The sequence below is a fragment of the Bacteroides sp. M10 genome (genome assembly GCF_014334015.1).
Classification (GTDB): Bacteria; Bacteroidota; Bacteroidia; order Bacteroidales; family Bacteroidaceae; genus Bacteroides; species Bacteroides intestinigallinarum.
Genome location: NZ_CP060488.1, coordinates 3182366 through 3297708 on the forward strand (window position 1 = coordinate 3182366; position 115343 = coordinate 3297708).

A 115343-nucleotide genomic window follows, 5' to 3' on the forward strand; every position below is an offset into this window, starting at 1 on the left:
GCTGACAGCCGGGCGCATTATCAGCGGAACCCGTCTGGCAATGAGTTCTTACCGGGTGCAACCGATATGTGCAACCATTGGCGAAGCAGCCGGTACCGCAGCAGCGATGGCGGCTTTGCAGAAGACGAGTGTGCGCAATCTCGATGTACGCCGCTTGCAGAACCGCTTGGACGAGAAAGGTCTGTTCGACTGGTATCGTCATGTGAATATGAATGTGAATAATAAACCATGGAAAAAATAAGATAAATATGAACCGTATATTTCTTTTGATATTAGTATCAATTTTTACAGTCTCCACAGCCAGTGCTCAAACCACTTTCCTGAAGAAACTCAAGAAAGGCGAAAAGCAGACTGTTGTGTTTTACGGTGCCAGTGCAGCCATCAATACCTCCAACCGGGTTTGGGTGGACCAGCTTCGTACCAGACTCGAACGCAGATTCCCCGAAAAGATAACGTTCTACAACTGCTCGAAGTCGGGAATCGGCTCTTTCTGGGCAACTGAAAACTTCAAAGACTCCGTATTGAGCCGCAAACCCGATTTATTGATATTCGGCTTTTCGGAAAACGATGCTGTGACCCGTTTCAACAACGCTCCCTGGTATTCGGGAAAGTGTGCGGAATACATGGTCGACAATCTGCGGGCACAGAATCCTGATGCCACCATCGTATTATATATTCTTTCCGAACGTCCGTTGGGACAATCGGCGGAGACTCGTCCTGAACTGGCAGCATTCAATGCTTCATGCCGCGAAGCAGCCAAAAAGAAAGGTATCATTCTCGTCGATTACTCGGTAGAGTTTAATAAAATTTACGACGCCGGAGGAGAAGAAGCATTAAAACCATATCAGCGCGACGGTATTCTGCCTACCCGCAAAGCGGCACAGGAAATCCTTGTACCGATGCTGTGGGATGCGATATTGGGACGTGACAATGCAAAGAAGTGATTCATCAGTTGAAAACACATATAGACGAACAAGTTAAAAAATATATCGGCATTAATAAAATACTATGAAAATGAAAAGCTTTATTTATATCATGGGAGTTGCCCTATTGGTAGTTTTCTGCTCTTGCGAAAAACAGGGAGAGCAGGAGCAGGGAACAGAACAGGGAACAGAACAAGGGCAGGGAGAGAAACCGGAACCGGAATCACCCGAAGAACCTCCTTTGGTTGAAAACTGGGATTTGATTGAAATCACGCGTGCCGAAGTGGGAAACAGCAATTATGAAGAATTGCTCTATCTGGCTTCGCTTGCCGGACTTGTGAATCGCAGCAGTCCCGAAATCTTTCTTCACTCCGGTCAGGCATACGCCAAATGGATGACTGAAATGAAAGCCTCCGGTTATACCTTTACGAAGAAAAGCCTGTCGGAGATAACTTCTTTGTTCCTGAACAGAGCGAAAGGGTATGTATTGGTGGATGATAAATTGGAGAAAACATACATTGCTGCAAGTCTTGCAGGAGTGCTTGATGCTGTGATACTGACAGCGGACCTGGCCTCTAAAGCTCCTTATAACAGTCTGCAGAAACTGGCCGACGTGAGGGATAAGGATGAGGCTTGGCTGGCCGACTATATAAAACAACATTCTTCACAATTCAACTTGAATGCGATTGTGAACAATGCTTCTTTCCCGTGGACAATGGTCGATTTTGCCATAGCGAACCGATATCCCTGGTGTAGCAATGCCAAAAGTGACGGTGCTGTGCTGCAAAAGCTTTATTATATGTTGAAACCCAATTCGCCTCATTACGGTTGGGGAGTACCTTATAATCTTGAACGCATGGATGTGCGGTTCGGATGCGAACATAATGGAGTATATACCGTGCCGGGTATCAACACCATGAGCCTTTCCATCCTGTCGTCCAAACAGTTGAAACCGTATGACCGACCGGCTTCGCCTGTGGAAGTTCCGGCACGGACGGGCGTGCATTATGCCACGATCGTATTCAGTGACGGAGACAATACGTCTTATATGCTCGATTTGTTTTCCCGGAATACCTATATCTCGCATCCGCGTGCACATGAGATTCCGCTTACCTGGATGTATCCCCCGACTCTGCGCACCAATATGGTTCCGGTGCACAACTGGTATCAGAAAAACCTGCCGGCAACCAATTGTTATGTCGGAGCATTGTCCGGTGCGGGTTATACATTCCCGTCTCATCATGAGTTTGTAGCCGACTATTTCCGCATGACGAATGGAATGTTGAAAGATTGCGGAATGCAGTATATGGTATTGATGGACGATGCGGAACTATTCACCGGTTCGTCTGCCGGTTCGTATGAAACGTTTATGAAGCGGCACACCGGCAACTTGCCCGATATGAAAGGATTCTTGTATATGAACTATCTGGGATATGCCAAATGGCAGGGCGCTTATTTCTTTGCAGGAGATGCACCGGTCGTTTCGTTCCGCTATTTCATGAAGAATGATGATAAGTTTACGGAACCTCATACTCCCGAAACCATCGCTGCGGCTTTGAACTCGGCTCCGCGTGACATTAACAGTATAGATGCCTATTCGGCAATCGTGGTACACGTCAATGCTCCGTCCAGTTACACGGTGGAAGATATGCTTGCATTTAAAAACTTATTAAACGAAAATGTAATATTGGTGAATACGGAACAGTTCCTCGAACTTATCAGGAAGAATGTGAAAGGCAATAGAGGTTAATCCCTCTTTTAACACAGCGGTTAATGCTTTTTTGAGGGTGTTAATCCACGGATTAACCCTAGTTCTAATCATTTCACCCATATATTTGAGAAAAAAAACAGTATTCTTTTAGTAACCTAAAAAATTAATACCCAATGAAACAATTCTATTCATTATGTATGATTATGCTCCTGGCATCTGTTCTGGCAATAGATGTTATGGGACAAAAAACGACTCTGACTGTTACCGGTAAAGTAACGGATCTGGAGGGAGACCCACTGTCGGGAGTCTCGGTCGTTGTGCAGGGAACAACGCGCGGCACGATTACCAATATCGGCGGAGCATACTCTATAAATGTACCGTCGAAACAGTCGGTGCTTGTTTTCTCGATGATTAGTATGAAAACTGTCGATCATCGTGTAGGCAATAGTACACAGATCAATATTATTATGGAAGAGGACGTGATTGGTTTGGGAGACGTAGAAGTGGTAGCCATCGGTTACGGCTCTATGCGTCGCTCGGACTTGACAGGTTCCATATCATCTATTAGTAAGGATGCATTGAGCGAACGTGCCATTACGTCACTCGAAGATGCCATGAGAGGTAAGGCAGCCGGTATGCAGATTGTGCAGAATGACGGTGCTCCCGGTTCTGATTACACTATCCGTATTCGTGGTGCATCGTCCGTTAATGCTTCAAGTGCCCCGATTTTTGTTATCGACGGTGTGATTTGCGAAGATGCTTCTTCTCTGAATCCGGGCGATGTGGCATCCATTGAAATTCTAAAAGATGCGTCCTCAACCGCTATTTATGGTTCGCGTGGTGCGAACGGTGTCATCATGATTACCACACGCCAGGGAACCAATGATGGAAAAACACGGGTGGAGCTGTATGCTAACTTAGGTATGCAGCAGGCAGTACGCCAATTTGATATGCTTAATTCTTCGGAATATGCGTTGATGCGTTATAAGACCGGATGGAAATACTACCCCTACGGAACTGATCCGTCGACCATGAGCGATGGTATTGTCTATCGTGACAATCCGAACGGTGACGGTAACTATTGGGTACTTCCCGAAAGTTCAACTTATGCAGACTGGGAGTCGTTTGGTGCTCCGGGTAGTACGAATACTCAATGGCAGGACCTGATGTTCCGCGATGCCCTGTATCAGGAATATCGTATCAACGTTTCGGGTGGTAATAAGAACACACGTTATTCGGTATCCGGCGGTTATCTTAATCAAGAAGGGGTAGTGGTAAACTCCGGCTTCGAACGTTTCACAGGACGAATTAACCTCGTTCAGAAATTGAGTACTAATGTGACTATGACCGCCAATATATCAGGCTCAAGAACTAAAAACTCCGGTTTAGCAACCGGCAGTTCCGATGGTTTGATGGTGAAACTGTTACGTCAGTCGCCTTTGAATTCTGCTACCTCATCCGGTATTACCGAAGGTACAGGCAGTGAAGAGGGGCAGGTTGTTTCTAACCCATACATACAAGTGCGCGATATTACCAACAATCGTTATAAAGACAATCTGACAGCACGTATGCAACTGGAATGGAAGATACTTACCGAGCTTTCTCTGAATATAGCAGGTACGTATGAAGACAATCATCAGAAAACAGATGTATTTTATCCCGCCAACACCGAACAGGGATTTAAAGCAAACGGACGTGCCATTGTCACTAATGCCGGAATTAAAAAACTCTCCGGAGAAGCATTCCTGACCTATACTAATTCGTGGAAAGGCGGTCATCGTCTTAAAGTATTGGCCGGTGGTACGCTCGAAACCTACAACAACAATACGGTACGTACTGAAACGCAGAATTTCCCTTCACTCAACCTAGGTGTCAATGGACTGGGAATGGGCGTTACTCCACAAATACCTACTTCCTCAATTGTTGAGTGGAACATGGCCTCATTTCTAGCACGTGCCGAATATAATTATAAAGAACGCTATTTGCTGACAGCCAGTTATCGTGCCGACGGTTCTTCACGTTTCGGTGCCGGTAATAAATGGGCGGGATTCCCGTCAGTTGGTCTGGCATGGCGTATCAACGAAGAGTCGTTTGTGAAAGACTTGGGAGTTTTCTATAACCTAAAGTTGCGTTTCGGTTATGGTCGCAGTGGTAACACAGCCATTCCTTCTTATCGCAGCCTTTCAACGATTGCTTCTTCATTCTATCCGATGTATGGTTCCGATCTTTCTTACGGTGCCAGCATTGACAGACCGGCAAACCCGTCATTACGTTGGGAAACAACGGATATGGTCAATCTCGGACTGGATATGTCGTTCTTTGAAAATCGCTTGGCAATGACAGTGGATGTTTATCGTAAAAAGACCACCGACCTGCTGATTGAAAAGAATGCAGCATTGGCCACAGGATACGAAAAGGGATGGGCCAATATCGGAGCAGTCCGCAATCAGGGTATTGAAATAACCTTGGATGCTACCCCTATTCTGACTAAGAAATGGAACTGGACCTTGAATGCCAACATCGGCTTCAACCGTTCGAAAGTGCTTGATATCGGTCCTGGTGATGAGATGGGATTTGACCCGGGGGTTATTCCCGGTTCCGGAAACTTTGTCATGATCCGCAAAAATAAGAGCCTCGGACAATGGTATGGCTATAAGATTGACGGTGTGTATGCTTCACAGCACGAAATCAATGAGCAGGGGCTTACCGAAGTGCTCGGCCAGAAGATTGCCAGCATACGTCCGGGAGATTATCGCTTCCGCGACCAGAATGGTGACGGTAAAATCACTTCCGCCGACCTCGTATTACTGGGAAGTGGCGAACCGGATTTTACAGGCGGTTTGACGAACACAGTTTCTTATAAGAACCTGTCATTGAGCGTAGCCATGCAGTTCAGTTACGGAGCAACTGTTTTCAACGCCAACCTCCATTCATTGACAAGTGGACGTGACGGTCATAATCAGATTGCTGAAATGAATACCAAGTCCTGGTCGCCGACACTTTATGATGCAGATGGTAACGTATTCTTTGCCGGTAACAACGAAGCCAAATATCGTATGCCGGGTGGGGTGGCACTCAACTACTGTACATCCAAAATGCTTGAAGACGGTTCGTTCCTCCGTATAGGAGACATCACGCTGGCTTACGCACTTGGAAAGAAAGTAGCCAAGAAAGTCGGTATGCAGAACATCAAACTGTTTGCTTCGGTCAAGAACCTTTGCGTATTTACCAAATATACGGGATTTGACCCGGAAGTAAACACTCGTCAGGGACAGACAGGCGACTTGATGCCGAGTCTCGACTACAGTGCTTATCCGCGCAATCGTTCTTATTCTGTCGGTTTTAATTTTATTTTCTGATTTGTTTAACACCCTGAATATTGAATTCCATGAAAAAATATATCATATTATTATTGGCTACTACGTTCCTACTCGGAACTTCCGTTTCGTCTTGTACCAATTTCTTGGAAGAGAAGCCGGAGTCTGAATTCGATGAAGGAACTTTCTATAAGACTGTCGAATCTCTGAAAGTAGGAGCAGTCGGTGCGTTTTCTACGCTGCGCTATATGTATAACGTCGGCACCAATACTCCGTTATTTGTCGGTATGGTGGGTACGGACGAGTGTATGTATCCCAATGAAACGAACCTGCGTGGTTTTATCGACCGCTACACATATACGCCTACCGATGGCTGTATCAAGCAATTCTGGTTTCGCTACTACCGGTTGATTACCGCCTGCAACACTGTTATCTACAAAGCACAGGGAATCGAAGGAGACGCTAAACTTATCAACCGCTATGTGGCTAATGTACGCTTTTTACGTGCATGGGGATATTTCAACCTGGTGCAGACTTTCGGAGCCGTGCCTTTGATGACCGATCATGTGACGGAGCTGACTTACGACATGGGACGTACACCGGTAGCAGAAGTTTATCAACTCATTGAAGATGATTTATTGTTCTGTTTGGGCGAAGATGTTCTGCCTAAAGAGATAGACGGTGGTTGGGCGAATTACTGGGCTGCCAAAACATTGCTGGCAAAAGTATATATTACGATGGCTTCGGCACGTGCCGCCGATCGTGTAGCCGGTTACGAGCAGATAGAACAAACGGATGAAAAACTTTACGGTGATGCATTGGCACTGCTGCAAGATGTAATCACCAACAGCGGACGTGATCTGGAACCGGTCTACGGAGATGTCTTTAAAATTGAAAATAAGAACATCAATAAAGAGACGATTTGGGAAATACAGTTCAGCGCACAGAATCCTTATGGCTCACAATGGCCGAAAGAATACGGTGCCCGTGCAATCAATACCGACGGACAGAAACTTTACGGCGGCTGGCGTACAAATGCCATTGCCGGACAATGCAACCTTAAATATGTTCCCTCATTCTGGAACTATTATGATGCCAATGGTTACGACAAGCGTCGGGAGTGGAATCTGGCCGATTATGTGATTGACTTTGATAAGACCAATAATAGCCCGATAGCACAGAAACCCATGACGGAGCTAAGCGGTAAACCGCAACCCGGAGACAATGCGAAGTCTGTAACGAACAGTGGTGTCACCAAATATCGTTGGGGAGCTACCTGGAAAGATGAACATACCAACTTTGTGTATTCCAACTGTCCGAACAATATCCTCGTACTGCGTTTTGCCGATGTACTGCTAATGTATGCCGAAGCCGATTTGATGTTGAACAACGGTTCACCGTCCGACGAGGGTGTGGAAGCAATGAATCGCATCGTGCAACGTGCCCGCGGATTAAATCAGGGAGTTGCTGTCACTGAAGACGATACCCCCGGATTTGGGAATTACGATACGTATACACTCGAAGATGTTTTGTTGGAGCGCGCCCGTGAGCTTTGCTTCGAACGCTGGCGTTGGTATGACCTCGCACGTACCGGTATGCTTGAGCACTTCCTGGAAAACCGCAATGGTTTTAGTACGACGAAAACCAGCTTCGACAGTGATAAGAATTATTTGTTCCCCATTCCGTTGAGTGAGATACAGATCTCGACGAATAAAGACGGAATGTATCAGAATCCTAATTATTAATGGGATGGCAATTATGCTTCTTTCTGTTTTAATAAGACGGGATATTGCAGAACTTGATAAAACTAACAGTCTGTCCGGATATTCCCTTGGGGAGATTTAATCGGGCTTTAAAAATCTTGAATCAATGAAACAAATAAAATATTTATCCTTTATCCCTTTTCTGGCTCTTCTCTGCTTGATGACGGGATGTGAAAATGACAAAGATGTGTATTACCCTTATGTCAATGTTCCGCTTACTACGCACAATCCGGTGCTCGTTGAGGGAGAAGTCCTGCATATCGGTATTGGTTTGGACGGTGTGAATTATCGTGTAGAGAGTGATAATGAGGATGTGGTGACTGCCGAGGTGGTTGGCAACGAGATACTGTTGACAGGCGGTGACATAGGTAGCACCATCGTTCGCCTTTCGGATGATAGCTACAATCGTGCTCTCATGACGGTTGAAGTACGTAAACTTCAGGAACTGACACTCGAATCGCTCCCGGAGGGAGTGGAAGTATTGCGTCTGGATAATGACGGCGTTATTCTTCGTGAAATGAAAATCCTGACCGGTAATGGCGGTTATACAGTAACCAATTCTGCTCCTGAAGCCATCAGTGCTGAAATTGTGGAAGACCCCGACGTAACAGGAGGATATAAACTGATACTTGGCGGTAAAGCAAATGTCGATCAGGCAACGATTACTGTGACAGATTCCCGAAACAAGTCAGCTACTCTTAAAGTGCGGGTGACGAATCCGATTCGTCCTGTTCTGTTTGATAAAGAGGGGATTCTTGAGGGAGAATATGTGTACGAGGGTACGCCTCAACAGATTTCTTTCAATATCACTTCCGGTAATGGCGGTTATACCGTTAAATCTCTGAATGAAGGGGTAGCTACTGTGGCAATATCCGGCACTACAGTAACTGTTACTGTGGTAGGTGATGGTGGTACAACTATTACTGTGACCGACCAGGAAAAGGAAAGCCGTTCCATTGATTTATGGGTACCGCTCAATCTTGACGACCCGACGCCACGTATTTATTGGGATGGTTATCGTGCCGATATTAACACGGCCGGAGTTTCCACTACCGGATCTTATGCAACGCCAAAAGATATGTACTGGTATCAACAAAACGGTGAAGTGAAAGATACATATTATGTCTACTTTAACGGTGGTTGGGCAAACAATTTAAATTGTGTGAATGCTGCCAACCGTAATCCGAAGTTTGAAACGACTATCAATGGCACTAAGACTTCGTATACAGACAAAGCAGCCTCTGCCGTTAAACTGACCGAGTTTATTTTGGAAAAACGCATTGGTACAGGTCCGACAAGCCATCCGCATATCTATTTCATCTCTTTAAAAACAGAAGATGGTAAGCGTGGATTTATAGTGCATCGTTGGAATGAATAATAAATACAAATAGGTTCTTAGTTTTTTTCAGGGTATGAATATGAGGGTCGGATGCTGTATTGCTCCGGCCCTCTATGTTTTGATAGAGCATACAAAATTAGAGGCTGCCTTTCGGTAATACCACGAAAACAACTATCTTTGCTAACTGTTTATTATACACATAACCTAACAATATTATGCAGTATGAACTATAATTTTGATGAAATAATAAACCGTCATGGTACAGATTCCGTAAAATGGGATGCAGTAGAGAATCGTTGGGGACGCAATGACCTGATTCCAATGTGGGTAGCTGATATGGATTTCCGCACAGCTCCTTTTGTCATAGAGGCTTTGAAAAAACGCCTGGAACATGAAGTACTCGGATATACATTTGCTTGCAAAGAATGGTCGGAGTCTATTATTAACTGGGTGAAGGAGCGCCATGGTTGGGCGATTCGTGAAGAGATGTTGACTTTCACTCCCGGAATTGTTCGCGGCTTGGCTTTTGTGATCCACTGTTTTACGCAAAAAGGAGATAAGATAATGGTAATGCCCCCTGTTTATCATCCTTTCTTTTTAGTCGCTCAAAAGAATGAACGTGAAGTGGTATTCAGCCCGTTAGTCCTGAAAGATGAACAATATTATATTGATTTCGACCGCTTCCGTCAAGATATTCAAGGATGCAAATTGCTTATTCTAAGCAACCCTCATAACCCGGGTGGACGTGTATGGACCAAAGAGGAACTGTCTCAAATAGCCGACATCTGCTATGAAAGCGGCACATTGGTTATCTCTGACGAGATTCATGCTGACTTAACGCTGCCTCCATACAAACATCCTACCTTTGCTTTGATTTCAGAGAAGGCACGGATGAACTCTCTTGTCTTTATGTCTCCCAGCAAAGCATTCAACATGCCGGGATTGGCTAGTTCTTATGCAATTATTGAGAACGACGAACTTCGTCACCGTTTCCAGACATATATGGAAGCAAGCGAGTTTAGCGAAGGACATCTCTTTGCTTATTTAAGTGTAGCAGCTGCTTACAGTCATGGAACAGAATGGCTGGACCAAGTGGTAGCATATATTAAAGGAAATGTGGATTTCACTGAAACGTATTTGAAAGAACATATTCCTGCTATCAAGATGATCCGTCCGCAAGCCTCTTACTTGATCTTCCTGGATTGCCGCGCATTGGGACTTAATCAGGAAGAACTGAATCGTCTTTTTGTAGAAGATGCTCATCTGGCGCTGAATGATGGAACAACATTCGGTAAGGAAGGCGAGGGATTTATGCGGTTGAACGTTGCTTGTCCGCGTGCTACGCTGGAAAAAGCATTGAAACAGTTGGAGCAGGCTGTAATGGATTTAAAATAGTCTTTTAAGTCCATTCCCCGGTTCGGAAATAGAATCAATCCGTTCAGGGGATGAGGCTATATTTCCTGTCTCACTCTTGCTTTTTACTATTTAATTTTGTATCTTTAGTGCTTCTCATCTTCCCAAAGACAGGTAATCATATTACAAAGTGACCAATATCATCTTATAAGGTGATATTGGTCACTTTGCAATGTGCCTATTGTCCCATTGTAACGGGACGACTTACCGACTGCATAAAAAACTACTAATCTCTGCACTGAAAACCCTTAATCTTTGCACTGAAAAGTCTTAAGTACAAGATTGAAAAAATAGTTTGTTGCGGTATGATGATATGACAATGCCTCAACTATGGCATCACATTTACCGGAATCAGCCGTACCTCACTATTCAAGCCGGAGGGCAATGGACTCCAATGTCCATAATTGGCCGGACGATAGTTCAAATCAACAATATTGATTTCTTTGAATTTGCGCCACTGCACTCCCTGCCTGTCTAGTTCTGCAATTCGATTCGCAGGGAGATTCGTGACTTCTATCTCGATGTGGTTTTTTCCGGGTTTTAAGAATTGGCCTACCTTTAGTTGATAAGGCACTGCCCATGCGCATCCCGCTTCCTGTCCGTTGATGCGGACACGGGCACTTTCGCGTACATCTCCCAAATCAAGAATCCAGTCGTCAGCCTGCAAAGCCGGCAATTCGATGTCTAAGGAATAAACACCGGTTCCCATGTTCGTTTGGGCTGTCGGATGATCGATATGGGTCCATGAACAGGGGCGATCTATATCAAATGTCCCTTGAATTTCCGGTTTGCTTTCGGCGAAGTGTAGCTTCCAACCATGATCCAGACGAAGACTGAAAGGTTGCTCTTTGACATACTTCCACGGTTTGGATGCCTGCAAAGGTTGCTGATATGTTTGCAGAATGATCGATTCACCGGATTTTAATTGTAGATAGACTTGTGTTTTTCCGTCTGCCTGTCTTACTTTAGCTTCACCACATTCTCCGGTCATGGGATTGAAGAGAGCGGCTGCGGCTGCATTCGTTCCCAATGTGATCCAACCGTCCACTCCTTTGTTTTGCAAGGAAGAGATGAAATAGTGGTGTCCCGTATCATTCACTCTCCGGATCGCTTGTAGTCCGAATTTGGTTTTCATTTCTTCGGGAGAAATATTGCAGCTGGCCAATGTGCGTGCATAATCCGTTCCTGTGATAATCTTCCCCTTTCCGATTGGAGTTACGGTTGTTTCCGAGAAAGAAACAGCCGGAAGTTGCCCGAGCGTACGCTGGTAACTTTGGCGTTTTTGTTCTAACTGACCGTATCCCGGTACATCTGTCGGATAATTTTCGAGGAATACGATAGTAGCTCCCTGTTTGGCAAGTTCATAAAGATGTGCCAATACATCACTCGGCATTAGGTGCGCAGCAGGCACTACCAACGCTTTGTAGCCCGTTCCGCCCGAAGTAACCAACTGTCCGTCTTTGAAACGTGTACTGCGAATAAAGTTATCGGAAATATAATCCCCGTCATACCCGCTGTTGTTGATGCGATGGATAGCGTCGATAAACTTAGGAGCCAGTTTATCCATGTGGTGTATCGTGAATAATAACAATTGTCCCGGCTGCTCATTCCACATATCATATACCGGAAGATAAATCAGGAAATCATTATCCGGCCGTCCCATTTGCAGAAAACTCTGGCAACGGGTGATATAGTTGAAGAACGAAGGAGCATCACGCCAAATACTGTTTGTCGGACTCATATTGATAGAAGCGTAGAACAACCATCCGGGCCATTCGGCTTCTTTCGGAGAATACGGAGTGCCGTGGAAAAACATGTGATTGACACCGGAAACAAACATCAGATCCATATCCGGTTTGCATTGCGATAAAGAAGTGCGGAAATGCTCGGTCAGCCACGTGAATGTTTCGGAAGAAGTGTACGTCTTTCCTGCAATATGAGCACCTGAAGAAGCATATTTCAGCATAGACAGGTCTGAATCATTCTTTTTAGTTAAAGAGTCCTGACGCAGTCCTTCGATATGGAATTGCGACAGTCCGAAACCCTCACATTCGGGAATATCCACGGCAGCATAAATATCAATCAGATTGCCGGGCGAACCATGTGCCTGGTTGCGGGTGATACTGCCGTTCTTATGTGCCCAGTCCGTCCACTGGCAGGTAAAGTTTTCCAATAACAAATCGGAAATCGTTTCCCGGTAATCGGATACAATACGTCTGCTGACTTCCGGACGACTTTCGTCCAGAAATTCGGGGAAATGTTCTTCCAGTTTGTATCCCCGGCGACGGGCGAATTGTTCCAGGAAATCGTCTGTCCAATCTGCCTGATACACTTCGTAAGAGTCGTTGAAGAATGTATGGGGATAGCTCGTCTTGCTGCTTTTGAAAGCACGGTCAAAACGGGAAAGATAGTTCTTTACAGCTTTCTTTGAGAGATGGTTCATTACATATCCCTCACCTCCGGGAGCGGCACGTTTCACTTTCTGTCGTGTCTTACCGATATAAAGAGCTACGATTTTCCATTTGCCCGCAGGTGCTTTCCATTGTAGCTTGTCTTTTTTTACGTGGGCGGTCAGGTTGATACATTTACCTTTCTCATCGTAAGCCATCACCCGGCTTAGTACGGAATAAGCCTGCTGTTTAGGGTCGGTCACGTTGATATCTTGTTCAATCTCTTTGCCTCCCTCTAGGTTGTATGTCTGGAAGATAGCCTTAGTGGCTGCATCTTCAATACTGACTTCCGGTCCGCCGAAAGGCCATCCGGTTCCGGTATTCATGTCAATCTCGATACCGGTACGCTTTCCTTCCGCCTGTGTATGTTTGAGAACTTCCATCCAGCGGGGAGAGAGAAATTGAATTTCATTCGCATCATTGCCTTGCACACCGTAGATGGGAGTAATTTCTATCGCCCCCATTCCGGTGCGTGCATATTCTTCCAGATTGTATGTCAGGTTCTTTTCGTCTACGGCACTTCCCAGCCACCACCATCTGGCACCGGGACGTGCTTCCACCGGAGCATCCGGCCATTGCTGTGCTTGCATTACTCCACCTGCGGCAAGCAGGCAAAGGACTATCCATTGTCTTTTATTCATCATTCTTTCGGCGTATTATAATATTCTATGTTTTCTGTATCATCGGTAACAAAGAGTGGCCGTCCGTCCGGCTGTTCAAAGTGGAAACGAACACCGTCGAAGGTAATATTCCGTGCATGACGGATATAAAATCCTTTAGCTGGAATCGTGCCGAACATCCACGGTTCGGGATATACTTTTTCCTGTTCGGGCGGAACTCGTTTACCATCTTCTTCGCTGTACCCACCTTTATAATAGAGGTGAATATTACGCAAAGTCACATCCTCGATACAGGCTCCCGGTACGCCGCTGATGATAGAAGCATACCGGCTGTCGGCACTCCATACATTGATATCGCTGATAAGAATACGTTTCATGGTGCCCACAGGAGTGCCTTCAGGACTGCGCATACGTGCGCCCAACCGGAGGAAAATAGGTGCGTTGACTATATTTCTCATTGTAATATTACTGATTACAATATCTTCCAGATGTCCTCCGTCTACCGTTTCCAATGCCAATCCACGGCAATGTTCAAAGATACAGTTCGTAATCGCAATATTGCGGAAGCCTCCACTACTTTCTGTGCCGAGTTTGATGCGTCCTGTACGGAAACCATGATCGGGAGCCTGCGGTTCGTCCAACTGCCAAGTGCCATCCATTACACTGCCTTTGTCAAAGCCGCTGACATAACAATCACTGATCGTCACATTTTCCGTATCTTGGAAGCGTCCTAATCCATAAGAGGCTTTCAATACAATGGCATCATCCCAGGGGGAGTTCACCGTGCATTGGCTGATACGTACGTTCCGGCAGCAATCAATATCGAAGCCATCCCGGTTGGTGTCTACTTTCAGATTCAGAATCGTCAGATGATCCACTCCGGTAGCCAACAGGGCAAAATGCCCGCAATGCAGCATGGATAAATCTTTCAGGATCACATTTCTGCAATCTTTCAGGCTGATAGCCTTATTGCCTACCCCCGGCAGACGGCTCTCTTCACGGGTCAAGCCTTTGCCGTAGATTAAGCCGGGACCACTGATCGTAATATTCTCCAGTCCGATTCCCCAAATTAAAGAGTTTTTCCAATGGCTGTGACCGAAATCCTGATACTTATTATGTTCATTCGGTTCGGCGGTATCATATCCTTCCTCTTTTCCGGGAAAGGCGGCAATGATACGGGTGCCCTGTTCCAAATAGATATGAATGTTGCTTTTTAACCGGATGGAATAACACGCATATTCTCCCGCAGGTAGATATACTGTGCCTCCTCCGGCCTGTGCGGCCGCTTCAATTGCACGATTGATGGCAGGCGAATCAATCGTTTTCCCATCCGCTTTGGCTCCGAAGTCCATTACATTATAAATGGCTGCATGTAGATAGATGCAACCTATTAACAGACTGAATAATAAATAGATCCTTTTCATTTTTTGTCGATTTTGGCAAAAATATCCGGTAACATATAGTAGTTGTAATCCGCTTTTTCATTCTGTTCGTAGAAACAGAAGTAAAGCCGGAAAGGCTTGCTTCCTTCGTTTCGCGAAGAAGCCGGGGAGAGACTGCAACGTCCGGCCAGTACAGGGCGGTCGGTTCGTTTGCCTGATTCGTAAAGCATCAGGGGAGTTGCATCCTTATGTCCGTCACTCAAGCGAATATCATCGGTAGGAGTGACAGCCTGCAGCGTCCGTAATTGCATACTTTCTCCGTAGTAGCAAGTGAAGGCTTGTCCCTCCACGCTGAATACATTGATGTCCGAATCCGGTTGGCAATCGCCGAAACTCCAAAATAGGGCATCGGCTTCCGGAGCAGAGGCGACTTCTACTTCCAGAATAAATCCACGACTATCGGGCAGTGCTTTCCATTGGAAGGATACTCCCTGTATCTTTTCTTTAGGTTTTAGCCAGTGGCTTTCATTTCCTTTTGATATGCCCAACCGGAAAGTGCCGGCAGGTGGCGTCAGTGCTTGTGCTTGCGCATCAATGAGCAAGATTCCCAGCAGTACGATGGTCAGGAGATGTCTTAACATAGTTGAAGTTGATATTACTTTGTTCGTTCTCTTTTAGTTCAATGACATTCTTTTCTTCTGTCTTTAATGTAATTTCAGACAAGTTGAAATTCTTCGTATAGCAGATTTTGCCCGGTTTGTCGGTCTGCGCTTCGATGGCATAAAGATAGAAATTTTCCAGACGTAACGAGTCATTCCATCCCGAAGCGGAGATAAATTCGTCCACATTTTCCGCTTTTACCTTTGATACGTAGACATTGCGGAAACGCGGATAACCTTTTTCGGGAGGCGTTACCGGAGTCAGCATGATTCTCCAGTGTTCCGGGATTTCTTTCCCTTCATACTCTTTGGGTAAAGTGCTGTAACTGTAACTGGGGTTCCAGTTCAAGTCTGCCGCCAGCACGTGACGGACGTTTTCCGCTTTTACTTCGGTCATATAAATGTTTTCGATTGTCCCTCCACGGTTCATGGCGCTTTTCAACCGCAGCACGGCGGAGGTGCCGATTGCTTCCAGATTATATCCCAATACATTCCGTATGCTACCGGAAGTTTCGCTTCCGCAGGTGATAAGTCCGGCACCTTTGCGGGCGATGCAATTGCGTATGACCACATTTTCCGTAGGAAGGTTCACCCGCAGTCCGTCTGCATCCCGTCCCGATTTGATACAGATATTATCATCGTTACAGTCTACATCGCAGTTTTCGACCAAGATATTGCAGGAAGAATCAATGTCGATACCGTCCGTGCTCGGACCGTGTCCACCTATATTGTTGTTGATGGTCAATCCGTCTATCGTGCAATAATCGGAGTAAAGAATCTGACATCCCCAAAAACCGGTACGCATCAGGGTAAATCCTTTCAATGTAATGTCCGAGCTACGTTCTATGAGGATGCCCCGTACCCGTTTGCAGTCATAATCCACAATCCAGCGCAATCCTTTTGCTTCGTATTCTTTCCGCATTTCCCAATATTTATCCCAAAATACTTTTCCCCGGCAGTCCAGCGTTCCTTCTCCGCTGACGGAAGCGTTCTTTTCATTGACAATGTTGATAACTGCCGCGGGCCATGTCATCTCGATTCCTGCAATCCGTGAGCGGAATTCGGGATAATGATGAATGTAAGGGCTGGCCAGTAAAGTCACCCCTTTGTCCAGTTGCAGGTTGACACCGCTTTTTATGAACAGTGCGCCAGTCTGATAATATCCCGGCTGAAAAACTACCGTTCCTCCACCGATGACGGCACAACTGTCAATTGCTTTCTGGATAGCTTCCGTGCTAAGCACCGTGCTGTCTGCTACTGCGCCAAAAGAATTAGCGGATAAAATTACATGGTTTCCGGGCATTTGCCGGCTGCCTACACTATCGGCCCATGACAAATCCGGTTGTTGCGGTACTTGCCCCCATTCGAAGCTGTTGTTTCCTGCCTGTTTAGCCGTTGGGGTGGCGCAAGCTGCTGTCAAAAGTGTGCCTGCCAATAGGAACAGGGGAAAGATGCTTTTGGTTTTCATATTTATCTAATGCCTGATTCTTAATACTTAATACCTACTACTTATCTCTTAATTTCCGTCCGGTTTTTCAATTTCCGTGAATGGTGATTCGTTCCAGTGGAAACCATTTACATCGTCCGGCTGTGCCGGATTATAGGACGGGTCTATTTTCAGGTGTTTAGCCAGTTCCGGTACGGCTTTCTTCATTCCTTCAATCACACATTGGGCTATTTGATAGGCTCCGTATGGATTGAAGTGGGTGTTATCCTCAAAAGCTTTGGTCTGTCCCGGATAAGTGCCTGCCGGATAGTGTACGAAAGCACGTTTCGACGTTTCTGTTCCCAAAGCTTCATAAAGCGTACGGGTCATCTCGTTGAGGTCGATCAACGGAACATTTTCTTTAGCTGCCAGCCAGCGCATGGCTTCCGGATAATCTTCGTGTGTGTCACGGATATGTCCGGTTGCGTCGAAACTCCGGCGTTGGGTGGGAGTGACCAGTACGGGGTATGCTCCCCGTGCACGAGCTTCATCAATAAATGTTTTCAGGCTGGTCATAAAAGAGTAATAAGCTCCTTTGCCCGGTCCTTTTTGCTTTTGGTCGTTATGCCCGAATTCCATGAAAAGATAATCTCCTTTCTTTATCTGGCTCAATGCTTTTTTCAAACGTCCTGCGGCAATAAACGTATTGGCTGATTCGCCCGATTCCGCATAATTGGCGATACAAACGTCCGTACCGAAAAAATGAGGTATCATTTGTCCCCAGCTTGCCCATGGCTCGTTGTCCTGGTCGACTACGGTACTGTTACCGCATAGAAAAACGGTAATCACCGACGGATCGGCAGGCTCGATGCTGATACTCTGGCATACGGGTGCATCGCCGTTAAATTCCAGCGTCAGTTTATCGTCCCAGTTCAGTTTGGCTTTTTCGCGGGGTTTGATACGTACGGATTCTTTTTCGGAAATGCGGGGGTTGCGTTTGTTGATGATAAATGTTTCATCTACGAATTGTCCCTTTTTAGTAGCGAGGTTATCAATGAACAGTCGGCGTGATTCGCCTCTTACTGTTGTCACCCCTGCCTGTTTCTTGCTTCCCAGGCGAACGGTTACTTGATAGTTACCGTCCGGCACGCGGACAGAAAAGAAGAAGGGTGCCTTGCTGCCTTTTTCGGGAGTAGCGACGAGATCATATCCATATCCCGTCTCCTCACTGTAGCGGGGAGCATCTGCCAACTGGTATGTTTGGGCTTTCTCCTGTGCATTGACACTTGCCGTAGCTAAGAGTAGCAAGCCTATGATCGTAGTTTTCATGTAAAATGATATTTAATGTATATTGTTTATGGAATTTAGGCACGGATTACACGGATTTCACGGTTTTTAGAATTACGCTTTTATAAAGCAACAGCGTAATCCGTGTAATTCGTGCCTGATAATTCCCATTTAGTTAATTTTCGGTTTGAGCTCGTCAGGAGAATCTTTGGTATAAGATTTCACATCTCCCGCCACTTTGGTGAATAATGCTTGTATTAGCTCCGGAGCTATCTTGTCTGCCGGACGGAAAGCATCCGAATTCATATAATTCAGGATTGCTTTGTGCATCTGGCGGGCAACGATTCGTTTTTCCGGTTGGGAAGTAATGTCCATACTGGTCATCATCAATTTACCGTTCAAGACCTTTGCTTCGAACAACATGCCGATTTTCCGGCTGATAAACCAAGTATCAATACTTTGAACCGTTGGTTGGAATGTTGCCGGGAAGTCGGTGAATTGCATCACCTGCGCTTTGTTCAGCAGTTCCCACCATTGAAGGTTACTATGATATTCGGTAGGGAATTCGCGGAAAAGAGGGTGATATTCATTCAGGAAAATACCGGTTGTGTGCGGCGGACGCATCTTGAACCAGGAAGTATTCCAGAATACGGGAGTGAAGTATTGTTTGACTTCTTTGCCGTATTGTATCTTTCCGGCAGCCGTAATCAGCACATTTCCTCCGTCTTGTAACACAGCCAATGCCTTGGCGTCCAAGGTGTCGGTGGTATATACTGTTCCTTGTACCAGTTCCACTTGTGCCGGATATACCCAGAAATCCCAGTCGTTTACGGCATCACAGCCTTCGATACGTACTTCCAGATTTAGTTTCTGCGGTGTATCGATTCCTTCCAGAGTCATATCTACACTACCCAGAGAATAAAGATTTCCGATGGGAATGTGATGGGTGCCGACAGTTCCATGAGCATATACTTTTCCGAATTTATCCTTAATGGTATATACTGTTTTTGCACTTTCTAAGGGAGCAGCTCCGAAATGAGATACTTCAATGTCGGCATGGAATGTTTCATTGTTGGCATATACAAATTTAGGAATACGTGCCAAAAGTACGGTCGGACTGCAAAAGCGTCTGAACTGTTCTGCGTTGATATATCCTTTTTCTTCAAAGAACACGTCCAGTACACCGACTAATGCAGTTCCCTGGCCGGAATAATCATTGAGAGCCAGCAACTGGAATCCCGCATAGTCCGGAGTACGCAAGGTCTTTTCAATCTCATGTTTGTAGCAGAGTGCCTGCAATTTGCCCGAAGCCATCATAAAGTCGTGACTCTGGCTTCCCATGTGGTTATCGTTCAGAATATCCCGGAAGATTTCAAAGTTCTTCGCTTTGTTGACTCCGGTATATTTACGGATCTCATTGAAATTCGGGAATACGCACCATTGACCTGTTTCGTGTGATACATACGGTTGTTTCACCGTGTCGATTCTTGCACGATAATCCGATTCACTTTCCGGTTGCGCACCTGCCCAACTAAGTCCGCGTGCGCCGGCTTTCACATGATACTCATTGTGAGGTTGCCATTGCCAGCTGTTTCCAACGGAGGCTCCTGTGTATACACGACGCGGATCGGTTGCTTTCCAATAATCCACGAACTTGCTGACCCATGCCACCCAACGACCGGAAGGTTCATTGCCGCAAGCCAGCATGCAGTAAGAAGCGTAATTCCCATATTCCTTGGTCAGTGCAATGGTTTCGTCCATCAGGTATTTGTCAATCGGTTGTCCGTTACCCAGTCTCGGACCGTGGTTCGGCCAGCTCGGTCCTTCCGGTTGCAGATAGAAACCGACCAGATCGGCAGCGATGAAAGCTGCTTCCGGCGGACAGAAAGAGTGGAAGCGCATGTGATTCAGGCCATAGTTACGACAAATGCGGAACACCCGTTCCCAAGAAGCTACATCCATCGGCGCATAGCCTGTCAATGGGAAGTCACAGTTTTCCACCGTACCGCGAAGCATCGTTTTGCGACCATTTACATAGAACCATTTCCCTTCTATCTTGAAATCACGCATACCGAACTGTACTTGTTGTGTGTCAGTTTGCTTGCCGTTGGTTAATTTTGCCGTCAGTTTATAAAGTGCCGGACTGAATTCATCCCACGTCAGAAACTCTTTTCCCATCGGAAGTTCCATTTCCACCGGATTATCTCCCGGACGGATGTTGAAACTTTGATGTACGGGAGCCACTTTGTGCTGAATGTCCGTGTTAAAGCTCGCAGCGGAAAGGGTGATCTCTCCCTTGGTGGAAGAAGCAGACCGTATATTCATGCGAACCAGCGCTTTCTGATTGCTCAAATCGGGATATACCTGAATATCTTCTAAATGGACTTTAGGAGTAGCTTGTAATTCGATTCGTCCGACGATACCGTTCCAGTTACCTTGTGTCTGGTCGGTGATGCTGTGAGAATCTGGACCTACGTTGATTTCTTTGATTCTATTATCGATACGGATGGTAATCAGGTACGTTTTTCCGGGGGTGGTTGCAGCAGTCAGGTCATAGACATGGGGAACACAAAGACTGTTTTGCATACCAAGCTCCTGCTGATTTACCCATACAGTAGTTTCGATGTGCGGACGTTCCAGAAAAAGAGTGATTCTTTCTCCTTTCCAGTCAGCCGGAATTGTCACTTTCTTTTGATACCAGGCCACACCTACATAATGTTTGTCGGGAGTCAGAAAGAAGGGTAGCTTTACTTGTCCCTCTATCTTGTATTTTTCCATATATGGGTTGAAGTAGTAAGAACTGTCGTAGAGGCTTCCGGTCCATTGGGTACGGACGGTCACTTCATCTCCTTTCAGTTTTTCGGGCATGGAGCCGGGCAGGTTGATAGAATCGTCGAGGGATTTTTTGAACCATTGTTCCTTGACGCCGGTATCTTCCCGGTCTATCCGGAAATTCCATTTGCCGGATAAGCTGAAAGAGTGATTTTGTCCCGCTACGGTCAGTATGGAGATAAATACGATAGCAATACTTACTAAAAGTCGTTTCATGATATATAGAGTTGATATGTTTTTCATTCTTTTTAAAATCTGCCGCTAAAGTAGAGCTTTTTAAGGGTTTAGTAAATAGAAAGATGTACAGATACATAGAATATTGTATCAAAATGGACATCTAAAAGCGTTCGTGTACAAAACTACATGGATTTGAAATATTGTCCATGCTCTTTATCTTTGAGGAGGGGCGGAGATGCCTTATCTTTGCAAGGTAAACTTTTTAATCTTAATAAGGAACCATGAAAAAAGTAGTAATCTGGATAGCTCTAAGTCTTTGGTCGGTGATGACAGTCTTTGCCGGTGAGACAGCTTACCTCTTTTCTTATTTTATCAATGACAGTAAAGACGGACTGCATTTAGCATATAGTTATGATGGATTGAACTGGCTGCCTTTACATGGCGGACGTTCTTATCTTACCCCTGCGGTTGGTAAAGATAAATTAATGCGTGACCCCAGCATTTGCCAGTCGCCGGACGGAACTTTTCACATGGTCTGGACTTCCAGTTGGACGGACCGGATTATCGGATATGCCTCTTCACGCGATTTGGTTCATTGGAGTGAGCAACAAGCAATCCCTGTGATGATGCACGAGCCGGATGCACATAACTGTTGGGCTCCCGAACTGTTTTATGATGAACCTTCACAAACCTATTATATCTTTTGGGCAACTACGATTCCCGGCCGTCACAAAGAAGTGGCTACCAGTGAAAGTGAGAAGGGACTGAATCATCGTATTTATTATGTAACAACGAAGGATTTTCGTACTTTCTCAAAGACGAAGATGTTCTTCAATCCAGATTTCAGTGTGATTGATGCCGCTATTGTGAAAGACCCGAAGCGGGAAGACCTGATAATGGTAGTCAAGAATGAAAATTCCAATCCGCCGGAAAAGAATTTGCGTGTGACGCGTACAAAGAAGATAGAAAAAGGATTCCCGACCAAAGTATCGGCACCTATTACAGGAAAATATTGGGCGGAAGGTCCAGCTCCTCTTTTTGTAGGTGATACGCTTTATGTCTATTTTGATAAATACCGTGACCATCGTTATGGAGCTGTTCGTTCTTTGGACTATGGTGAAACATGGGAAGATGTGTCCGATCAGGTCTTTTTTCCGAGGGGGATTCGTCATGGAACGGCGTTTGCAGTGGATGCCTCCATTGTGGAGTCACTGATTGCCGACCGGAACTATAATCCGCTTATTCCCGATAATCTGGCGGATCCGTCTGTCTCCAAATTTGGTGATACCTATTATCTTTATGGCACTACCGATCTGGATTACGGACTTGGACGTGCCGGAACTCCTGTCGTATGGAAATCGAAAGATTTTGTGAACTGGAGTTTCGAAGGTTCCCATATCAGCGGGTTCGACTGGTCGAAAGGATATGACTACACGAATGATAAAGGTGAAAAGAAAAAGGGCTATTTCCGGTATTGGGCGCCTGGAAAAGTGATTGAGCAGGACGGCAAGTTTTATTTATACGTTACGTTTGTGAAACCGGATGACAAGATGGGAACTTATGTACTTGTAGCTGATCGCCCGGATGGTCCTTTCCATTTTACTGCGGGACAGGGGCTTTTGCCTCCCGGAGAAGAAGGAACAGATAGCCCGGCTGTCGTTGATGATATTGACGGAGAACCTTTTATTAATGACGATGGTTCAGGATATATCTTCTGGCGTCGCCGGAATGCGGGACGGCTTTCTGCGGACAGGCTTCATCTGGATGGTGAGCCGGTAGCTCTGGCAACAGCCCGCCAGGGATATTCCGAAGGTCCGGTGATGTTTAAGCGTAAAGGTATCTATTACTATATTTATACGTTGAGTGGTCATCAGAATTATGTCAATGCTTATATGATGAGCCGCGAGTCTCCTTTGACGGGTTTTGTAAAGCCGGAGGGGAACGACATTTTTTTATTCTCTTCTCCTGAAAATCAAGTGTGGGGACCGGGACATGGCAACGTGTTTTATGACGAGGGAACGGATGAATATATTTTTCTCTATCTGGAATACGGAGATGGCGGAACTACCCGTCAAGTGTATGCTAACCGGATGGAATTTAATGACGATGGAACGATAAAGACATTAATCCCCGATATGCGTGGTGTAGGTTATCTGGCTGCTTCCCAAGAGACCCGGCCGAATCTGGCATTACAGTCGCATTTTTATGCTTCCAGTGAGAAATCTCCCCGTACTTCCGTGGTCAATATCGAAACGCAACCCAATCAACCGTTGCCGGAAAAAGGTTCGGTGAAGAGCTATACCCGCACGCATACTTATCAGGCTACCCATGTAGCTGACGAATCGAATGGAACCCGTTGGATGGCGGCTGATACGGATAGCAGTCCGTTTATTACAGTCGATTTAAAGGAAATCCGTAAGGTCGGGGAGTGCCAGCTCTATTTTACCCGTCCTACTGAAGGACATACCTGGCGACTGGAGAAGTCTATCGACGGAAAACATTGGCAGATGTGTGCCGAACAAGGGAAAGTACAAGTATGCTCTCCACACATTGCTAGGGAGATAGGAGAGACACGTTATCTCCGTCTTCATATTCGCAGGGGAGATGCCGGTTTGTGGGAATGGAAAATATATGAATAACGTTTTATAACGCTAATAATCAATCGAATTTATAAAGTATATGGTAAAAAGTAAAATTCTGGCTACTTTCTGTGCCGGTCTATTAACCGTTTCTACCGGAATACAGGCAGCAGAGAGACTGGCAACCGGAACTCGACAGAAGCAAGCTCAAAAGACTGTAATTGAAACTTCTCCCTGGTTTGATGATAAAGACCTGACTTTGACGGGTGTCTATTATTATCCCGAACACTGGGATGAGAGCCAGTGGGAACGTGACTTCAAGAAAATGCATGAACTGGGATTTGAATTTACCCATTTTGCCGAGTTTGCCTGGGCGCAACTGGAACCGGAAGAGGGGCGCTATGATTTTGCATGGCTGGACAGGGCTGTAGCTTTGGCAGCCAAGTATGATTTGAAAGTTATCATGTGTACTTCTACTGCCACTCCTCCTGTATGGATGAGCCGGAAATATCCCGAAATTCTATTGAAGAATGAGGATGGAACGATACTTGACCACGGTGCCCGCCAGCATGCTTCATTTGCTTCGCCTCTTTACAGGGAATTATCATACAAGATGATTGAAAAACTGGCGCAACATTATGGCAATGACTCCCGTATTATCGGATGGCAACTCGACAACGAACCTGCTGTACAGTTTGATTATAATCCGAAAGCGGAGTTTGCTTTCCGTGATTTTCTCCGTGCCAAATACAATAATGACATTCAATTTTTAAATAATGCATGGGGCACTGCTTTCTGGAGTGAGGCTTATTCGTCTTTTGATGAAATAACGCTTCCCAAGCGCGTACAGATGTTTATGAATCATCATCAAATTTTGGATTACCGCCGTTTTGCTGCATCACAAACCAATGATTTCCTGAACGAACAATGTCTGTTGATAAAGAAATATGCAAAGAACCAATGGGTGACTACGAATTATATACCGAATTATGATGAAGGTCACATCGGTGGTAGTCCCTCGCTTGATTTTCAAAGTTATACCCGTTATATGGTATATGGTGATAATGAGGGGATTGGTCGTCGAGGCTACCGGGTAGGTAATCCGTTGCGGATAGCCTGGGCAAATGACTTTTTCCGTCCGATACAGGGAACTTATGGTGTGATGGAATTACAGCCGGGACAGGTGAACTGGGGCAGTATCAATCCCCAACCTCTTCCGGGCGCAGTTCGTCTGTGGATGTGGAGTGTGTTTGCCGGTGGAAGTGATTTTATCTGCACCTATCGTTATCGCCAGCCTCTTTACGGCACGGAACAATATCATTACGGAATTGTCGGCACGGACGGAGTGACTGTTACTCCCGGCGGAAGAGAATATGAGACATTTATAAAGGAGATTCGTGAACTTCGTAAACATAGCTCTTCCCGTGAAACCAAACCTGCCGATTACCTTGCCCGTCGTACTGCAATTCTTTTCAATCATGAAAATTCCTGGAGTATCGAGCGGCAGAAGCAGAATCGTACATGGGACACTTTTGCACACATCGAAAAGTACTATCGTACCCTAAAATCATTCGGAGCTCCTGTCGATTTTATATCAGAGACAAAGATTTTATTCGATTATCCGGTGGTCGTAATACCGGCTTATCAATTGGCTGATAAAGAACTGGTGGATAAATGGATTGCATACGTGAAGAATGGCGGAAATCTAATCTTAACCTGCCGTACGGCACAGAAGGACCGTTATGGCCGTCTTCCTGAAGCTCCTTTCGGTTCCATGATCGCTCCTTTGACAGGAAACGAAATGAACTTTTACGATTTGCTTCTTCCTGAAGATCCCGGTACTGTAGTGATGAATGGAAAGGAGTATGCGTGGAATACATGGGGAGAAATACTGAATCCTCCCACTGATGCACAGGTCTGGGCTACTTATAAAAACGAATTCTATGAAGGAAGTCCGGCTGTCACTTTCCGTAAATTAGGAAAGGGAACAATCACTTATATTGGAGTGGACAGTCATGATGGAGCATTGGAAAAAGATATATTGAAGAAACTATATGCACAACTGAATATCCCGGTGATGGATCTGCCTTATGGTGTGACAATGGAATACCGTAATGGATTGGGAATTGTTTTGAATTATTCGGATTGTCCTTATACATTCAACTTGCCGAAAGGGGGCAAGGTACTGATAGGAACTGCGGAAATTCCTACGGCAGGGGTATTGGTCTTTTCAATGTAACAATAAAAGGATATTTTTATCTTTGCAGGACTTGAATGAATTAAAAATAGAATCATACGATGAAGACGAACTTATTGAAATATATGGCAGGTATCTGCTTTGGTCTGTTGACAGTTTCTTTGGCTTTTGCCAGTGATAATTATAAGACGGTAAAGGTGAAAGCGCCTTTTCCCATGCAGCCTATTAAAATCTTTATTTATCCCGATAAAGACTTTCCGATAACGGATTACGGTGCACAACCGGGAGGTGAGGCGGATAATACAAAAGCTATTGCTGCCGCTATTGAGGCATGTAATCAAGCGGGAGGTGGACGTGTGGTTGTTCCGGCTGGTACATGGCTGACCGGGCCTATTCATTTCAAGAGTAATGTAAACCTCTGTTTGGAAGAGAATGCGGTTTTGAATTTCACGGATAATCCTTCTGATTATCTTCCGGCAGTGATGACTTCCTGGGAAGGCTTGGAATGTTACAACTATTCTCCTTTACTTTATGCTTTTGAATGTGAGAATGTGGCGATTACGGGTAAAGGAACTCTCCAGCCGAAAATGGATGCCTGGAGAGTTTGGTTCAAACGTCCCCAGCCTCATTTGGAAGCGTTGAAGGAGTTGTATACAAAAGCTTCGACTAATGTCCCTGTAATCGAACGTCAGATGGCAATAGGGGAGAATCATCTTCGTCCGCATCTGATTCATTTCAATCGTTGCAAGAATGTGCTGTTGGATGGATTTAAGATACGTGAAAGTCCGTTCTGGACCATTCACCTTTATATGTGTGATGGGGGAGTGGTACGTAATCTGGATGTGAAAGCTCATGGACATAATAACGATGGTATCGACTTTGAAATGAGTCGTAACTTTCTGGTGGAGGATTGTTCTTTCGATCAGGGGGATGATGCGGTAGTTATCAAGGCCGGACGCAATCAGGATGCCTGGAGATTGAATACTCCTTGTGAAAATATTGTAATCCGTCGTTGTCAAATTCTTAAAGGGCATACTTTGCTTGGCATCGGAAGTGAAATATCCGGAGGCATACGGAATATCTATATGCACGATTGCACGGCTCCTAATTCGGTAATGCGTCTTTTCTTCGTGAAGACCAATCATCGCCGGGGTGGATTTATAGAAAACGTTTACATGAAAAATGTACAGGCAGGTACGGCTCAACGGGTGCTTGAAATAGATACGGAAGTATTGTATCAATGGAAGAACCTGGTACCTACTTATGAGGAACGGATTACCCGTATTGATGGCATTTATATGGATAAGGTGACTTGTGAGTCGGCAGATGCCATCTATGAATTGAAGGGGAATGCCAAATTACCGGTTAAGAATGTAACGATTGAGAATGTGAAAGTGGGTGAGGTGAAAGAGTTCGTGAAGAAAGTGAATAATGTAGAGAATGTAGTGGAAAAGAATGTGACTTATGATAGGAAAGGGAAATAACCCTTTCCTGAAAGTAGCAGAAAATTTCATGCTATAATTTTAGTATAATGTAGTATCTTAGCAGCAAAATTGAAAACTTTATGCTAAGATGAAGAAATCCTTTTATTTATTACTGCTAATCACTTTATATAGCAGTATCAGCTTTGCTCAAAGCCTGAAATCTATATCTATTTTAGGCGATTCGTATTCAACATTTGAAGGATACCTGCAACCCGATACCAATAGCATTTGGTATTATGTTTCTCCGCGGCAGCAAACGGATGTAACTTCCGTAAAGCAGACCTGGTGGCATAAATTCATCAAAGAGAATAACTACCGCCTTTGTGTCAACAACTCTTTTTCCGGTGCAACGATTTGTAATACCGGTTATAATCAGGCTGATTATTCGGATCGTTCTTTTATTACCCGTATGGATAAGCTGGGATGTCCGGATATCATCTTTATTTTCGGTGCAACGAATGATTGTTGGGCTGGCTCACCGCTTGGAGATTACAAGTATGAAGGGTGGGCCAAGGAAGATTTATATACATTCCGTCCGGCCATGGCATATCTGCTCGAACACATGATTGATCGTTATCCTAATGTTGAAATCTATTTTCTGCTGAATTCAGGTTTAAAGGAAGAGTTTAACGAGTCGGTCAGAGCTATCTGTCATCACTATAATATTGATTGTATTGAACTGCATGATATTGATAAAAAGAGCGGTCATCCTTCGATAAAGGGGATGGAGCAGATTAGCGATCAGATTAAGATGTTTATGAAGAAGACGAAGTGAAAAAACAACGGAAATATAAGAAATGATATTGCCACTTGCTACTCTTTGATTAGGAATACTATTTCAAAGAGTGCCAAGTGGCAATAAGTTTAGTTGTTTATCTTAATATCCCGGATTCTGCATTGCTTTCTTTTCTTCATTGCTTAGTGCAGAACCATTTGAATTGGTGATACCGTCCAAGAAGGCTTGGGGGATCGGACGATAGTAATGTTTCTCCGATTTGAATTCGCCAAGACCTCTGCTGGCGCCATCGTTGAATTTATGCCAACGGGTGTCTAACGTCTTGGTACGTGCTAGATCTTCCCAGCGTTGCAATTCGCCACAAAGCTCACGAGTACGTTCATTTAATAGGAAGCACATCATTTTGTCAGCATTGGATGTACAGCCCAGTTCGTTGTAGATAGGAGTGTCGACTGTAGAGTTATAAACATCTGCCACACTATTTAATTTCATTGTAGTTTTGGTAGAAGCAGTAGTCTCCTGTTCGATATTGTTTGACTCATAATAGGTGTTTTCTTCCCAGTAAATAGCACCTTCGGAGGAGTGACCACCTCCTTTCCCGGAACAATAAGGATTATTCTTATAGGCTTGTCCACCATCTACGTTTTTACTACGGTCTTCACCTGTTTTATAACCGGCACGTTCACGCAGTTTGTTCATCCATTCGACAGCTTTATCATAATTGGCTTCACCCTTACGAATATATGCTTCGGCAACCATTAGTACATCATCTGCCGAACGGGCGATGATAGCATCGCGAGTACCGAATTGCGATGCTATGGAAACACGATAACCATCACGGAATTTAGATAAAGCTACTGAACGCTTGTGAGGTATGATATCGTAATAATTACCTGTTTTCTCATTTATATTCCAGCTGTGTTCCTGTCCTTTGAAATAGCGTACATATGTATACGTGTTACACATTTTTCCATCTTTTAAAACAGTATATGCCGGAGCGTTGGAATATTTCTCATAGCGGTTGTCTCCCGGGTCATTAACGATGTATTTCATACCGAGTTCACCTCCACTGAAACGTTTGTCACCTTCTTTTACACCTGCCTGAGCGTATGGCATATCTTCTGCTGTCCAGGTGGGAGCACTTTTGGTTTCGTTGGCTCCATAACAGGTAATGAATGATTTCCAGAAACGAGAGTCATTGACACGGTCAAATACCTGCATGGTATACTCTGTAGCACTTACGTATGAGAATTCACGTCCTCCGGAGATGTCACGTTTACATCCACCTATATCATTACCTTGGTATACGGCCGGATAATAAAGATGCATCTGATTTCCATAACGTCCCCATGTTGATTCATCATTAGAGAATTGAGCTGCCAAAATCACTTCACTTACTTTTTCATTGGCTCCGTTCGGCTGTTCATAGTCCCAAAGTTCTACATAATCATTGCACAACGGATGTGCGTCTACAACTTCCGAACCATATTGAATAACAGCATCGAGGTCGGATGCTACATAATTACTATTCCAATCGCTGTACAATTCGGAGGCACGGAATAAATGTGCTTTTGCAAGGAAATGGGCAGCAGCATATTTGTTAATTCGTCCGATTGATTCACCTTTATCCGGAAGTAGTCTGTAGGCTTCTCCAAAATCAGCTATGACCTGTGTGTATATTTCTTCAGCAGAATTCCGTGTGAAGTACGTTTCCGCGCTTGTAGACGGAACTAATTTCAACGGCACACCACCAAATTGTTTCACTAATTCAAAATAAGCATAGGCTCTTAGAAAGTGTGCTTCTCCCAAGCGTGTGTTATATGTGGGTGAACTTTGGTTATAATATTGAGGTATGTTTTGGATCAATATGTTTGCGGGTTCAACCAGTCCGTAGTAATTGTCCCAGATAGGTTGGTTGGCGGCATTTTCAGATGAATTTAAATCTTGACTATAGTGATTCCATGCTGGAATAACATTATTAGCATCAGTAAATTCATCCACTCCCATGTTGTAGCACTGAATCCCCCATATATAGTTGAATTTGAATTTCAGTTTCTGATAGGCTCCGGTCACTAATTCATCAAGACCTTCTTGTGTCTTAAAGCGGTCGGTACTATATTGAGTTGTTAAATTCTCATCAAGGAAAGATTCACTGCACGAAGTGATCGAGCTTCCTGTTACGCTGGCCATTAAAGCAGCAAATAATATTCTATTTAATTTCATAATGTCTTTACTTTAATTTGTTTATTAGAATCCGATGTTGACACCTATTACAAAACTCTTCAAAGTGGTAGGTGAACCAAATGTCTTGGCATTATTGTCATAGTTTACCAAGTCTGTATCCAAAAAGTCACATGCCTTATAGATATTGAATGGATTCATGGCTTGAACATACAACTTCAGATTACTGATACCCAAGTTCTTTAATTGTTGTGGGGTAAAGTTATAACCCAATGAGATATTACGAACTTTGATGTACGAACCATCCTGATAGTTCATTGCGCTGTTAAAGGCATCGGCTCCTTCACCGTTGGAACCGGGTGAATAGTATTTTGCATTCTCATTGGTACCGGCTACCCAATAATCTATTTTACGTTGCATATAGCGACCGTCAAGAGTAACAGCTCCCTGTGGAACAGTAAATCCCCAACGTGATAAAATAAAGAAGGATAGCTCAAAATTCTTATAGCTGAAAGTGTTACTCCATCCACCTGTCCAGCGTGGACGTGTATGCCCTACAATTTTCTTATCGTCATTGGCATCTATTGTATCGTCATTATTTAAATCTTTCACTTTGATTTGTCCCGGTTTACGTCCGTATTTGGCAGCTTCTTCAGCTTCTTCTGTTTTCCAGATGCCATCATATACCCAGTCGTAATAAACACCGATTTCCTCACCGACAAACCATTTGTTGTTCACATCTTCTGTTCTACCATTAGACAATTCGTCGATTCGGTTTCTATCCATTGACCATGTTAAAGTAGTGCTCCAAGAAAAATCTTTTGTTTGTATAGGTATTGCATTTACTTGTAGGTCAATTCCATATCCGGATGTTTTACCCACATTGGCATAAGTAGAAACATAGCCCGTTAGTGAAGGAATTGACATTTCCAGTAACAAATCATCAGTTTTCGTTTTGTATGCATCGATACTACCAGTAAGTCGGTTATTAAAGAAACCGTAGTCAACACCGACATTGTATTGTGTAGTTCTTTCCCAGCCTAGAGTTGGATTAGCCATTTTGGCGGGTTCCTTCTGTGAAGGATCTGAAGGTACATAGCCCAAAGATGACTCATTCTGTCCCCAGTTATAGTATAAGCCTGTGATAGCGCCTTTAGTTGCATATGCTTTGATTGCCGCATTACCTGTAACACCCATACCTATACGAAGTTTCAACTGATTCAGCCAACTGATGTCTTTCAGGAAATCTTCCTGATCCATTCTCCATGCGATAGCAGCAGAAGGGAAACTTGCCCATTTGTGCCCTTCGGCTAATTGAGAGGCGCCGTCCCAACGCATAGATGCTGTCAATAAGTATTTATCTTTATAACCATAGTTTAGGCGAATCATATAAGATGCCATTTGAGTTTCGGTCAGACCTGTGCCAAAAGAGTTTAGTGTACCGGCAGATCCTATATTATACCAAAGCTCATCCGATGAGGCTACATTAGTAGCTCTCATATCTCCCATCTCGTAATGGTAGGCCGAAGCGGATTGCATCAATGTCATGCCTAAATTATGTTGACCCAGGGCTTTGTTATAATAGATCAGGTTATCCAATGTCCATGCACGTTTTTGTTCGTTCTTGTATTGTGCACCATTGTTACCATCTCCATTAATACCATCTGCTGCATTAGCAACTCCTAAAGTGTAGAATTGGAATTCAGGGCCAAACTGAAGACGATAAGATAAGCCTTCCAGGGGTTTCCAGATTTTGCCGAAATCAATTTGCGAATACAAACTAGCAGAAGCACGGAAAGTGCGGCGTTGGTTGGTGTTGTAGTCTAATTCACGAATAGGGTTGATGATATTTACATCCCCACTCGGATAACGGACATATTCACCGTTTTCGTCATAAGGTACTGTCCATGGAATCATACTTCTTAATGCGCTATAGAAATCACCCGAACCGGTTACAGACTTGGAGAAACTATATCCATAGTCTTGAGTGGAATAAGATGCATTAATTGAAGATCCCATTTTGAACCAATTGACAGGAGTTACATCAAATGAGGTCTTTAATGTATAACGTTCATATGCTTGCCCTGGTTGTGTACCTTTCTGGTCCAAATAACCGAATGAGGCATAGCCTTGGAATTTGTCAGACCCTCCGGATGCGCTTAAGGTATGTTCGTGTGTAATCCCCGTCTGTTTACCGTGCGAAGCCCAGTCGTATGATCCTACTAAAGATGGATCGTAGACTCCATTTACCCATGCCTTTTCGATGTTTTTCCATGAAGCGGTTACGCTACCAAATGCAGCTTTATCTGCTTCATAAGTTGGAGTGGCAGAAGCATAAGAACCTGCATTATATTTAGCTAAGCGGGCATAATCCAACCATTCAGCGGCAGACATCATTTCTGTAACATCGTGTAACGTTTCAAAAGTGACAGTACCGGAATAGTTTAGGGTCACTTTACCTTCTTTTCCTTTTTTGGTAGTTACAAGAATCACACCGTTGGCACCACGTGAGCCATAAATAGCTGTGGCTGAAGCATCTTTTAAAATGTCAATAGCTTCAATGTCGGAAGGATTGATATTTTCAATGCCTCCATTTTGAATTACCATACCGTCTACCACATACAGTGGACCTTGTTCCGCATTAATAGAGCGTTGTCCACGGATATTAATGTTGCCCACTTCTCCGGGACGCTGACTGGATGTAATATCTACACCGGCTGTTTTACCTTGCATCCCTTCTAGCGCATTTCTTACAGGCATTGCTTTCAGTTCTTTTTCACCTACGCGAGCCATGGCACCGGTTACGTCACTTTTTTTCTGTACTCCATAGCCTACAACTACTACTTCGTCTAAGGTCTCGGTATCTTCTTGAAGAGTAATTTTAAAGTTGGTATTTCCTGCTACGGATACTTCTTGTTTTTTATATCCTATATAAGTGATAGTGATTGTACCTTTTATTGGCACATTGGAAAGAGAAAACTTGCCATTTAAATCAGTAATTGTACCATTAGTAGTACCATTAACCAATACACTGGCACCAATAACCGGTTCTCCGGTGAAATCTGTAACTGTGCCCGAAATTGTCTTATTCTGGGCATAAGATTCTACTATTAAAAAAGAAAACAAAGTGAGGAGAAATAGCCGTCGGATAGTATCCTTATAGGCGTACAGGTGATTACCTTTTTTGTTGCTTTTCATACTTTAATTATTAAGTTATAAATATTGGTTTATATGTCCTTTATTGTTGATTTATCTTTTTATCTTCTAATGAAGACTCTTTGTTTCTTTTTATATGGATATTCCTGTAACGTAGTACTTTATAGAGGTTTAGTAGTATAATATATTGTATGATATTAATATATTTACATAGCATATTTATTATAGAGTTAAACAAAAGTTAGATTCTCTTTTTAAACATAACTTCCTGCGCATCAAACGACTACATGCAGTTAGCAATCAATTGAGGATAGGATTTGAACAATTAGCACCATTAATATCTTTTTTACCTATTATGAGTTATCCGGTATGCGAATCTTTCTTCGTTCCACTATAGTTATCTTTGCGTTTGACTATAGTTATCCGCAAGGGTAACTATAGTGTACTTTGCGGATAACTATAGTGGAACGAAAAAAGGATAGCGATCGGAATGAAATCGATTAGCAAAAGAAGGAAATAAAAATAGCAGTGAAAAACTATCTATACTATAGCAATTGGTCAAGTACGGCACGGAACACCTTATCGGCATGTTCTTGCATAATCTTAATATAATTAAAGATAGGACGGTTATTTTTCATACTGTGTCCGATACAGTATTCTATTTTTTCAATTTGAATGCCTAAATCATATCCGTGTTGTGCAAATGTCTTTCGAGCGGAATAGTAAGTAACCTTTTTCTTTACCCCCGAAAGTTCTGTTACCTTATTTATATGTCGGAAGACTAAACTATATATTTGTTTATAAGATGAATATTTACCAAACTGCAAATGTCCATTTCTCGACATATATTTATCTATGAGCACTTTTGCTTCAGGCTGCAAAGTAAATACAATTTCATTTTTTCCTTTCTTGCTATTACGTGTTTTGTGACGCACATAACGCATATCGTTCTTATTTTTAAAATCATATACTAATAAATCTCTCAGGTTAATACCGCCTAAATAATAGGTAAGCATAAAAATATCTCTCACCATGGATAAAGAAGGCTTTAAAAGCCGGACATCACGTATTCTCTTCAGTTCATCTATTGACAAATCAAGTTCCCGCACATTACTTGCCGGCATCTTAAAGAGGACAAAAGGATGAATGGAGTAAGATACATAATTCATCTTACCGGCATAATTTAATATCACCTTTATTAAAGTCAGATATATTCTGATAGTTGTATCTGCCAGATTCTCCTCGTGAAGAACTTTGGCAAATTCTTGGATATGTATAGGTGTCAATTGAATTAAAGGAAAATCCCCTTTCATATATTTGACTAATCTTTCGGAAGCTATCTTATAAAGTTTATAAGATTTCTCCCGCTCTTCTCCTTTCATGAAATTCATGTATTCTTTTGCAACAGCTTGAAAGGTTATACCTTTTTTCTTTTGTTCATAAGTAATTATACGTATAAGTTCGGTACATGAAATTGCTGGCAAATAGCTGATCGATGTAACAATTTCTTCATACTCATTGATTAGTTTCCGAAGACAGGCATTCATATTCGCTGCATTCTCATGCCTTACTACTCGACCATTTTTTAGTTGACTGGCAGAATCCAAAGTAAATTGGGTAGATATATATCTGGTTTGAGAATGATGTGCTACGGCTATCCTTATTCGATGTCTGCCATTTGATAATTTTTTAGTTGGAACAACTACAATTGAAAAATTCGCCATATCATTTTTAGGTTTATAAATTACTATTTTCCATACAATAAAATAGAAACAAAAAGGTTCATAGTCATTAGGAACTAATCGAATATCGCTCCCACAGCATGGAATATCGTGCAAAAGACGGTATTTTCCATGCATTTGTACGATTCTGCATTGCTATATCTTGATTAAGTCGTTATGTTTGCAACACTTTTTCACAGGTAGAGTGTGAAAAATTGCTTTTAAAAAGAGAATCTAACTTTTGTTTAACTTAACAGATATAGCTAATAGATATGGAAAACAACAAAAAAAATGCTTCATTTATTTCAATTGCTGGTTGGAAAAGAATGCAGCCATTGTCTTTTTTACTTTACGACGATTTTACTAATCAACAAAAATATGTTTAACTTTAAAAAACATGGTATGAAAAAAAACTATGTCACAACTGCTGTTGCCTTACTACTTTTAGCAGGATGTAGCAACGATATTAAAGAAACTGATATTCAGTTTACCGGTGACACGGGAGCGAAAGTTTCTTTTAGTGCAGTAATAAACAATCATGAGGCTAGCAATCTTGTTACAAGAGCTACGGAAACAAACTGGGAGGCAGAAGACTCGGTAGGAATCACTTGTGGTACGGAACAAGTGAATATTCATTACAAATACAAGGGCAATGGTCTTTTTGCAGCAAAAGGAGGAAATGCAGAAGAAATTTGGGTATTAGGTTCTGGAGAGTATGATGTAGTGGCATATGCTCCATTTTCTGGTACATCAGGTGAAGAACAACCTGTATTGGAAGTGACTACAGCCAGTGATAATCAAGCTACAGCAGAAGAACGTGCGAAGATAGATTTTCTTTTTGCCAAAGGGAAGGTTACATCACAAACCCCGAACGTGACATTAGCATTCAATCATGTGATGAGTCGTATTAGATTGGAGTTTCAAGCCGGTGATGGTGTGGACTTGGCAGATATAACCTGTTATCTTATTGGACTTAAGAACAATGGTACATTTAATCCTAAAACAGGGGAGACAACAGTAAGTGAAGATCCTGTTACGGACAAAGATGATATTTATTGGGATAAAATAGGAGAGCAGGATAATTATACAGTACAAGCTATTTTACTGCCACAGAAGGTGCAAGGCAAGGTAACTATCCAAGCTAGAATGAACGGTTATCTTTATGAAGCCGAGTTTGCTAACCTGACAGAATTGAAATCGGGATTTTCTTATAATTATATCATCAAGACAAATAAATACGAGGACAATAATTATGTGTTGACAATTACAGAACAAACGCAAATAATAGGATGGGAAGATGAAAACCACGATCCTATAACATCCGACCCTAGTATAGCTGAAACTGGAACAGAGATAACCAACCCTAGTTGGAATATTACAGAAGAAACCGTAACTCCACAGCCTGTTGTGAAGTGATCTGTTTACCAATCTAGTATAGACAAAAAATGCTAAAAATATAAACATGAGATTTATGAAAGTATATAATTATATATCAATGCTTTTTCTGGCTGGCTCAGCCATAGTTGCGTCTTGCTCGCAAAATGAAGAACTGACCGGAGAAACCCCGGATTCTTTGCAGGGATTTCAGATTAGTGTGTCTGATGAAGGATTTATGGACGAAAGTGGCAAGACACGTGCTACAGAAAATGGATATACTACTCGATTTTCTAACGGAGATGCTATCGGTATATTTGCGGTAAGAGGAGAAACGGTGGTAGAGGATATCAAGAATCGGAAATTCACATTGACAGATGGCTATTGGGAATTGACTGATGGAGGGGATCCTATTGAATACAAAGGTTCACAATTTCAGCGGATGACTTTTTATGCATACTATCCGTATAATGCAAATGTAACTTTTGATCCGACTAAGGTAGATCCTTTTGAAACGTATGTCAACAATTGGAAAATTGGCGAAGAACAAAATGAAGGAAATTATACACAATATGATTTGATGACGAGTACAGGTAGTGTTCAGGGGGATCGTTTGAAAGGACAGATCGCTTTTACTATGCAACATCGGATGGCTCTTGCTGTTGTGAAGATGCCTAATTTGACATATAGCTTTACAAATGGTGGTATAGATGATTATTTATTACCATTAACTGCCGGTTCGTTTACTGTGAACAATACTCAAGCAACTCCTTATTATCAGGAAAGTACAAATACATACCGTTTTTTGGTTAATCCGAATAAAGAATTCTCAATCAAGGGTACTTATACAGGCGTGGGTGAAATGGAATATGAAGCTAAAGGTACTCTGGAAGGAGGAACAGCGAAGATGTATACCATCGAAGATAAAAGTAAGATTAACCATACTTTGCAGGTCGGGGATTATTTCTGTGCAGATGGAAAAATAGTTTCTGTAGATGCGGAAACAGTACCGGAAAATGTGATTGGTATTGTATGTTATGTAGGTAATTCACAGCCTAGCGTAACACATCCCGAACTTTATTCTGCAGAGATTGATGCTTTGCGTCGTGACTTTCCCGCTTGTACGCATGGAATAGTACTATCTATAAAGAATTCATTGGTAAAAGATGATGAACAAAACGATATTGCCTTGCAAATGTTTCATTCCAGTAAGGCAGGTTATTACTCTGATTGGTTTAATTCAGATGAAGATTGGAAAGATAAGTTTGTAGGCTGTAACACCGAGAAGGATGCTAACAAAAATGATGCTTCAAAGGTTTTTCCCGCATTGATGGGGTATAATAACACAAAAATACTCACTATGTGTTACGAAGGAATGGGTAGTACCTCTACTTGTGATTATGTTTATGACTACATCATGGCTTATCGTAAAGCAGAAGCCGTTCCTTCTGGTGTAACTCCTTGGTATCTACCTTCTGTGATGTGCTGGGATCAGGTTGCCAAGAATATGAGTGGCATTAATAGTAGTCTTCAGAAAGTAAATGGTGATAAGATGGTCACTTCTGATCTACCTGTAAATAACAAGGCTGCTGGGCACTATTGGAGTAGTACACAGCGTTCTGCAGTCAATCAATGGACACACAGCATGGGAAATGGAAGCTTTCACGTCACTTGCGAACGTGCTTCATGCGCCGGCTATTTCCGTATGATGCTCGCATTCTAAAATAAACATGACGGTATATAAAGTCCGTCAACTATACTTATATCATGAACATATACATATATGAATAAGAAAAACTTTATAAAGGGGACAACCTTACCTGTCGCTCTGTTTTTCACTATAGCAACTTTTGCACCTGCATGGGGATTGCAAACAGCTTCGGCAGCCGTCGAAGTTGTACAGCAGCAAAGTACTATAAAAGGAACAGTAGTAGATAGCCAAGGAGAACCGATAATTGGAGCAAGTGTACTTGCGGAAGGAACATCTAACGGTACAATTACCGATATTGACGGTGTATTTAGAATAAATGTACGTCCTGGTACGAAACTGAAAGTATCTTTTATAGGTTATACCGATAAAAAAGTCGTAGCAAAGAATGACATGAAAGTCATTTTGGTAGAGGATGTGACTGCTCTTGAGGAGGTGGAAATTGTAGCCTATGGTACCCAGAAGAAAGTGACCATGACAGGAGCTATCGCTAGTGTGAAAGGAGAAGAATTGACCCGTGTATCTGTAGGTTCGGTTTCCAATGTATTAGGAGGGCAGATGACAGGTTTGACTACTGTGCAATATTCTGGTGAGCCGGGAGCGGATGCCGCTGAAATTTTTATTCGTGGTAAAGCTACTTGGGAGAATTCTTCACCGTTAATTCAGGTAGACGGTGTGGATCGTGAAAGTATGAGTGATATCGACCCGAATGAAATTGAATCCATTTCTATCTTGAAAGATGCTTCGGCAACAGCCGTATTTGGTATTCGTGGAGCAAATGGGGTCATTCTGATTACAACTAAACGAGGAAAGGAAGGAAAGGCGAAAATTTCGTTTACTACTTCTGCTTCTGTGTTGATGCCTACAAAAATGGTAGAACAGGCAAGTTCTTATGATTATGCCCGTTTTCATAATCAAATGATGTCCGGTGATGGTAAATCTGCCTTATTTAGTGGTGATGTGATTCAAAAATTTGCGGATGGTTCCGATCCTATTCGTTTCCCCAATATACAATGGGCTGACTATATTATGAAAAGCTCTACGCTTCAGAGCCAGCATAACTTGAATATCTCGGGAGGAACAGATAAAGTACGTTATTTTATCTCTGCAGGTGCCTATACGCAAGGAGGACTTTTTAGTGAATTTGATCTTCCTTATAATTTAAGCTACCAGTACCGTCGGTTCAACTATCGTACAAATTTGGATATGGATGTCACCAAAACTACTACTTTGTCATTCAATATTAGTGGTAATGTGAATAATTCAGATCAACCGCGTACGAGTCAGGGATCTTCCGGATTGATTAAAAATATGTATTATGCTACTCCTTTCTCCAGTCCGGGAATCATAGACGGGAAATTGGTAAATTCGAGCGATGAAACTTATTCAGACGGACTGAAATTACCATTTACAGGAGGCACTGGTATGGGATATTATGGAAATGGATTCAGCCAGACTAGCAATAATTCGCTGAATGTGGATGTGATTCTGGACCAGAAAATGGACTTTTTGACTAAAGGACTTTCTTTTAAAGTGAAGGGATCTTATAACAGCTCGTTTACAGTTAATAAAGTTGGTTCTGGCGGGTCTATCGCTACATACACTCCTGTATTGATGGATGACGGTAGTATTGCTTATCGTAAGTTTGGAGAAAATACAGATGTGAAGTATTCGTATACTACAGGCAAAGCACGTAATTGGTATATGGAAGCCAGCTTTAATTATAATCGTACTTTTGGTGATCATACAGTGACAGCCTTGGTTTTGTATAATCAACAGAAAGAATATTATCCGAAAGTATATTCGGACATTCCTCATGGATATGTCGGATTAGTCGGACGTGTCACTTATGATTGGAAGAGTCGCTATATGGCAGAGTTTAATGTGGGTTATAACGGTTCGGAAAACTTTGCGTCTGATTTGCGCTTTTCTTATTTTCCGGCTGGTTCTATAGGTTGGGTGATGAGTGAAGAGAAGTTTTTCCGTCCTTTGAAATCGGTGGTTAGCTTTTTGAAATTACGTGCCAGTGTCGGTTTAGTAGGTAACGATAATATTGGGGGATCGCGGTTTATGTACATGGCTGATCCATATAATGTCGGTTTAGGTGATTTGGCTAACCGTGTAACAGCAAGTGGAGGAGCGACTAACGCTTGGGGATATGGGTTTGGAGTAGATAATGGTACTGTTAGTCTGGGTGCGCGTGAGGTAGCTAAGAATAATGCTGCTGTGACATGGGAAAAAGCCCTGAAGCGGAACTATGGTGTTGATATTAATTTCCTTGACGACCGTCTGAAAGCAACCTTTGAATATTATAAAGAACGTCGTAATGATATCCTTTTGCGTGATGGTACAGCTCCGGGAATGTTGGGGTTCATTACTCCATATTCAAATTTAGGAAGTGTAGACAGTTGGGGTTGGGAACTTTCTTTAAAATGGAACGATAAGATTGGTGATAATTTCCGTTATTGGGCGGGTATTAACCTTTCTTATAATCAGAATGAGATTCTTGAAAAGAAGGAAGCCCCGCAGAATAATTTATATCAATACCAGAAAGGACACCGTATCGGTTCGCGTAGCCAATATGTTTTCTGGCGCTTCTATGATGAGGAGACACCTGCTTTATATGAACAGACATTTAATCGTCCGTTCCCCACTCACGAGAGTATTCTTCAAAATGGAGATGCAGTATATGTTGACTTGAATGGTGACCGTAAGATTGATGCAAATGATGCAAGTTATGACTATGGCTTTACAGACGATCCTGAATATATGCTAGGTATTAATTTAGGATTCAGTTGGAAGAATCTGGAAATAAGTACTCAATGGACAGGGGCCTGGAACGTAAGTCGTATGATTTCGGATGTATTTCGTCAGCCGTTTTATTCATCTTCCAATAGCGAGCAGGGAGGATTGTTGGCATACCATTTGGACCACACATGGACACCGGAAAATCCGTCACAATCTTCGGAGTATCCGAGAGCTACCATTGATAATGCGAAGAATAACTATGCTACCTCCACTTTATATGAGAAAGATGCAAAATACTTGCGTTTGAAAACTCTTCAGGTGGCATACAATTTTCACTTCCCATTGATGAAGAAACTTGGACTGAATACATGTCAGTTGGCTTTTGCGGGATATAATTTGTGGACTATAACACCTTATTTGTGGGGTGATCCGGAGGCAAGAGCTACTAATGCACCTTCTTATCCATTGTCCAAGACTTATACGTTGAGCTTGAAATTAGGATTCTAAAATAGATAAAGGAAAGATACAATGAAATTACAAAATAAATGGTTCATCGGTGCGATGTTGGGAGCGGCGGTTTGTTTGGTTTCCACTTCATGTGTGGACGAAATTAAATTTGGAAACTCTTTTTTGGATAAGGCACCGGGCGGAAATGCTACTATTGACACTGTGTTCAATAGTGCTGAATATACGCGCCAATTTTTGAATACCTGTTACAGTAGACAGTATTACGGATTACCTTATAATACAGACAGTAACGGTAATATTCCTGATTCTTCCAGCCCTTATTTAGGAAAGAAGGATGCGCTAACAGACTGCTGGTCACTTTATTTTAGTGATGCGACTGTATATCAGCAGTATTATTTGGGTTCTCTCAATGCCAACTATGGCACGCGTGGTAATATCTTCCCATATACACGGGAAATGGTATGGGAAGTAGTGCGTTGGTGTTGGTTGTTAATGGAAAACATAGATAGAGTACCGGGCATGGATGACACTGAAAAAACACAGTTGGTGGCAGAAGCTAAATGTCTGATTGCGGCGCGTTATTTTGATATGTTCCGTCATTATGGAGGTCTTCCATTATTATACGCTTCATTCACCGGTACGGAGTCAGGTTATGAAATCCCCCGTGCTACGGTAGAGGATACTGTTAACTACATGATAAAGATGTTGGATGATGCCATCAATTCCGGTGGATTGGTGTGGGCTTATCCTGATGCCGATCTTGCTAGCAAGGCCGGACACTGGACAAAGGCCGGTGCTATGGCATTGAAATGTAAAATCTGGCAATTTGCTGCTTCTCCGTTGTTTAATGATGTCAATGGATATGCAGGAGGAAATTCAGAGGCTGAACAGCAACGTCTGGTATGGTACGGCGGCTATCATGCGGAACTTTGGGATAACTGTTTGAAGGCTTGTGAAGCATTCTTTAAAGAGCTGGAGAGTCAAGGCGGGTACAGTCTGAATAAGGCTTCGGAAGAAACACCGGAGCAGTATCGTCAGGCATATCGTATGGGATATATTCGTCAGAACAGCAAGGAGGTCTTGCATTCTGTTCGCACGAATATGTCGGACGCTTTCAATTCAAGTTCTTATATGTGGCATTCTTGGGCTGTTCCGTCACTTTGCCGTACTGAATATCCGCCTACACAGGAATATGTGGAGATGTTCCCATGGGCCGACGGCACTCCATTTGACTGGAAAAAGGCAGAAACAGAAGGTAAGTTGGATGAAATGTTCTTGACCGGAACATTTAAAAATGGAGAACAACTATTGTCGGAAATTGTATTAACCCGTGACCCTCGTCTGTATGAGCATTGCATGGTGAATGGATTACCAAAGATGTTAGACTGGAGTGCCGGAACAATGTCCGGTTTACCTTATGAATTGTGGGTCGGAGGATACGATGAAGGACAAAATGCAGCACTTGAATCAGGTAACTATGCGACTGGTTATAAAAATATGAAATATTATTTGGGAACAGAGTACCAACGTCAGTATACGCATTGGGTATATCTTCGTTTGTCTGACATTTATTTGACCTATGCAGAGGCCTTGCTTCAAGCCAAGAACGATTACCGGGGCGCTATTAATCAAATGAATATAGTACGTGCCCGCGTGGGATTAAAGAAAGATTTGGCGGAGTGTGTTACAGATAAGAATTTACTTTCTGACAAAGCTGCCTTATTGGAAGAATTGCTGTGTGAACGTGTTCGGGAATTGGGGCTTGAAGATAGCCGTTACTTTGATCTTATCCGTTACAAACGTGCCGATCGTTTCGAGAAGCGCCTGCACGGGTTACTCGCCTATCGTTTGGATGATACTGGTAATCGTATAACAGGGAATGCTAAATGGAATGAAGGAGATAAAAACAAAGGAGCATTGCAGCCTACTCGTTTTGAATATGAAAGGTTTGAATTATCCAAACCGGTTCGTCGGTGGTGGACATACGGATTTGATTCTAAATGGTATCTTTCTCCATTCCCGCAAACGGAAATTAACAAAGGATATGGACTAATTCAGAATCCGGGTTGGTAATGTGAGACAGCGAAATAGATTAAAACAATATTGAATATTGATTTATATGAGAAAAAATAAGATTCTGATACTGGCTTTACTGGTTTGTTTGAGCATTCCGGTCAGAGCGCAGAATACAGACAACAACATTATAGGTATTGTTGTTGATAAGTCGGGAAATCCAGTCTATGGAGCGTCCGTTAATGTGGAAGGTGGCGCAGTGGAGACTCGGGTTGAAACTGATAAAGACGGTAAATTCGAGATTGCGGTCGAGAAAGGACAACGCTTGAGTGTTGTTTCTGTCGACAAAGGCTCTACCACCGTTGTGGCAAAGACTGATGGTCCGATGACCATTGTGATGGGATATGCAGCTCAGACTATTGATGTGGGAGCTAACCGGACATTTAATCGTCATGAATCAACGGCAGCAGTTTCTACCACATATAATGAAGAGTTTAATAAGCGGTCTTCCCGGAATATATCCAATTCTCTATATGGATATGGATTGGGCCTTACTACTTTGCAGAATGCGGCTAGTACCGGGCTAATGGCAGATCCTACCTTCTATGTGCGTGGTTTGCAGAGCTTGTCAAGTAGTACACCGCTCGTGTTGGTTGACGGTTTGGAACGAGACATGAGTTTGGTAAGTCCGGAAGAAGTAGAATCCGTTTCCATCCTGAAAGATGCCGCGGCTGTGGCATTGTACGGATACAAAGGAGTGAACGGTGCGATCTTGATAACGACGAAGCGTGGTAAGTACAAAACAAAAGAGATAACGTTTACGTATGATCATATCATTAACACTCAGTCTCGACGTCCGGAATTTGTAGATGCGGCTACGTATGCTTCTGCAGTGAATGAAGCACGTGGATATGAAGGTTTGGGAGCTCGATATACTCCGGAAGAAGTCGATGCTTTTCGTAATGGAGTAGGCAGTGGTGGGGCTTCCCGTATGTACCCTTATCTTTATCCTAATGTGAACTGGATTGATGAAACTTTTAAAGACAGAGGAGTTTCTAATAAATACACGATCGAATTCCGAGGAGGAGGGGCAAAGTTCCGCTACTATACTATGGCGAATTTATTAACAGACAAAGGTTTTATCAAAACCCCGAATGCAAATGACGGATATTCTACACAGAATATGTATTCGCGTGCTAATTTGCGTACGAATCTGGATATTGATTTAACAGCTACTACCAAATTAAAGTTGAACCTTCTCGGTACATTGTCCGAATCCCGACTTCCGGGAGCTTCGGTTAACTTATGGGATATGATTTATTCGGTTCCTTCTGCAGCTTTTCCGGTTCGTACGGAAGATGGCAGTTGGGGAGGAAGCACTACTTGGGCGGGGACGTCGAATCCAGTCGCACAATCGCAGGGAGCTTCTTATTCTAAAGGACATTCTCGTAGTTTGTTTGCCGACCTTACCTTGTCACAAGATTTGTCTGGTTTGCTGAAAGGATTGGGAGCTAATTTTCGTTTAGCTTATGACAACTATTCCAATATTCTGGAAGACCATAGCAAGACTTATAAGTATGCCGGTTATGCAACAAGCTGGACAACTAACGGTCCGTTTTATACTGCTATTTCTGGTGGCGAATCCAGTGAAATGGGTTCGGGTGCGGGGATTGACAATTGGGCACGCCAATTTAACTTTGCAGGTAGTGTCGATTACAATCGTTCGTTCCAAAAGTGGGATGTGTATTCTCAATTGAAATGGGAGTATGAATATCGTGATTCTTACGGTCTGAACACTACTATCTATCGGCAAAATGTTTCTTGGTATAATCATGTAGGCTTCTCTAATCGCTACTATTTGGATCTGGCATTGGTAGGTTCGGCCTCTAGTTTATTGGCACCGGGACATAAATGGTCTTTCTCTCCTACCATTTCTGCTGCTTGGGTGCTTTCGGAAGAAAAATGGTTGAAAGAGGTGTCTTGGGTGAATTTCTTGAAATTACGTGCTTCATTTGGCGTGATCAATGTTGATTATCTGCCTAAAGACGGAGACGACACCGTTTACGATTATTGGGACCAGATTTATACGACTACCGGTACACAATATAAGTTTAACAGTAGTTACGACTCCGAATTCGGGAGTACTATTATCGGCCGTTTGGCAACTGCTAATTCGACACATGAGAAAGCGTATAAATATAATGTTGGTATTGATGCTGTGTTGTTCAATGGACTGAACGTGACGGCAGAAGGCTATTATCAACGGAGAAAAGATATTTGGGTATCTTCCGAAGGTAAATATACCAATGTATTGGGAGTGGATGCTCCGTTCGAGAATGCCGGGATCGTTGATAGTTATGGCATGGAACTAGGGCTTAACTATACGAAACGGTTAGGAGATGTAGTGTTCAACCTTGGCGGTAATTTTGCTTGGAATAAGAATGAAATTAAGGAGCAACTGGAAGAACCGCGTTTATATAATAATCTTGTGCAAACAGGAAATCGGTTGGGACAAGTGTATGGAATGATAGCTGAAGGTTTCTTCAAAGATGAAGAGGATATAGCAAATAGTCTTACGCAAAACTTTAGTACGGTAGTGCCGGGAGACATAAAATATAAAGATGTGAATGGAGACGGAATCATTGATGCCAATGATAAAACAGCTATCGGTTATAGTACGACAGCCCCGGAAATTTATTATTCTTTCCATTTGGGAGCGGAATGGAAAGGGATTGGAGTAGATGTAATGTTCCAGGGGACAGGTAACTATTCTGCTGTATTGAATACGAAGAGTATGTTTTGGCCGTTGATAAATAATACGACACTCTCTACTCATTATTATGAGAATCGTTGGACACCGGAAAATCAAAATGCCAAATATCCTCGTTTGAGTTCACAGAGTAATGCCAATAACTATCAGGCTAATACGGTTTGGTTGGCAGACCGGTCATTTTTGAAGTTACGTAATGCGGAGGTGTATTACAGATTTCCGAAAGAATTGATGAAGAAGACTAAGATATTAGGGAGTGCCAAGTTATATGTCAGAGGAACAGACTTGTTCTGTTCGGATCATATTGATGTGGCAGATCCGGAATGTTATGGTGTAGCGACTCCGCTGAATAAGAGTGTAGTAGTCGGTGTTACGATTGGTTTTTAATCATAAAAACAAAGCGAAAGAATGAAACTGAAAAACATTATCTACGGAATGATGTGTGTAGCCACACTCGGTTCCTGCTCAGATAAGATGGAATATCATGAGTACAATAACTATGATGAGGATTTTGTGAAGCTCAACTTCGGTAATGTGGGAGGGCTGATAACAAATATCTATTTGTCCATGGATGTGGACTTTGGAAATTATAGCGGGGCAATTCTTGGTTCTGCTACAGATGAGTCCGAATATGCTTATACGGGAAACCAGATTGAAGACTTTTACAATGGCTCTTGGAGTCCGTCGAATGCTAAAAGTAGCATGTGGACGTCCTGTTATGAAGGGATAGCCAATTGTAATTTATATCTGGAGAAGTTTACCGGACTGACATTTCCCGAGTTGGCTTTGAACAGTGATTATGCACAACAGATGTTCCGTTATACCAATTACCAGTATGAGGTGCGTTTCCTTCGTGCGTATTTCTACTTTAACTTGGTACGGCAATATGGAGATGTGCCGTTTAGTGACCATATATTAACGGCCGAAGAATCGAATACATTATCGCGCAGACCGGCACAGGAGATTTTTGATTATATCATAGCCGAATGTGATGATATAAAGGATAAGATTATTGTCGATTACAGTAAACTGGGGGATATGGCATTACCTAGTAGCCCGGCGGAAACAGGACGTGCCAATCGTAAAACGGTATTGGCCTTGAAAGCTCGTGCAGCATTGTATGCGGCAAGTCCTTTGTTTAACCCGACTGATGATAAAGAGCTGTGGTATCGTGCAGCTAAAGCCAATAAGGAAATCTTGGATGATAGTAATGGGTTTGCTGAAAAGGCAAAACTCTTAGTGGATGATTATTCGTCACTTTGGAGTAAGGACAATTACAATGACGCTACTAATGAAATTATTTTTCTCCGTCGTGCCACTACTACCACTAATTCTTTTGAGGGATATAACTTCCCGGTAGGGCTGGAAAATTGTAAAGGTGGAAACTGTCCCACGCAGACATTGGTAGATGCGTATGAGATGAAGGATACAGGGATGCGTCCGGACGAGTTGGATAACTACGATCCTGCTAATCCCTATTATACCAACCGCGACCCTCGTTTCTATCTGACTATTGCCAAGAATGGAGATGAAAAGTGGCCTAACTGGAATACTGTTCCTTTGCAAACTTATCAGGGCGGACTAAATGCGGAACCTTTGAGTGGCGGTACTCCGACAGGCTATTACCTGAAGAAGTATTGTCAGACGGCAGTGGACTTGCGTGCCGGTACAGCTTCAAAGACTTATCATTCATGGATTACGTTCCGTTTTGGGGAGTTCTATTTGAATTATGCGGAGGCTGTATATAAGTATCTAGGTAGTCCGTATGCAACGGATAGTGAATTTACAACTTCGGCTGTAGATGCTATCAAAGTAGTTCGTACGCGTGCCGAAATGCCCGGATTCCCTCAAGGGATGACCAATGATGCTTTCTGGAAGAAATATCAGAATGAACGTATGGTAGAATTAGCTTTTGAAGGACATCGTTTTTGGGATGTACGCCGTTGGAAGGAGGGTGACAAACATTTCAAGAACATTGTTGAAATGAAGATTACGAGGAATGGGGATGATACTTATACGTATGAGCGTAAGGTAAAAGAAAGAAGTTGGGATGATAAGATGTATTTCTTCCCGATTCCTCAGAGTGAAAAATCGAAAAATCCTAATTTAGAGCAGAATCCGGGGTGGTAATCCATAACTGGAATGCTGACAAATAGTGATAATGTTCTTGCATAGAACAGATGTTAATGTTTAAAAAACGAAAGAAATGAAGAAACATTATATAGTATTGGGGTTGTTTTGTTTGCTGGCGATAGTTGCCTGTTCAGATAATGACCCCGTCGTTGAAGTGAACAATGACAACCCAACAGAAGAATTGCCTCCTCTGCCGACCGAGGTCATAACGGGTAGTCGTGCCATGTGGGTGAGTTATGATCCTATTTCAGCTTCTGATTCCAATAATTCATCGGGGATTTCATCCGCATTGATTAGCTGGAGATTATTGAAGACTGATCCGTCTAATATTGCTTTTGATATTTATAAGTCGGTAGACGGCGAGGCAGAAGTGAAATTGAATGAGGAACCTATTTCAAATACGACTTCCTGGGTGGATGCAGATATTGATGTATCAAAAACGAATGTATATCGGGTCACTCTTGCCAATCAGACTGAAACGCTTTGCGATTATACGTTTACCTCTGAAATGGCAGAAAAGTTTTATCATGAGATTAGATTAAACTTGAATGTACCTGATGCATCGATTACATATTCTCCTGATGATATTCAGCTAGGTGATTTGGATGGCGACGGTGAACTGGAGATTGTGGTAAAGAGAGAACCATATGACGGGGCGAATATGGGAGTTTGGTTTAATGGTACTACTTTATTGGAAGCCTATAAAATGGACGGGACTTTCTTGTGGCAAATAGATTTAGGTATTAATATTCGCTCAGGGTCACACTATACTTCTTATATTTTGTATGATTTTGACGGTGACGGTTTGTGCGAAATAGCTTTCCGTTCGTCCGAAGGCACCAAGTTTGCTGATGGAAAGATTATAACTGATGCAAACGGTAAGATAAATGATTATCGTAACCGCCAAACAGATGGTAAAGGTTGGTACTCCGGAGCGGCTATTGCGAGAGATCCGAATGACCCGTCTACAGCTACTACTTGCGGTTTGATAATGGAAGGTCCTGAATATATTTCTATTTGCAGGGGATATGACGGACGTGAAATAACTCGTATAGACAATATTCCACGTGGAGGAGAAGGATCGAAAGTGTCACGTGCCAAGTATTGGAGTGAATATTGGGGAGATGATTTTGGCAATCGTATGGACCGTTTCTTTATCGGAGTTGCTTATCTGGATGGTATTCCTGATGAAGCAACCGGAGTGAGAACTACTAATCCAAGTTTGATAATCAGTAGGGGGATCTATAAAAACTGGCAAGTATGGGCACTTGATTTGAAAGGTAATGAGTTGGTCCCACGTTGGAAATTTGATACGGCGGATCATGCATCCAAATGGAAGGGTATGTGTTCACACTGTTTTCGTGTAGCCGATTTGGATGGTGACGGTAAGGATGAAATTTTATACGGTTCGGCAGCAATTGATGATGATGGAAGCGAATTATGGTGTAACGGAAATGGACATGGAGATATATTGCATGTCGGAAAATTCATTAAAGACCGTTCCGGATTGCAGATTGTTGCTTCCTTTGAAGAAGCAAAAGATTATGAAGGGCAGGGAAATGGATATGCTTGTCAGGTAATTAATGCAAGAGATGGTAGTATGATTACTGGTCATGGAAGAAATTTACCGGTAGATGCAAGTGATGTCGGGCGTTGTATAGTAGCGGATGTTGATCCAGATAGTCCGGATTTTGAATATTGGTCTTCTACGCAAGAAGGTATGTTCAGTTGTAATGGTACCGGATTGGTTTCTACTACATATCCTACTGGAATTGGTAGTGGAGTTATGTATAATGTGGCTATTTATTGGAGTGGCCAGTCTACTAGGGAAATGTTAGACCGCGGTTGTATTGTGAGTTATAAAGCTAATCCTGATGTAAACAAGTCAAATAAGAATCGTCTGATAGCTTTTGACCTTTATGGCAGTAATCAGGGAAATCATGCTTCAAAATACAATCCTTGTTATTATGGAGATTTTTTGGGTGACTATCGTGAAGAGGTTATTTTAGGTTCAAGTGATTATAAATCAATTTATATATTTTCTACGAATCATCCTACCACTCACCGTCTACCGCACTTGATGACAGACCATAACTATGATATGTCTCAGGCTATGCAGAACATGGGATATAATCAGGGAACTAACCTTGGTTATTATGTAGGCGCCGAAACTTTGAAGAAATCCGAAACGGAAGAACCGAAAGAATAGGAAAAGTCTTATTCTATTTAGTATAAGTTTATTAAGGAAAGAACAATCCGGCCATCTTGTCGGGTTGTTCTTTTTTTTGTATTTGCACGAATCGCCATATAAATGGATGATATTCCATTTCTTTATTAATCGGCTCTCCTTATTTTTGCAGTGTGACATAGCTTATTGACGTATGAAGAACATATTTCCTCTTTTGTTCCTTTTCATCACTTTGGGAATGAACATGAATGCACAAGACAATCAAGTCTCCGGGCTCAACGCCCGCCAGTTTCATAAATATTGGAAGGTCGAATCGGAGTCTCCTGATTATAAAGTGACATTTATCGGTGATACAGCCGAAATCGTTTCTCCCAAAGGGCTTACTCTCTGGCGAAAAGAAAAGATGAATGGACGGGTAACGATTGAATATGACGCGTGCATAGTTGTAGAAAAAGAAGGAGACCGATTGAGTGATTTGAATTGTTTCTGGATGGCTTCGGATCCTACCTGTCCTGATAATATCTGGAAACGTGAAAAGTGGCGTAACGGAATCTTTCTGAATTGTTATTCCCTGCAACTCTACTATATGGGATATGGCGGGAATTATAACTCCACTACGCGCTTCCGCCGTTATGACGGTAATGAAGCAGGGATTACAGATCCTAAAGCGCGTCCTGCTATATGGAAAGAATATACGGATGCCGATCATTTGCTAAAGGCAAATCACTGGTATCACATCAAGATAACCAATGAAGATAATAGGATTAGTTATTACATAGACGGCAAGCAACTGGTGGACTTCCGCGATGCCGAACCTCTGACTGAAGGATGGTTCGGCTTTCGTACCACCTTATCGCGTACCCGCATTACGAACTTTCGTTATGAATGTTCACCGCAACAGACATCTGCCGTTCCTTTGCATTGGATAGGTGATATTCCTGAACAGGATAAAGCGGTAAGTTTCGGAGTCCCTTTTGATGAAGGAGATGTATTTCCTGCAACTCCGTTACAGCTAAAAGTGAATGAATATCAAGATATTCCGGTGGATACCTGGCCATTAGCCTATTGGCCGGATGGTTCTGTGAAATGGAGTGGAGTTGCCGGAGTCATTCCTGCCGGGACAGAAAGATTGACATTAGAAAAAGCCTCTAAGAAAGTAAAAACTACTAATAAACAGCCTAAGGCTTCTATCTCTATCACTGAAACACCTGAAAATATTCAAGTAGAAACAGGAGTGCTTTCCGTATATATTCCCCGGCACGGAGAGTTTCTGATTGATAGCTTGCTGTATAAAGGAACTAAAGTAGGGGAGAAAGCGCGTCTTGTCTGTAGTACTCAAAGCGGACCAGTTCTTGAAAATACCTCCCGGGTCTCCTTTTTTCATTATGCAGGAGAAATAAAGTCAGTAAGTATCGAACGCGCTGGTTCTGTGCGGACACTTGTCAAGCTGGAAGGTGTACATCGGAATAGGAATAAGGGAATTTCTACCGATAACTCTAACTCTGAAGATGACAGTCTGAATAATCGTGAGTGGCTTCCTTTTGTTGTCCGCCTCTATTTTTATGCTGGTAGTGAACAAATAAAAATGGTGCATAGCTTTATCTATGACGGCGATCAGAAGATGGATTTCATCCGTAGTCTGGGCATTCGTTTCGATGTTCCGATGCGTGAAGCCCTGTATAATCGTCACGTCGCTTTTTCGTGTGCGGATGGAGGAGTCTGGAGTGAACCGGTGCAACCATTAGTGGGGCGACGTATGCTTACCATGCCACAGATACAAGATGATCTATCTTTGCAACAGCAACAGATGGAGGGAAAACGTATTCCTCCTTATGAAGCTTTTGACGAGAAAAATCGGGAATTGCTTAATGACTGGGCTTCATGGAATGACTACCGCCTGTCTCAACTTACGGCTGACGCATTTTCCATTCGTAAACGCACTAATGGTGATGCTCCCTGGATAGGGACTTTCTCCGGTACCCGTAGTGACGGTTATGCTTTTGCCGGTGATATAACAGGTGGACTGGGACTTTGCTTGCATGACTTCTGGCAATCTTATCCGTCTTCTATCGAAATTTCAGATGCAAGAACTCCGGTTGCCACGCTTACTGCCTGGCTGTGGAGTCCGGATGCAGAACCGATGGACTTACGCCACTATGATAATGTGGCTCACGGCCTGAATGCCAGCTATGAAGATGTGCAGGAAGGAATGAGTACTCCCTATGGTATTGCCCGCACCACCACGCTCACTCTCGTTCCGCAAGGAGGCTACACAGGAAAGAAAACTTTTGCGGATGACGCCCGACAGCTCTCTGCCACCAGCATATTAATGCCAACTCCGGAATACCTGCATAACCGTCGGGCTTTTGGAATATGGAGCCTCCCCGATCGCAGTACTTCTTTTCGTACCCGTGTGGAAGAGCGTCTGGACGCTTACATCCACTTCTACCAGAAAGCCATTGAACAGAACAAATGGTATGGCTTCTGGAATTATGGTGATGTGATGCACGCTTATGATCCTGTCCGTCATACCTGGCGTTATGATATCGGAGGCTTTGCCTGGGATAATACGGAACTTGCTTCCAATATGTGGCTTTGGTATAATTTTCTCCGTACCGGCCGTGCCGACATCTGGCGTATGGCTGAAGCCATGACCCGGCATACGGGTGAAGTCGACGTTTACCACATCGGTCCGAATGCCGGATTGGGTAGCCGTCATAATGTGAGTCATTGGGGATGTGGTGCAAAAGAAGCACGAATCAGTCAGGCCGCCTGGAACCGTTTCTACCATTATCTCACCACTGACGAACGCTCCGGAGACTTAATGACCGAAGTCAAAGATGCCGACCATAAACTCTACGAACTAGACCCTATGCGTCTGGCTCAACCTCGCAGTGAATATCCTTGCACTGCACCTGCCCGTTTGCGTATCGGTCCCGACTGGCTGGCCTATGCAGGTAATTGGATGACAGAGTGGGAGCGTACAGGTAACACGGTTTATCGTGATAAAATCATAGCAGGAATGAAGAGTATTTCCGCCTTACCCAACCGCCTGTTTACCGGCCCAAAAGCTCTGGGATTTGATCCAGAAACAGGCATCATCACAACCGAATGTGATCCGAAATTGGAATCGACTAATCATTTAATGACGATCATGGGTGGATTTGAGATTGCCAATGAAATGATGCGTATGATTGATATACCCGAATGGAAAGACGCCTGGCTTGACCATGCCGCGCGTTACAAGAAGAAAGCATGGGAACTTAGTCACAGCCGTTTCCGTATATCCCGTCTGATGGCTTATGCGGCTTATCATCTGCGTGATAGACAAATGGCAGAAGAAGCCTGGACGGACTTATTCACCCGTTTGGAACATACTCCTGCACCCTCTTTCCGTATCACGACCATCCTTCCACCGGAAGTTCCGGCTCCATTAGATGAATGTACAAGCATCAGCACGAATGATGCTGCCCTTTGGAGTCTCGACGCTATTTATATGCAGGAAGTTATTCCGAGGGATGAATAATTGATACGTTTGATATATGGCATTCTATATAGTCGATATTTCTTCCTTGCCTTTATTGTATTTTCCTTTGTACTACTTCAAATACTCTTTCAATGGGCAATCAGTACTTTTCAGTCCTTCGGCAATGCTTTTTGCATTCATGTGTGCTCCCTTCAGGGAAGTATGCGTATGGTCGTGGTTATAGTAAGCAGCCGCTTTCTTGATACCCACCTTTTCCAGTTTATCGGCACTAATCTTATTTAGATCAATGAAGTAAGCCCCGGTAGCTTCGGCTGCTTCACGTGTCCATTTGCCGAAAGACTCTGTGTTGCGTTCTATCTTTCCATCTTTCCATTTGTTGCGTGGAGTATGGCTTAGAACGATAGGAACAGCTCCTTTCTCCTGAACGTCCATAATGAATTTCCGAAGATACCAGCCGAATGTATAAATCACCTGATATTTCCCTGTTTTCTCCATCAAAAAGACTTTGCTCTCGTCACCGGAACCACGCAGTTCGGCACGGGCTTTGCCTACATTAATGTCTCCCGCATCATTATGTCCGAACTGAATCAGCACAAAATCTCCCGGCTGCAAGGCATTATAAACCTTATCCCAACGACCTTCGTCCAGGAAAGTGCGGGCACTGCGTCCTGCCATGGCACGGTTTTCTACAGAAATTTTATCCAGATTGAACTCATCGGCAATTACGCTTCCCCAACCCCACATACCGTTTTTGTCTTTATCTTCATTTCGGACTGTACTGTCTCCGATAGTAAACAATACCGGACGTTCCTCTTTACGACTGGAGCCTGTCACAGTATCCTTCTCAACGGGCTTCAGATAATTGGCCAATTCCAGTCCCTCATAAGCACGTATTCCATCCGCAGCAGATTCCGCATTGACTTTAGCGCCGAAAGCACTTGTGTGTATACGGTCGATGTAGAACATATATTTCACCTTATTCTTACCGAACTTCTCGAATTTGCAGGCACTGATATCATTCAAATCAATAAAAGGAACCTCCTGTTCTTCGGCTACTTGTTTTGCCCACAATCCGAAAGTCTTGTTCACACGTGTGATAATGGTGCTGTCTTTATCTTCCCAAGCATTGCGGGGAGTAAGCGAGAATAGGATAGGATGAGCGCCTTTTGCTTTTACATCCTGAATAAAACGGCGCATATATTCCCCGTATGTATATACGGTTTCTTTCACTCCAGTCTCTTTGATGGTTACGTTCAGCGTATCTTTGCCGATTCCCGGAATAGAGGCGCGGGCACGTCCGCTGTCATAAGGACCATTGTCATTGTGTCCCAATTCGATGATAACCCAGTCTCCGGGGCGTACACCTTTGATTACATCCGGCCAAAGACGGTTGTAGAAAGTACGGCTGCTGGTACCTCCCAACGCATGATTCTCAACAGTAATCCGGTTGGAATCGAAATATTCGCCAGTAAAATAGCCCCATCCCCATTGTCCGTTGTTGCCATTGCCTAAAGTTCCGGTACGCATGGTCGAATTACCTACCAGAAACAGAACAGGGTTGTCACCTTTACGGCTGGAACCGGCTTCCGGTCGCGAGGTACGTGCTTTATTCAGGCTATCCAGCGTGTTGTCAACTACCTGATTGACATCTGCCATGGGAGCGGAAACTTTATTTTGCGCTTGCAGTTGCAAACTGAATGTAATGGCTGTCAGCCAACATATATACGGGAATAATTTGCTTTTCATAAATCTATTTTCTTTGAACTCCCTCACTGACTTGTGTTTAAACAGTCAGTGAGGGAGCTAACTACTAACTAACCTCTAACTAAACCTAATGAATGATTATCTTTAAACCTAATGAAAAAACAGTGTATGTTATTTTAATTTATAAACTTCTGTTCCGGCAAGCAGGAAACAACCGACTCCATAATCTTCAAAATCAGGTACACTCTTGTAAGTAACCGGCTGTCCGTCTTTAGGCTCCTTACCTGTTCCCTGCACATATCCCAGAAATCCGTTCGGGTGTACGGCATCTTTCACCATAGCGTTCCATGCTTTTAAAAGGACGGGAAGATACTCTTTACGGTCGAGCAATCCGTTGCGGACTCCCCACGCCATACCATAAACAAATAAGGCTGTACCGGAAGTCTCTTTTCCTCCGAAGTTCGTCGGGTCGTGAAGACTGACATTCCAGAAACCATCTTCACGCTGACATTTCTTCAAAGCCTTGCTCATGGTCAGGAAATCATTGATATAGTCCTGACGGTGTTTCTCGTCAGAAGGAATTTCATCCAATACACGTACCAAGGCAGCATATACCCATCCGTTTCCACGACTCCAATAGCAATCTTCGCCATTCGGCTCTTTATATGGAGGATTGAAATCCTGATCGCGCCACCACAGGCCGTCTTTGGGGTTGAACATACCCGTTTCATCGTGTTGGCTGCGTGTGTAGTAGTACATATCCCACATCTTATCGTAGTATTTCTGTTCTCCGGTCATCTTTCCAAATTTAGCGAAGATAGGCATTGCCATTTGCACAGCATCAATCCACCACCAGTCGTTCACCTGCGGGGTGTTCACCACCATATCGATACTCGCTTTGATATTCCGAATCATGTTCGGGTCTGACGGGCAGATTTTATAGATATCAATGTACGCCTGTCCGCAACAATGGTCGTCCGCATTACGGGTAGTATTGCCGTTGCGCATTCCCCATTTGTGGAAATCGGCCCAGTCGTAAGTATACTTATAATAATCCTCACGCGGATAAATAGAATAGAGAGCCATCAATCCTTCATAATATACACCACGCGTCCATATATTGCTGGGACGTACACGACCGTAAAAACTGGGAGTAGTGTAATCGGCATACTTTTTCATAAAGTAGTCATTAACCTTTATGATATTCTCTAAAGTCTCTTTTTGTGTCGGGAGTTCTTGTGCTGCGACCGTATGGACTGGTATCAGACAAGAAAGAAGCAATCCTGTAAAGAGTAAGAATAGTGGTTTCTTCATGGTACAATAGTTCTGTTTTATTAATTTGCTGTTTATACTAATTTCTATGGCAAAGGTAAGAGACGTTCTTTTCTTTTTCAATGGATTTCCGTGCAAATGTCTTTAAATTCGTTCACGAGACGGCAGAAAATAGTGTTAAAAGTACGTCTAATGATGATTTCTACATATATCTGTACAATATTCTATTTTATCAATGGGCTGCGTCCTTTACTTTTGTGTTGTAATTTGATTAATCGATAAAACTATGAAGTGCATAACTCTTTTTTTTAGTTTCTGCCTGATAGCTATCTCCTCGATAGCCCAGCCAAACTATGACTTTTTGAACTTGAAACGCGAACGTCTGGGACGTGGTATAATTGCTATCCGGGAGAATCCGTCTACTGTGGCTGTTTCCTGGCGTTATTTGTCTTCCGACCCGATGAATGAATCTTTTGATATTTATAGGAACGATGAAAAGATAAACAAACACCCGTTGAAGGATGCCACTTTCTTTCAGGATACCTATGCAGGGACAGAATCTGTACTTTATACCGTGAAAGCAAGGGAAGGGAAAACGGAAAGTAGCTATCAATTACCGGCAAATGCCCCATTGGGTTATCTGAATATTCCGTTGAACCGCCCCGAAGATGGTACGACTCCGTCAGGGCAAAACTATTTTTATGCTCCGAATGATGCCAGTATCGGTGACGTGGACGGTGATGGCGAATATGAGATTATTCTGAAATGGGACCCGAGTAATGCACATGATAATTCACATGACGGCTATACGGGAGAAGTATATGTTGATTGCTATAAGTTGAGCGGAAAACTATTATGGCGTATTAATCTGGGACGTAACATACGTGCCGGTGCACACTACACCCAGTTTATGGTGTTCGATTTCGATGGTGACGGCAAAGCGGAAGTAGTGATGAAGACCGCGGACGGAACGGTGGATGGAACAGGCAAAGTGATTGGGGATGCGCAGGCTGACTATCGGAATGAACAAGGACGTATCCTGACCGGACCGGAATATCTGACAGTTTTTAACGGATTGACAGGAGAAGCGATGCAAACAATTGATTATGTGCCCGAAAGAGGAGACTTGATGGGTTGGGGAGACAGTCGTGGTAATCGCAGTGACCGTTTTCTGGCCTGCGTTGCCTATCTCGACGGCATACACCCAAGCGTAGTGATGTGTCGCGGATATTATACACGTACTGTATTGGCTGCCTTTGACTGGGATGGAAAGGAGCTGAAACAACGTTGGGTATTCGACAGTAATAATCCCGGTTGTGAAGATTATGCCGGACAAGGAAACCACAACCTGCGGGTAGGTGACGTGGACGGTGACGGATGCGATGAGATCATCTACGGTTCATGCGCCATAGACCATAACGGCAAAGGACTCTACACCACGAAAATGGGACACGGCGATGCCATTCATCTGACTCATTTCGACCCCTCTCGTAAAGGGCTGCAAGTATGGGATTGTCATGAAAATAAACGTGATGGTTCTACCTATCGGGATGCAGCTACCGGAGAAGTTATATTTCAGATTAAAGACAATACAGATGTAGGGCGTTGTATGGCAGCTGATATTGACCCGACTCAACCGGGCGTTGAAATGTGGTCTGTTGCTTCCGGAGGAATAAGGAATGTGAAAGGAGAGGTGGTAAAAGACCGGGTAAGAGGTTTATCCTGTAATATGGCTGTTTGGTGGGATGGAGATTTGTTGCGTGAATTGTTGGATAGAAATATGGTCAGCAAATATAATTGGGAAAAAGGAGTGTGTGAGCGCATAGCCATTTTTGAGGGAACTTTTTCCAATAATGGAACCAAAGCGAATCCTTGCCTTCAGGGAGATATCGTAGGTGACTGGCGCGAAGAAGTACTGATGCGTACAGCTGATAATACAGCTTTACGGCTTTACGTCTCCACTATTCCTACCGACTATCGTTTTCATACTTTCCTCGAAGATCCGATTTATCGTATAAGTATCGCTACCCAGAATGTGGCTTATAATCAGCCTACACAGCCCGGATTCTATTTCGGGCCAGAGCTTCAGGGCACTGTATTCAGAGGATGTAAAATACCTAAAAAATAGATTATGAATATTCGTATCATAACCATTGCTTTATTACTGGCAACTTTGCCGGTTAGTGCACAGAAAAAGAAAACGGTAGTAAATGATTCAAATACTCCTTTGCATTTGCTGCAACCTGCTTATCAGGGCACTTATGGTGACCTGACACCCGGACAGATCAAGAAAGATATAGACTGTGTATTTGCTTATATTGATAAGGAAACTCCGGCACGTGTGGTAGATAAGAACACTGGTAAACTGATTACCGACTACACTACGATGGGAGAGGAAGCGCAACTGGAACGTGGTGCTTTCCGTCTGGCAAGTTACGAATGGGGAGTAACCTATTCTGCCTTGATAGCAGCTGCCGAAGCCACGGGCGATCAACGTTACATGGACTATGTGCAGAACCGTTTCCGCTTTCTGGCGGAAGTGGCGCCTCATTTTAAGCGTGTGTACGAAGAGAAAGGCACAACAGACCCTCAACTACTGCAAATCCTCACTCCTCATGCCCTGGATGATGCCGGGGCTGTGTGTGCAGCGATGGTGAAAGTCCGTGTGAAAGACCGCTCACTTCCTGTAGACGGATTAATTGAGAACTATTTTGATTTTATTCAGAATAAAGAATACCGGTTGGCAGATGGTACTTTTGCCCGCAATCGTCCGCAACATAATACACTTTGGCTGGACGACATGTTTATGGGGATTCCCGCAGTAGCCCAGATGAGCCGTTATGACAAGGTTCAAAAAGAGATATATCTGGCGGAGGCTGTCAGACAATTCCTGCAATTTGCCGACCGTATGTTTATCCCCGAAAAAGGATTGTATCGTCATGGATGGGTGGAAAGCAGCACCGATCATCCTGCCTTTTGTTGGGCGCGAGCCAATGGGTGGGCTATGCTGACAGCATGCGAATTGCTCGATGTATTGCCGGAAGATTACCCCCAACGCGCGAGAGTGATGGATTATTTCCGGGCTCATGTACGCGGAGTGACTGCCTTGCAAAGTGGAGAAGGGCTTTGGCATCAATTGCTCGACCGGAATGATTCTTATCTGGAGACGTCTGCTACGGCTATTTACGTATACTGTTTGGCACATGCTATCAATAAAGGCTGGATTGATGCCATTGCTTATGGACCTGTCGCTCATTTGGGATGGCATGCCGTGGCCGGTAAGATCAATGCGGAAGGTCAGGTGGAAGGCACTTGCGTGGGTACGGGGATGGCTTTCGATCCTGCTTTTTATTACTATCGTCCGGTCAATGTATATGCGGCACATGGATACGGACCGATGCTTTGGGCAGGTGCGGAAATGATCTCTCTATTGAAGAATCAGTACCCGCAGATGAATGACAGTGCCGTTCAGTATTATCAGGTGAAACAGAAGACGACTGCACCTATTTTTGCCATCGATACAGAAGAAAAGAAAGATTAACTTTAAATAGATAGAACCATGAAACGAGAAGCTTTTAAAATGTATTTAAAACCCGGATGTGAAGCTGAATATGAGAAAAGACATGCTGCCATCTGGCCTGAATTGAAAGCATTGCTTTCCAAAAACGGAGTGTCGGACTATTCGATTTATTGGGATAAGGAGACCAATATCCTGTTTGCTTTCCAGAAAACGGAAGGTGAGGCCGGTTCGCAGGACTTGGGTAATACGGAGATTGTGCAGAAATGGTGGGACTATATGGCGGATATCATGGAAGTGAATCCGGACAACTCACCGGTGTCTATTCCTTTGCCGGAAGTATTCCACATGGATTGATTTTTTAGTAATTAGGTGAGCCGTTTCTTTCATTATCTCAACTATCTTGACTATTTTTGTCCAACATTTATTATTAATCTTGGAATCTATATGATGCAAAGACACCTTTTGATCTTTACCTTTCTTGTTAGTTTTGTGTTGAATGCTTATAGTGCAATTGAGCTTCGTTCTACACAAATGAGAACGAGTGACGGCCTTCCCAATAACTCTATTCGATATATTTATCAGGATAGTAAAGGTTTTTTGTGGCTGGCTACCTTGAACGGGTTAAGTCGTTATGATGGCAACTCTTTTCTCACTTTCCGTCCGGAAATCGGTGATGAGGTATCTTTGGCAGACAACCGTATTTACGATCTGACAGAAGATAAAGATGGCTTTTTGTGGATTTCTACTACACCTGAATTATATAGTTGCTATGATTTACAACGTGCCCGTTTTGTGGACTATACCGGTTGTGGCGAGTTAAGGCAGAATTATTCAACGGTTTTTGTCGCTGCTAACGGAGATGTCTGGCTTTCCCATTCGGGAAATGGCTGCCGGAAGATGGTACATCAGAAAAATGGTGAGATGACATCTACCGTATTCAGGACCGAACGTGGAAACCTGCCGGATAACCGGGTGAAATTTGTGAATGAGGATGCCAGTGGCCGTATCTGGATCGGCACTCAATGCGGACTGGTTTCTGTCTCCAACGGACAATATCGGATAGAAGACCGATTAATTCACTTCACTTCTTCGCTGGCCTATAAGGACGATATGTATTTCCTTACAGCAGATGGAGATATCTATTATTATCAGGAGGCTACTCAAAAGATGCAAAAGTTGGCTTCTCTTGCCACTGTGGCAGGGGCGACATCGCCAACCGGAAATTTCCTGTTGAAAGATAAGTGGGTGATCCTGACTACTACCGGAGTATATACTTATAAGTTTGCTACCGGAGAGGTGGCCGCAGATCCTCGTTTGAATATTAAAAAGGGAGAATTGATACGTGATAATCGTGGAGATTATTGGATATACAATCATACGGGACGGCTTACATACGTGCTTGCCGAAACCGGAGAGAGTAAGGATTTCCAGTTGATTCCCCAGGATAAGATAAGCTATATCGACTTTGAACGTTATCATATCGTCCATGATTCCCGGGGAATTATTTGGATTTCAACCTATGGAAATGGGCTTTTCGCTTATAATACTGCCGAAGATAAACTGGAACATTTTGTGGCGAACATTAATGACCAGAGTCATATCAGTTCGGATTTCCTGCAATATGTGATGGAAGATCGTGCCGGTGGCATCTGGGTAGCTTCGGAATATTCAGGCTTGTCCCGTATTTCCGTATTGAATGAAGGAACTTCCCGTATCTATCCCGAATCCCGTGATTTGTTCGACCGGTCGAACACCATCCGTATGCTTACCAGAATGTCTAATGGAGATATCTGTGTAGGTACGCGTAAGGGGGGATTATACACCTTTGATTCAAGCCTTCATTCGAAAATGACCAATCAATATTTTCATTCTAATATCTATGCTCTCACCGAAGACAAGCAGGGACGAATGTGGATGGGAACTCGTGGAAATGGTCTCAAAGTGGGAGATACCTGGTATTATAATAATCCTTCTGACCTGACAGCCTTATCCGATAATAACGTTTTTGCCATTTATCGCGACCGTAAAGACCGCATGTGGATAGGAACATTTGGCGGTGGGCTGGAACTGGCTGAACCTACTCCCGACGGTAAATATAAATTCCGTCATTTCTTCCAGCAAACATTCGGAATGAGGATGGTGCGTGTGATAGAAGAAGACGCAAATGGGATGGTGTGGGTAGGAACCAGTGAGGGTATTTGTATTTTTCATCCGGATTCACTGATTGCAGATGCTGATAATTATCATCTTTTCAGTTATACAAACGGAAAGTTTTGCAGTAATGAAATCAAGTGTATCTATCGGGATACGGAAGGGCGGATGTGGATTGGTACGTCCGGTTCGGGACTGAATCTTTGTGAGCCGCAGGATAACTATTGTTCTTTGAAATATGAACATTACGGAACTTCCGAAGGATTGGTTAACGATGTAATCCAGTCCATTCTGGGAGATAAAAAGGGGAATCTCTGGGTTGCCACCGAATATGGTATTTCCAAATTTAATCCGGCTACCCATTCTTTTGAAAACTATTTCTTTTCTTCCTATACACTGGGAAATGTGTATAGTGAGAATAGTGCCTGTATGCGCGAAGATGGAAAACTGCTTTTTGGCACAAACTACGGATTAATAGTGATCGATCCTGAAAAGATACAGGATAACGAAACTTTCTCCCCGGTTGTTTTCACGGATTTATATGTCAATGGAACCCAGATGAATCCGCAGATGGAGGACTCTCCATTAAAGCAATCGTTGGCTTATTCGGACGAAATAACCCTGAAGTTTTTTCAGAACTCATTCTTGATAGATTTCTCTACTTTTGATTATTCGGATAGCGGTCATACCAAATATATGTATTGGCTGGAAAATTACGATCAGGGATGGAGTGCTCCTTCTCCTCTGAATTTTGCTTCGTTTAAGTATCTTAATCCGGGAACTTATATACTTCACGTCAAGTCGAGCAATGGAACGGGTGTTTGGAATGATAGCGAGACTACACTGAAAATTGTAATTGTCCCTCCATTCTGGAAAACGACTTGGGCAATGCTGGGTTATGTGCTGTTATTAATCATAGCCTTGTACTTTGCTTTCCGTATCGTTCGTAACTTTAACGGCTTGCGTAACCGCATCAATGTAGAAAAGCAGTTGACAGAATATAAACTGGTGTTTTTTACCAATATCTCTCATGAATTCCGTACTCCGCTTACCTTGATTCAGGGAGCATTGGAGAAGATTCAACGTGTGACTGATATCCCGCGTGAATTGATATATCCGCTGAAAACAATGGATAAGAGCACGCAGCGTATGTTGAGGCTTATCAATCAGTTGCTGGAATTCAGAAAGATGCAGAATAATAAGCTGGCACTCTCTTTAGAGGAAACGGATGTCATCTCTTTCCTTTATGAAATATTTTTGAGCTTCGGAGATGTAGCGGAACAAAAGAATATGAATTTCCGTTTCCTGCCTTCGGTGCCGTCCTATAAAATGTTTATTGATAAAGGAAATTTGGATAAGGTGACTTATAACCTGCTTTCAAATGCCTTTAAATATACTCCTTCGAACGGAACAATTATTCTCTCGGTGAATGTGGACGAAGGGAAGCAAACCTTGCAGATTCAGGTTTCGGATACGGGAGTCGGCATTCCTAAAGAGAAGCAGAACGAATTGTTCAAACGATTTATGCAGAGTAACTTCTCCGGTGACAGTATCGGTGTAGGGTTGCATTTGAGCCATGAACTAGTTCAGGTACATAAAGGAACGATTGAGTATAAGGATAATGAAGGCGGTGGTTCTGTGTTTACCGTATGCATTCCGACGGATAAGACGGTGTATTCGGAGAAAGACTTCCTTGTCCCGGGCAATGTACTGCTGAAAGAGGCGGATGGACATGCGCATCATTTGTTGCAGCTCTCTGAAGAACTTCCTGACTCGGAAAAACTGGCTGTTCCTCTGAATAAACGGAAAGTCTTGATTATTGAAGATGACAATGATATTCGTGAATTCTTGAAAGAGGAAATCGGAGCCTATTTCGAAGTAGAAGTTGCTGCTGACGGTACATCCGGATTTGAGAAGGCACGTACGTATGATGCCGATTTGATTATCTGTGATGTTCTGATGCCGGGAATGACGGGATTTGAGGTAACTAAGAAGCTGAAATCGGATTTTGATACGAGCCATATTCCTATCATTCTGCTGACTGCTTTGAGTTCGCCGGAGAAACATCTGGAAGGTATAGAAGCCGGAGCGGATGCTTACATAGCCAAACCGTTTAGTGTAAAATTGTTGTTGGCACGTGTATTCCGCCTGATCGAGCAGCGCGATAAATTGCGTGAGAAGTTCTCCAGTGAACCGGGTATTGTGCGTCCGGCCATGTGTACCACTGACCGGGATAAAGAATTTGCAGATCGGTTGGCTGCCATCCTTGAACAGAACCTCGCCCGGCCTGAATTCTCTATTGATGAGTTTGCACAGATGATGAAGTTGGGACGAACGGTATTTTATCGGAAACTACGTGGAGTAACGGGATATTCGCCTAATGAATATTTACGTGTTGTGCGCATGAAGAAAGCAGCCGAGTTGTTACTGTCGGAAGATAATCTGACGGTTGCAGAAGTCTCCTATAAGGTGGGTATCAGCGATCCTTTCTATTTCAGTAAATGCTTCAAAGCTCAATTCGGAGTAGCACCGTCCGTTTATCAACGTGGTGTGAGTAATGATAGTGATTCTACGCAAGATTAGGATGGAATTTTATCCATCTTGTTTCCGGACCTTTATATTGAATAATAGTCCTTATATTTGTGTACAATAGTCCATTGTGCAATAGGGAAGGTACACCTATCTTTGCAGGGTAAATAGTGTCTGGTTATATGTATCCATGTATTTAATCATTATAATAGAATCATGAAAACACTTTCTTTTTTTATTCTGACTTTTTTCTTTTATGCTTTCTGTATAAGTACCCTGTCGGCAGCAGATTGGAAAGTTTATGTTGCTAAATATAAACAGGACAAGACTTGTGCTATCTCCTACACTTTTGATGATGGTTTGGCAGAACATGCCACTGTGGCTGCACCTGAATTGGAGAAGCGTGGCTTTAGAGGAACTTTTTGGGTTTGCGGTTATTATACGGAACAAGGAGCATCATCCAAATTACCTCGAATAACTTGGGATGAACTAAGGAAAATGGCAAAGAACGGGCATGAGATTTCTAATCATAGCTGGTCACATCAGAATGCGAAGCGTTTGACTTTGGAACAAGTAAAAACTGAAATAGAAAAGAATGATAGTGCAATTTTTGCCAATATAGGCGTTAGACCTGTCACTTACTGCTACCCGTATAATTATAAGACTGATGAAATTGTAGTACTGGCTTCCGAAAATAGGGTAGGGACACGTACCAGGCAGATTTCGATCGGTGGGAAATCGACTCCCCAACGATTTGCCAAATGGTTGGATGATTTAATGAAAAAAGAAGAGTGGGGAGTAGGTATGACTCATGGAATTAATTATGGTTATGATGCTTTTAAAGAGCCTTCTTTATTTTGGGAACACTTGGATAAAGTGAAGAGCTTGGAAGATAAGATTTGGATAGGTACATTCCGTGAGGTAGCTGCCTATATAAAAGAGAGGGATGATGTTCAATTAAATATTGCCATGAATAAAAAAGGGTTGACGATTACTCCTGAAATGACATTAGACAAGAATTTGTATACAGAACCACTAACCATGGTGCTTGTGGGGGAAGAAGTGAAGGAAGTATCCGTGAAACAAGGCAAAAAGCAGCTTTCTGCACATATCTCCGGAGATAAGGTTATTTTCGATTTCAATCCGTACGCAGGGAAAATAAAAGTAAGTTTCAACTATAAATAATCAAAGAATGTACATGAAGAATAAATTAGTACTATTACTCTTTCTTATCTTGACAAGTGTTGTCAGTGTCAGTGCTCAAACTCTGCCCGATCAGAAGGAAACATTAGAGGTTATGAAAAAGGTGAACGGTTACTTTATGAAAAAGTATGCCGATTACACTACTCCCAGTTTTTATGGTCGTGTACGTCCCAGTAATATCTGGACGCGTGGTGTATATTATGAAGGATTGATGGCTCTCTATTCTATTTATCCGCGTGAAGATTATTATAAGTATACTTACGACTGGGCCGATTTCCACAAATGGGGAATGCGCAACGGCAATACTACCCGTAATGCGGACGACCACTGTTGCGGGCAAACTTACATTGACATCTATAATATCTGCCCGTCAGACCCGAACATGATCCGGAATATCAAAGCAAGTATCGATATGGTGGTGAACACCCCGCAGGTGAACGACTGGTGGTGGATTGATGCCGTGCAAATGGCGATGCCTATCTTCGCCAAATTCGGAAAGATGACCGGAGAACAGAAATACTACGATAAGATGTGGGATATGTACTACTACACACGCAGCCAACACGATGAAACGGGTATGTTCAACCCCAAAGACGGCCTGTGGTGGCGCGATCAGGATTTCAATCCTCCATATAAAGAGCCGAATGGCGAAGATTGCTATTGGAGTCGTGGAAACGGATGGGTATATGCTGCCTTGGTACGTGTATTGGATGAAATTCCTTCTGACGAGAAACACCGTCAGGACTATATCAATGATTTCCTGACCATGAGCAAGGCTTTGAAGAAATGTCAGCGTGAAGATGGTTTCTGGAATGTCAGTCTTCACGACCCGACGAACTTCGGAGGAAAAGAGACTTCCGGTACAGCCTTATTTGTTTATGGTATGGCGTGGGGAGTCCGTAACGGATTACTCGACCGTAAAGAGTATCTTCCCGTCCTTCTAAAAGCATGGAGCGCTATGGTGAAAGATGCCGTACACCCGAACGGATTTCTGGGATATGTGCAGGGAACAGGCAAGGAACCTAAAGACGGACAGCCGGTTACTTACAAGAGTGTACCTGATTTTGAAGATTACGGAGTCGGTTGTTTCCTGCTTGCCGGAACAGAGGTGTACAAATTGAGATAATACATATCGGGCGTAACCAACCAGTCATCTTTAAAATAAGGCAGTCGAAGGCAATTTCTCTTTTTTACGTTATTGCTTTCGACTGCCTTTTCTATTTATATGGAAATAGAATAATATACACTTCTCCATAGGTAATTATACTCTGGAGTCCTTTGTTCCCCTGAATGAATAATTGCCAAGGTATTTGCGTACAATCGTCCATTGTGTAGTTCAATAAGTACGTCTACATTTGCAGAAGTAAAAAATTAAAAAAAACAATAACTTAAAATGAAGACATCAATGAAAAACATGTATTTAGCTGCTGCTATGGTAGTGTCATTAGTTTTTTCTGCTTGTAGTGACGAAGAGTCGGGAAAAGCGGACCGTGCTTATAAACCCATCGAAATTTTCGGAAATATCAATGAAGTGGTGAATAATGTTCAGGAAACTCGTGCTGTCGGTGCGGCATGGGGATCAGACGATCGTATTGGAGTAACTGTTGAAACAGATGCAGATAATGCGACGGCTAATGCAGTGGATACTTATATCAACATCCAATATCGCAATGAAGCCGGTGGTGCATTCCGTGTTGTAAATGAAGGTTCAACAGATAATAATATCCGTTTGAAGGGAGAAGGTGAGTTTACTTTAAATGCCTATTATCCCTATCAGGGTACGAACGGGACATTGCCGGGTACGGAAGGGGTGATTGCAAAAACGATAAGCGGTGCAGATCAGGCAACGGACAAACAATCGCAAATAGACTTTCTGTTCGCCAAAGCTACCGGAGTTCGTGCGGAGGCTCCCGTTACATTTGACTTTTCTCATAAAATGACCAAAATCATATTGAAGTTTAAAGCAACCAATGGTGCTACACTAAATAATATGAAGGTTTACCTGAAAAGTCTGCAGTTGGAAGGCTCTTTTGACGTAAATACCGGTGTGGCTGTTGCTAAAAGTGGTGCTACTCCGAACTCGGAATTAAGTATGGACATTGTTAAACCGGCAGAAGGCGAAATGACTGCATCTATTATTCTATTCCCGCAGGATATGCCGGAAAAAGTTTTGCTGGAAGTGAGAATGAATGATGAAACCTATACGCAATACATGCCCGTCCAGAATCTGGAAAGTGGACATGCCTATCCTTACAATGTGACATTCGAAAATCCTGCTATGACAATTACCAGAGCGGAAATTGAAGACTGGATTGTAGAAGAGGATAAAGATGTGACTGCTTCGGTTACTGAATAAACGACTGACAAGGATTCAAAAAAAGAACGATATGAAAAGATATGAATTATGGCTCGGTAGTTTATTGGTAGTGACAGGTTTCTTAGGGGCGTGTACCAATGTAGCAGAAGACGAGTTTCGGAATAATCAATATCCGATGGAACTAATGGCGGAAAAATCAGCTATGACTTTTACGCGCAGCATCGGGGAGAAGACTGAATGGGATGGGGGAGAAACTGTTTCCCTTTATGATGGTTTCTCACAAAAGCTGTATGAGGTTTCTCAATCAGGCGAAATGAGCGCTAAAAATAATGATCCTCTTTATTGGTATACGACAACGGAAGAAGAAACATTGTTTGCCTGGTATCCTTCTTCGGAAACCTTATTGACAGAATGGACTGTAGCTACTGATCAAACTAATGAAGAGTCATATAAAAACTCGGATTTTCTTTATGCTTATGAGAAAATGAAGTTCCGTAGCGAACGGAAACTTAAATTCCATCATGGAACAGTAAAGTTGATTATCAATGTAAAAGGTGACGGAGATACGGTGTCGGAGGAAGACTTGAAAGATATGGTGTTTACTGTAAGTGCCATAACAAAAGGCACCATGACAGAAGGCAAATTACAGCCTGCGGCGGGAGTTGAAGCGATAGTGATGAAACCTTATAAGTTGGAAGATGCCAGGGAAGGGTATATTTATTCTTTCCAGTTGTTGATGGTTCCACAGGATATGTCCGGTAAGTCATTCTTCAAAGTTACATTGAAAGATGGCAGGAATTTCGGTCATACACCTGGTAATGGAGAGGGGCTATTGGAAGGTGGGCACCAATATACATACAATGTAGGAGTGGGTAAGCCGGGACTGAAAGTGACAATAGAGAAAGATTCTGTTTCGTGGGATGGTGATGATGAAGAAGTGGAAGGAACGGACAAAGAATAATATTCAAAAATTGAAGCGAAGATGAAACAATATAAATTTATGCAAGTAGCCTTGCTGACCATCATGTTGTTCGGTTGGGCTGGTTGTTCTCAAAATGAAGAAGAAGTTCCGGGAAATGTACGGAATGGCATTGTATTAAATGTGACTGATACAGGACTGATTAGCAATGAATCATCTACACGAACGGAAGATACAGGGTTTGTTACCACTTTTACGCAGGGGGATCAAATCGGATTGTTTGCCGTAAAAGATGGAAGCATATTGGATGAAATCAATAATATGCCATTTACGTTCAATGGCTCAAGCTGGTCGGGCAAACCGATATTGTATGACGACCGGTTGGCTGGAGTGACTTTTTATGCATACTATCCTTATCAATCGGAAATGACAGGGAAAACAGATTTAACAGGTGATGATTTTTTTGCTCCTTTAGTGGCTGGCTGGGAATTGACAACAGAACAGAGTGAACAGAAAACGTATGCGAAGCAGGACTTGATGACTTCAAATGCAACTGCGTTGATTGGTGAAAATGGAAACTATACATTGAGTTTTCAGTTGACACATCGTATGAGTCTGCTTGTTGTAAAGTTGCCTTCCACACGGTATATTTTTACGGATGCAGAGGGAGTGGCAATGCCGGAAGAAACTCCTTACATTGCTATGCCGGTTGATGTAGCGTTCTATCTGGACCATGTGGATGAAGGAACGAAAATCTCTCCTTATTATGACGCGAAGAAAGACGAATATCGTTTGTTAAGAAAACCATCTTCGGAGAATCAAATTATCGGTCATTACAATGATAAACAATGTATGTTTGATACGGCTGAAAAGATGAAAGAAGGGAAGTATAAACGTTTTGTTGTCGATGGCGGATATAAAGAGGTGACTCACCATCTGCAGGTAGGCGATTATTATTATGCGGATGGTAGCGTGGTAAGTGGCAATGAAGCGGAACCTGCAAAGGATAATTGTATTGGAATCGTTTGTTGGGTGGGAAATCCAATGCCTTCTGTACTGTATAAAGACGTAGCGGGAACTCCCTATACAGCCAATAATGATGCATTGCTTCGTTCACATCCTAATTGTGTTCATGGATTGGTAATGAGTCTCTATACAGAAACGGGTAAATTTTCTCCTGCTCTTACTCAAAGTATACATGACTGGTTTATGACCACTTCATTTACTTCTTCTTATGTTTCCGTCACCGGATATTATGATGTAAATGAAAATAATAAAAACAAACCGCTTCGCTTTTTGGGATATAATAACTCGGAAGTACTGGATTTGTATTATGAAACATTCAAAACAGATTTTGAATGTTTCCAATATCAGGATGATTGTGAAAGTAACTTTCCGTCTCCGTCTATTACTACAGGTTGGTATGTGCCCTCAAGTGGAGAGCTTATCGCTTTGCAGGATAAAGATAATTCTTTAGAGAGTAGGCTGAATTCTAAGTTGATAAAAGTATCGGATAAAGCAATGGATACATCTGCTACTTATTGGAGCAGTACGGAACGAAATAATAAGAATATGTATATTGTTACTTATTCCAAAACTGCAGGCTCGGCAGGGACTGGCGGTGTTAAGACCAATGTTTATACTTATCGTTTCTTCCTGGGATTCTAATATAAAGATATTCGTATGATAATGAAGAAAGTAATACTTTTGGTTAGTCTGTTGTTAGTAGCCAGTTGTCTTTTAGTCCGGGCACAAGTTTATAAGTTCGACTTTACTTCCGACAAAAAAGTAAAAGAAGGATATACCAAAGTAACATCTGAAACCTTGTTCAATGACGAACAGGGTTTTGGGTATGACTTGCAACCGTCGTGGGATGGAAAAAGCAATCAACCTTTTTTCTTTTCAGTCAATGTTCCAGATGGTAATTATAAAGTGACTGTCACTCTTGGCAGCAAGGATTCAGCAGGGAATACAACAGTACGTGCCGAGTCCCGCCGACTGTTGATTGAGAATCTTCCGACCAGGAAGGGAGAAATGATTGCTGAATCTTTTACCGTCAACAAACGGAATATGAAAATCAGTGAAAGAGAGAAAGTCAAAATCAAGGCGCGCGAAAAGAATAAGTTGAACTGGGATGAAAAACTGACGCTTGAATTTAATGGTGATGCACCTCGTGTAACCTCTTTGGTTATTGAACGTGCCGATAAAGTACCTACTATCTTTCTCTGTGGTAACTCCACCGTAGTGGACTATGATAATGAGCCTTGGGCTGCCTGGGGACAAATGTTTCCGCGTTGGTTTACCGATCAGGTAGCTATTGCCAATTATGCAGAATCCGGAGAATCTGCCAATACTTTTATTGGTGCCGGGCGTTTGAAGAAAGCGTTGACGCAGATGAAGAAGGGTGATTATCTTTTTATGGAGTTTGGGCATAACGATCAGAAACAGAAGGGACCAGGCAAAGGAGCCTTTTATTCTTTCATGTATAATCTGAAGATTTATATTGATGAAGCACGTTCCAGAGGCGCACAGCCTGTATTGGTAACTCCTACCCAGCGTCGTCGTTTTGATAAGAATGGTAAAATAGTAAACACTCATCTTGATTATCCTGATGCGATTCGTTGGTTAGCAGCCAAAGAAAATGTACCTTTGATTGACTTGAACGAAATAAGCCGTACCCTTTATGAAGCAATGGGAGAAGAGGATTCCAAACATGCATTCGTACATTATCCTGCCAATACATATCCGGGACAAACGAAGGAGCTGAAAGATAATTCACATTCCAATACTTTCGGGGCTTATGAGTTGGCCAAATGTATAATTGAAGGAATGAAGACTGCTGATTTGGATGCAGTGAAGCTTTTGAGGAAAGACTATAAAGGATTCGACCCAAAACATCCGGATAAATTTGAGAATTTCAAATGGAATCTTTGTCCGTTTACAGAAATAGAAAAACCGGACGGTAATTGATAACAGAAAGATTACTCCGGCATTTGAGAAATAACGTCAATTAAAAAATATAAAATAGAAGAAGATTATGAAAAGAGTAGTAGCATCAATGGCATTGGCGGTACTTGCAGTAGGAAGCCAGGCACAAATTTTAAAGAATGATCTCTTGAAAGGTTATAAGGATGGTGACATTTTGGAGAAAGTGGTTTATGATGACAAACGGGCTCCTATTAATGTAGACACTTGGTGTGGTGCATTTGTTACCACGCCGGTTGAAGGGGTTATAAGTCCTACTGTTGGAAAGGCTTTGACGTATACGGGGTATAGTGAGGCGGGGCCATCTATCAACTTTGGTTTTCCACAAGGGGTGAAAGGTTCTCGTATCAGTGTATATTCATTGGTAGAATCTGGGAAAGTTTACTCCAAAGGAACTTATTATCTGGCTTGCCTGGTAAACTTTGCTAAAGTTGGTTCGAGTAATCTGGCAGATATCTTGGCTGCGAGTGCCAGTTATGTTGGTGGAGGAAATCGTGGTCAGGTATATGTCAGACGCGAAGGAAATGATAAAATCAAATTTGCTGTAGGCTTGATGAAAGAACGTAATGAGGCTCCTATGGTATATGATTATAATACAACGCATCTACTGGTATTGAAAGTCGATTATAATAAGAATGAGGTTTCTTTATTTATTGATCCTGAATTAAGTCAGAATGAACCGAAAGCCGATGCTGTAGTGGTTGGTGAAGAAGGTGCTTTGAAAGCCGGTCTGAAAGCAATTTCGTTTAGAAATCGCAGTGGTTTTAAAGGAAATATCGGTAATTTCCGCTTTGCAAAAGACTGGGCAGGTGCTATAGGTAAATAAAAGAAGAGCAATCGCAGTATTTATATCATTAAGAAGGGGGAAATTGGATTTACCAGTTTCCCTCTTCTTTTTGTCGAACTCCCATGTCACAGTTTCATATCGGAGATACCTCATTGATTTGTTGCCTTATTGCGGTTCTATATCAGTGTTTTCTTGCAATAAATAGGTTGTTATTTAAAGCTTATATAGAGAAGATGTGAAAAATATAAGATTGATAATCAGAATATGAATACCAGAAGTAAGCCTTGTTTAAAGCTAATTTGTAGAGAATATCAGACTATGGTAAAGGGTACAATCATATCTTGTACATACAAGAAAGTCCCCCAAACTGTCGCCGGGGGACTTTCATTTACTAACCTTCAAACAAATTTATAAATAGTATTATGTTGCTTAATTATATCCTTTGTTCTGTTCGTACAATCCTTCTTTTACCTTCATTTGTGAATCCGGTATTGGATAGATGTATGAGTCTTTGGTAACCAGTTTGTATAATTCGTACGTTTCCGGCTTACTAATGACACCGTTTTCATCCGAACCGTAAAATTTGAACATTTCCTGTAAGACCTCTACGTATCGGTTCTGGCGTACAAGATCATGCCAGCGAATACCTTCGGATGCCAGTTCCAGGCGGCGCTCCATATCTACTATTTCTGCAAACTTTTCGGGAGTGACACTGCTTGGGATTGTTGAAACTCCGGCACGTTCCTGAATAAGCTTGACAAGTGATATGGCTTTGTCAGTGGGGCCAACTATCTCTGCATACATAAGCATCACGTCTTCTAACCGGATTAGCGGATAATTGATCGGAAAATAAGTACGATCGGCAATTTGGTCATCGATGTCTTCAAATCCTAAAAGTTTACGTTTCATTTTATGCTCAAAGAATTTTTGGAAGAATTCTCCACCTGTATAAGGAACTCCGTCATCATCTACGAAATCATCGGTGTTAATGGTGCTTGGACAACGTTTGTCCAAAGAAACTCCCTCTGTGTCGGTTACTTTGAAACGACCGGCTAATCTGGCTTCGCACCAGATCCTATTACCGGACATTTGTATTTTTGTATAAGAGTCGTTGACTGCCGGAACAGAGTTGAAGACCATTGGATTGCCATAGTTTTTTGCTGCAATATATTGGATCTCAAAAATATGATATTTGTTGTCATTCTCGCTAATCCATATTTTCTTCCATTCATCGGCGGTACTTGCCCAGTATTTGTTGTTGGCGAAAGCATAATCGATCACTTCGCTGAATAGTTGTTCAGCTAATGCTTTTTTTGACTCGTCTTGTATAGGGTAACCGGCCATTGTCAGGTAGACACGTCCTAATAGAGCTTTTGCAGCAGTTAAAGTTGCACGTCCGGCTGAAGCACTGTTTCCCTGATAGTTTAACGGAGTGTCTACCAGCTTTTTTACAGCGTCTTCCAAGTCGGGAACAATCGCTGTTTCATACGTTTCTACAGGTTCGGATTGCTTGATAGCCATTGCTTCATTCACAGACACTGGTTCTAGTACGATGGGGATTCGGCCGAAATAGCGTACCAAATCAAAGTAAGCCAGTGCTCTCAAAAATTTAGCTTCACCGATGAACTGGTTTTTGATAGTTTCCGAGGAGAAGGTTACTCCGTCTGTTTTACTAAGAAACATATTGGCGCGTGCAACAATCTCATATAAATCATTCCAGGCTCCCGAAAGGGTACTGATGGTAGATATGTTCGGGTTGAAGGTCCCTATGTCAATATAATCACGTTGTTTGTCGGTCGTTTTATCTACCCAGGCATTATCAGATCGTACTTCGGACATTAACCAGGAATAATCTGATATAGGGAGCAGACCATTATAGATGCCGATCAAGGCTTGTTCCATTTCACTGGGCGTGGAATAAAAATAGTCTGTAGTCCGTGTATCGTTAGGCTCTACTTCCAGCCAACTTTCACAAGAGGACAGTGATAATGTCAAAGCTAATCCTCCGCTTATAAGATATTTATATAGTTTCATGGTTTCTTTCTTTTTTGATTTAGAATGTAACATTAACTCCTAAAGTAATCACTCTGGCTTGTGGATATGAACCGTAATCATAATCCCCCGTTGAACCGCCATTATTGGCTTCCGGTGAGAAACCGCCGTCATATTTATCCCACATCAGGAGATTTTCCCCAGATAAATAAACTCTTGCATTTTGTACGAATTTCTTTTTAAGTGGAAGACGATATCCTAATGTTACGTTTTTGATTTTAATAAAATCTGTGCTGTATAGCCAACGGCTGTCATAGAATTGGCCTGTATTGGCATTGTCGATCCCCGGAGTTTTACCGTCGCCCGGTTCTGCTTCTGATTTCCACATATTTTTCCAGTGAGAGAGCACGTTACCGTTAGCTCCCATACCCGGACGGTCCATTGCACGTCCTAATACTCCGTAGATATGTCCCCCAGTTTGTGCTGTAACCAGGACAGATAAATCAAAGTTTTTATACTTGAAAGTATTTGTTATACCGAAAGTATAATCCGGGTCAGGTTTCCCCATTAAGGTACGGTCACTATCACTGATAATTCCGTCACCGTTGGCATCCCGATAGCGTACGTCACCTACTTTCGTATTCTGCATCACAGGGTATTTTTGTAAATCTGCCTGTGTCTGATAGACTCCGACTGCATCGTACATATAGAAAGATCTTAAGGGTTGACCTACCATAAATACCTGCGTGGTACTGTCATACCCTGTAAATACAGTGCTATTATCATCTCCCAAGCTAAGGACTTTATTTTGATTATAAGAAACGTTCAGAGAAGTACTCCATTTCAATTTTCCTGTGAGGTTTTGCGTAGTTACTTCCAATTCAAAACCTTTGTTACGGATAGAACCGATATTTCCCCATGCTTTGGTGAAGCCAAGTAATGCGGGAACAGTCACCTGATATAGCAGGTCTTTGGTTGTTTTCACATAATAATCGGCAGAAATGAAAATACGATTGTTGAACAATCCCATGTCGAAGGCAACGTTCCAGCTTTCGGTCTTTTCCCAGCCGAGGTCGGGGTTAGCGAGCGATGTAGGAGCAAAACCATTGATGATTGTTCCGGATGAGTAATTGGCGCTGCTTAATTTGGCAAGAGCTGTATTTGTCGGTATAGAATTGTTTCCGTTTGCTCCCCAGCTGGCACGCAGTTTCAATGAGTTCATAACGAAGTCTTTCGGCCAGAATTTTTCGTTTGAAATACGGTAAGCGGCAGAAACGGCCGGGAACACCCCCCAACGATTTGCTTTACCGAAGCGGGAAGAACCATCGCGGCGGATGCTTGCAGTCAGCAGATAGCGGTCATCATATTCGTATTGTAAACGCCCGAAATAAGACATCAGGCGGGAAGGAGTGGAAACAGAGGCTGCTGCAGCTGTTAATACAACGTCCGCCATATCGAATACTTCCAGAGAATTATCGGGGAATTGGGTTGCACTTAGTCTGCTGGAAGAACCGCCGGAACTTTCCATTGAGTAACCAGCCATTGCACCGACAGTATGTTTGCCGATTGTTTTATCATAATGCAGAATCGTTTGAAGAAGAAATTTATTACTGCGTGATTCAGAACGGCTTGCAGTTGTTTTGTAGCCTTCGCTATCTGTACGATATTTGGTTACACTACTTGGAATGAATGAACGGGATTGAGTGCTGCTGAAGTTATATGAACCGGTGACTTCAGCTTTGAGACCGTTCCATATATCCGCTTTTACATAGGCTGCTGAATTGAGCCGGACGCTTTCGCCATGGTTTGTCACTTCTTCCATGTAAGCAATCGGGCTTATTTTGCTGAAGCTTGTCCAACGATAATAGCCGCGTGAGCCGGATCCTGTATAGATGCCATCCTCCGGTTCTGCGAGCGGAGCCATAGTCAGCACGTTTGTAGCCTGACGGTCTTTACCGTCTACACGTCCACCATCGCTCCAGTTGGCTGATGGTGCAAGGTTTACTCCGACAGTAATCCGGTTGAATATCTTGGATTCCACATTGGCACGGAAATTCAAACGTTTATAGTTGCTTTCAATAGCGATACCCTGTTGATCTGTGTATCCCATTGATACGCGATATTTGGTGTTACCACGCCCGCTTGAAAGAGACAACTGATAATTCTGTATTGGAGCCAGGCGGAAAAATTCGTCCTGCCAATCAATCAATTGCAAATTACCGTAACCCGGTTCTGTCCAGCGGGGGTCATTCAGGAAATAATAACTTTCCTTTCCACCGATCATTGCCAGGCGGGTGGCGTAATCATCCTCAATCGTTGCCCCTTTGCTTCCATATTGAGAAATATATCTGTTATTATTATATGCTGTACGAAATTCAATCCATTCTTCCGGGGATAATACATCTACTTTTCTTTCCAATGACTGAATACCAAAAGATGCCTGGAATTGTACCCTGACTTTTTCATCTGCACCGGCTTGTTTGGTAGTAATCAAAACAACGCCATTGGCACCACGGGAACCGTAGATGGCTGATGAGGAAGCATCCTTCAATACTTCAATAGACTGTATGTCTCCGGGGTTAAGACTGCCAAGATCATCGACAGGAATACCGTCCACTACATATAAAGGAGTGGCGTCCGCATTAATAGAGGCGGCTCCACGTACGCGAATCTGTAATTCGGAACCCGGTTCACCGGTAGTACTGCGAACTTCTACACCTGCCAGTTGTCCTTGCAGGGAAGAGGCAATATTGGTTGTAGCCCGGTCTTCCAGCTTTTCAGCATTTACTTTGGCAATGGCTCCGGTCACATTTCCTTTCTTAGCACTACCGTAACCGATAGCTACAACCTCATCCAAAGCGATAGCAGACTCTGACAGTTTTATTTGGAGGATTTTATCGGTGATAGTTACTGTTTGAGTATTATATCCGATAAAGGACACTTCCAGCAGTTTGGCACTTTTGGGAGCCGAGAGTACGAATTTACCGTCTAAATCAGTAATCGTTCCTTTGGCAGTTCCTTTCACTGTGACGTTTGCACCGATAATCGGTTCATCTTTCTCATCTACGACTACACCTGTCACCGTTCGGGTTTGTGCGAACGACAGGGTAGATTGTACTACGAACAGAGTCATTAGAAGGAGATATTGAATCCTCCTCCCCAGACTGCCATTTCCATGCAAAATGTTTTTCATGTTGATATATCTAAGTGATTAAATTAGTAAATAATAGAAGATGCGGACACGGTTTGCCGTTTGCCTGACTTCCTCTGCAAAGGAAGCGTATTAGAAGAAATTACGCTCAAATATTCGTACGGAAAAGATGTAATTTCATACTAATCGCTAAAAAACACGTTTGGTATTTGTACGCGATCCCCTATGAAAGTACAAATATAGCCTTTTCAACGGACTGCTTTTATCTGTTCGTACATCTGTTTGCCCAAATATTCAGCCGAATTTTGGTTAAAATGCAAACGGTCACCCATTAGTTCCGCATCCGACATATCTATCAGATAGGCATTCTTGTCTTCCTTGGCAAAACGTTTCATGGCGGCTTCCACTTCGCTGCCATATTGTTTGTTCTTTTTAGCCACCGTACCGAAAATAAAAGGAAGGTTGGAGTAATCTTTTCCTGTTTTTGCACTTAGGTGATTACGCACATAGGTGACTACCGCTTTCAGGTTCTCGTAATATTTGTCTCCGTAAGCATGGTCACTTTCTCCCTGATGCCATAGGAATGCGTCAATTTGATAACCGTTTTTCAATTTGGATAATGTGTTGTCAATGCAACCGTCGATATCATTGATGAAAGACAGGAGTAATGAACGTCCTTTCTCACTGGTCGATGCGTTGTTTGCCAACCATTCCGGGTTCGCTGACCAGTGGACAGATTTATCCGAAGTGGTGGAAGGCTCTATGGAGGTTCCGCCGATTGCCCATTTGATAACATAGAACGGTTCCTGCCACAGCTGTTCCAACCAATAGTAGGTGACAGCATCGTATCCCCAGGTATTGGGTTTGGCCCTTCTTTTGCTTTTAGGCCAGAAGGGACGGAATTTACCGTCTGTACGGTTTTGGGCTATTTTGCAATACTTGTAGGCTCCTGCAGTAAAAGCCGTATCTGTTGCCATTGTTTTGATATAGTCTGGTAAACGGTCGTTAGGTACGCGTCCGTCGGTATTCGATTGTCCGGCGGTGATAATTACATGGGCAGGTTCGTTGTTGCCTGCCATACAGTTGCAACTGAATGCAAGTATAAAAAGGATCAATAAATTTTTCATGATAGAACAATGTTTTATGATTTTATAAATTATTGAGATAATAAAAAGTCCTCCTCACGTTTATAATCGTTCGGGAGGACTTCTTATCAAACTAACAATCGTGTGAGAAAGCTAATACCTGTTGAAAACTATTTATTTGATTGTTTCGAGAAATTCTACTTCAATGATTCTTAACTGGTTTTTGCTACTGCTCTTTTCCAGTTCCATTTTATTGGCAGCTTTGGCTTCTACTTCAATGATCTGTCCGAAAGCATCCTTGTCACTGGTATTTCCTTTCAGGCGAATGGTTATAGTGTTGGCACGTACCGGTTTTTCTACATTGAGATGAATATACCCCAGACTCTTATCTGTATTTCCGTTCCAAATCAGGGTGTTTCCGGCATATACTTCCAATGGATAACTGCGTGAACGCCACCCTTGCAATTTGATACATATATCGTCTATTTCGGCCTCTCTCTCCAGTGTATAAGTAACCCAGGCAGTGCTCAACTTACCGTCATTTTTCCATTCCGTCAGTTCGATATCATCATAACTCTTTTCAGCATCGCTGTTATTGGAACCGGCTTTTGCTGAAACGATGCGTACACCTTTTTTGCTATCTTGGTAAGAAGGGGTAGAAGGAGTCTCACCCCTGTCCAGTTGTCCTTTTAAAGTCTCCTGCGGGAGATAAGTGCTCAAGCCTTCAGTTACTTTTACAGGTACTGTTTCCAATGTGAGTGTGGCGGCAGGTAATCCTTTAGCCTGTGCTGTCAGAGTTACTTTTCCGGCAGTGGTTGTGCTGCGGATCAGTGCACGGTTGATGCCACATTCTACCGGAAGTTTTGTATCAAGGATATGATTGTTTTCACCTTGGGCAATCCCTCCACGCCATTCTGCTTGACCGTTAAGCGTGAATTGAACCGTACGATTATCCAACGGGCAACGTTTTCCGTCTTTATCTACAACTTCCACCTGTATTAAAGCCATGTCTGCACCGTCTGCATGGAATCCTTCGGGATTTTGAATAGCGGTAAGTTTCAGTTTGGCTGGTTCACCGGCTGTATGTATAGCGTAGCGGCTGATTTCTTTTCCTGTTTGATTATAGCTGACTGCTTCCAGTTTACCCGATTTGAATGTTACGTTGTCAAAAGTAAAGAGGAAATTGTATTGGCGTTTGCCTTTACCCAGAGATTTACCATTCAGGAAAAGTTCCACCTCTTCCCCGGTAGATACCACATGTATGGGTTTTACTGTATTTTCAGGATAATTCCAGTGTCCGATAATGTAGGTCTGGTCTTCTTCCGTATCTACCCATCCGTTCCACATCACCTGATGTGCATAGAAGGCGTCTTTCTCAATACGCATAGCATCTGTCACTCCACTTCTGCGATAGTTTTCCGCTCCCCGGTAATGGGTATTGGTGTCAGAGAAGATAATTTTAGTGCCGCCGGAGCTGACCCTGTTACCTGTTCCGGGACGCTCACGCCAATAATCATACCAGCGGGCTATCATGGTAATGGCAAGTTCATCTTGGTTACGGTTATAATCAGTGGCCGGTTTACCTTTATAGAGCGGACCGTCACCCTCCTTATGGAAAGGATAACTGTATTCATCCCAATATTTTCTTAAACCTTCGTCGCGGCAATATTCGGTAGCCCACATCGGATGATGCTCACTTCGGTTGATATACAGCATTTCGCCGCCGTATTCCGCTTCACGAATATCCAACATTTCACGTGAACCGATAGCACGTCCGCCAAACGGGTCATATTTGTCACGAACAGCTTTCATCTCTATCATATGTTCACGGCTGATAGCTTTGTTGCCACATTCGTAGAACAAGATACTCGGGTTGTTACGGTTATAAATGATTGCATCGCGCATCAGTTCCACCCGTTGCTCCCATTGGCGTCCTTCACGGTCTTTTTCTGCATCTCCGGCAGGCATTGCCTGTATCAGACCTACACGGTCGCAAGATTCTACATCTTGTTTCCATGGAGTGACGTGCATCCAACGAACCAGGTTTGCATTTCCTTTTACCATCAGACCATTAGAGAAGTCGCTCAACCAGGCTGGTACGGACAGACCCACTGCAGGCCATTCATTACTGGTACGTTGCGCATATCCCTTCATTTGGATAACACGGTCGTTCAATTCTATTTTTCCTTCAGTAAAGCGTGTTTTACGGAATCCGGTGCGGGTACTGACTTCATCGAATATCTGATTGCTGTCATCTTTCAAGGCAGTTTTTACCGTATACAGGTAACCATATCCCCAACTCCAGAAATGAAGATTATTGATAATGGCGGATGCCTTTACCGTTTTAGTCTCTCCTGCTTTTAAAGTCACTTTATCACCTTGGAAAGTCTTCAATCGTTTGCCATCGGCATCAAGTACAGTCACTTGATAACTGAACTGGCGGGGAGATTTACTGTCGTTTCTGACTTCTGATTCGGCATGAATGGTTGCTTTACGCCCTTTTATATCAAAATCTTTGGCGTACACATAGACACCTGTTGTTTTCAGGTTACTGTATAAGGGAAGAGTTTGATATACATTATCGGTAACGTACAGAAACACATTTTTGGGGATACCGCCATAGTTAGCATTGAAATTGCGGTCGTTCCACTGAAATTTGGAGTTGGTTCCCTCTTCTCTGTACATCCAGTTGTTATCGGTGCGAACGGCAATTACGTTTTCACCCTCCTTCATATATGGAGTCAGGTCGAATCCCACTGCCATTACGCCATTTTCGTGTCTGCCCAGATTATGACCGTTGAGATAGAAGTCTCCACGTTGACGTACTCCTTCGAACTCGATAAATACTTTCTGGTTACTTTTCAGTTCCGGAATCCGGAAACTTTTGCGATACCACACCACTGTATCTGTCAATTGTTCGATGGAGAGTTTAAATGCTTCATCTTCATTGAAAGCATGAGGCAAAGTTACTTGCTTCCATTCACTGTCGTTGAATTTAGTGTCTTTGGCTTTAGGAAAGTCTCCTATTTGCAGCTTCCATTCACTGTTGAAGTTGTATTTTTTGCGTTCGGATGCCTGTCCGTCGATAACAGACAGGGTAGTCAGCAGAAATACGAAAAGGAATAATTTGTGTTTCATGATAATCAATTAAATTGTTCTGCTGCAAAGAAAGTGTATTGAAAGAAGATACACCCGGTATTAAAGTACGGAAATAATGTAATTTTTATCTTTTGATGGAAAAGTGTGACTGATGTTTGTACATAATTTCAGATAATAGTACACATAATCCCATTGGCAGAGAGAATGTGTACTATTATCAGTCAGTTATCATGTATTCTGTTTAAGCATTCGTTTCTCCTTTTTCTTCAGCGGGCTGCTCCGTGTTTCCTGCTGTGGTATTGGAGGTCGGAGCTTTTCCACCGTTCTTTTGATAAACAGAGGGTGCTATTCCGAATTGATTCTTGAAACACTTGCTGAAATAATAGGGGTCGTTGATACCCACTTTATATGAAATTTCAGCAACGGTCAGATCTTCGGTCAACAATAATTCCGCAGCTTTCTTCAAGCGAATGACACGCAGGTATTCATTTGGAGAATATCCGGTGACGCCACGTACTTTTTTATAAAACACGGTACGTCCCAATCCCATGAGGTTGGCATAGTCATCTACAGAGAATTCCGTTTCCACCATGTGCTCGTTCAGCATCTCGTTCAGTTTTGCAAGGAATTTGCTGTCTTTGTTGTTCGTACAGATAGCCGCATGAACAATTCCCGGTTCATTGGAGAATTTTTCCCGCAACTTGTCACGTTGTTCTATCAGTTTGGAAATTCTGGCCAGTAATAAAGAAATACTGAATGGTTTGGTGATATAAGCATCCGCACCGGATTCGATACCTTCCAGATATTTTTCTTCCATATTGAGAGCGGTCAGCAGAATAATGGGGATATGGCTGGTGGCAAACTCGTTCTTCAGCTTCTTGGTCACCTCAAATCCTGTCATGCCCGGCATTAACACGTCACAGATAATAAGGTCCGCATCATAAGTCTGTGCACGTTCGAATCCGCTGATACCATCCGCTTCTGCTACTACTTCGAAATAATGGCCGATTTCCTCTTTCAGAAATTCGCGGACATCATTATCATCTTCGATAATCAAGACTTTCCGTTTGTTCAACGGTACGGACGGTGCCTCCGGTTCGTCCGTTTTTTCATCTGTAACAAATTCCTTATGGCGTTGCTCTTCTTCCTCAATCAATAACTGGTTGGGAACAAGGAAATCCTTTTCTTCATAAACACTGGCATCGGTTGGCAGTTCGACGGTGAAGATTGAACCGCCTCCTTCATTCTCATTATAAGAAATTGTTCCTTTGTGCATGTTGACCAAGCCATAGGTAAGATGTAGCCCTACGCCTACGCTGCTGTGTGAGAAGCTGCTTTGCATAAAGCGCTTGAACAGTTCGGCACGTTTCTCTTTCGGAATGCCCAATCCCGTATCGATCACCTGTATACAGAGTTGTTTCTTCTGTTCCTGTATATCTACTTTGAATATAATCTTTCCGTTGGAAGGAGTATATTTGAAGGCATTGGAGAGCAGGTTATAGACTACTTTGTCGAGATTTCCCTTATCCACAGGCATTTTGTAAGAGTTTAGCGAAGGTTCGAAACGGAAATCCATGTTTTTGGATTCACTCACGTCCTTGAAACTAAGGAATATCTCATAGCAGAAAGCAATGACATCTGTTTCTTCCAGAGAGAGGGCGAGTTTGTTTTTCTGCATTTTCCGGAATTCCAACAACTGATTGATAAGTCTCAACATTCGCTTCGTACTCTTGTCCATGATCTTCAGGGAGTGTTGCATATCTTTGGAATGATTCCCCATATTGACGATTCTCTCCAAAGCACCTTGAATCAGTGTCAGCGGAGTGCGGAATTCGTGGGAAATATTGGTGAAAAATTCCAGCTTATATTCCGTCAACTGGTTTTCAACGGCGATACGGTTACGCAAAGCATTGAAATTTCTGATAATGCGGAAACTGAAATAACCTGCTATAGCAATTAGAATGGCATAAATCAGATAAGCCCAGCCGGTTTTCCAAAAAGGCGGAGCTATTATGATTTCCATCACGTTTTCTTCTCCCCAGATACCGGCAGCGTTACAAGCTTTCACATGAAGTTCATATTTACCCGGAGGTAGATTCCGGTAAGTGGCAAAGTTGAGGTTAGAGGGCGAACTCCATTCCGTGTCGTATGGAGGGAGGCTATAAGAGTATTTGGATACACCATCCAGGTAATTGAAAGTAGAGAAAGAAATCGTGAATGAACTCTGATAGTATTTCAGGTTCAGTTCGCCAATATAGGGTATGGCTTCCTGTAAAGGCGAGTCTTCCACTCCCGGGAGCATGTGTGCGCCATTGATCTGAAGTCCGGTGAAGATGACGGAAGCAGGTTTATCTAGATTTTCTATCTTGTTGGCATCCAGTACTACCAGTCCATAATTTGTACCAAACAGCAATTTTCCGTCGTTGCTGACGCAAGCGGTGTTTTCACTGTATACATTTCCTAAAGTATAAGAAGAGAAAAAGTAATTCTCTATTTGTCGGGTACCCGGGGTGAAACGGGAAATTCCGTATTCGGTTGCGATCCACATTTTGTTGTCCTTATCTTGAATGATGGACTGCACAACTGCATTGGACAATCCGTCTTTTATGTCATAGCAATCGAAAGTGAGGTGTTCATAATTGTCTCCCGGATGGCAAACTGCAAATCCTGCTCCGGCTGTACCAATCCACATATTGCCTTCATCATCGTTCATCAAACACCGTATCTCGTTACTGGGGAATGTGCCGTTGGCATGATTGTAAATCACGTAATTCTTGGGTGATGCAATCAGTGAATCCGGATGGAAGATATAGATACCATTGTTGGTGCCTACCCACATTTGTCCGTTTTTGTCTTCTTCGATGACGCGTATGCGCTTTTCACTGTAGTTGTCTTGTAAGAAGTGTTTAAACTGGTAGCCGTCGGCCGTTTTTACTGCTAAGTTTAATCCTCCACCGAAAGTACCTAACCACATACGTCCTTTCCTGTCCCGATAGATAGAATAAACCTGGTCGTTGGAAAGAGAGTTAGGGTTCTTGGCGTCATTCTTATACCATTGGTTGGCACCGATGCGAAGGCCAAGTCCTCTCATTCCCAGCCATAAGTTTCCCTCCGAATCTTCATTCATGCTATACACGTTATGGGTGAAATCTTCTTGCCGGAGTACTTTGGTCAGGGCAGAGTTGTATTCGTAAAGGCTGCCCATGCGGTTGGCCATATAGATATGTCCGTTTTGAGTTTGGAAGAGCATACGAATGGTATTCGAGCGGTCGGAACTATTTTCACCGCTGGGGTGAAGGCGTTGTGTCCCTTTATTCAGAATTTCCAGGTGGGATAATCCCGAGAATTCGGAACTTACCCAGATGCCTCCGGAACGGTCTTCCATTACAAACTGAAGATAGTTGGAGTTGATATGGCTGGATTGATTGACTTCGAATGTGAAGTGCTGTAAATTACCTGTCGATAGTTCGTAAGCGTAAAGTCCGTTCCCATAAGTCGATATCCAGAGAATGTCCCGTGAGTCGTGTACGATGCTGTAACGTTCCACATCAATGTAACCGATATGTTTGGAGGAAAGAAATTGGAAAGGCTTGATTTTACCGGTGGTTATGTTTACATACCATAAGTCGCCGGTATAGTTGTGTACCCATACATTTTTCTTATTGTCTCTGGTGACTGCACCGTTCTTGATGTTCAATTCTGTGTAACGGCTTAGTTTTCCGGTCGGGATATCCAATATGTAGCTGCCGTTGGCAGTGAACAATACCCATTTATCTTGCAAAAGGAAGTTGCCTGTAACACGGCTCGTATCATCAAAACTTTCAGCTAGCGATGCAACTTTCTCCAATTTATCTGCAGAATAGGTGTGGCGATAGATTTCATTTTTATCAGTAATGATACAGGTATATTTATCATAAGAGATGATGTGCTCCCAACTCTGCTGATGCGGGTCGAGATTGTTTGTTTTACCATTTTGATACTTTAATAATCCTTTATTCGTACCAATCCAGATTTCTCCTTTCGCACTTTCCAGAACAAATTGCACCTTATCGGAAGGCAGATTGCCAGATTTTTCTTTATACGTCTGTGATGAAAACTTTCCGTCACGATAAACGACTCTACGACAACCGTTCTGGTTATGCCATAACCAGATAGAGTTGTCGGAAACGATGATGAACTTGGAATAGTTTTCCTTGTACTCCCCGTTTCCCGTGAAATCCACGAAGCAGCCGTGCCGCAAATCATAACAACTGATGAAAGAAGAAATAGTGGAGATCCACATAAAACCATTCGGATCTTCTTCCATGCTCCGGATGCGGGAGTCGGCCAATGAGAGCGGGTTGTTTATATCCGGATAGATATTGACGAAAGAATTGCCGTCATAATAACTTAATCCGTTGAGAGTTCCCAACCAGATAAATCCTTTACTGTCCTGCATCATATAACGGGTCGAATTATTTGCTAATCCATCTCCGGTAGTCAGCTTATTGGATCGAATTTCAATGGAAGCCGACAGTGGATAGAGATAAAGAAATAAAAGCGAGAATATAAGGTATGTATTCTTCTTCATAGTGGATTTATATGTGTTATATACAGGCAAAGATAGTTATTTCTTTGGATTTTAAACAAATTTGCCCTTTGTATAGCGAATATACTAAGGGCAATAGATGTGTATTTGTGGTTGGCGCTGATACTTTTAATACAATGTTTACTTGAATTGATAGCCTCTGAAAGTACCCTTCATCTTGATAAGATCCGGCCCGAAATAGAATCCGGGTTGCGTTGGCTGGTTATAGCCAACATTCTGGGTAGCGATACTGATTCTGTATATGGGTTCCTCAAGGAAGGTATGGAATCTGTATTCGGTTGGGATAGTCGACACATAGAGACGAAGAGAAGCGTTATCCTCGGAGCGCACGAGTACTTCTTCCCGCCAGTCGCCTATCATATCACCTTGTAGGCAAGGATTTGATTTCGTTCCATTGTTGAAAAGAGTCCCCGTGAATTTGACAAGCGGGACAAACTTCTTGTTTTCCCAATCATATTTAATAATCATGTTTCTATCCAGCATTTCACGCAATAGGTCTCCATCCCACCAAACGGCCATATTGGTAGGCGTATTTCTCATTTTGGGAGCAATGACTTCTCCTTTTACGTTTCGAATCCCTTGCGAATCTCCCGACCACATTTCTACGCCCGGATGAGTCGGGTCGATGTCTGCCGCCATGCAACGGCCTACGTCGGTATTACTTTTGATTTGCAACAATACTTCTCCCGTTGCAGCATCTCTATAAGTGGAGCCGTCACGTTTGTTTTCGTGACAGTCCCACACTTGCAGACCTTTTCGTGAAGGGTCAAAATGAGTTAGATGGATGGCATCTCCATGTCCCATTCGGGTAGAATAAAGTCCCTTGCCATTGTGGTCGATAGCACACGAACCATAGATGATTTCGTCGCATCCATCACCGTCCACGTCGCCTACACGCAGATTGTGGTTTCCTTGTCCGGCATAATTTTCGCATCCGGGATTGTTGCTGTCGAATACCCACCGGTTTTTCAGTTCTTTCCCATTCCAGTCGAATGCGGCTAGAACTGTGCGTGTGTAGTATCCCCGACACATTACAACACTCGGATGTATTCCATCAAGGTAAGCAACGCAGGCCAGGAAGCGATCGCTTCGGTTACCTTTTGCATCTCCCCAATCGGTAACATTGCCACGGGCAGGGATATAGTCGATGGTGTGCAGTGCCTCACCGGTGTCTCCTGAAAAGACGGTCAGATATTCCTTACCTTTCAGGATGCGTCCTTGTTTCATTATCTGATTTCTGCTTGGGTCGAAAGTTCCCTCTTCGCGATAGTCCGCATTTGCGTCTCCTATTACTTTTCCTTTGCCGTCTATTGTTCCGTCGGCAGTCCGCATCACCACTTCCGCTTTGCCGTCACCATCCAGGTCGTACACCATGAATTGGGTGTAGTGAGCTCCTGCACGTATGTTTTTACCCAAGTTGATACGCCACAGCTATTCGGTAACAGTCGATATATACTTCACCCGTATAACCTTCGTGTGAGTTGTCGCGTGAATTGCTGGGATCCCATTTCAGGATAATTTCGTATTCGCCGTCACCGTCTACATCCCCGATAGAGGCGTCATTGGGGCTGTAAGTATAAGTCTCGCCCGCCGGTGTGACTCCGTTTGCCGGTTTTTGCAGGGGAATTTCCAGATAGCCGGAAGGCGCATTTTCCGGAAGTGTGTATGTACCGTCAATGTGATGTGTCTCTTTTCCTTTTATAACGGGACGCACTTCGTAAACTGCTGCTTTCTGACTGTTGTTCTTATCACGAAACAGGGTGCTGACTGTGACAGGTGTGTCTGTCAGTTTTTCCCCGTCTTTGTACACATTAAAGCCGGTTTGTATCGGATCAGAAGAAAGATACCTCCATGAAACGATCACTTCTGAAGGATTCTCGCGAATGGCAACTACACCGCGGTTTAGTTTCTCCCGTTGTAACTTTGAATAGTTATAACCGGTTTGTGCCGTCATTGTTGCAACAGGCGGTAACATGAATATGCACAATAGATAAATTGCAATTTTTCTCATATTTGTTTGATCGGTTTGGAACTTATTATATTTATTCACTCGCAAAATTACTCCTTTTTTGAATGTACGAAATGGAGAAATGTACAAAGACTATATACAATTGTGCACCTTTTGAAATTAATTATCTATTCGACATAATATTCTATCTTTTACGTACATCCGTCCATTACCTCTTTGATGAGATGCGATAATTTTGCAACGTGAACTAAAAGCAAGAATTATGAAATATCTTTTATCTATTGTACTATTGGCATTGATTGGTTTTACGACTCCCAAAAAGACAGTTTCCGTTTATGATTGGGGAAGCGCGTCTGTAGAGCCGGATTTATCGTGGGCTGATCAGGTGGGGGCGCAAAAAACTCCCAAAAACAAGGAATGGGATGCTGGGAAGTTCGGATTGCGAAATGATACCTCTGTATTCAGTACCCATGCCATTCAAGCGGCTATCGATGCTTGTTATCAACAGGGAGGAGGTACGGTTGTTGTTGCTCCGGGATATTATAAAATAGGAGCCTTGTTTATCAAGAGCGGAGTGAATTTACATCTTAGTAAGGGCACCACCTTGCTGGCAAGTGAGAATATTCTGGATTATCCGGAGTTTCCTTCCCGTATTGCCGGTATCGAAATGACGTGGCCTTCAGCTGTTATCAATATAATGGATGCGGAAAATGCCGCCCTTACGGGGGAGGGATTTATAGATTGTCGCGGAAAAGTTTTCTGGGATAAGTATTGGGCTATGCGGGAGGAATATGAGAAGAAGAATTTGCGGTGGATTGTGGATTATGATTGCAAGCGCGTACGGGGAGTACTGGTTTCCAATAGCAAACATATCACCTTGAAAGATTTTACATTGGTGCGTACCGGATTTTGGGCTTGCCAGATTTTGTATTCAGATCATTGTTCGGTGAACGGTCTTACTATTAATAATAATGTAGGTGGTCACGGACCGAGCACAGATGGCATTGATATTGATTCGTCCACTAATATTCTGATAGAAAACTGCGATGTGGATTGTAACGATGATAATATTTGTATCAAGGCAGGGCGTGATGCGGACGGGCTGCGTGTGAACCGTCCGACAGAGAATGTGGTGGTTCGTAATTGTATTGCCCGTAAAGGTGCGGGGTTACTGACTTGCGGAAGTGAAACTTCTGGTTCCATTCGCAATGTACTGGCCTATGATCTGACAGCTTATGGTACAGGAACGACCCTACGTCTGAAATCATCCATGAATCGTGGCGGAACGGTTGAGAACATCTATATGACACGTGTTGAAGCTGATAGCATCACTCATATTCTGTCTGTCGATTTGAACTGGAATCCAAAATACAGTTATTCTGCGTTGCCGGAAGAATATGAAGGGAAAGAAGTTCCTGAACACTGGACTACGATGCTGACTCCGGTAGAACCGAAAGAAAAGGGGTATCCTAATTTTCGGAATGTGTATTTCTCTCATGTAAGGGCAGGTGCGGCAAAACGTTTTATTTCTGCTTCAGGGTGGGATGCCAGTCATCGTATCGAGAATTTTTATCTGTCTGATATTAGTGCGGAAGTGGAATCTGTCGGGAAGATAACTTATGGAAAGAACTTCCAGTTGCAGGATATCCATTTGAAGGTAAAAGATAAAAGCAGGTTGCGTCAAACGGATAATGTGGATAGTAAGATTGAGATTAATTACAAATAATTCTTCTTATGGGCGGAATGCTCTTGACAAAGCCTTTTTTATGTTGTATATTTGTGGATGTGAATATCAATGAATAAAAGGTATCATTAAAAAGAATGAAAAAGAAACTGGTACAATATGATGACAATATAGTAGGAAATTCTTGCAGTAGTTAAACTGTGAGAGTTTTCGTATGAGCTAAAGGCTGCGAATCTTTATGGGATTTGTAGCCTTTTTTGTTGCAAAAAATCATGGTTATGCTCTTAAATTAGGAATTTATAGTTTATAATAAATTGGGGTGACGTTTATAATAAACTCCTCAATAATTTATTAAAAACGGTGGAGAGGATTATGAAAGATGGGTCAGCTTTTTTCTTCTTTAATGTAAGATGAAATATAACTTGATTGGGATTTTCCTATGGAAAGTAAATGATATAAACGTAGTTGTCACAAAATTCTATTCTTTACGTACGATATTACAGTTCTTGTGATATAAAAAGCAGTAGCTTTGCAATAACATAATAATGATATACCATGAAACGCATTGGTCTTTTTCTCTTTTTCATAGGATGTTTCCTTTTATCTCTTCCGGCGACGAACTATTTTGTGGCCATCAATGGAAATGATTCGAACAGTGGGACGATTGATAAGCCTTTTGCCACCTTGGGCAAAGCACAATCAAAAGTGATGGCAGGAGATACTGTATATATCCGGCAAGGGACATATCGAGTGTCGGAAGCAGAGATAATGGAACATTATACAGCTGGAAGTACCACTTGGAGCCGGGTGTTTAAAATGTCAAAGAGTGGAACTGGTCCGGATAAACGAATCTGTTACTCCGGCTATAAGAATGAGCGTCCTGTTTTTGATCTTTCGGAAGTAAAGCCGGAAAACGAACGTGTTATTGTATTCTATGTGAGTGGCTCTTATTTGCATTTCAGAAATATAGAAGTAGTGGGGACACAAGTGACTATTGTAGGACATACCCAGTCCGAATGTTTTCGCAATGAAGGGGGCAGTGATAATGTCTACGAGTATTTGTCGATGCATGACGGCATGGCTATCGGCTTCTATATAGTGACAGGTAAAAACAATCTGGTGTTGAATTGTGATGCATACAATAATTATGACCCTGTATCCGATGGCGGTAAAGGAGGAAACGTCGATGGATTCGGGGGACATCTTACTTCGCCCCAATATACGGGTAATGTATTCCGAGGCTGCCGTGCCTGGTATAATAGTGATGACGGGTTTGATCTGATAAACTGTCAGGCAGCTTTTACCATTGATAACTGTTGGTCTTTCCTGAATGGATACACGAAAGATGGTGGCAAGGCGGGTGATGGCACCGGATTTAAGTCGGGAGGATATGGAATGAGTGATAATCCCAAAGCACCAAGTGTAATTCCCATGCACATCGTCCGGTATTGTCTCGCTTATATGAATAAAAATAAAGGTTTCTATGCTAACCATCATTTGGGAGGAATAGCCTGGTATAATAATACAGGTTATCAGAATCCGTCTAATTTCTGTATGCTGAATAGAAAGACTGCATCGGAAGCTGTTGATGTGCCAGGGTATGGTCATATTATTAAGAATAACTTGTCGCACAAACCGAGATCTTCGGGAAAGCATATCATAGATGTTAATCAGGCTGAATGTGAAATAGTGAATAATTCTTTCCTTCCGGTGGGGATGGTTGTGACGGATGATGATTTTGTCAGTCTGGATGCCTCTCAACTCACTCTACCTCGTAAGTCGGACGGAAATCTTCCTGATATGGATTTTTTGCGATTAAAAACGGATAGTCAATTATATAATGCCGGAGTGGGGTGTTTTCTTACAGAAGGTGATGAAGATACTGTTTATGGATGGTTGGAAGATGCAGCTATCTTTGTTGAAGGGGATGTTGCAAAAGTGGTAGGTAAGGGTGCGGAAGCTTTTGTGCATTTTTATATTAATGGGAAGGAGGTCTCTTTTTCTGATAGACAAGTAGACTTGTCTGTTTATAAAGGAGGGATTGATTTACAAGCGACAACAGATAATGGTGAAATAACTAAATTGAAAATTATCAGATGATAGAAAAATGTAGATTCTTTCCTCTATTGCTACTATGTGTCCTTTTTACATCATGTAGCAAAGAAGAGGTTCTTGCAGAGGAAGCAGGCATGACTGGAAATCCCCATTTCACTTGGGATACTACTGTCGAACTGGAGCAACCGAATAACTGGTGTATGACTTTGTCCACAGAAAAGATTGCGATAACTAATGTTGCAGAAGGTAGACAGTATATACTTACTTGGAAAGGAGGACTCACAGCCGGGCAGAAAACTGATGGAATATTAAAGACTGTTGTACGAGGTGAACAGACAAGGAGTACGGATTTAGAACTGCTTGAAATAAAAGATTCGGGTAGTAACATTTATGAGTTCTTTCTCCGTGGTGGCGGACGTAAAGGAGAAATTGTGATTACGAGATAATATTCTGCCGGGGAATTAATTTCCAGACGTCGATATAAGAAAAAAGTCTATTTGTAGCGTGTCTTCTTTTATAAAGAGGATGCGCTTTTTATTTAGGAGACGGAGAAATTATACTGATTTTAGGTATGTAGAAAAGTGTATCCGGATATGGAATATTGTATACGAATAAGTAGTATTTGAGGCTTTTGCATGGAACTCCATAAGAAAATCAATATCTCCATATCCTTAAGCTTGGGGTGAATGGGCAGATGCGATACTTTTGCAGAAAAAGTAATAAGCAGTAGAAAATGATAAAATCAGCAATTTTAATAGTAGCGGCATGTTGTAGCTTACAACTATTTAGTCAGGAGAAATTTCCCGATGGCAAAATGATACCGGATTGGTTTTACCAAAATGAGAAAACTGATATCAGTATAATGGGAAAGAAATTCTTGATTACAGATTATGGAGTAGTGAATGACAGTACACTGCTACAAACTGAAAGAATCCAGGCTGTTATAGATTTGGCATCCGACAATGGTGGGGGAGTTGTTGTCATTCCGGAGGGCACTTATCTTAGTGGCGCACTTTTCTTCAAACCGGGAACACATTTACATCTGGAATCAAAGGCTATATTAAAAGGTAGTGATGACATTAGCAACTTTCCTGTAATAGAAACACGGATGGAAGGACAGAATCTGAAATACTTTTCTGCCTTGATTAATGTTGATAAGATTGATGGTTTTACTCTTTCTGGGAAAGGAACGATTGACGGAAACGGTGAGCGATACTGGAAATCATTCTGGTTGCGGCGGCGGGTTATTCCTAAATGTACTAATATGGATGAATTACGTCCCCGTTTGCTTCATATATCCCATAGTAATAACGTACAGATTTCGGATGTACGGCTGGTGAACTCTCCGTTTTGGACGACTCACATTTATAAGTGTGATAGTGTAAAACTCTTGGATTTATATATCTATTCTCCTTCTTCCCCTGTAAAAGCTCCCAGTACAGATGCTATTGATATTGATGCATGTAAAAATGTACTGGTTAAGGGATGTTATATGTCTGTCAACGATGATGCAATTGCTTTGAAAGGCGGGAAAGGACCCTGGGCGGATCAAGATCCCGATAATGGTGGCAATTGTGATATTATTATTGAAGACTGTGCTTTCGGATTTTGTCACGGAGTGCTGACTTGTGGAAGTGAGTCAATCTATAATCATAATATAATTCTCCGGCGCTGTGATTTGGATCAGGCTAAACGCCTTTTATGGTTGAAAATGCGTCCGGATACTCCTCAACAGTATAAGTACATCTTGGTTGAAGACATAAAAGGGAATGTTCGCAATTGTATCTTTATTGCTCCATGGACACAGTTTTATGATCTGAAAGATCGCAAAGATATGCCGGTCTCATATTCCAGCTATATAACGATGCGTAATATTCGCCTGGATTGCGATTCCTTTTTTGCTGTAGAGAAATCAAATCAGTACAAATTATCCAATTTCTGTTTCGACAATCTGGCTATCAAGGCGAAAAAGGATGTGAAGATAGATGAAAACATAATTGATTCACTCATCATAAGAAAGGTTGAAATAACTAAGGTGAATTAAAAAAGAATGGCAGAAAGACTGGAAAATTGTACATGGCCTGTAAAATTGTACAAAAACGACGTCTGATAGGCTGTACGCATATGAATTTACATAAGAAAGTCGAATTCTCCATATTCCTTTTCTTTAATTCTGCCATGTAATACGGTATCTTTGACATGTACTTATTTAGTAAAACATTGAATCTAAAACTATAAAATACAATGAAATTCTGTAGAATTATTTTTTGTCTGTGGTTATTGATCTGTTTTTTCCCTTTGGGAATTTATGCAGATATACAACTTCCCTCCATATTATCAGATAATATGGTACTTCAGCAAAATGCGAAAGTATGTTTCTGGGGAAAAGCACGTCCCGGAGAGAAGATTCAGGTAAAGACTTCGTGGGATCATAAGAAATATAAGGTGGTTGCTTCAGAAAACGGTCATTGGGAATTGATGATACAAACACCGGCAGCCACTTCCGGACAGTCTGTGATATTGAAAGGTGATAATAAGATTCATATCAATAATATATTAATAGGTGAAGTTTGGCTTTGTACCGGACAGTCAAATATGGAATTTCCAGTAGCTCGTAATCCGCAAGTGAAATGGAAAACAGGAATGTTGAATGAAGCGGAAGAAATGAAAGATGCTGATTTTCCGGAAATCCGTCTGTTTCATGTAGAACATCAGATGGCACCTGATGGTGAAAAAGAGGATTGTACTGGGAAATGGGTGGTTTGTAGTCCGGAGAATCTGAAAGACTTTTCTGCTGTAGGATTTGTCTTTGGACGTAAATTGTATAAGGAATTGAGTATACCGGTTGGTTTAATTCAGTCTACTTGGGGAGGAACACATGCCGAATCCTGGACCAGTATGAAAGTGATGGAAAACAATCCGCTGTATGCCGACGTCTTAAAACAGTATTCAAAGGAAAAGGTGAGTAAGGAAAAAGATAAGTGCAAGGTTCCGGCTACATTGTGGAATGGTATGATTGCTCCTATAGTAGGATATACTGTGAAAGGGAATATATGGTATCAGGGAGAGTCAAACTCTGTTCGCTATGAGAAATATCAGGAAGTATTTACTAATTTGATAAATAGTTGGCGGAAAGAGTGGAATCAGCCGGATATGCCATTCTATTTTGTACAGATTGCACCACATTATAAACAACCGGCAGGTATTCGTGAAGCACAATTAAAAACATGGTTAGGTGGACTTGAAAACATTGGTATGGCAGTAGTGACGGATGCAGCCGATTCTACAGACATACATCCACGAAATAAAGTTGCACCGGGCGAACGGCTGGCAGCTTGGGCATTAGCAAAGCAATATGGTAAAAAGATTGTTTATTCAGGACCTCTCTACAAATCTATGAAAGTGAATGGGAGAGAAATTACATTAGATTTTGATTTTGCGGAAGGTGGCCTGCAGACACCTGGCAATGAACCGGTAAAAGGATTTTTTATTGCTGGTAGTGATGCGCGATTTTATCCGGCTGAAGCCGTAATTGATGGAAGTTCGATCACACTTTCTTCAACTTATGTCTCTGTACCTGTAGCTGTACGCTACGGTTATGGGACTTTCTTTAGAGTGAATCTGTTTAATAAAGCCGGACTTCCGGCAGTTCCTTTCCGTACAGATACTTTTGCTCCCGACACTTATTATCGACTATTTGCCGATTCGGAAATTCGCCGTTTTCCAGAAGCTTGGCAGTTGGATCATGGAAAACGCCTGTATTTTGGCTATGCGCAAGGTGTAGGTTGTTGCGCAATGTTACAGGTTTGGAAGAAAACAGGAGACCCGAGATACTTTGATTATGTGGAAGCATGGGCTGATTCTTTGATAGATGATAAAGGAGATATTCATTTATATAAGAAAGAAACCTATAATTTGGATTATATCAATTCCGGGAAAGTTCTGTTTGATTTATACGATGAAACCAAAAAAGAGAAATATAAATTGGCTATTGAGAATCTGATAGATCAATTGAAAAAACAACCTCGTACAACAGATGGAGGTTTTTGGCATAAAAAAATATATCCTTATCAGATGTGGTTGGATGGATTGTATATGGCTTCTCCTTTTATGGCTCGATATGGAGCTGAATTCAATCATCCGGAATGGATTGATGAGGCTGTTAAACAGTTCACTCTCTGCCATCAACATACTTATGACGCCAAGACTGGACTTTATTATCATGCATGGAATGAGGATCGGAGTCAGCGATGGGCTGATCCGGAAACCGGTCATTCCCCAAATTTCTGGGGACGTAGTATCGGTTGGTGGTTTATGGCTTTGGTAGATGCTTTGGAATATATTCCCCAAGATCATTCAGGTTATGCTGATATGATTAAATGGACGAAGGGCTTAGCGGAAACTCTTTCAAAATACCAGGATAAAAACGGTTTGTGGTATCAGGTGATTGACCAACCTTCACGTACAGGTAATTTCCCGGAAGCATCTGTTACAACACAGTGTATGTATGCTTATGTGAAAGCTGTGAACAAGGGATACATTGATAGTCGGTATCGTGCCATTGCAGAAAAGGCTTTTAAAGGTCTGTGCGATAAACTACTGATCTCCAATCCAGACGGAACATTGACATTAACCAAATGTTGCCAAGTAGGTGGATTAGGTGGTAAGCCTTATCGGGATGGCAGTTTCGAATATTATATAGGAGAGAAAATGAGAGATAATGATGCTAAAGCAACAGGACCTTTCATTATGGGATGTATTGAGTTGAATAAATAATATGAAAATAAAAATTGTGAAATAACGAGATTTTATACGTGTTTAAATAAATATATCTACAAATAGTTTAATTATTTAATTTAATTATATATGAAAAACATTACATTATTAAAAGCAAAAGTAGGAATATTAGCAGTTTCCTGTCTTTCTATTACTGCTTTGTTTGCATGTGTTGATAAGGATGCTAGGAGTGACTTGAGTCCCAATTTGCCAACAGATCAAGCGCAAAATGGGGATTTTGGTGATCAAGGGGAAGGCTCGGATCAAGGGCTTAATTTCCCGGTTTTTGATGATGGGGTACTTGCTTTTCCTGGTGCAGAAGGATATGGGAAAAATGTAACAGGCGCTCGTGCGGGTGATGGACGGGAAATTTATCATGTGACTAATTTGAATGATGCGGGTCCTGGATCTTTTCGTGATGCAGTAAGTAAACCCTGGCGTATTATTGTTTTTGATGTATCTGGTGTTATAAAGTTGAGTAAGGATCCTATTGTTTTGAAAAGTAATCAGACTATTTTAGGGCATACTGCACCAGGTGATGGAATCGTTCTTTATAATGGACGTGTTTCCGCTTCTGGAGCACATAACCTAATTGTTCGTTTCTTACGTATACGTATGGGAGCTGCCTATCCAAGCGATCAGGTAGATGCTTGCGGAGCGGCTAATGGAGCAGATATGATATTCGATCATTGCTCTATAACTTGGGGAAGAGATGAATGTTTTTCTATCAATCCTGATGGTAAAGGAACTGCACCAAAGAATATAACAATACAAAATTCTATAATCGGGCAGGGTTTGCAGAATCACTCATGTGGTGGTCTGATGCAAACTGATATATCGAATGGGTGTACGATTTTCCGTAATTTATATATTGATAATAAAACTCGAAACCCGAAAGTTAAAGGACTAAACCAGTTTGTTAACAACGTTGTATACAATTGGGGAAGTGGAGCTGCTTATAATATGAGTGGTGATTCTCAAGGTAAATCGGAAACAACCATTGAAAACAACTATTTTATAGTTGGTCCTTGTCATAATTGGCAGAATGTGGCACAACCTGATGAATCAATTAAGACAGAATATGTTCCAATGAGTCCTGCACGACCATTTATTGGTGGTAACAGCAATTTTAATACTTATTGTAAAGGTAATTATTATGATAATAATAAGGATGGTGCATTAGACGGAATAGAAATAACACAAGAAAATTGGTCACAATATTGTAGTGGTTCTCCTGTTTTTCTTGAGGCTCGTTCCGATTTACATCCGATCATACGCAGTCAGAAAAGTGCACAGGAAGCTTATGAATGGGTAGTTGAAAAAGTAGGTGCTTATCTTCCGGTACGTGATGAAGTAGATAAATACTTGATAGATGAACTTACTTCGTTGGGAGGAAAAGGAACGATTATTCAAGATGAACGTAAAACAGAACAATTTCCGTTGGGAGGTCCTGGTACAATAAATGCTGCAGAGAAACCTCTGGACTCAGATAATGATGGGATGCCGGATGCTTTCGAAGACGCATGGGGATTAGACAAAAATGATCCGACAGATGCTGTAAAAGAGGCTAAAAATGGCTATTTGAATATAGAAAATTATGCCCTTTCATTGGAGTATCCTGATGAATATGAGTATGAACTTAATAAGAATAAACAATAATCAATTTGTGTAATATGAAAAACATGACATTTACAACAGTACTACTTTGTATACTGTTCATGCCTTTCTTTATCTCCTCATGTACAGATAAGATAGATGAACATTATGAAGAACCTGAATGGTTGAAAGGTAGTGCTTGGGAAGTCCTGGAAGATAGAGGGAACTACTCGCTATTTTTGCAGGCAGTAGAGTTGGCAGGTTTTAAGCCTATTATGGAGGGAAAAAGTATCCTGACTGTGATGGCTCCGGATGATACGGCTTTTTCGGCCTATTTGGAGAAGCACGGCTATTCTGACATCAGTGAAATAAATTTGGATGAATTGAAAAAAGTGATTGGTTTTCATCTGCTTTATTATTCTTACAATAAAAATAAGTTGGTGAATTTTCGTCCGGAAGGTGATTTAATAACTGATGAGGAAATGAATAAGAATGCGGGGCTGTATTATAAGTTTCGTACACGCAGTAGTAATGTTCCTACTATGGAAGTAGAAGCCTCTACAGGTAAGCGGCGTATGGTTTATCATCTGGACCGTTTTATTCCGGTTTTCTCTTACCGTTTTTGGGATACAAAAAAATTGGATGCAGCATCTAATTATACCTATTTTTATCCTAATTCCACATGGAAAGGGACAGGGGGATTCAATGTTTCCAATGCTGCTGTTAGTGAATATGAAATTTTGGCAGATAATGGTTATGTATATATTGTTGATCAGGTAATTGAACCTTTGGAAACCATTTATACCCAGTTGGAATCAAATGAAAATTATTCGATTTTTTTCAACTTATATAATGAAAATACCACTTATACGTATGACGCTACCTTATCTAAAGATTTTGGAGCAGCCTTGGGGGCAGATTCACTTTTTATTCATACACATGGTACTTCTTTGCCTGCTATAGCTGTGGAATGGTATTCAACGAAATATTCGGATGTAGCCAATAATGCATCAAAAGCATATAGTGTATTTGCACCGTCAGATGTGGCAATGAATAATTTCTTTGATAATTATTGGGAAAAGGGTGGATATGAATCTTTGGATGATGTAGATGATTTAGCAATGAAATATATGTTGAATCAATTTATTTATGAAGATGGAATTGCATTCCCTGATGAAATTACGAGTGGAAAAGTTAAGAATATGTATGACATGGTCTTTAACTTCGATCCTTCTAAGGTGACTGATAAATCAATGTGTGTCAATGGTGTCTTTTATGGATTAAATACAATTGATACACCTATTTTGTTTGCTTCTGTAGTCGGACCGGCTTTTCGTAACAAAGATTGTAATTATTATCTTTATATGTTGGATGGGACTGGACTGATAACTGCCTATTCTTCACAAGATACGAAGTATGTCTTGTTAGTGCCTACTAATGAACAAATAGAGTCAGAAGATATTTACTTGAGAACTTATGCGGATGGAAGTAAGTTACAACAAGAAACCGAGGATGGATTGGTAGATGTTTCTTCTTCTGTAATGAGAACTATTGTAAACATACATACGGCTACTGGTGTAGACGGACTGAAAACAAATGGGACACAGGTTCTTGCTACACAAACCGGTTTTAATTATTGGTATGTGAAGGACGGGAAGATAACAAGTAGTGCAGCTTATAATCAAATTTTGGAACCGGATAATAATGTGGAACCTTTCTCTGAATTTACAGAAGTAAAGAACGGCAATGACAACTGGAATAATGGAAGAACTTATATGTATAGTGGAACAGCTTTGTTTCAAGCGCAAGAAGGTGATGGGTTGCAACATAAATTAAGCGTTTGTAATGATAATCGTTATGTTTACTATCAGTTTGCACAGCTGTTGCAGAAAGCTGGTATGGTAATGTCTAGCAACTATATATTCGGACTAGCAGGAGCTTCTCATGTTATAGGCTTTATTCCGACAAATGAAGCCATTAGTACAGCAATAGCTGCAGGGCAAATTCCGGGCATGGATGCGACCGGAGCGGTAACTAGTAGTTCGCAACTTCGTCAATACCTGCTTTCATATTTTATACGTGATAGGGAAAATGCACTTATTTCTTATCCTTATCCGGGGTCGGCTATGAAGAGTTCTACATATGTTACTGCTAGTGGAAAGTCTTTGACGTATACAGATTCCGGAAGTTTATTAAGCATAATGGTAGATGGAAAAGTGGCAAACGTGATTTCTGATTATAATTTCTTCCCGTTTGCGTTTGACGACGGATGTTTTCAGTTGATTGATACAGTCCTTTGATATAACCGAATTTAATATGAATATGAAATTAGTAAAATACATGCTGATAGCGATACTTGTTCTGGGGACAGGGGAAGTAGCCGCACAGGTACAAGTCGTGTCCGGTAAGGTGACCGAAATACTGGGAAATCAGGTCGAACCGATAGTCGGTGCGAATGTGAATATTGTGAATGCTCAAAACCGTTCTGTAGGAGGTGCGGTGACCAATTTGGATGGTGACTACCGTTTACAAATTCCTGCACAAGAAAACAATCTGACATTGGTATATTCATACATTGGTATGAAAACGAAACGAATCAAATATACTGGTCAGAAGGTATTGAATGTAAAACTGGAGTCCAATGTGGAAACGTTGGATGAGGTTGCTATCACTGCCAAACGTATCGAACGTAATAATATGGGTATCGGACATAAAGAGAATGTGTCTGCGACCCAGAAGGTAATGATGGAAGATTTGATTGCTGCTGCTCCGATAGCTACGGTAGAAGAAGCCCTACAAGGTCAGTTGAGTGGTGTAGATATTGCTTTGAGCGCTGATCCGGGAGCACGGAGTTCCATCCGTATTCGTGGTACCAGTACGTTGAATGGCTCTGTCGAACCATTAATTGTGATTGACGGGGTTCCTTATACACAAGAACTGGATGATGATTTCGATTTCTCTACTGCCAATGAAGAAGATTTAGGTGCTTTATTGAATATTGCTCCTACTGATATAGAATCGGTAGAGGTTTTGAAAGATGCGGCTGCTACAGCTATTTGGGGTACGAAAGGTGCTAACGGCGTGTTGTCCATTACAACTAAGAAAGGTAAGACTGGAAAAACAACATTTAATTTTTCTTCTAAGTTCACTGCGAAATTCGAACCGAATAGTATTCCAATGCTGAATGGATCAGAGTACATTGCTATGGTGCAGGAGGCTTTGTGGAATAGTGCTAACTACACGGGACTGAATGCTGATACTTATTTAAAGTATTTGTATGATACACCTGAAATCAACTACTCGCCCAATTGGAACTATTTCAATGAATATAATGTAGATACGAACTGGCTGGACGAGGTACGTCAGAATGCATTTACTACAGACAATACATTTTCTATGAGTGGTGGTGGTGAAAAGGCTACTTACCGTCTGTCATTGGGATATTTAAGTGAAGGAGGTACAACCATCGGTACAGGACTGAAACGTTTCAACTCATCTTTGCGTGTAGACTATAATTTCTCGGATAAGTTGAGATTCGGAGCAGATTTCTACTTTACACAGTCTGATAAGGATGACAATTGGGCACCAAAAGATAGCAATGTACGTTCGGAAGCGTTTAAAAAGATGCCGAATAAATCTCCTTATTATATGGATGAAGATGGAAATCGTTCTTCACAGTATTTTTCTTATCAGACGAAGGATTGGGAAGGTGAATTTAAGGCAAGTAACAATAGTGCCTCTCATTTTAATCCGGTAGCTATGGCAAACGAGAGTTATAAAAATACTATGTCACGTGATAGCCGTGCTAATTTCCGTATTGATTATAAAATACTTCCGTATCTGACGTATTCGGCTTATGCTTCTCTTAAGATGTCGACTACTACAACAGACAAATTCCTTCCTCAAGTTGCTACGGGAGTGGCTTGGACAAGTGAATATGCCAACCAAAGTACTGCTGCTTCTTCAGAGAGTCTAACGTTGCAAACGGAAAACAAATTGATATTCAATAAAAACTGGAAGGATAAACATAATTTGATTGCAACTGCTGTATTCCGTACTACGCAGGCTACCAGTTCTAGTGCTACAAGTACTTCTTATGGTAATGCTTCATCTGGTCTTGCAGATCCGATTACAGGTAGTTCTGTTTATAGTCTGGGTTCAGGGGAGTCGGAAGCACGTAGTATTTCCGGAACCGGTTTGATTAACTATACTTTGTTGGATCGTTATGTATTCCATACTTCTGCAACGATGGATGCTAATTCTGCAATGGGTAAGTCAGAACGTTTGGGTATTTTTCCTACTGTGGGAATTTCTTGGAATATGCAAAATGAACCATTCATGAAAAATACAGAAGACTGGATGGATGAAATCAAACTTCGTTTCAGCATCGGACAAAGTGGTAATGCTCCCAAAGGGACGGCCGCTTATTATGGAGCTTATAGTTCACGAGGAGAATATATGGATATGTCTGCTATTTATCCTAGCAGAATGCAGTTGAACAATTTGAAATGGGAAACTTCAACAGAATATAATTTGGGTGGTGATTTTAGCTTTTTCCATGGCAAGTTAAGGCTGACTTTTGAGTGGTATAATAAATATATTAAAGATTTGCTGCAGAAAGAACCGAAAATGCCGACTACTACAGGATTCTCTAAGAATAAATGGTACAACTCTGGAAGAATGGAGAATAAAGGATGGGAGGCCCGTATCGATGGTGTATTGTATGAAAAGAAAGATTGGCGTGTTAGTGCCTATGTTAACTTGAGCCGTAACACGAACGAAATTACCGAACTGCCTGAAACAATGAATCCGGAGCCTTATACCTTTAAAAATGGTGAGTATGCTATTCGCATTGAAGAGGGACGCCCGTTTGGTTCTTTCTATGGTTATCGTTACAAAGGAGTCTATCAGAATCAGGAGACTACTTATGCACGAGATAAAGAGGGAAATGTTATGAATGATGTGAACGGTAAACCAATTGTTATGAAGAATGGTGCTAAGCAGGTATGTCCGGGTGATGCTATTTATGAAGATATTAATCATGATGGTGTGATAAATGAATACGATATTGTTTATCTGGGCAACTGTAATCCGATTCTTACTGGTGGTTTTGGCTTTACCGTTAAATATAAGCGTCTAAGTTTGAATGCATTATTCTATGGTCGTTTTGGACAGAAAATTATTAATGCGACTCGTATGGATAATGAATCTATGTATAATGCCAATAACCAAAGTAAAGCGGTTTTGCGGCGTTGGAGAAATGAAGGAGATAATACGGATATTCCACGTGCTTTATATAATGAGGGATATAACTATTTAGGGTCAGACCGTTTTGTAGAAGATGCTTCTTATGTTCGTTTAAAGACTTTGTCGTTGAGCTATTCCTTGCCTAAAAAGGTGTGCAATTATTTAGGTATCAATACGCTTAATTTCTTTGTTACTGGTTATGACTTGTTAACTTGGACTGGTTACACAGGACAGGATCCGGAAGCGTCTCTTCCTACTTCGGCTTCTAAACTATCGAAAGATAGTGCAAATACACCTTGCTCTCGCCGTTTTTCTTGTGGTTTAAATTTGAATTTCTAATACATTTACAGACATGAAGAAACTGATTTATATAGGGATAATGGCAGGTAGCCTGCTGCTGAACAGTAGTTGCAGCGATTGGTTGGACTTGCTTCCCAAAAATGAACAAGTGACTGACGCTTACTGGAAATCGAAAGAAGATGTAGAAGCGGTCATTGCTTCCGGTTATTATTATATGCGTTCCTCCTGCCAGTCATTGCTGAAATGGGGAGAACTGCGAGGGGCCTCTATTTGTACCTTGACAGGTGATAAGGATGGGATGAAGTTGCAGAATTTCCAGTTGGATGGAACAGAAGCTATTTGTAAATGGGAGAACATGTATCAAGTGATCAACATGGCCAATGTGGTCATCGCTCATGCTCCGGGAGTACGTGAAATAGATGACACCTATACAGAAGGTGCAATGAATGCACATCTTTCCGAAGCTTATTTCATGCGAGCATTAATGTATTTTTACTTGGTACGCAATTTTAAAGAAGTGCCTTTGGTAACAACTCCTTATGAGGATGACTCTACTCCGTTTTCTATTGCCAAATCTTCAGAAGAAGAAATCTTGAAGCAAATTAAGGCGGATGTGCAAACAGCTCTTGACTCTGGAGGTGCGAAGGAATTTTATGATAATGATAATTGGAATGCTTCCAAAGGACGGGCTACTAAATGGGCTTTGTATGCATTAATGTCGGAAGTTTCCTTGTGGACCGAAGATTATGATACTTGTATTAAGTATGCAGACCTATTAATCAACGCTACTGCATCACGTCGTCCGGCATTTATTACAATTCCGGAGAACTGGTATACAATTTTTAATCCGGGGAATAGTAATGAATCCATTTTTGAAGTGAACTGGGATGGCAACACCTATAGCCAGACGGGAGGGCCAAGTGCTATGTATACGACTGGTACAAATCCCAATTATCGATATTCTACTAAAATGGGTGAGGATTTGGTCAATGATTTTGAAGAGGTTATGGCAGGAAAAGATGCAATCCGTAGCCAATTTGGTGCTTTTATAGCTTATACTGATGGAGAGAACATCGTTCATTGTATATGGAAATATGAGATGGGCGATACCGACCCAACGAATCCGGATGCAATACGTTTGAAAGATGATGCTAACTGGATTATTTACAGAATGGCAGATGTCATGTTGATGAAGGCGGAAGCATTAATTTGGAAAGGAAAGGAAAATTGGCAGGAGGCTGTTGATATTATAAATCAGATCCGTACTCGTGCTAACTTGCCTGAAAAAACTATAGCTTTAGATGAGGAGGATGAAAGCTCAATGATGGAAAACTATTTATTGCCGGAACGTAATATTGAATTGGCGGCTGAAGGTAAGCGTTGGTATGACATGATACGTTATGCCAAAAGTAAGAACTATGCTCATAAATCAGCTTTTATTGCTTTGGTTCAGCAATACAATACAACAGCGAATGCTAGTTGGATACGTTCAGTTCTTCAGAATGAATATGCATGGTATTTACCAATTCACGCGGATGAAATTGAAAATAACAACTTATTGGTACAGAATCCATATTATGGAATAACAGGTAATAATTAATAAACAGCCATTTATGAAGACTTTAGGAAATATATATTTATTATTATTGGTTGCATTATTCAGTGCATGCAACGATCCCTATGAAGACTCTACCTATCAGGTTTATGATATGAATCCGGTATCGTCTTATCTGGAAACTCGTTCTGATGAATTTTCCGAGTGGATCACTGTATTGAAGTATGCAGATTTGTTTAATGCCGTAAATCAGGCTTCGTCTTATTTTACGGTATTGGTTCCTACAAATGAAGCTGTGCGCAGTTTCTATACTAAAAAGAATGTATCTTCTATTCAGGAATTGGGAAAAGACTATGCCCGTAGTCTTGCTGAATATCATATCGTGAATGATTCTATCAATCTGAATACTTTTGTTCAAGGAGGTAAACTGGAAGCTAAAACTCTTTCGGATGATTATCTTTCCGTCTCTTTTGATGAAAGTTCGGAGGCTGGAGGATTTAATTCAATTTATGTGAATAAAGAAGCGCATGTAAAGGAACTGGCTATCCAAGTGTCTAATGGATATGTGTATGTATTGAATGATGTGATGTCTCCTTTGGTGGAAAGCCTATATGAACGTATCAGTGAAAGTAGTAATAAATACTCCATTTTTGTTGATGCTTTGGAACAAACAAGTTGGAAAGACAGTTTGAGTACTATTTACGATGAAATAAGGCAGGAAGATAATACGGTTATTCAGCAAAAACGGAATTATACGTTGCTGGCTGTATCAGATGATACCTATCGTTCTGAAGGAGTTACTTCTGTTGCTGATCTGGCTGCTAAAGTAGGTGCAATAGGAACAGACTATAAAGATAAAGCAAACGAATTATTTCGCTATGTGGCATATCATGTGATTGGTGGAAGTTACTCTGTTTTTGATTTCAACAATTTTAGTGGAGGTGCAACTACACGATTGTGGACTACCAAAGCAGATGCAGTATTGGAAGCATCTATGCAGAGTGGCAATAAGTTGTATTTTAATTATAAAGGAGAAATTGATGGTCAATCGGTGAAAGCGATGTTTGTTGAAGACGGTTCCGATGTACAGGCTAAAAATGGTATTTTACATGAAATAGATAGCTGGTTGCCTTTGTGGGAATCCGAGATTCCGGTGCGCGTAGAATGGGACTTTGCTGATTATGAGGAGGTAGCTTCTTGGGTGAATGGTGGTTATGGTGATCCGGACCAAAAGTATCAGACGGCAGATGAAAAAGAGCGCCAGTCGGATGTCTCTTCGCTCTCTTGTTACACCGTAGATGCCAGGAGCACTCTTACATCTCTAGATGGTCAAAACGGCGGATATTATCGCGTGGGCTATGCAACTCCGAAGACAAAAGGCTCGGACTGGATCAATTGTAAAAATACAGATCATATCTATTTGAATTTGGGATATAATGGTTCCGTTACCATGAAAACACCAATTCTGATAGCTGGCAAATATAAAGTGACGTTGAAAGTTACTTATGCAAAATCAATGGATTTTATGCGTACAATGACTAGTGGAAGTAATGGAGGTAAAATTAAGTTTACATTTGATGATGACACCGATACAGATGTCGAAGTTCCTATTTATGCGAGTATTACAGCCAATGAATTAGGACGTTATGATGTAGTTATTTATGATGAGATTGAATTCTCAAAGACGAAGGTTCATTCTATGAAGATGTTGGTTGCCGATCCGGCTGCTTCTTCTCATAACAAGTTCCGTATCCAATTAGATTATATGACTTTTGAACCGATAATTGAAGATGAATAAACACATACTTATGAAAACTATAAAATATATATTGTCATCTATATTGCTGATAAGTGGTATATATGCATGTAATGATGACTGGGATTCTCATTATTCCCAGGAAGAACAGGTAGTGAATAATGTAAATATTGCAGTAGTCAACAAGTCGGCTGTTGATTATTTACAGTCGCAACCGGAATTGAGTTCCATGTACCAATTGTTCAGTGAAACAGGAGTACTGGATGAAATGGTTGAGAAGAATTTGTTGTTCACTATTTTAGTGGTTAGTGACGAGAATGCATTATCTCGTGCAGTTGCTACAGATGATAGAACTTTTTTGGCTAAATCACACATTTCGGATATTTCTCTTTCTCCGTCTAATCTGTCGGATGGACAACGTGTGTTGATGTGGAATGGAAAATATATTAATGTGTCGAAGGTAGAAAATGAAGATAATGATACTTCTATCTCGTTCAACGGTATAGCTGTGAAAAAGATAACGAAGGTGAACAATGGCTATGTTTATGAAATGGAGGATTATGTGGAAACTCCTAAATCATTATATGAGTTGATTGAAGGGTTAGGAGATGATTATTCTATTTTTAGGGAGATGATTATGGAGCGTAATCAGTTGACATTTGATAAAGAGGCCAGTAAAATTATAGGTGTCGATGAAACCGGAAGTAACGTCTATGATTCTATTTTCACGGTTACTAATCCTTATTTTGAGGCTGAAGGTTTTAATATGATGTCAGAGTCATTATCAGCGACTGTATTGATTCCTTCTAATGAAGTTGTCAATCGTGCGTTGGCTACAGCCCGTAACAAAATACAGGAATGGGGAATGCAACGGGAGGACTCTATTCTGAAAAACTGGACTTTTCAATCAATGTTCTTTAATAAAAAACTTACTAAATCGGATTTTGAAGATAATATAGACTTGAATTCTATTTTTAGTAAACAGTGGCGAACTACAGTACAAGAGGTGGATTTGGAGAATCCTGTATCTCTTAGTAATGGTGTTGCATATTATGTGAAAGAACTGAAGATTCCTACTAATGTATTGATTTATCGTGTCAAAGATTTTATGAGATGGTATGAGTATCTGTCAGAAGAAGAAAAAACGCTTTATTTTGATAGCGAAAATCTAACTTTTGATAAAATGGATACGCCAGTGCAGCCATGGTCTGGTTGGCCGGGAGTTTTTCCAACTATTTTCAATCGTGTCGTACGTTTTAAATTGACTGATGCCACTACTAAGGAATATACGTTAAACTTTACTGCTTTCAGTTATGATGAAACTAACAAGGTAGCTACTCCATATACAATACCTCCTGGTGAGTACGATTTGTGTTTGGGATTTGAACAAAAAATGGGGCATGACGTAGAGATTTCTTTTAATGGAGAGTACGTAGGGACAGTAACAGCCTCTCAACTGACAAAGACTGATTTTCATTACGACCGTGGCGGACAGGGGTATCCTGAAGGATATGACACTAATAAAGCGACAGATAAAAAGAAAGGAAATTACGATCGTGATGGAGCAAAAGTTGGTGTAGTCACTATTGGAGGCACTCAACCGGTAAATGTGGTTATTAAATTCCATGGAATAAACGCAAGCAAATGTTGCTTCCACCACTGGTGCCTGAAACCAACAAAGAACTGTTATTAATTTTGATAAGGAATCAATATGAAGACAATAAAAATCATATTTACAACTTTGCTGTTATTACTGTCGGTAGCCAGTGTATATGCGCAAGGACGTAAAATTAGCGGTAAAATACTTTCACCGCTGAATAAACCGATTGAAGGGGCTATCATTTCGGCTGTAGGAAGTAAAGATGCGAAAACTGGAGTTGACGGAACTTTCAAAATGGAGTTGAAAGAGAATACGACTCAAATTTCAGTGTGGGCAGCTGGTTATTATCCGGAAACTCGCTTGGTAGATGATAATTCACAAGTGGTTATTCTGATGATGCCGGAGAGCACATATAAATATAATGAATCGGCTATATTACCTATGAGAATCGAAAGTTCCCGTCCGGAACTGACTTCTGCGGTGAATATCAATAAAAAAGATTTCACGCAAGGAAGTATGAAGATAGATCGGGCTTTGGCAGGACAAGTAGCAGGCTTGAAGACAACCCGTGCAGGTGGTATGCCAGGTGAGGGAAGTTATATGAACCTGCGTGGTATTCGTTCTTTTGTAGGTTCAAATGCTCCGCTTGTGGTAATTAACGGTGTACCCTATTTACCTGATTCTCGTGAATCACAATTGATAAATGGATTTTCGAGAGATATATTTCAGGCATATAATATTCAAGATATTCAAAATATCACTGTACTGAAAGGAGCGGAGGCTTCTATGTATGGTTCGATGGGGTCGAACGGTGTTATTCTAATTGAAACGGATGGTGCAACTTCCGATAATTTGGATACGCGAGTCAGCTTTTATGGACAGTATGGGGTGAATTGGAATAATAAACGTATGCCATTACTTACAGGTAATGATTACAAATCTTACCTTTCGGATATTGGTATGACTTATTTCGGTAATATGGAAGGATTTTTCTCGGAATTTCCTTTTTTGAGTGATCCCAATAGTAAATACAATTACTTGTATAACAATACCACAGATTGGCAAGATGAAATTTATAAAAATGGTTTTGTAACAGACAACCTGTTTCGTGTAGAAGGTGGTGATGCTATTGCCAAATATGACCTTTCATTAGGATATGCGATGGAAAATGGACTGATGGATTACACTAAAAGCCAGCGTTACCATACACAATTGAATACAAATGTTTTGATTAGTAAATGGGTGGAGATGACAGCAACGGTCGGTTTAGCTTATCTGACAGGCAATTATCAACAACAGGGAATGGATAATGTTAGCAATCCGATCTTGGCAGCTTATTCGCGTGCTCCATTGTTAAGTCCTTATAAGAAAGATATTGATGGTAATATTTTGGATACTTACTCTACTTATTACTATGGTAATTCAACGAATATGGATTTTGCAGTCAGTAATCCTTTGGCTATCGTCAATACACTTGATGGTCGTAACCGACAGTATGATGTAAATTTCAGACTTGGATTGGTTTACAAGCCTTTCAATGGCTTATCGTTCAATGGTACATTCGGAATGTTTTATAATTATAATAAAGAACACCTATTTATTCCCGGACTATCAGATAAAAGTATTTTGCCGATTGTCGATCAGTATGGTAATGCAGAAAATACCGTGAAGGAAGGTGTAGGTGAAACTTTGAACATTTTCGCAAATGGTAATGTACGTTATCAGAGACTTTTTCAAGGTATCCACCATTTGAATATTCTTGCAGGTGCTCAAATGTTGATAACTCAAAATAAGTATGAAGGTGGTGCAGGCCGTAATACTCCGAATGATTTTTATCAAACATTGGGAGATACAAAAACAATCGGACGCTACTTTTACGGTTATCAGGAAAAATGGAATTGGGCGAATTTTTATGCTCATGCTGATTATACCTATCGTGATATGGTAGCAGCTTCTTTGAATGTGGCGGCTGATGGTGCGTCCTCTGCCGGTACTTATGGAAATCACTTTTATATATATCCTTCCGGTGGTGTGACTTTGCTCGGAAAAGGTTGGTTACCATTGACTAACTCTACATTAGTAAATCGCTTAAATTTGCGTGCGGAATATGGCTTGTCCGGTAATAGCCGTTTTTCTTCCAATCTTGGAAAATATTATTATACAAGTTTACCTTATATGACTACTTCCGGTATTGTTCGTGCCAATATATCAAACACCACTTTGAAACCGGAGAAGAACATACAATTCAATCTAGGATTGGATATGAGTCTGTTGCGTAACCGTTTGGAAGTGACATTGGATTATTATAATAATCTGTCCAAAGATGTTATTTTTGCAGTACCTCATACATCGGCACTTGGTTCTCTAAACTATTATGCAAATTGTGGAGAAATAAAAAATAAAGGTGTAGAATTGGCAGTGCAAGCTTCTTTGGTTCGTACACGTGATTTCGAATGGATTATAGGTGGTAATATTGCCCGCAATGAATCGGAGGTGAAGTCATTAGGAAACACATCACAATTGATTAATAGCTATAGTGATGGTGCGCAGTTGGTTTCCCGTGTAGGAGAGTCTCCTTATCAGTTCTATGGTTATCAGACGCTTGGGGTATTTTCTACACAGGCTGAAGCAGATGCTGCTAATCTGGTCAATCAAAAAGGACAGGCTTATCAGGCAGGAGACATCCATTTTGTAGATCAGAACGGTGATGGGCGTATCGATAGTAAAGATCGTGTCTCTTTAGGCAGTGCCGCACCGAAGTATTTCGGTGGCTTTTTTACACGAATCAGTTATAAATCTTTTGCATTGTCTGCAGAATTCTCTTATTCAAAGGGGAATCAGGCTTATAATGGTGTGAGACGTAGTTTGGAATCACTTTCTACTTTTGGCAATCAAAGTGCGGCAGTTGTAAACCGCTGGTCGTTGGAAGGACAACAAACTAATATTCCTCGTGCTCAATGGAACGACCCGATGGGTAACAATGATTTTTCGGACCGTTGGATAGAAGATGCTTCTTTCTTGCGCATGAAGAATGTTACACTTAGTTATAGTTTTGACAAGAAATTCCTGAATTTCTTCCGTTCCGGTACATTGTATGTAACAGGTGAGAATCTGTTGACAGCTACAAAATATTTAGGGTTGGATCCTGAATTCTCTTATTCTTATAGTGATGCTATGCAAGGATTTGACTATGCGAAAATGATGCAGCCTAAATCAATTAAATTTGGTGTTAATTTGAACTTTTAAGGATGATGAAAAAGAATATATTGAAATATGTGTTACTAAGTATGACATTCTTCTTGGGCGCATGCAACGATTTCTTCAATGTCGAGACGAAGAATGTATTAGATCATGACGGATACATCACCGAAGAAAGTGAGATGTATTCGGGGTATATAGGTATTATGACCAAAGTACAAGCCATTGGAGACAAAGTGATCTATTTGACAGATACACGTGGTGAATTGCTGGAACCAACAAAGAACGCTCCCAGTGAGTTGTATAGTATCTACAATTATGATACAGACCTGACAGGAAATTCGTATGCCGATCCGGCTGCTTATTACGATGTAATTATAGCATGCAATGACTACTTGTCAAAGTTGTATGATTATAAAACAGAAAATCCGGCAGCTATTAATCTGGATCATTATAAAGCTTTGGTTAGTTGTACACTTCGTGTGAAAGCGTGGATATATCTTACATTAGGTAAGATTTATGGAGAGGCTGTCTGGTTTAATGATCCGGTTCGTGAGATGAAAGATTTGAATGACTTTCCTGTGAAGAATTTGGATGAGATAGTGGAAGGCTGTCTTGATTTGTTAACTAAAGGGTTTGATGGAATAGATGGCACGAATACAATGTCATGGAAAGAATGGCTTGATCCTGATACGGAAACAGCAGAAAGTACATATCGTTATTGGGACTATATGACACCAGAATTCTTTGCATTATATGGAGAGTTATGTTTGTGGCATGGTGACTACCAGAAAACAGTGAATGTTATTTTGAATACAATGAATGCAAAGTTTGCCAGTACGGTGAATGATGCAACACAGTATATGCATAATGTGAAGTTGACAGGTACATATAGTAAGATTTGGGATAATACTAATCCTCAACCACAAGAGACTGTTTCTGCTATTATCTATAATTATCAAGGAAACCAGACTAATAGTTTGTTGAAACATTTTGGGACAGAATCACCCAATGAGTATCTGTTGGCTCCGTCACAGGTAGGAATGGATCGTTATACTGATCCGGATTTTAATCCGCTTGGAGGTGCTACTTCGGATAAGCGTTCTACTTATTATTTTGCGAAAGATAAAAGTGGTAATTATGTTATCCAGAAGTATCGTCCGTCAAATAGCACAGCGCGTACCTATGCTTATCAAGATGATGTGCATATTTATATTTATCGTGGCAGTGAGCTGTATTTCATGTTGGCGGAGGCTCTCAATAATCTGGGACGTGTAACGGAAGCATCGGCATTGATTAATCAGGGAGTGAATGGAAGTTTTCCGAATGGTGGAGTGACATGGGATGGTTTTACAGATGACTGGACCGGAGCTAGTACGTTAGGTACTCGTCGTTATCCGGACCTGGGTATTCGTGGGGCATTTAACTTGGGTAATCGTGAGTTTACACGTGGAGATGCTAGAGCTAATGATGAAGCGATCCTTGATGAAATGATGCTTGAATTTCCGGCAGAAGGAAAGATTTATCCTACTATGATTCGTATGGCACGTCGTTACAATGATCCAAGCATCATAGCCGATCGTGTTTGTCCGAAATATGCTGATCCGGAGGCTATTCGTGCCAAGATCAATGCAGAAGTCGGTGGAAAAGCAGGTTATTTCGTTCATTGGAATTTAAAATAAAGATCCTCAAATCATCCTTTGGATTGGATTATTAGGGTGGAGTGACGCGGGTTTTTGAATGAGAATCCGCGTCATTTGTTTCAAAAATAAATACTTTTGTAAATAACAATAATAAAGAATCATGAAAACATTCGCAGTATCTATTGCAGCACTTTTTATTTGGACAGCTTGCGGAGATGGAAATCAGCCGATAATTGACCGTGAGGCATTAGTAGAAAGGAATAGTCCTGTTGTGACGGCATTCGATTCATTGGCTTCACTTTCTGTAGGAAATGGAGAGTTTGCTTATACGGTAGACATAACCGGATTACAGACGTTTCCGGACAATTATAAAAAAGGAGTTCCCTTGGGAACGCAGAGCCAGTGGGGCTGGCATAGCTT

At 42.0% G+C, this 115343-nt stretch carries 60 protein-coding genes and 1 pseudogene (2 of these 61 running past the window's edge); 44 read left to right on the top strand and 17 right to left on the bottom strand.

Annotation, left to right across the window (positions count from 1 at the left end; translation table 11 throughout):
* From H8796_RS11245 to H8796_RS11275, 7 genes are all read left to right on the top strand, one after another.
* Positions 1 to 241: the final stretch of an FAD-dependent oxidoreductase gene (locus H8796_RS11245; RefSeq protein ID WP_117934781.1), read on the top strand. The gene continues 1217 nt to the left of window position 1, outside the view; only the last 241 of its 1458 coding nucleotides appear in the window; its start codon lies off the left edge, out of view; its stop codon occupies positions 239 to 241.
* 7 nt (positions 242 to 248) lie between these two features.
* A complete protein-coding gene (locus tag H8796_RS11250) occupies positions 249 to 944 on the top strand; it encodes a GDSL-type esterase/lipase family protein (RefSeq protein WP_117934783.1) in 696 nt (231 codons plus the stop codon).
* 70 nt (positions 945 to 1014) lie between these two features.
* Positions 1015 to 2673, top strand: coding sequence for a GxGYxYP domain-containing protein (locus H8796_RS11255; protein ID WP_117934826.1), 1659 nt, complete (start codon positions 1015 to 1017; stop codon positions 2671 to 2673).
* A 134-nt stretch (positions 2674 to 2807) separates the two neighbouring features.
* Positions 2808 to 5993, top strand: a complete 3186-nt coding sequence (locus tag H8796_RS11260; RefSeq protein WP_117934785.1) for a TonB-dependent receptor — start codon at positions 2808 to 2810, stop codon at positions 5991 to 5993.
* A 29-nt stretch (positions 5994 to 6022) separates the two neighbouring features.
* Positions 6023 to 7696, top strand: a complete 1674-nt coding sequence (locus H8796_RS11265) for a RagB/SusD family nutrient uptake outer membrane protein (RefSeq protein ID WP_117934787.1) — start codon at positions 6023 to 6025, stop codon at positions 7694 to 7696.
* Positions 7697 to 7820: 124 nt separating this feature from the next.
* Complete coding sequence (locus tag H8796_RS11270) at positions 7821 to 9092, top strand: hypothetical protein (RefSeq protein WP_117934789.1); 1272 nt, start codon at positions 7821 to 7823, stop codon at positions 9090 to 9092.
* Positions 9093 to 9275: 183 nt separating this feature from the next.
* Complete coding sequence (locus H8796_RS11275; RefSeq protein WP_117934791.1) at positions 9276 to 10448, top strand: MalY/PatB family protein; 1173 nt, start codon at positions 9276 to 9278, stop codon at positions 10446 to 10448.
* Between the two features lie 346 nt (positions 10449 to 10794).
* Here the strand turns inward: H8796_RS11275 and H8796_RS11280 are convergent, their stop codons facing one another.
* The 6 genes from H8796_RS11280 to H8796_RS11305 form a co-directional block, all read right to left on the bottom strand.
* A complete protein-coding gene (locus H8796_RS11280) occupies positions 10795 to 13560 on the bottom strand; it encodes a glycosyl hydrolase (protein WP_187343975.1) in 2766 nt (921 codons plus the stop codon).
* Positions 13557 to 14960, bottom strand: coding sequence for a glycoside hydrolase family 28 protein (locus tag H8796_RS11285; RefSeq protein ID WP_117934793.1), 1404 nt, complete (start codon positions 14958 to 14960; stop codon positions 13557 to 13559). The genes H8796_RS11280 and H8796_RS11285 overlap by 4 nt, the downstream gene beginning before the upstream one ends.
* Positions 14957 to 15559: a DUF4450 domain-containing protein gene (locus H8796_RS11290; protein ID WP_004309133.1), complete on the bottom strand. Its 603-nt coding sequence runs from the start codon at positions 15557 to 15559 to the stop codon at positions 14957 to 14959. The genes H8796_RS11285 and H8796_RS11290 overlap by 4 nt, the downstream gene beginning before the upstream one ends.
* Complete coding sequence (locus H8796_RS11295) at positions 15510 to 17045, bottom strand: glycoside hydrolase family 28 protein (RefSeq protein ID WP_004309134.1); 1536 nt, start codon at positions 17043 to 17045, stop codon at positions 15510 to 15512. The genes H8796_RS11290 and H8796_RS11295 overlap by 50 nt, the downstream gene beginning before the upstream one ends.
* Before the next feature lie 48 nt (positions 17046 to 17093).
* Entirely contained in the window at positions 17094 to 18332 is a 1239-nt protein-coding gene (locus tag H8796_RS11300) for a rhamnogalacturonan acetylesterase (protein ID WP_004305254.1), read from the bottom strand.
* A 129-nt stretch (positions 18333 to 18461) separates the two neighbouring features.
* The gene (locus H8796_RS11305) at positions 18462 to 21338 is read right to left on the bottom strand and encodes a sugar-binding domain-containing protein (RefSeq protein ID WP_032847388.1); all 2877 of its coding nucleotides are present in this window, start codon (positions 21336 to 21338) and stop codon (positions 18462 to 18464) included.
* Positions 21339 to 21580: 242 nt separating this feature from the next.
* Here H8796_RS11305 and H8796_RS11310 point away from each other — a divergent pair, with 242 nt between their 5' ends.
* The 4 genes from H8796_RS11310 to H8796_RS11325 all read left to right on the top strand — a co-directional run bounded on the left by H8796_RS11310 (position 21581) and on the right by H8796_RS11325 (position 28334).
* The gene (locus tag H8796_RS11310) at positions 21581 to 23938 is read left to right on the top strand and encodes a family 43 glycosylhydrolase (RefSeq protein WP_187343976.1); all 2358 of its coding nucleotides are present in this window, start codon (positions 21581 to 21583) and stop codon (positions 23936 to 23938) included.
* 31 nt (positions 23939 to 23969) lie between these two features.
* Positions 23970 to 26117, top strand: a complete 2148-nt coding sequence (locus tag H8796_RS11315) for a beta-galactosidase (RefSeq protein WP_117934795.1) — start codon at positions 23970 to 23972, stop codon at positions 26115 to 26117.
* 59 nt (positions 26118 to 26176) lie between these two features.
* Positions 26177 to 27559, top strand: coding sequence for a glycoside hydrolase family 28 protein (locus H8796_RS11320; protein ID WP_187343977.1), 1383 nt, complete (start codon positions 26177 to 26179; stop codon positions 27557 to 27559).
* 88 nt (positions 27560 to 27647) lie between these two features.
* Positions 27648 to 28334 carry an SGNH/GDSL hydrolase family protein gene (locus H8796_RS11325; RefSeq protein ID WP_117934797.1) on the top strand — a complete coding sequence of 229 codons (687 nt, stop codon included), beginning with the start codon at positions 27648 to 27650 and terminating at the stop codon, positions 28332 to 28334.
* Between the two features lie 102 nt (positions 28335 to 28436).
* On the opposite strand, the gene H8796_RS11330 is transcribed toward H8796_RS11325, so the two are convergent.
* From H8796_RS11330 to H8796_RS11340, 3 genes are all read right to left on the bottom strand, one after another.
* Positions 28437 to 30518 (bottom strand): RagB/SusD family nutrient uptake outer membrane protein, encoded by a 2082-nt coding sequence (locus H8796_RS11330; RefSeq protein ID WP_117934799.1) that lies wholly within the window; start codon positions 30516 to 30518, stop codon positions 28437 to 28439.
* Between the two features lie 24 nt (positions 30519 to 30542).
* Positions 30543 to 33674: a TonB-dependent receptor gene (locus H8796_RS11335; protein ID WP_117934801.1), complete on the bottom strand. Its 3132-nt coding sequence runs from the start codon at positions 33672 to 33674 to the stop codon at positions 30543 to 30545.
* 503 nt (positions 33675 to 34177) lie between these two features.
* Complete coding sequence (locus H8796_RS11340) at positions 34178 to 35356, bottom strand: phage integrase SAM-like domain-containing protein (protein WP_117938159.1); 1179 nt, start codon at positions 35354 to 35356, stop codon at positions 34178 to 34180.
* 399 nt (positions 35357 to 35755) lie between these two features.
* Between H8796_RS11340 and H8796_RS11345 the strand changes: the two genes are divergently transcribed.
* From H8796_RS11345 to H8796_RS11380, 8 genes are all read left to right on the top strand, one after another.
* Entirely contained in the window at positions 35756 to 36769 is a 1014-nt protein-coding gene (locus H8796_RS11345) for a fimbrillin family protein (RefSeq protein ID WP_158570833.1), read from the top strand.
* A 55-nt stretch (positions 36770 to 36824) separates the two neighbouring features.
* Positions 36825 to 38450, top strand: coding sequence for a fimbrillin family protein (locus tag H8796_RS11350; RefSeq protein WP_117937014.1), 1626 nt, complete (start codon positions 36825 to 36827; stop codon positions 38448 to 38450).
* 60 nt (positions 38451 to 38510) lie between these two features.
* A complete protein-coding gene (locus tag H8796_RS11355) occupies positions 38511 to 41690 on the top strand; it encodes a TonB-dependent receptor (protein WP_117937016.1) in 3180 nt (1059 codons plus the stop codon).
* A 21-nt stretch (positions 41691 to 41711) separates the two neighbouring features.
* Complete coding sequence (locus H8796_RS11360) at positions 41712 to 43724, top strand: RagB/SusD family nutrient uptake outer membrane protein (RefSeq protein ID WP_117937018.1); 2013 nt, start codon at positions 41712 to 41714, stop codon at positions 43722 to 43724.
* A gap of 46 nt (positions 43725 to 43770) precedes the next feature.
* Positions 43771 to 46821 (top strand): SusC/RagA family TonB-linked outer membrane protein, encoded by a 3051-nt coding sequence (locus H8796_RS11365; protein WP_117937020.1) that lies wholly within the window; start codon positions 43771 to 43773, stop codon positions 46819 to 46821.
* Between the two features lie 21 nt (positions 46822 to 46842).
* Positions 46843 to 48564, top strand: coding sequence for a RagB/SusD family nutrient uptake outer membrane protein (locus tag H8796_RS11370; protein ID WP_117937022.1), 1722 nt, complete (start codon positions 46843 to 46845; stop codon positions 48562 to 48564).
* A gap of 76 nt (positions 48565 to 48640) precedes the next feature.
* Complete coding sequence (locus H8796_RS11375; protein WP_117937023.1) at positions 48641 to 50776, top strand: hypothetical protein; 2136 nt, start codon at positions 48641 to 48643, stop codon at positions 50774 to 50776.
* A gap of 172 nt (positions 50777 to 50948) precedes the next feature.
* Entirely contained in the window at positions 50949 to 54281 is a 3333-nt protein-coding gene (locus H8796_RS11380; RefSeq protein ID WP_117937025.1) for a DUF6250 domain-containing protein, read from the top strand.
* 72 nt (positions 54282 to 54353) lie between these two features.
* On the opposite strand, the gene H8796_RS11385 is transcribed toward H8796_RS11380, so the two are convergent.
* Both H8796_RS11385 and H8796_RS11390 read right to left on the bottom strand, forming a co-directional pair.
* Entirely contained in the window at positions 54354 to 55988 is a 1635-nt protein-coding gene (locus H8796_RS11385; protein WP_187343978.1) for a rhamnogalacturonan acetylesterase, read from the bottom strand.
* Between the two features lie 129 nt (positions 55989 to 56117).
* Positions 56118 to 57260, bottom strand: a complete 1143-nt coding sequence (locus H8796_RS11390; protein WP_004304448.1) for a glycoside hydrolase family 88 protein — start codon at positions 57258 to 57260, stop codon at positions 56118 to 56120.
* 244 nt (positions 57261 to 57504) lie between these two features.
* Here H8796_RS11390 and H8796_RS11395 point away from each other — a divergent pair, with 244 nt between their 5' ends.
* The 11 genes from H8796_RS11395 to H8796_RS11445 all read left to right on the top strand — a co-directional run bounded on the left by H8796_RS11395 (position 57505) and on the right by H8796_RS11445 (position 73668).
* On the top strand, positions 57505 to 59346 hold the full coding sequence (locus H8796_RS11395; protein ID WP_117937027.1) for a rhamnogalacturonan lyase: 1842 nt from the start codon (positions 57505 to 57507) through the stop codon (positions 59344 to 59346).
* A 3-nt stretch (positions 59347 to 59349) separates the two neighbouring features.
* On the top strand, positions 59350 to 60759 hold the full coding sequence (locus H8796_RS11400) for a glycoside hydrolase family 105 protein (RefSeq protein WP_117937029.1): 1410 nt from the start codon (positions 59350 to 59352) through the stop codon (positions 60757 to 60759).
* Positions 60760 to 60777: 18 nt separating this feature from the next.
* Entirely contained in the window at positions 60778 to 61092 is a 315-nt protein-coding gene (gene rhaM, locus H8796_RS11405) for an L-rhamnose mutarotase (RefSeq protein ID WP_004301580.1), read from the top strand.
* 90 nt (positions 61093 to 61182) lie between these two features.
* Positions 61183 to 65472, top strand: a complete 4290-nt coding sequence (locus H8796_RS11410) for a two-component regulator propeller domain-containing protein (RefSeq protein ID WP_117937031.1) — start codon at positions 61183 to 61185, stop codon at positions 65470 to 65472.
* 162 nt (positions 65473 to 65634) lie between these two features.
* Positions 65635 to 66603, top strand: a complete 969-nt coding sequence (locus H8796_RS11415) for a polysaccharide deacetylase family protein (protein ID WP_117937033.1) — start codon at positions 65635 to 65637, stop codon at positions 66601 to 66603.
* 13 nt (positions 66604 to 66616) lie between these two features.
* Positions 66617 to 67747 (top strand): glycoside hydrolase family 88 protein, encoded by a 1131-nt coding sequence (locus H8796_RS11420; protein ID WP_117937035.1) that lies wholly within the window; start codon positions 66617 to 66619, stop codon positions 67745 to 67747.
* Positions 67748 to 68026: 279 nt separating this feature from the next.
* Positions 68027 to 68977 carry a fimbrillin family protein gene (locus H8796_RS11425; RefSeq protein WP_117937083.1) on the top strand — a complete coding sequence of 317 codons (951 nt, stop codon included), beginning with the start codon at positions 68027 to 68029 and terminating at the stop codon, positions 68975 to 68977.
* A gap of 31 nt (positions 68978 to 69008) precedes the next feature.
* A complete protein-coding gene (locus H8796_RS11430; protein ID WP_117937037.1) occupies positions 69009 to 69899 on the top strand; it encodes a fimbrillin family protein in 891 nt (296 codons plus the stop codon).
* Positions 69900 to 69920: 21 nt separating this feature from the next.
* Positions 69921 to 71525 (top strand): fimbrillin family protein, encoded by a 1605-nt coding sequence (locus H8796_RS11435; protein WP_117937038.1) that lies wholly within the window; start codon positions 69921 to 69923, stop codon positions 71523 to 71525.
* 21 nt (positions 71526 to 71546) lie between these two features.
* Positions 71547 to 72827: a rhamnogalacturonan acetylesterase gene (locus H8796_RS11440; RefSeq protein WP_187343979.1), complete on the top strand. Its 1281-nt coding sequence runs from the start codon at positions 71547 to 71549 to the stop codon at positions 72825 to 72827.
* A gap of 67 nt (positions 72828 to 72894) precedes the next feature.
* On the top strand, positions 72895 to 73668 hold the full coding sequence (locus tag H8796_RS11445; protein ID WP_117937040.1) for a hypothetical protein: 774 nt from the start codon (positions 72895 to 72897) through the stop codon (positions 73666 to 73668).
* A 390-nt stretch (positions 73669 to 74058) separates the two neighbouring features.
* Here H8796_RS11445 and H8796_RS11450 read toward each other — a convergent pair whose 3' ends face one another.
* The 6 genes and pseudogenes from H8796_RS11450 to H8796_RS11475 all read right to left on the bottom strand — a co-directional run bounded on the left by H8796_RS11450 (position 74059) and on the right by H8796_RS11475 (position 89555).
* The gene (locus H8796_RS11450) at positions 74059 to 75663 is read right to left on the bottom strand and encodes a RagB/SusD family nutrient uptake outer membrane protein (RefSeq protein ID WP_117937041.1); all 1605 of its coding nucleotides are present in this window, start codon (positions 75661 to 75663) and stop codon (positions 74059 to 74061) included.
* Positions 75664 to 75682: 19 nt separating this feature from the next.
* Complete coding sequence (locus H8796_RS11455; protein WP_117937043.1) at positions 75683 to 78814, bottom strand: TonB-dependent receptor; 3132 nt, start codon at positions 78812 to 78814, stop codon at positions 75683 to 75685.
* A 206-nt stretch (positions 78815 to 79020) separates the two neighbouring features.
* Entirely contained in the window at positions 79021 to 79899 is an 879-nt protein-coding gene (locus H8796_RS11460; protein ID WP_117937045.1) for a sialate O-acetylesterase, read from the bottom strand.
* Positions 79900 to 80031: 132 nt separating this feature from the next.
* Entirely contained in the window at positions 80032 to 82995 is a 2964-nt protein-coding gene (locus H8796_RS11465) for a glycoside hydrolase family 2 protein (RefSeq protein WP_117937047.1), read from the bottom strand.
* A 202-nt stretch (positions 82996 to 83197) separates the two neighbouring features.
* On the bottom strand, positions 83198 to 87526 hold the full coding sequence (locus H8796_RS11470) for a two-component regulator propeller domain-containing protein (protein WP_117937087.1): 4329 nt from the start codon (positions 87524 to 87526) through the stop codon (positions 83198 to 83200).
* Between the two features lie 138 nt (positions 87527 to 87664).
* Positions 87665 to 89555 (bottom strand): annotated as a pseudogene (locus H8796_RS11475) (rhamnogalacturonan lyase).
* Positions 89556 to 89775: 220 nt separating this feature from the next.
* Here H8796_RS11475 and H8796_RS11480 point away from each other — a divergent pair.
* From H8796_RS11480 to H8796_RS11545, 14 genes are all read left to right on the top strand, one after another.
* A complete protein-coding gene (locus H8796_RS11480) occupies positions 89776 to 91239 on the top strand; it encodes a glycoside hydrolase family 28 protein (RefSeq protein ID WP_117937049.1) in 1464 nt (487 codons plus the stop codon).
* Positions 91240 to 91752: 513 nt separating this feature from the next.
* On the top strand, positions 91753 to 93297 hold the full coding sequence (locus H8796_RS11485; RefSeq protein ID WP_117937051.1) for a rhamnogalacturonan lyase domain-containing protein: 1545 nt from the start codon (positions 91753 to 91755) through the stop codon (positions 93295 to 93297).
* Positions 93294 to 93698 carry a hypothetical protein gene (locus tag H8796_RS11490; protein WP_117937053.1) on the top strand — a complete coding sequence of 135 codons (405 nt, stop codon included), beginning with the start codon at positions 93294 to 93296 and terminating at the stop codon, positions 93696 to 93698. Before H8796_RS11485 ends, H8796_RS11490 begins: the two co-directional genes overlap by 4 nt.
* A gap of 287 nt (positions 93699 to 93985) precedes the next feature.
* Positions 93986 to 95296: a glycoside hydrolase family 28 protein gene (locus H8796_RS11495; RefSeq protein WP_117937055.1), complete on the top strand. Its 1311-nt coding sequence runs from the start codon at positions 93986 to 93988 to the stop codon at positions 95294 to 95296.
* Positions 95297 to 95598: 302 nt separating this feature from the next.
* Complete coding sequence (locus H8796_RS11500) at positions 95599 to 98028, top strand: glycoside hydrolase family 88 protein (RefSeq protein WP_370449215.1); 2430 nt, start codon at positions 95599 to 95601, stop codon at positions 98026 to 98028.
* A 90-nt stretch (positions 98029 to 98118) separates the two neighbouring features.
* Positions 98119 to 99687 carry a polysaccharide lyase family 1 protein gene (locus H8796_RS11505; RefSeq protein WP_117937059.1) on the top strand — a complete coding sequence of 523 codons (1569 nt, stop codon included), beginning with the start codon at positions 98119 to 98121 and terminating at the stop codon, positions 99685 to 99687.
* A 14-nt stretch (positions 99688 to 99701) separates the two neighbouring features.
* A complete protein-coding gene (locus H8796_RS11510) occupies positions 99702 to 101924 on the top strand; it encodes a fasciclin domain-containing protein (protein ID WP_117937061.1) in 2223 nt (740 codons plus the stop codon).
* 16 nt (positions 101925 to 101940) lie between these two features.
* Positions 101941 to 105210 (top strand): SusC/RagA family TonB-linked outer membrane protein, encoded by a 3270-nt coding sequence (locus H8796_RS11515; RefSeq protein WP_117937063.1) that lies wholly within the window; start codon positions 101941 to 101943, stop codon positions 105208 to 105210.
* A 13-nt stretch (positions 105211 to 105223) separates the two neighbouring features.
* A complete protein-coding gene (locus H8796_RS11520; protein ID WP_004320935.1) occupies positions 105224 to 106771 on the top strand; it encodes a RagB/SusD family nutrient uptake outer membrane protein in 1548 nt (515 codons plus the stop codon).
* Positions 106772 to 106784: 13 nt separating this feature from the next.
* A complete protein-coding gene (locus H8796_RS11525) occupies positions 106785 to 108524 on the top strand; it encodes a DUF5108 domain-containing protein (protein ID WP_004320934.1) in 1740 nt (579 codons plus the stop codon).
* Positions 108517 to 110175 carry a hypothetical protein gene (locus H8796_RS11530; RefSeq protein WP_117937065.1) on the top strand — a complete coding sequence of 553 codons (1659 nt, stop codon included), beginning with the start codon at positions 108517 to 108519 and terminating at the stop codon, positions 110173 to 110175. Before H8796_RS11525 ends, H8796_RS11530 begins: the two co-directional genes overlap by 8 nt.
* 18 nt (positions 110176 to 110193) lie before the next feature.
* On the top strand, positions 110194 to 113328 hold the full coding sequence (locus tag H8796_RS11535; protein ID WP_117937067.1) for a SusC/RagA family TonB-linked outer membrane protein: 3135 nt from the start codon (positions 110194 to 110196) through the stop codon (positions 113326 to 113328).
* A gap of 2 nt (positions 113329 to 113330) precedes the next feature.
* A complete protein-coding gene (locus H8796_RS11540; RefSeq protein ID WP_117937069.1) occupies positions 113331 to 114962 on the top strand; it encodes a RagB/SusD family nutrient uptake outer membrane protein in 1632 nt (543 codons plus the stop codon).
* Positions 114963 to 115083: 121 nt separating this feature from the next.
* A protein-coding gene (locus tag H8796_RS11545; protein ID WP_117937071.1) for a hypothetical protein crosses the window boundary here: on the top strand, positions 115084 to 115343 show its beginning. It continues 1852 nt past the right edge of the window; 260 of the gene's 2112 nt are visible here — the first part of the coding sequence; it begins with the start codon at positions 115084 to 115086; its stop codon lies beyond the right edge, outside the window.

Excerpts from the sequence above, each read along its gene's own strand:
- H8796_RS11420 (WP_117937035.1), top strand. The coding sequence starts at position 66,617 with ATGAAGAATAAATTAGTACTATTACTCTTTCTTATCTTGACAAGTGTT.
- H8796_RS11535 (WP_117937067.1), top strand. The coding sequence starts at position 110,194 with ATGAAGACAATAAAAATCATATTTACAACTTTGCTGTTATTACTGTCG.
- H8796_RS11270 (WP_117934789.1), top strand. The coding sequence starts at position 7,821 with ATGAAACAAATAAAATATTTATCCTTTATCCCTTTTCTGGCTCTTCTC.
- H8796_RS11390 (WP_004304448.1), bottom strand. The coding sequence starts at position 57,260 with ATGAAGAAACCACTATTCTTACTCTTTACAGGATTGCTTCTTTCTTGT.
- H8796_RS11510 (WP_117937061.1), top strand. The coding sequence starts at position 99,702 with ATGAAAAACATGACATTTACAACAGTACTACTTTGTATACTGTTCATG.
- H8796_RS11435 (WP_117937038.1), top strand. The coding sequence starts at position 69,921 with ATGAAACAATATAAATTTATGCAAGTAGCCTTGCTGACCATCATGTTG.
- H8796_RS11365 (WP_117937020.1), top strand. The coding sequence starts at position 43,771 with ATGAGAAAAAATAAGATTCTGATACTGGCTTTACTGGTTTGTTTGAGC.
- H8796_RS11355 (WP_117937016.1), top strand. The coding sequence starts at position 38,511 with ATGAATAAGAAAAACTTTATAAAGGGGACAACCTTACCTGTCGCTCTG.
- H8796_RS11310 (WP_187343976.1), top strand. The coding sequence starts at position 21,581 with ATGAAAAAAGTAGTAATCTGGATAGCTCTAAGTCTTTGGTCGGTGATG.
- H8796_RS11410 (WP_117937031.1), top strand. The coding sequence starts at position 61,183 with ATGATGCAAAGACACCTTTTGATCTTTACCTTTCTTGTTAGTTTTGTG.
- H8796_RS11280 (WP_187343975.1), bottom strand. The coding sequence starts at position 13,560 with ATGATGAATAAAAGACAATGGATAGTCCTTTGCCTGCTTGCCGCAGGT.
- H8796_RS11320 (WP_187343977.1), top strand. The coding sequence starts at position 26,177 with ATGAAGACGAACTTATTGAAATATATGGCAGGTATCTGCTTTGGTCTG.
- H8796_RS11290 (WP_004309133.1), bottom strand. The coding sequence starts at position 15,559 with ATGTTAAGACATCTCCTGACCATCGTACTGCTGGGAATCTTGCTCATT.
- H8796_RS11300 (WP_004305254.1), bottom strand. The coding sequence starts at position 18,332 with ATGAAAACTACGATCATAGGCTTGCTACTCTTAGCTACGGCAAGTGTC.
- H8796_RS11250 (WP_117934783.1), top strand. The coding sequence starts at position 249 with ATGAACCGTATATTTCTTTTGATATTAGTATCAATTTTTACAGTCTCC.
- H8796_RS11330 (WP_117934799.1), bottom strand. The coding sequence starts at position 30,518 with ATGAAATTAAATAGAATATTATTTGCTGCTTTAATGGCCAGCGTAACA.
- H8796_RS11415 (WP_117937033.1), top strand. The coding sequence starts at position 65,635 with ATGAAAACACTTTCTTTTTTTATTCTGACTTTTTTCTTTTATGCTTTC.
- H8796_RS11470 (WP_117937087.1), bottom strand. The coding sequence starts at position 87,526 with ATGAAGAAGAATACATACCTTATATTCTCGCTTTTATTTCTTTATCTC.
- H8796_RS11500 (WP_370449215.1), top strand. The coding sequence starts at position 95,599 with ATGGTACTTCAGCAAAATGCGAAAGTATGTTTCTGGGGAAAAGCACGT.
- H8796_RS11340 (WP_117938159.1), bottom strand. The coding sequence starts at position 35,356 with ATGGCGAATTTTTCAATTGTAGTTGTTCCAACTAAAAAATTATCAAAT.
- H8796_RS11515 (WP_117937063.1), top strand. The coding sequence starts at position 101,941 with ATGAATATGAAATTAGTAAAATACATGCTGATAGCGATACTTGTTCTG.
- H8796_RS11450 (WP_117937041.1), bottom strand. The coding sequence starts at position 75,663 with ATGAAACTATATAAATATCTTATAAGCGGAGGATTAGCTTTGACATTA.
- H8796_RS11275 (WP_117934791.1), top strand. The coding sequence starts at position 9,276 with ATGAACTATAATTTTGATGAAATAATAAACCGTCATGGTACAGATTCC.
- H8796_RS11520 (WP_004320935.1), top strand. The coding sequence starts at position 105,224 with ATGAAGAAACTGATTTATATAGGGATAATGGCAGGTAGCCTGCTGCTG.
- H8796_RS11530 (WP_117937065.1), top strand. The coding sequence starts at position 108,517 with ATGAATAAACACATACTTATGAAAACTATAAAATATATATTGTCATCT.
- H8796_RS11305 (WP_032847388.1), bottom strand. The coding sequence starts at position 21,338 with ATGAAACGACTTTTAGTAAGTATTGCTATCGTATTTATCTCCATACTG.
- H8796_RS11460 (WP_117937045.1), bottom strand. The coding sequence starts at position 79,899 with ATGAAAAATTTATTGATCCTTTTTATACTTGCATTCAGTTGCAACTGT.
- H8796_RS11455 (WP_117937043.1), bottom strand. The coding sequence starts at position 78,814 with ATGAAAAACATTTTGCATGGAAATGGCAGTCTGGGGAGGAGGATTCAA.
- rhaM (WP_004301580.1), top strand. The coding sequence starts at position 60,778 with ATGAAACGAGAAGCTTTTAAAATGTATTTAAAACCCGGATGTGAAGCT.
- H8796_RS11370 (WP_117937022.1), top strand. The coding sequence starts at position 46,843 with ATGAAACTGAAAAACATTATCTACGGAATGATGTGTGTAGCCACACTC.
- H8796_RS11360 (WP_117937018.1), top strand. The coding sequence starts at position 41,712 with ATGAAATTACAAAATAAATGGTTCATCGGTGCGATGTTGGGAGCGGCG.
- H8796_RS11255 (WP_117934826.1), top strand. The coding sequence starts at position 1,015 with ATGAAAAGCTTTATTTATATCATGGGAGTTGCCCTATTGGTAGTTTTC.
- H8796_RS11345 (WP_158570833.1), top strand. The coding sequence starts at position 35,756 with ATGAAAAAAAACTATGTCACAACTGCTGTTGCCTTACTACTTTTAGCA.
- H8796_RS11265 (WP_117934787.1), top strand. The coding sequence starts at position 6,023 with ATGAAAAAATATATCATATTATTATTGGCTACTACGTTCCTACTCGGA.
- H8796_RS11540 (WP_117937069.1), top strand. The coding sequence starts at position 113,331 with ATGATGAAAAAGAATATATTGAAATATGTGTTACTAAGTATGACATTC.
- H8796_RS11350 (WP_117937014.1), top strand. The coding sequence starts at position 36,825 with ATGAAAGTATATAATTATATATCAATGCTTTTTCTGGCTGGCTCAGCC.
- H8796_RS11295 (WP_004309134.1), bottom strand. The coding sequence starts at position 17,045 with ATGAAAACCAAAAGCATCTTTCCCCTGTTCCTATTGGCAGGCACACTT.
- H8796_RS11260 (WP_117934785.1), top strand. The coding sequence starts at position 2,808 with ATGAAACAATTCTATTCATTATGTATGATTATGCTCCTGGCATCTGTT.
- H8796_RS11485 (WP_117937051.1), top strand. The coding sequence starts at position 91,753 with ATGAAACGCATTGGTCTTTTTCTCTTTTTCATAGGATGTTTCCTTTTA.
- H8796_RS11465 (WP_117937047.1), bottom strand. The coding sequence starts at position 82,995 with ATGAAACACAAATTATTCCTTTTCGTATTTCTGCTGACTACCCTGTCT.
- H8796_RS11505 (WP_117937059.1), top strand. The coding sequence starts at position 98,119 with ATGAAAAACATTACATTATTAAAAGCAAAAGTAGGAATATTAGCAGTT.
- H8796_RS11395 (WP_117937027.1), top strand. The coding sequence starts at position 57,505 with ATGAAGTGCATAACTCTTTTTTTTAGTTTCTGCCTGATAGCTATCTCC.
- H8796_RS11445 (WP_117937040.1), top strand. The coding sequence starts at position 72,895 with ATGAAAAGAGTAGTAGCATCAATGGCATTGGCGGTACTTGCAGTAGGA.
- H8796_RS11325 (WP_117934797.1), top strand. The coding sequence starts at position 27,648 with ATGAAGAAATCCTTTTATTTATTACTGCTAATCACTTTATATAGCAGT.
- H8796_RS11380 (WP_117937025.1), top strand. The coding sequence starts at position 50,949 with ATGAAGAACATATTTCCTCTTTTGTTCCTTTTCATCACTTTGGGAATG.
- H8796_RS11430 (WP_117937037.1), top strand. The coding sequence starts at position 69,009 with ATGAAAAGATATGAATTATGGCTCGGTAGTTTATTGGTAGTGACAGGT.
- H8796_RS11285 (WP_117934793.1), bottom strand. The coding sequence starts at position 14,960 with ATGAAAAGGATCTATTTATTATTCAGTCTGTTAATAGGTTGCATCTAT.
- H8796_RS11440 (WP_187343979.1), top strand. The coding sequence starts at position 71,547 with ATGAAGAAAGTAATACTTTTGGTTAGTCTGTTGTTAGTAGCCAGTTGT.
- H8796_RS11490 (WP_117937053.1), top strand. The coding sequence starts at position 93,294 with ATGATAGAAAAATGTAGATTCTTTCCTCTATTGCTACTATGTGTCCTT.
- H8796_RS11495 (WP_117937055.1), top strand. The coding sequence starts at position 93,986 with ATGATAAAATCAGCAATTTTAATAGTAGCGGCATGTTGTAGCTTACAA.
- H8796_RS11400 (WP_117937029.1), top strand. The coding sequence starts at position 59,350 with ATGAATATTCGTATCATAACCATTGCTTTATTACTGGCAACTTTGCCG.
- H8796_RS11480 (WP_117937049.1), top strand. The coding sequence starts at position 89,776 with ATGAAATATCTTTTATCTATTGTACTATTGGCATTGATTGGTTTTACG.
- H8796_RS11425 (WP_117937083.1), top strand. The coding sequence starts at position 68,027 with ATGAAAAACATGTATTTAGCTGCTGCTATGGTAGTGTCATTAGTTTTT.
- H8796_RS11525 (WP_004320934.1), top strand. The coding sequence starts at position 106,785 with ATGAAGACTTTAGGAAATATATATTTATTATTATTGGTTGCATTATTC.
- H8796_RS11335 (WP_117934801.1), bottom strand. The coding sequence starts at position 33,674 with ATGAAAAGCAACAAAAAAGGTAATCACCTGTACGCCTATAAGGATACT.
- H8796_RS11385 (WP_187343978.1), bottom strand. The coding sequence starts at position 55,988 with ATGAAAAGCAAATTATTCCCGTATATATGTTGGCTGACAGCCATTACA.
- H8796_RS11375 (WP_117937023.1), top strand. The coding sequence starts at position 48,641 with ATGAAGAAACATTATATAGTATTGGGGTTGTTTTGTTTGCTGGCGATA.